General features: G+C 68.3%; 91 protein-coding genes. 15 read left to right on the top strand and 76 right to left on the bottom strand.

All coding sequences use genetic code 11. From position 1 onward, the window contains the following. Positions 1-54: 54 nt before the first annotated feature. The 6 genes from guaA to RJQ01_RS09920 form a co-directional block, all read right to left on the bottom strand. Entirely contained in the window at positions 55-1,647 is a 1,593-nt protein-coding gene (gene guaA, locus RJQ01_RS09945; protein WP_350476572.1) for a glutamine-hydrolyzing GMP synthase, read from the bottom strand. Next, entirely contained in the window at positions 1,644-2,090 is a 447-nt protein-coding gene (locus RJQ01_RS09940) for a DUF3817 domain-containing protein (RefSeq protein WP_350476571.1), read from the bottom strand. Before RJQ01_RS09940 ends, guaA begins: the two co-directional genes overlap by 4 nt. A gap of 4 nt (positions 2,091-2,094) precedes the next feature. After that, positions 2,095-2,892 (bottom strand): SURF1 family protein, encoded by a 798-nt coding sequence (locus RJQ01_RS09935; RefSeq protein WP_350476570.1) that lies wholly within the window; start codon positions 2,890-2,892, stop codon positions 2,095-2,097. Between the two features lie 101 nt (positions 2,893-2,993). Continuing rightward, on the bottom strand, positions 2,994-5,909 hold the full coding sequence (locus RJQ01_RS09930; RefSeq protein ID WP_350476569.1) for a cell wall-binding repeat-containing protein: 2,916 nt from the start codon (positions 5,907-5,909) through the stop codon (positions 2,994-2,996). A 261-nt stretch (positions 5,910-6,170) separates the two neighbouring features. After that, positions 6,171-7,904: a glycerol-3-phosphate dehydrogenase/oxidase gene (locus RJQ01_RS09925; RefSeq protein ID WP_350476568.1), complete on the bottom strand. Its 1,734-nt coding sequence runs from the start codon at positions 7,902-7,904 to the stop codon at positions 6,171-6,173. A gap of 47 nt (positions 7,905-7,951) precedes the next feature. After that, entirely contained in the window at positions 7,952-9,070 is a 1,119-nt protein-coding gene (locus RJQ01_RS09920) for a GuaB3 family IMP dehydrogenase-related protein (protein WP_350476567.1), read from the bottom strand. A 92-nt stretch (positions 9,071-9,162) separates the two neighbouring features. Here RJQ01_RS09920 and RJQ01_RS09915 point away from each other — a divergent pair, with 92 nt between their 5' ends. Next, positions 9,163-10,194, top strand: coding sequence for a Gfo/Idh/MocA family protein (locus tag RJQ01_RS09915; RefSeq protein WP_350476566.1), 1,032 nt, complete (start codon positions 9,163-9,165; stop codon positions 10,192-10,194). On the opposite strand, the gene RJQ01_RS09910 is transcribed toward RJQ01_RS09915, so the two are convergent. Continuing rightward, complete coding sequence (locus RJQ01_RS09910) at positions 10,191-10,358, bottom strand: hypothetical protein (RefSeq protein WP_350476565.1); 168 nt, start codon at positions 10,356-10,358, stop codon at positions 10,191-10,193. The genes RJQ01_RS09915 and RJQ01_RS09910 overlap by 4 nt on opposite strands. 284 nt (positions 10,359-10,642) lie before the next feature. Continuing rightward, positions 10,643-12,145: an IMP dehydrogenase gene (gene guaB / locus RJQ01_RS09905; RefSeq protein WP_350476564.1), complete on the bottom strand. Its 1,503-nt coding sequence runs from the start codon at positions 12,143-12,145 to the stop codon at positions 10,643-10,645. Between the two features lie 278 nt (positions 12,146-12,423). On the opposite strand from guaB, the gene RJQ01_RS09900 reads away from it, so the two are divergent. From RJQ01_RS09900 to RJQ01_RS09885, 4 genes are read left to right on the top strand one after another with little or no spacing between them, the layout of a single operon-like run. Further along, on the top strand, positions 12,424-13,704 hold the full coding sequence (locus RJQ01_RS09900; protein WP_350476563.1) for a branched-chain amino acid ABC transporter permease: 1,281 nt from the start codon (positions 12,424-12,426) through the stop codon (positions 13,702-13,704). A 9-nt stretch (positions 13,705-13,713) separates the two neighbouring features. Next, on the top strand, positions 13,714-14,694 hold the full coding sequence (locus RJQ01_RS09895; protein WP_350476562.1) for a branched-chain amino acid ABC transporter permease: 981 nt from the start codon (positions 13,714-13,716) through the stop codon (positions 14,692-14,694). Next, positions 14,684-15,616, top strand: a complete 933-nt coding sequence (locus RJQ01_RS09890) for an ABC transporter ATP-binding protein (protein ID WP_350476561.1) — start codon at positions 14,684-14,686, stop codon at positions 15,614-15,616. The genes RJQ01_RS09895 and RJQ01_RS09890 overlap by 11 nt, the downstream gene beginning before the upstream one ends. Next, positions 15,588-16,364: an ABC transporter ATP-binding protein gene (locus tag RJQ01_RS09885; RefSeq protein ID WP_502885257.1), complete on the top strand. Its 777-nt coding sequence runs from the start codon at positions 15,588-15,590 to the stop codon at positions 16,362-16,364. Before RJQ01_RS09890 ends, RJQ01_RS09885 begins: the two co-directional genes overlap by 29 nt. Positions 16,365-16,527: 163 nt before the next feature. Here the strand turns inward: RJQ01_RS09885 and RJQ01_RS09880 are convergent, their stop codons facing one another. The 4 genes from RJQ01_RS09880 to groES all read right to left on the bottom strand — a co-directional run bounded on the left by RJQ01_RS09880 (position 16,528) and on the right by groES (position 20,699). After that, a complete protein-coding gene (locus tag RJQ01_RS09880) occupies positions 16,528-17,787 on the bottom strand; it encodes an ABC transporter substrate-binding protein (RefSeq protein WP_350476560.1) in 1,260 nt (419 codons plus the stop codon). Positions 17,788-18,001: 214 nt separating this feature from the next. Continuing rightward, positions 18,002-19,267, bottom strand: a complete 1,266-nt coding sequence (locus RJQ01_RS09875) for an ABC transporter substrate-binding protein (protein WP_350476559.1) — start codon at positions 19,265-19,267, stop codon at positions 18,002-18,004. Between the two features lie 88 nt (positions 19,268-19,355). After that, a complete protein-coding gene (gene rarD, locus RJQ01_RS09870; protein WP_350476558.1) occupies positions 19,356-20,285 on the bottom strand; it encodes an EamA family transporter RarD in 930 nt (309 codons plus the stop codon). A gap of 117 nt (positions 20,286-20,402) precedes the next feature. Continuing rightward, positions 20,403-20,699: a co-chaperone GroES gene (gene groES / locus RJQ01_RS09865; RefSeq protein ID WP_152582531.1), complete on the bottom strand. Its 297-nt coding sequence runs from the start codon at positions 20,697-20,699 to the stop codon at positions 20,403-20,405. A 143-nt stretch (positions 20,700-20,842) separates the two neighbouring features. Here groES and RJQ01_RS09860 point away from each other — a divergent pair, with 143 nt between their 5' ends. Then, a complete protein-coding gene (locus RJQ01_RS09860) occupies positions 20,843-22,051 on the top strand; it encodes a class I SAM-dependent methyltransferase (RefSeq protein ID WP_350476557.1) in 1,209 nt (402 codons plus the stop codon). On the opposite strand, the gene RJQ01_RS09855 is transcribed toward RJQ01_RS09860, so the two are convergent. The 9 genes from RJQ01_RS09855 to glmS all read right to left on the bottom strand — a co-directional run bounded on the left by RJQ01_RS09855 (position 22,048) and on the right by glmS (position 29,244). Further along, positions 22,048-22,686 carry a DUF4190 domain-containing protein gene (locus tag RJQ01_RS09855; RefSeq protein ID WP_350476556.1) on the bottom strand — a complete coding sequence of 213 codons (639 nt, stop codon included), beginning with the start codon at positions 22,684-22,686 and terminating at the stop codon, positions 22,048-22,050. The genes RJQ01_RS09860 and RJQ01_RS09855 overlap by 4 nt on opposite strands. Positions 22,687-22,832: 146 nt before the next feature. Beyond that, positions 22,833-23,141: a DUF4190 domain-containing protein gene (locus RJQ01_RS09850; protein WP_350476555.1), complete on the bottom strand. Its 309-nt coding sequence runs from the start codon at positions 23,139-23,141 to the stop codon at positions 22,833-22,835. A 110-nt stretch (positions 23,142-23,251) separates the two neighbouring features. Beyond that, positions 23,252-24,295, bottom strand: a complete 1,044-nt coding sequence (tsaD, locus tag RJQ01_RS09845; RefSeq protein WP_350476554.1) for a tRNA (adenosine(37)-N6)-threonylcarbamoyltransferase complex transferase subunit TsaD — start codon at positions 24,293-24,295, stop codon at positions 23,252-23,254. Further along, positions 24,292-24,774, bottom strand: coding sequence for a ribosomal protein S18-alanine N-acetyltransferase (gene rimI, locus RJQ01_RS09840; protein ID WP_350476553.1), 483 nt, complete (start codon positions 24,772-24,774; stop codon positions 24,292-24,294). The genes tsaD and rimI overlap by 4 nt, the downstream gene beginning before the upstream one ends. Continuing rightward, positions 24,771-25,388, bottom strand: a complete 618-nt coding sequence (tsaB, locus tag RJQ01_RS09835; protein WP_350476552.1) for a tRNA (adenosine(37)-N6)-threonylcarbamoyltransferase complex dimerization subunit type 1 TsaB — start codon at positions 25,386-25,388, stop codon at positions 24,771-24,773. Before tsaB ends, rimI begins: the two co-directional genes overlap by 4 nt. Beyond that, positions 25,372-25,896, bottom strand: coding sequence for a tRNA (adenosine(37)-N6)-threonylcarbamoyltransferase complex ATPase subunit type 1 TsaE (gene tsaE, locus RJQ01_RS09830; RefSeq protein ID WP_502885256.1), 525 nt, complete (start codon positions 25,894-25,896; stop codon positions 25,372-25,374). Before tsaE ends, tsaB begins: the two co-directional genes overlap by 17 nt. Further along, entirely contained in the window at positions 25,893-26,993 is a 1,101-nt protein-coding gene (gene alr, locus RJQ01_RS09825; protein ID WP_350476551.1) for an alanine racemase, read from the bottom strand. Before alr ends, tsaE begins: the two co-directional genes overlap by 4 nt. Then, the gene (locus RJQ01_RS09820) at positions 26,990-27,373 is read right to left on the bottom strand and encodes a holo-ACP synthase (RefSeq protein WP_350476550.1); all 384 of its coding nucleotides are present in this window, start codon (positions 27,371-27,373) and stop codon (positions 26,990-26,992) included. The genes alr and RJQ01_RS09820 overlap by 4 nt, the downstream gene beginning before the upstream one ends. A 20-nt stretch (positions 27,374-27,393) precedes the next feature. After that, a complete protein-coding gene (gene glmS / locus RJQ01_RS09815) occupies positions 27,394-29,244 on the bottom strand; it encodes a glutamine--fructose-6-phosphate transaminase (isomerizing) (RefSeq protein ID WP_350476549.1) in 1,851 nt (616 codons plus the stop codon). Between the two features lie 45 nt (positions 29,245-29,289). Between glmS and coaA the strand changes: the two genes are divergently transcribed. Both coaA and RJQ01_RS09805 read left to right on the top strand, forming a co-directional pair. Further along, positions 29,290-30,234 (top strand): type I pantothenate kinase, encoded by a 945-nt coding sequence (gene coaA, locus RJQ01_RS09810; RefSeq protein ID WP_350476548.1) that lies wholly within the window; start codon positions 29,290-29,292, stop codon positions 30,232-30,234. Next, positions 30,234-31,025 (top strand): methyltransferase domain-containing protein, encoded by a 792-nt coding sequence (locus tag RJQ01_RS09805; RefSeq protein ID WP_350476547.1) that lies wholly within the window; start codon positions 30,234-30,236, stop codon positions 31,023-31,025. Before coaA ends, RJQ01_RS09805 begins: the two co-directional genes overlap by 1 nt. A gap of 36 nt (positions 31,026-31,061) precedes the next feature. Here the strand turns inward: RJQ01_RS09805 and glmM are convergent, their stop codons facing one another. The 4 genes from glmM to RJQ01_RS09785 form a co-directional block, all read right to left on the bottom strand. Beyond that, entirely contained in the window at positions 31,062-32,423 is a 1,362-nt protein-coding gene (gene glmM, locus RJQ01_RS09800) for a phosphoglucosamine mutase (RefSeq protein WP_350476546.1), read from the bottom strand. A 25-nt stretch (positions 32,424-32,448) separates the two neighbouring features. Continuing rightward, entirely contained in the window at positions 32,449-32,967 is a 519-nt protein-coding gene (gene rpsI, locus RJQ01_RS09795; RefSeq protein ID WP_350476545.1) for a 30S ribosomal protein S9, read from the bottom strand. A 21-nt stretch (positions 32,968-32,988) separates the two neighbouring features. Next, entirely contained in the window at positions 32,989-33,435 is a 447-nt protein-coding gene (gene rplM / locus RJQ01_RS09790) for a 50S ribosomal protein L13 (RefSeq protein ID WP_350476544.1), read from the bottom strand. Between the two features lie 153 nt (positions 33,436-33,588). Beyond that, on the bottom strand, positions 33,589-34,476 hold the full coding sequence (locus tag RJQ01_RS09785; protein ID WP_350476543.1) for a tRNA pseudouridine synthase A: 888 nt from the start codon (positions 34,474-34,476) through the stop codon (positions 33,589-33,591). 86 nt (positions 34,477-34,562) lie between these two features. Here RJQ01_RS09785 and RJQ01_RS09780 point away from each other — a divergent pair, with 86 nt between their 5' ends. Beyond that, on the top strand, positions 34,563-36,422 hold the full coding sequence (locus tag RJQ01_RS09780; RefSeq protein ID WP_350476542.1) for an acyltransferase family protein: 1,860 nt from the start codon (positions 34,563-34,565) through the stop codon (positions 36,420-36,422). A 6-nt stretch (positions 36,423-36,428) separates the two neighbouring features. Here RJQ01_RS09780 and RJQ01_RS09775 read toward each other — a convergent pair whose 3' ends face one another. The 48 genes from RJQ01_RS09775 to rpoB all read right to left on the bottom strand — a co-directional run bounded on the left by RJQ01_RS09775 (position 36,429) and on the right by rpoB (position 78,170). Then, positions 36,429-37,460, bottom strand: coding sequence for a GNAT family N-acetyltransferase (locus RJQ01_RS09775; RefSeq protein ID WP_350476541.1), 1,032 nt, complete (start codon positions 37,458-37,460; stop codon positions 36,429-36,431). Positions 37,461-37,522: 62 nt separating this feature from the next. Continuing rightward, positions 37,523-38,119: a 50S ribosomal protein L17 gene (gene rplQ, locus RJQ01_RS09770; protein ID WP_350476540.1), complete on the bottom strand. Its 597-nt coding sequence runs from the start codon at positions 38,117-38,119 to the stop codon at positions 37,523-37,525. 54 nt (positions 38,120-38,173) lie between these two features. Then, on the bottom strand, positions 38,174-39,169 hold the full coding sequence (locus RJQ01_RS09765; protein ID WP_152582678.1) for a DNA-directed RNA polymerase subunit alpha: 996 nt from the start codon (positions 39,167-39,169) through the stop codon (positions 38,174-38,176). A 174-nt stretch (positions 39,170-39,343) separates the two neighbouring features. Further along, the gene (gene rpsK, locus RJQ01_RS09760; RefSeq protein WP_350476539.1) at positions 39,344-39,742 is read right to left on the bottom strand and encodes a 30S ribosomal protein S11; all 399 of its coding nucleotides are present in this window, start codon (positions 39,740-39,742) and stop codon (positions 39,344-39,346) included. A 51-nt stretch (positions 39,743-39,793) separates the two neighbouring features. Further along, on the bottom strand, positions 39,794-40,168 hold the full coding sequence (gene rpsM / locus RJQ01_RS09755) for a 30S ribosomal protein S13 (RefSeq protein WP_152582679.1): 375 nt from the start codon (positions 40,166-40,168) through the stop codon (positions 39,794-39,796). A gap of 205 nt (positions 40,169-40,373) precedes the next feature. Beyond that, positions 40,374-40,487, bottom strand: coding sequence for a 50S ribosomal protein L36 (rpmJ, locus tag RJQ01_RS09750; protein ID WP_152582680.1), 114 nt, complete (start codon positions 40,485-40,487; stop codon positions 40,374-40,376). An 80-nt stretch (positions 40,488-40,567) separates the two neighbouring features. Further along, on the bottom strand, positions 40,568-40,789 hold the full coding sequence (infA, locus tag RJQ01_RS09745; RefSeq protein ID WP_100823516.1) for a translation initiation factor IF-1: 222 nt from the start codon (positions 40,787-40,789) through the stop codon (positions 40,568-40,570). Positions 40,790-40,969: 180 nt separating this feature from the next. After that, positions 40,970-41,563, bottom strand: coding sequence for an adenylate kinase (locus tag RJQ01_RS09740; RefSeq protein WP_350476538.1), 594 nt, complete (start codon positions 41,561-41,563; stop codon positions 40,970-40,972). Further along, positions 41,560-42,885, bottom strand: a complete 1,326-nt coding sequence (secY, locus tag RJQ01_RS09735) for a preprotein translocase subunit SecY (RefSeq protein WP_350476537.1) — start codon at positions 42,883-42,885, stop codon at positions 41,560-41,562. Before secY ends, RJQ01_RS09740 begins: the two co-directional genes overlap by 4 nt. Before the next feature lie 104 nt (positions 42,886-42,989). Continuing rightward, a complete protein-coding gene (gene rplO / locus RJQ01_RS09730) occupies positions 42,990-43,781 on the bottom strand; it encodes a 50S ribosomal protein L15 (protein ID WP_350476536.1) in 792 nt (263 codons plus the stop codon). Beyond that, a complete protein-coding gene (gene rpmD / locus RJQ01_RS09725; protein WP_350476535.1) occupies positions 43,781-43,966 on the bottom strand; it encodes a 50S ribosomal protein L30 in 186 nt (61 codons plus the stop codon). The genes rplO and rpmD overlap by 1 nt, the downstream gene beginning before the upstream one ends. Further along, positions 43,966-44,658, bottom strand: a complete 693-nt coding sequence (rpsE, locus tag RJQ01_RS09720) for a 30S ribosomal protein S5 (RefSeq protein WP_350476534.1) — start codon at positions 44,656-44,658, stop codon at positions 43,966-43,968. The genes rpmD and rpsE overlap by 1 nt, the downstream gene beginning before the upstream one ends. Next, complete coding sequence (rplR, locus tag RJQ01_RS09715) at positions 44,655-45,026, bottom strand: 50S ribosomal protein L18 (RefSeq protein ID WP_152582684.1); 372 nt, start codon at positions 45,024-45,026, stop codon at positions 44,655-44,657. Before rplR ends, rpsE begins: the two co-directional genes overlap by 4 nt. A gap of 2 nt (positions 45,027-45,028) precedes the next feature. Further along, the gene (gene rplF, locus RJQ01_RS09710) at positions 45,029-45,565 is read right to left on the bottom strand and encodes a 50S ribosomal protein L6 (protein WP_350476533.1); all 537 of its coding nucleotides are present in this window, start codon (positions 45,563-45,565) and stop codon (positions 45,029-45,031) included. 6 nt (positions 45,566-45,571) lie between these two features. Continuing rightward, on the bottom strand, positions 45,572-45,970 hold the full coding sequence (rpsH, locus tag RJQ01_RS09705) for a 30S ribosomal protein S8 (RefSeq protein ID WP_152582686.1): 399 nt from the start codon (positions 45,968-45,970) through the stop codon (positions 45,572-45,574). Positions 45,971-46,065: 95 nt separating this feature from the next. Further along, the gene (gene rplE / locus RJQ01_RS09700; protein ID WP_350476532.1) at positions 46,066-46,650 is read right to left on the bottom strand and encodes a 50S ribosomal protein L5; all 585 of its coding nucleotides are present in this window, start codon (positions 46,648-46,650) and stop codon (positions 46,066-46,068) included. Then, on the bottom strand, positions 46,650-47,009 hold the full coding sequence (gene rplX, locus RJQ01_RS09695) for a 50S ribosomal protein L24 (protein ID WP_179872986.1): 360 nt from the start codon (positions 47,007-47,009) through the stop codon (positions 46,650-46,652). The genes rplE and rplX overlap by 1 nt, the downstream gene beginning before the upstream one ends. Positions 47,010-47,012: 3 nt before the next feature. Then, complete coding sequence (rplN, locus tag RJQ01_RS09690; protein ID WP_100823527.1) at positions 47,013-47,381, bottom strand: 50S ribosomal protein L14; 369 nt, start codon at positions 47,379-47,381, stop codon at positions 47,013-47,015. A 30-nt stretch (positions 47,382-47,411) separates the two neighbouring features. Then, positions 47,412-47,732 (bottom strand): 30S ribosomal protein S17, encoded by a 321-nt coding sequence (gene rpsQ, locus RJQ01_RS09685; RefSeq protein WP_350476531.1) that lies wholly within the window; start codon positions 47,730-47,732, stop codon positions 47,412-47,414. Then, positions 47,732-48,097 (bottom strand): 50S ribosomal protein L29, encoded by a 366-nt coding sequence (gene rpmC / locus RJQ01_RS09680; RefSeq protein ID WP_350476530.1) that lies wholly within the window; start codon positions 48,095-48,097, stop codon positions 47,732-47,734. Before rpmC ends, rpsQ begins: the two co-directional genes overlap by 1 nt. Next, positions 48,097-48,516, bottom strand: coding sequence for a 50S ribosomal protein L16 (gene rplP / locus RJQ01_RS09675; protein WP_152582691.1), 420 nt, complete (start codon positions 48,514-48,516; stop codon positions 48,097-48,099). The genes rpmC and rplP overlap by 1 nt, the downstream gene beginning before the upstream one ends. 4 nt (positions 48,517-48,520) lie before the next feature. Beyond that, the gene (rpsC, locus tag RJQ01_RS09670; RefSeq protein ID WP_100823531.1) at positions 48,521-49,294 is read right to left on the bottom strand and encodes a 30S ribosomal protein S3; all 774 of its coding nucleotides are present in this window, start codon (positions 49,292-49,294) and stop codon (positions 48,521-48,523) included. A 2-nt stretch (positions 49,295-49,296) separates the two neighbouring features. Beyond that, positions 49,297-49,698, bottom strand: coding sequence for a 50S ribosomal protein L22 (gene rplV / locus RJQ01_RS09665; protein ID WP_350476529.1), 402 nt, complete (start codon positions 49,696-49,698; stop codon positions 49,297-49,299). Between the two features lie 28 nt (positions 49,699-49,726). Beyond that, on the bottom strand, positions 49,727-50,008 hold the full coding sequence (gene rpsS, locus RJQ01_RS09660) for a 30S ribosomal protein S19 (protein ID WP_100823533.1): 282 nt from the start codon (positions 50,006-50,008) through the stop codon (positions 49,727-49,729). Between the two features lie 15 nt (positions 50,009-50,023). Beyond that, positions 50,024-50,860 (bottom strand): 50S ribosomal protein L2, encoded by an 837-nt coding sequence (gene rplB, locus RJQ01_RS09655; RefSeq protein WP_350476528.1) that lies wholly within the window; start codon positions 50,858-50,860, stop codon positions 50,024-50,026. A 19-nt stretch (positions 50,861-50,879) separates the two neighbouring features. Next, positions 50,880-51,191, bottom strand: coding sequence for a 50S ribosomal protein L23 (gene rplW, locus RJQ01_RS09650; protein WP_152582693.1), 312 nt, complete (start codon positions 51,189-51,191; stop codon positions 50,880-50,882). Continuing rightward, positions 51,188-51,835: a 50S ribosomal protein L4 gene (gene rplD / locus RJQ01_RS09645; protein ID WP_350476527.1), complete on the bottom strand. Its 648-nt coding sequence runs from the start codon at positions 51,833-51,835 to the stop codon at positions 51,188-51,190. The genes rplW and rplD overlap by 4 nt, the downstream gene beginning before the upstream one ends. 5 nt (positions 51,836-51,840) lie before the next feature. Continuing rightward, a complete protein-coding gene (gene rplC, locus RJQ01_RS09640; protein ID WP_350476526.1) occupies positions 51,841-52,491 on the bottom strand; it encodes a 50S ribosomal protein L3 in 651 nt (216 codons plus the stop codon). A gap of 11 nt (positions 52,492-52,502) precedes the next feature. After that, positions 52,503-52,811: a 30S ribosomal protein S10 gene (gene rpsJ / locus RJQ01_RS09635; protein ID WP_047561503.1), complete on the bottom strand. Its 309-nt coding sequence runs from the start codon at positions 52,809-52,811 to the stop codon at positions 52,503-52,505. Positions 52,812-53,343: 532 nt separating this feature from the next. Continuing rightward, entirely contained in the window at positions 53,344-53,808 is a 465-nt protein-coding gene (locus RJQ01_RS09630; protein ID WP_350476525.1) for a hypothetical protein, read from the bottom strand. A 141-nt stretch (positions 53,809-53,949) separates the two neighbouring features. Further along, positions 53,950-55,143 (bottom strand): elongation factor Tu, encoded by a 1,194-nt coding sequence (tuf, locus tag RJQ01_RS09625; protein ID WP_350476524.1) that lies wholly within the window; start codon positions 55,141-55,143, stop codon positions 53,950-53,952. A 108-nt stretch (positions 55,144-55,251) separates the two neighbouring features. After that, positions 55,252-57,366: an elongation factor G gene (gene fusA, locus RJQ01_RS09620; RefSeq protein ID WP_350476523.1), complete on the bottom strand. Its 2,115-nt coding sequence runs from the start codon at positions 57,364-57,366 to the stop codon at positions 55,252-55,254. A 121-nt stretch (positions 57,367-57,487) separates the two neighbouring features. Then, positions 57,488-57,958, bottom strand: a complete 471-nt coding sequence (rpsG, locus tag RJQ01_RS09615) for a 30S ribosomal protein S7 (RefSeq protein WP_100823539.1) — start codon at positions 57,956-57,958, stop codon at positions 57,488-57,490. Further along, complete coding sequence (rpsL, locus tag RJQ01_RS09610; RefSeq protein ID WP_152582702.1) at positions 57,958-58,332, bottom strand: 30S ribosomal protein S12; 375 nt, start codon at positions 58,330-58,332, stop codon at positions 57,958-57,960. The genes rpsG and rpsL overlap by 1 nt, the downstream gene beginning before the upstream one ends. A gap of 283 nt (positions 58,333-58,615) precedes the next feature. Further along, a complete protein-coding gene (locus tag RJQ01_RS09605) occupies positions 58,616-59,440 on the bottom strand; it encodes a hypothetical protein (RefSeq protein ID WP_350476522.1) in 825 nt (274 codons plus the stop codon). A 98-nt stretch (positions 59,441-59,538) separates the two neighbouring features. After that, a complete protein-coding gene (locus tag RJQ01_RS09600) occupies positions 59,539-60,222 on the bottom strand; it encodes a hypothetical protein (protein ID WP_350476521.1) in 684 nt (227 codons plus the stop codon). Then, complete coding sequence (locus RJQ01_RS09595) at positions 60,219-60,884, bottom strand: hypothetical protein (RefSeq protein ID WP_350476520.1); 666 nt, start codon at positions 60,882-60,884, stop codon at positions 60,219-60,221. The genes RJQ01_RS09600 and RJQ01_RS09595 overlap by 4 nt, the downstream gene beginning before the upstream one ends. Further along, complete coding sequence (pilM, locus tag RJQ01_RS09590; RefSeq protein ID WP_350476519.1) at positions 60,881-61,930, bottom strand: type IV pilus assembly protein PilM; 1,050 nt, start codon at positions 61,928-61,930, stop codon at positions 60,881-60,883. Before pilM ends, RJQ01_RS09595 begins: the two co-directional genes overlap by 4 nt. A 10-nt stretch (positions 61,931-61,940) precedes the next feature. Continuing rightward, positions 61,941-62,768, bottom strand: a complete 828-nt coding sequence (locus RJQ01_RS09585) for a prepilin peptidase (protein WP_350476518.1) — start codon at positions 62,766-62,768, stop codon at positions 61,941-61,943. A gap of 6 nt (positions 62,769-62,774) precedes the next feature. After that, positions 62,775-64,397: a hypothetical protein gene (locus RJQ01_RS09580; protein WP_350476517.1), complete on the bottom strand. Its 1,623-nt coding sequence runs from the start codon at positions 64,395-64,397 to the stop codon at positions 62,775-62,777. Then, positions 64,394-64,975, bottom strand: coding sequence for a PulJ/GspJ family protein (locus tag RJQ01_RS09575; RefSeq protein ID WP_350476516.1), 582 nt, complete (start codon positions 64,973-64,975; stop codon positions 64,394-64,396). Before RJQ01_RS09575 ends, RJQ01_RS09580 begins: the two co-directional genes overlap by 4 nt. Next, entirely contained in the window at positions 64,972-65,397 is a 426-nt protein-coding gene (locus RJQ01_RS09570) for a type IV pilus modification PilV family protein (RefSeq protein ID WP_350476515.1), read from the bottom strand. Before RJQ01_RS09570 ends, RJQ01_RS09575 begins: the two co-directional genes overlap by 4 nt. A gap of 146 nt (positions 65,398-65,543) precedes the next feature. Continuing rightward, positions 65,544-65,921 (bottom strand): prepilin-type N-terminal cleavage/methylation domain-containing protein, encoded by a 378-nt coding sequence (locus tag RJQ01_RS09565; RefSeq protein WP_350476514.1) that lies wholly within the window; start codon positions 65,919-65,921, stop codon positions 65,544-65,546. Positions 65,922-66,079: 158 nt separating this feature from the next. Next, a complete protein-coding gene (locus tag RJQ01_RS09560) occupies positions 66,080-67,312 on the bottom strand; it encodes a type II secretion system F family protein (protein WP_350476513.1) in 1,233 nt (410 codons plus the stop codon). After that, positions 67,312-68,844: a type IV pilus twitching motility protein PilT gene (locus RJQ01_RS09555; protein WP_350476512.1), complete on the bottom strand. Its 1,533-nt coding sequence runs from the start codon at positions 68,842-68,844 to the stop codon at positions 67,312-67,314. Before RJQ01_RS09555 ends, RJQ01_RS09560 begins: the two co-directional genes overlap by 1 nt. A 59-nt stretch (positions 68,845-68,903) precedes the next feature. Next, a complete protein-coding gene (locus RJQ01_RS09550) occupies positions 68,904-70,571 on the bottom strand; it encodes a GspE/PulE family protein (RefSeq protein WP_350476511.1) in 1,668 nt (555 codons plus the stop codon). A gap of 204 nt (positions 70,572-70,775) precedes the next feature. Beyond that, entirely contained in the window at positions 70,776-74,621 is a 3,846-nt protein-coding gene (gene rpoC, locus RJQ01_RS09545; RefSeq protein WP_350476510.1) for a DNA-directed RNA polymerase subunit beta', read from the bottom strand. A gap of 48 nt (positions 74,622-74,669) precedes the next feature. After that, positions 74,670-78,170, bottom strand: coding sequence for a DNA-directed RNA polymerase subunit beta (gene rpoB / locus RJQ01_RS09540; protein ID WP_350476509.1), 3,501 nt, complete (start codon positions 78,168-78,170; stop codon positions 74,670-74,672). Positions 78,171-78,495: 325 nt separating this feature from the next. On the opposite strand from rpoB, the gene RJQ01_RS09535 reads away from it, so the two are divergent. Continuing rightward, positions 78,496-79,365 (top strand): spermidine synthase, encoded by an 870-nt coding sequence (locus RJQ01_RS09535; RefSeq protein WP_350476508.1) that lies wholly within the window; start codon positions 78,496-78,498, stop codon positions 79,363-79,365. A 36-nt stretch (positions 79,366-79,401) separates the two neighbouring features. On the opposite strand, the gene RJQ01_RS09530 is transcribed toward RJQ01_RS09535, so the two are convergent. Beyond that, positions 79,402-79,800 carry a group I truncated hemoglobin gene (locus RJQ01_RS09530; RefSeq protein WP_350476507.1) on the bottom strand — a complete coding sequence of 133 codons (399 nt, stop codon included), beginning with the start codon at positions 79,798-79,800 and terminating at the stop codon, positions 79,402-79,404. Between the two features lie 113 nt (positions 79,801-79,913). Here RJQ01_RS09530 and RJQ01_RS09525 point away from each other — a divergent pair, with 113 nt between their 5' ends. Beyond that, on the top strand, positions 79,914-81,068 hold the full coding sequence (locus RJQ01_RS09525; RefSeq protein ID WP_350476506.1) for a PQQ-dependent sugar dehydrogenase: 1,155 nt from the start codon (positions 79,914-79,916) through the stop codon (positions 81,066-81,068). 67 nt (positions 81,069-81,135) lie between these two features. Beyond that, positions 81,136-81,588, top strand: a complete 453-nt coding sequence (locus tag RJQ01_RS09520; protein WP_350476505.1) for a SprT-like domain-containing protein — start codon at positions 81,136-81,138, stop codon at positions 81,586-81,588. On the opposite strand, the gene RJQ01_RS09515 is transcribed toward RJQ01_RS09520, so the two are convergent. Together RJQ01_RS09515 and RJQ01_RS09510 are read right to left on the bottom strand one after the other, a co-directional pair. Next, entirely contained in the window at positions 81,578-81,880 is a 303-nt protein-coding gene (locus RJQ01_RS09515; RefSeq protein WP_350476504.1) for a DUF427 domain-containing protein, read from the bottom strand. The genes RJQ01_RS09520 and RJQ01_RS09515 overlap by 11 nt on opposite strands. Positions 81,881-81,941: 61 nt before the next feature. After that, entirely contained in the window at positions 81,942-82,502 is a 561-nt protein-coding gene (locus RJQ01_RS09510) for a hypothetical protein (RefSeq protein WP_350476503.1), read from the bottom strand. A gap of 35 nt (positions 82,503-82,537) precedes the next feature. Here RJQ01_RS09510 and RJQ01_RS09505 point away from each other — a divergent pair, with 35 nt between their 5' ends. The 3 genes from RJQ01_RS09505 (at position 82,538) to RJQ01_RS09495 (ending at position 85,571) form a co-directional block, all read left to right on the top strand. After that, positions 82,538-83,041 (top strand): hypothetical protein, encoded by a 504-nt coding sequence (locus tag RJQ01_RS09505; RefSeq protein ID WP_350476502.1) that lies wholly within the window; start codon positions 82,538-82,540, stop codon positions 83,039-83,041. Continuing rightward, entirely contained in the window at positions 82,993-83,697 is a 705-nt protein-coding gene (locus RJQ01_RS09500) for a DUF1684 domain-containing protein (protein ID WP_350476501.1), read from the top strand. Before RJQ01_RS09505 ends, RJQ01_RS09500 begins: the two co-directional genes overlap by 49 nt. A gap of 305 nt (positions 83,698-84,002) precedes the next feature. Beyond that, positions 84,003-85,571: a DEAD/DEAH box helicase gene (locus RJQ01_RS09495; RefSeq protein WP_350476500.1), complete on the top strand. Its 1,569-nt coding sequence runs from the start codon at positions 84,003-84,005 to the stop codon at positions 85,569-85,571. Positions 85,572-85,628 lie beyond the last annotated feature (57 nt).

The raw sequence follows: 85,628 nt of genomic DNA, 5'->3' as shown, positions 1-85,628 counted from the left end.
ACATGGCCTTCGCCTCATGCTCCAGCGCGCAGAAATGGCCTCGAAAACGCATGGCTATTCCCATTCAATCGTGCCGGGGGGCTTCGAGGTCACGTCGAGCACGACCCGGTTGACCCCGTCCACTTCGTTGGTGATGCGGTTCGAGATGCGGGCCAGCACGTCGTAGGGCAGGCGAGTCCAGTCGGCCGTCATCGCGTCCTCCGAACTGACGGGGCGCAGAACGATCGGATGCCCGTAGGTGCGTCCATCGCCCTGCACGCCCACCGACCGCACGTCGGCGAGCAGCACGACCGGGCACTGCCAGATCTCCGCGTCCAGGCCCGCGGCGGTCAGCTCGGCACGCACGATCGCGTCAGCCTCGCGCAGCAGGTCAAGGCGCTCGAGAGTCACCTCGCCGATGATGCGGATGCCCAGACCCGGTCCGGGGAAGGGCTGCCGGCCCACGATCGCGTCAGGCAGCCCGAGTTCGCGCCCGATGGCGCGTACCTCGTCCTTGAAGAGGGCGCGCAAGGGTTCGACGAGCTCGAACTCGAGATCTTCTGGCAGCCCGCCCACGTTGTGGTGGCTCTTGATGTTCGCCGTGCCTGTGCCGCCGCCGGATTCGACCACGTCGGGGTACAGCGTGCCTTGCACGAGGAAGCGCACCGACTCTCCGGAGCCCTGAGCCTCCAGCACGAGCGCCTCGGCCGCACCCTCGAACGTGCGGATGAACTCGCGCCCGATGATCTTCCGCTTCTGCTCGGGGTCGGTGACGCCTGCGAGCGCGTCGAGGAACTGCTCGCGAGCATCCACCGTCACGAGACGGATGCCCGTCGCAGCGACGTAGTCCTCCTCGACCTGCCGCCGCTCGTCGGCACGCAGCAGCCCGTGGTCAACGAAGACGCAGACCAGCTGATCGCCGACGGCCTCGTGCACGATCGCCGCCGCGACGGCGCTGTCGACCCCGCCCGAGAGGCCGCAGATCACGCGCGCCGAGCCGACCTGATCGCGGATGCGCTCCACCTGCTCGGCGATGACGCTGCCGCTGTTCCAGTCGGCCGGGATTCCCGCCGCGCGGTGCAGGAAGTTCTCCAGCACGCCCTGGCCGAACTCGGAGTGCTTCACCTCCGGATGCCACTGCACGCCGTAGAGCTTGCGCTCGTCGCTCGCGAACGCCGCTACCGGGGTGTCGTCGGTCGACGCGAGCACAGCGAAACCCTCGGGGGCCTGCGCCACCGAGTCGCCGTGGCTCATCCACGTCGTCTGCGCGCCGGGCTGGCCAGCGAGCAGCACGCCGCCGTCGCCGACCACGCGCATGGGAGTCGACCCGTATTCGCGCCGGCCCGTGCGCGCCACCTCGCCGCCCAGCTGCTTCGCCATGACCTGGAAGCCGTAGCAGATGCCCATCACCGGTACGCCGAGTTGCAGGATGCCCGGGTCGAGGTCGGGCGAGCCCGGCTCGTACACGCTCGACGGCCCGCCGCTCAGGACGATGCCGACGGGGTTCTTCGCGGCGACCTCCTCGGCAGTGATCGTGTGCGGCACGATCTCGCTGTAGACGCTCGCCTCGCGCACGCGGCGGGCGATGAGCTGCGCGTACTGGGCGCCGAAGTCGACGACCAGCACGGGTCGAGCCTCGGTGACCGTCTCAGAGCCGGCCGCGGTCACGCCGCGCTGCCTTCGACGACGGGGCGCGCATCGTCGGCGGATAGTCCGACGATGACCTCCTCGACCTGACGCGGAACCTGACGCTCGAAGAAAAAGGACAGGAACGGGATGATGCCTCCCATCGCTATCCAGAGGAAGCGCCAGAACGGCCAGCGCAGTACGCGCCACAGCACGAAGTCGCACGCGAGATAGAGCACGTACAGCCAGCCGTGGACGGCGAGCAGGAAGATCGACAGGTTGAACCCGGTGAGGGTGTCGACCGGGCTCAGCGCGATGAATCCGGACGGCCCGTTCAGCTCGATGTCGCTGCCGAGCCCGTACCGCGTGATCATCATGACGACGAGACCGAGCAGGAAGATGCCCGTGATGATCGAGGAGACCTTGTAGACCGCGAGCGTTCGCCGGATGAGGGGGATGTCTGCGGGCTTCGGGCCGATCACCATGCGCTCAGTCTACGGGCGTCGGCTGGGCTGGCTCCGCGCTCTCCTTCTCCTGCTCGTCCTTGACCAGACGCCACCAAAGGTAGACCGCGAAGCCGCCGAAGATGACCCACTCGAGCGCGTAGAACAGGTTGAGCAGATTGAGCTCGACCTCCGCTTCGGGCGGGGGCGCGGCGATGGCGCGGAAGCCGGCGGGCGGGTCGATGTCGACGAGATAGCCAGCGTAGACGGGCTGCGGGTCGGCCCACAGGTTGACGAGCTCGGCGAGGGAGACCGTCTCGCGGGCGCCGGATTCGAAGTCGCCGGTCTGCGGAGCCTCGCCGGGAACGTACCGCCCGGTCAGCTGCGCCTCTCCGTGCGGCAGGGTCGGGATGCTCGCTCCTGGCTCGACGAATCCCACGACGACGGCGAGGCTGTGGCCGTCCTCGGTCACGAGGTGGCGCGCGATCCAGTCGCCCGGCGCCCCGTCTCCGCCGGGGGCGTTGTTGAGCCTGCCGGTGATGATGACGTCGTCGCCCGCCTGCCAGGATCCCTCCACGGTCACGAGTCGGCCGCTGGCGTCGGAGGTCATGACCTGCTGAGGCTCGGCGACCGTGTCGAGGGGCACCGCCGTCTCGGTGTCGCGCTCGATGACGGTCGCGCTCTCGATCGAGCGCTCGAGCTGCCACTGGCCGAGGGCCGCGAACACCGCGGCGACGCCGAGGGCGAGGGCGAGGGCGGCGACCCACTTGGGCCGACGCGCGACCGTCCACCAGGTGGGACCGGTGCCGAGCCCGGGTCGGGTCGGCGCCTCGGTCCTCGTCATGATGCGGGCGCCTTCCTGCGGGTGGGGATTCGTGTGCAGTCTACAAAGCAGCGGCGGGGCCCCCGCTGGGAGCCCCGCCGCCGGAGTCGAGCTGCGCGTGCCTAGCTGCCGGCGCCGCAGAGCTCGAGGTCGGCCACCTCGGTGCTGAGCGCGGCGGGGCCGCCGAGCAGCACGATCGTCTCCACCCCGAGGCCGACGATCGACGCGTAGACGCTTTCAGGAATGCACGCGGTACGGCTCACATACAGCGGCACACCCTGGCCCGCGGCGAGGGCCGAGCCAGCGAGCGCATCGGCGAAGTTCTCGCCGGTGGCGAGGTACGCCGTGAGCGCGGTCGCGAAGGCGTCCTCGTTGATGGCGATGGACGTCGCGTACCGGTCAGCGCCGGAGTTGCGCTGCACCGTGTAGGCCGCCCCGACCAGCTGCGCCTGGATACCGCTGCTCACGACCACCGTTCCTCCGGCAATCGAGACATCGGTGACTCCGAGGTCGTCGAGCAGGGTCAGCGTCGCCGCGTCGACGGAGTTCGCCGTGCCGCGGACCAGCACCACGGGGCCGCCGAGCTCGGCTGCCGCGGGGCCGGCCGTGAGCGCATCGGGGAAGTTCAACCCGCTCGCGATGTAGGCCGCCGTGGCCGTGCTGAAGGCGTAGTCCGCGATGGCTCGCGACGTGGCGTAGCGGTCTGCACCCGCGACGCGCTCTACCGTGGGCGAGAAGCCCAGGCCCGCGAGTGCGTTCTCGACCGAGGTGGAGACGACGGCCGTGCCGCCGACCACCACGATGGTCGAGGGGCTGAGCCGGTTCAGCTCAGCGATCACCGCGGCGGGCAGAGCGTTCGGCGGGGTCAGGAGCAGCGGCGCGCCGTCCTCGGCGGCTGCCGGCGCGGCGCTCAGCGCGTCCGCGTATCCCACACCGTTGGCGATGTACACAGTCGCGGCACCGTCCGGGAAGCCGGCTTCTGAGATGGCGACGGCCGTCTCGTAGCGGTCGTCGCCGGCGAGTCGCTCGGTCACGGGCGGAGCCAGTGTCTCGAGCTCGAACCCGAAGGTGGTCTGAGCGCAGCCGACGGTGAGCGACTCGATGACGGCCTCCCCGATGACGCCCGAGCCGAGGCTGTAGCCGTAGCTCAGGATGCGTGCCTCTGGGTTGGCGAGCAGGTACTCGTCGAGCGTGCCGAGCGAGGGGTAGCCGCCGCCGGCGGGGACGCCGTAGCCGGTTGAGCCGGTCACCCAGAACCGGGCATCGGCCCAGTCGCCGTTGACGCTCATCGACCAGTCGCCGCCGCCATAGGCCCAGGGCTCGCCGACGAGGATCGCGTCCTGCGCCCCGTCGCCGTCAGCGTCGAAGCCCAGCTGCAGGCTCGGGCGCACGCCGGTGTGCCCGTCCGCGATGACGAAGTCGACGGAGCCGATCTCACTCAGGGCGATGTCGATCGGCGCGTAACCGGCCGCCTTCGCCTGGCTGAGGGTTCCCGGGTCGCCGAAGGTCTCGACGCGGAGACCGTTCTCGGTGAACTCGTTGATGCCCTGGGTGCGCGTCTGCGAGAAGTCCCAGTCGCCGAGGGCGAGGTTGGTGACCTCGGTCGTGGTCGTGAGCGTGCACGCCTCGATGACGGGCTGGGTGAAGGTGTAGCGCGTGTCATCCCAGACGATGCTCGGCACGATGGCAGCGGAGTCGGCCTGCACGCCGTAGCCCGCGAGGGCGACGCCGCCGCCCTCTGCTGCCGCGACGTCGAAGACCGCGTCGATGAGCTCCCCGAGGGGCGCCGTCTCCTGTACGCCGTAGTCACCGAAGGCGCGCGTGGTGGCCCAGGTGTCGGCCTGCGAGAACGTGTGGCCGCCCACGGCAAGGCTCGTCGAGCGCAGGGTGGTGAAGATCGGAGCGAGCGGATCGCCGAAGAACACGGGCACCTGGTAGGTCACAGACCCGCTCGCGACCTCGACGCTCGCGCGCTCGATGAGCGCGCGCAGGCCGGATCGCGTGAGCGTGGCCGCGGCGATTCCCTCCGGGGTCGCGAGATCGGTGCCCTTGATGACGGTCGACGGGTCGCCCAGGCCGAGGTGCAGCCCGTCGGCGAGGACGACCGAGTTGTCCAGCGTGCCGTTGGGGTTGCCCTCGTGCCAGGAGGTGTAGGTCTCGGGCGTCTCGTTCGCCTTGACATCGCGCTCGTACACGGTCACCTCGGTGAGCGGGTCGACGGCCGGCACCGCGTCGGCGGTGATGCTCATCACGAGACCGTAGTTGGGCAGGCGGGTGCTCGACTTGAGCCCGCGCGTGTCGCCCAGATAGGTGGTGTCGCGCATCGTCTGAGCCGTGTTCTCATCGGTGCCGATGGTGGGTGCGCTCGGCGTGGCGAGGCTCACGTTGAGCGCGTTCCACGGCCCGTTCGCGCCCTCGGGCGCCGCACCGTACGACTGCGTGTTGTAGGCGACTGTCACGATGACGTCGTTGCCGACGATCGCGTTCTCGGCAGAGAAGTCGAACGAGACGTCGAAGGCGAGACCGTTCTGGCAGGTTTCCCGTACGGCGTCCCACCAGGGCCTCGACCCCGAGCTCTGCGCGCACTCGTCGGGCGACGGGGTCGGGCGGTAGGGCGCGACGACGTCATGGGTGACGCTCGCGATCAGGTCGCCCACGACCGGCTCTGCGCCGGAGCCGTCGGCCTCGTAGAGGTTCATGGTGACGGGGTGCGTGAAGGTCGACCCCGGGGTGGTCTCGCAGTCGCCAAGGTTCCACTGCCCGATCTCGCACGCCCAGCTGGTGAGGCTGATGGTGACGTCCGTGACGACGCGGTTGTCGCCGCCGAGCAGCACGTAGTCGCCGAACTCCCACGTTGCCTGCGCCTGGAATCCCAGGCTCGGGTACGATGCTGGCTGCGCATCGGGAATCGAGTCGTAGACGACGGCGGGCGCGGCTGTCGCGGGCGCCGCTGCCGCGATGCTGAGGCCGGTGAGGGCCAGGGTGAGGGCGGCGGTGCTGCCGAGCAGGCGCGCGCCGAGAGACGATGAGCGGATCACGATGTGGCTCCTGGGGGGAGTGGCGACCCTGCCCGACGACGGCATAGGCGCGCGCCTCGCGGGTACGAGGCTTCGGGTGCGGGCCGTGGCCGCCGACGGGCATTGCGCGGGTCGGGTTCGGGTGGGGGTTGGGGGCGAATCACGACCCGGCGTCGCCGTCGAGTCCTGACTCTCCCTCACGGTACGTCAGACCACCGACATTCACAAGGAATAATCGCGTTGTGACCACGGGCGCACCCGCCCACCGCCCACATCGATCGGTCAGCGCATGCGCGGGGACACGTCTGGCGCAGCCAGCCGCACCCGGTCGGCGCTCTCATCGTCCGGCTGCTCCTGGCTGGCCAGTTCGGCCTCGACGCGCCTCAGGTAGTGATCGATCTCCCACTGGCGGCGCTCGTCGTCCCAGCCGAGCTCGGCGGCCATCAGATCAGCCACGACGGGCGCCGCCTCCACGCCGCGATCCCATGCCTCGATCGAGATGCGCGTGCGGCGCGCGAGCACATCCTCGATGTGCAGCGCGCCCTCGTGGGTCGCGGCGTAGACCACCTCGGCAGCGATGTAGTCGTCCGCTCCCGGTAGGGGCTCCTGCAGCTCGGGTCGCGCGATGATGAGGTCGAGCAGTTCATCCGTCAGCACGCCGTACCGATTCAAGAGGTGCTCGATGCGCACCTTGTGCACTCCGAAAGCGCGGGCGATCTTGCCCCGCTTGTTCCACGCCGCCTGGTAGCCCTCCGCGCCGAGCAGCGAGATGTCCTCCGTGACGCTCGCTGGCACCTTGCCGTCGAGCGCCGCGGCCGCCTCGTCGATGGCGTCCTTGGCCATGATGCGGTAGGTCGTCCACTTGCCACCCGCGACGACCACGAGGCCGGGCACGGTGTGTGCGACGATGTGCTCGCGCGAGAGCTTCGAGGTCTCGTCCGACTCGCCGGCCAGAAGCGGGCGCAGCCCTGCGAACACCCCCTCGACGTCTTGACGGGTGAGCTTCACGGCCAGCACCTCGTTGACGCGGTCGAGGAGGTAGTCGATGTCGGCCGCGGTCGCCGCAGGGTGCGCCTTGTCGAGATCCCAGTCGGTGTCGGTCGTGCCGATCAGCCAGTGCCGGCCCCAGGGGATGACGAAGAGCACGCTCTTCTCGGTGCGCAGCAGCAGCCCGAGGGTCGACTGGAACCGATCGCGCGGAACCACGACGTGGATGCCCTTCGAGGCCCGCACCTGGAACTGCCCGCGCTCCCCGACCATCGCCTGCGTGTCGTCCGTCCAGACGCCCGTCGCATTGACGACCTGGCGCGCCTTCACCTCGAAGTGCTCGCCCGTCTCGAGGTCGTGCGCCTTCACCCCGACGACGCGCTCGCCCACCTTCAGAAACCCTTCGACTCGGACGCGGCTGGCAACGTGGGCGCCGTAGAACGAGGCGGTGCGCGCGAGCGTCGACACGTAGCGGGCGTCGTCGACCTGCGCGTCGTAGTAGGTCAGCCCGCCGGTGAACGCGTCGCCACGCAGACTCGGCGCGGCGCGCAGCAGCTGGCGACGGCTCAGGTGGCGGTGATGCGGCACACCGGGAGGCCGCCCGCCGGTGTAGCTGAACAGGTCGTACAGCGCCATGCCGGCGCCGATGTAGGCGCGCTCGACCAGAGGCTTGGTGAGCGGATACAGGAACCGCACCGGCTTGACGAGGTGGGGCGCCAGTCTCTGCAGCAGCAGGCCGCGCTCGATGAGCGCTTCACGCACGAGCCGGAAGTCGAGCTGCTCGAGGTAGCGGATACCGCCATGCACGAGCTTCGACGAGCGCGAGCTGGTGCCGCTTGCCCAGTCGCGCTGTTCGAGCATCCCGGTGCTCAGCCCGCGCGTCACCGCATCGAGCGCCGCCCCGGTGCCGACGATGCCACCGCCGACCACGAGGATGTCGAGTTCTTTGTCCCGAAGTCGGGCGATCGCTGCAGCTCGCTCGTCGGGGCCGAGCTTGGTGGAACGTGTGACGGTCTTTCCTCGAACCATGCTGTTCTCCCGAGTGTGTGGCGCGACGGCCGCTCGACGCCCCGCCGCTAGTGCGACTGGTAGGGGGCGATCACGACCTCCACGCGCTGAAACTCCTTGACGTCCGAGTAGCCGGTCGTCGCCATCGATCGTCTCAGGGCTCCCATGAGATTCACCTGTCCATCTGCTCGGGAGCTCGGCCCGAACAGCACCTGCTCGAGCGGTGCCAGCTGGCCGACGTGCACGCGGTGGCCGCGCGGCAGCTCCGGATGGTGCGCCTCGGCGCCCCAGTGCCAGCCCCCGCCAGGAGCATCCGTCGCCCTCGCGAGAGCCGATCCGAGCATGACGGCGTCGGCACCCATCGCGATCGCCTTGACGATGTCGCCGCTCGTACCGAGGCCGCCGTCGGCGATGACGTGCACGTAGCGACCGCCCGACTCGTCGAGGTAGTCGCGCCGTGCGGCGGCGACGTCGCTGATCGCGGTCGCCATCGGCGCATGGATGCCCAGGCTGAGGCGCGTCGTCGACGCAGCGCCGCCGCCGAAGCCGACGAGCACTCCGGCCGCGCCGGTGCGCATGAGGTGCAGAGCAGCCGTGTAGCTGGCTGCGCCACCCACGATGACGGGCACGTCGAGCTCGTAGATGAACTTCTTGAGGTTGAGCGGCTCGGCGTCGGTGCTGACGTGCTCGGCGCTGACCGTGGTGCCGCGGATGACGAACAGGTCGACGCCCGCGTCGAGCACCACCTCGTGGTACTCCTGCGTGCACTGGGGGCTCAGGGCTCCCGCCACGGGCACGCCCGCCGCGCGGATCTCCGCGAGTCGCGCGCTGATGAGCTCCGGCTTGATCGGCTCCGCGTAGAGGGCCTGCATGACGCTCGTCGCCTCGGCCGGCTCGAGGTCGCGGATGCGAGCGAGCTGCGCCTCAGCATCCTCGTACCGGGTCCACAGCCCCTCCAGGTCGAGCACGCCGAGACCGCCGAGGCGGCCCATCGCGATCGCCGTCGCCGGGCTCATCACCGAGTCCATGGGCGCCGCGAGAACGGGCATCTCGAACTTGAGCGCGTCGATGCTCCACGCGAGGGAGACCACCCGCGGGTCGCGCGTGCGGCGGCTGGGCACGACCGCGATGTCGTCGAAGGAGTACGCCCGGCGCGCTCGCTTGGTCTGCCCGATCTCGATCTCCATCACTCCTCAACCCTACCGGCGGTTGCCCCTCCTCCGGCGAGAGGTACGGTGACGGTAGGCGGTCCGCGGCGAGCGCCTCCGAGGAGGGCAACATGGCCAGCAGTGCGTTGAGCATCGAGCGGCCCGGCGATCCGGAGGCCGCACCGCTGCGGGTCGCGGTCGTCGGGGCGGGCGGCTGGGGCGCCCAGCACGCGCGGGTTGTCACCGAGCGGTTCGACACCGAGCTCGTCGGCATCGTGGGCCGTGATCCGGCCCGCACCGAGGCGCGTGCGGCCAGCTACGCCACGCGTGCCTACACCTCGATCGAGGGGATGCTCGAGGTTGAGCATCCCGACCTCGTCACCGTGTGCCTGCCGAACGAGGAGCACTTCGCTCCCACCCTCGAGCTGCTGAAGGCGCAGGTGCCGCTCCTGGTCGAGAAGCCGCTCGTGTTTGACCTCGTCGAGGCCGACGCCCTGCTCGATGCCGCCGGCGACACGTTCTTCGCGATCAACTTCAACCACCGCTACGCCGAGCCCGTGCTGCGTGCCCGGGCGGCGATCGAGGCCGGCGAGCTCGGCGACCTCGTGTTCGCCACCTGGCGCTTCGGCGGGGAAGCCAACCGCGGTCCGTCGCCGCACGCGAACCTCATCGAGACGCAGTGCCACGGCTTCGACCTGCTGGAGCACCTGTGCGGGCCCATCGCCTCCGTGGCGGCGCAGATGGCGTCCAAGACCTACGGGGCTTTCAGCACCGTCGCCATCGCGCTCGAGTTCGCCTCCGGTGCGGTGGGCACGATGCTCGGCAGCTACGACTCCTCGTACGCCTACCGCGACAGTCAACTGGTGGAGGTGAACGGCACGGCAGGCCGAGCGGTCATCCACGACACCGTCGGCGCTCTGCGTCTGCAGTCGGTGGGCGACGAGACCGAGCGGGTGTGGCGCGCGGGCTACTTCGACGACGAGGCGCGCTCCTTCGAGAGAACCTTCGACCGGTACCTGGATGCCCTGCTCCGGTCATTGCGAGCCGGCTCGCCGCCCCCGGTGCCGGCGTCGGCCGGTCGCCGCGCGCTCGAGCTCGCGCACGCGGTGATCCGCTCGCACGAGACAGGGGCTCGCGTGCCGACCCCGCCCGCCCACCCCTAGCCGCCCGCTCGCGCATCACCGGCGCGGTAGGTGACACGCCCATCGAACTCACCGGCGGGGCGACGAGACGGCCACCGGAAGTCGGAGCGGAAACGTCGCCCATCGGCAAGCCGATACTCGTGCTGCAGGTCGAGAACCTCGACGCCGAGCTGATGGATGAGCACTCTCGCGTATCTGGTCGATGCTCGACAACGCGGCAACCGTCATCCGCTGTGGCCCCGTAGCGCAGATCTGACACGTGTCGGGTGGCGCGGTCGCCCCAGCCGAGCGCATCCACAACGGGGGCGAACGCGTCTTCCAGGATCGGCACACCCCACACCCGGGCCGCGGAGATGCCGCACAGTGGCTGCCTCACGCGTCCGCGAGTAGCGGCGGCGACAGCGCGCAGCAGCTCGCGATCCCACGGGGCCAGGTGCTCGACCGACGCGCGCGGAAGGCCGGCGGGCGGCTACCGGCGGTAGTTGGGGGCCTCCACGACCATCTGGATGTCGTGAGGGTGCGATTCCTTGAGCCCGGCGGCGGTGATGCGCACGAACTTGCCCCGCTGCTTGAGATCGTCGATCGTGCGGGCTCCGGTGTAGAACATCGACTGCCGCAGACCGCCCAGCAGCTGGTACACGACCGAGCCGACGGGGCCGCGATAGGGCACCTGGCCCTCGATGCCCTCCGCGATCAGCTGCTCGTCGCTCGGCACATCCGCCTGGAAGTACCGGTCTCGCGAGTAGGAGGTCTTTGTGCCGCGCGTCTGCAGAGCGCCGAGCGAGCCCATGCCCCGGTACGACTTGAACTGCTTGCCATTCACGAAGATCAGATCGCCCGGGCTCTCGTCGGTGCCGGCGAGCAGCGATCCGAGCATGACGGTGTCCGCCCCGGCCACGATCGCCTTCGCGATGTCTCCCGAGTACTGCAGACCGCCGTCGGCAATGAGCGGCACGCCCGCGGGACGCGCGGCGAGCGAGGCCTCGTAGACGGCGGTGACCTGCGGCACTCCCACGCCGGCCACCACTCGGGTGGTGCAGATCGATCCAGGGCCCACTCCGACCTTCACGGCGTCGGCGCCGGCATCGATGAGCGCTTGGGCGCCCGTCCTCGTGGCGACGTTGCCGCCGATGACGTCGATCTCGGCGAAGGCCGGGTCGGCCTTGATGCGGGCGATGATCTCAAGCACACCGCGGCTATCGCCGTTCGCCGTATCGACGACGATCACGTCGATGCCCGCATCGCGCAGGGCGCCGGCGCGTTCCCACGCGTCGCCGAAGAACCCGATGGCCGCCCCGACGCGCAGTCGACCCGCGGCGTCCTTGGTCGCGCTCGGGTACTTCTCGCTCTTGTCGAAGTCCTTGACGGTGATGAGTCCGCTCAGGCGTCCTGCGTCGTCCACGAGCGGCAGCTTCTCGATCTTGTGCTGCGCGAACAGCGCGAGCACGTCGCCCTGGGAGATGCCGACCGGGCCGGTGATGAGCGGCGCTGAGGTCATCACATCGCGCACGAGAGTCGTGGGCGCCTCGAAGGCGGAGACGAATCGCATGTCGCGATTGGTGATGATGCCCACGAGGGTGCCGTCACCCTCCACGACAGGAAGCCCGGAAACGCGGAAGCGCCCGCACAGCGCGTCGACCTCGGCGACAGTCGCGTCGGGGGTCGTGGTCACGGGGTTCGTGATCATGCCCGACTCCGATCGCTTGACCTTGTCGACCTGCTCCGCCTGATCGTCGATCGAGAGGTTGCGGTGCAGCACGCCCAGGCCGCCCTGGCGCGCCATCGCTATCGCCATGCGCGCCTCCGTCACGGTGTCCATCGCCGACGACAGGAGGGGGGCGTTGACGCGGATGCGTCGGGTCAGTCGCGAGGCCGTCTCTGCCTCACTGGGAATGACGTCCGTGTGCGCGGGCAGCAGCATGACGTCGTCGTAGGTGAGGCCGACGAAGCCGAACGGGTCGGGCTGGTCCATGAGTCCCCTCGAAGTGCGCGGAAGTGGGCCCGGATGCGACGGCGAATCCTGGTGACTCAGCTTAACGCGTTAGGCAGAAACGTATTCCGTGGCAATAATGGCTAGTCACCGTCGGTTGCCGCCGTGAAACGCATCGGCAACAATCGGCACGTATCGTCAACGACGACGACAGGGCCCAACCCGCCCGCGGGGCAGCATGCCTCGACCCGGAACAACCTGGAGGTTTCGTGGCACACGCTGCTAGCAGGCCACTCGCCCGGCGGGCACCACGGCGGCTCATGGCCGTCCTGTTCGCCTCGGTCGTGGCTGCTCTCACTCTGTCCGTTGCCGCACCGGCCACAGCCGACGAAGTCGGTCTCGACGAGTACGACTTCCGCATCAGCGGCCTCGTCGCTCTGGATGGCGAGGTGCTTGAGGACATCCGTCTCGTCATTGACGGGCAGGGCTTCAGCGTGGAGGTCGAGACGGGCGCTGACGGACGCTGGGCTGTGGGCGTGCCCCTGCAGGGCGACTACACGGTGACCCTCGACGAGGAGACGCTTCCCGAGGGCATCGCCGTGGTCAAGACGACCCAGGAGGACGACGACACGCCCAACAGCCGCGACGTCAATGTCGGCCAGTCCGGCAGCACCGTCCTGAATTTCTTCATCGGCGAGGGCGAGCGCAACACGGTCAACCTGTGGGATCAGATCGTCGATCGCTTCTTCAACGGTCTGAACTTCGGTCTTCTGCTCGCGCTGGCCGCCATCGGGCTCTCCCTCGTCTTCGGCACGACAGGCCTCAGCAACTTCGCGCACGCCGAGCTGATCACCTTCGGAGCCCTCATGGCGCTCACGTTCAGCGCCGTGCTCGCCCTGCCGCTGTGGCTCGCTCTCCTCATTGCGCTGGCCCTGAGCGCGGCGTTCGGCTGGGCGAACGATGCTGGACTGTGGAAGCCCCTCCGCAGGCGAGGAGTCGGACTGATCCCGATGATGATCGTGAGCATCGGGCTGTCACTGGCCCTGCGGTACGTGTTCCAGTTCTTCTACGGAGGCGAGACCCAGCAGCTGCCCGGCGCGACGGACGCCTCCTTCTCCATCGGCGCATTCGGTCTCTCCTGGATCGACGTGGGCAGCATGGTGCTCTCGGTGGTCGTGCTGATGGCGGTCGCGTACTTCCTGCTGCGCACGCGCATCGGCAAGGCGACCCGCGCGGTCTCCGACAACCCTGCGCTCGCGGCGGCCTCCGGCATCGACGTGGACCGCGTGATCCGCATCGTCTGGGTGCTCGCCGGCTTCCTCGCCGGTATGTCGGGCATCATCTGGGCGTACTTCCGCCCCGGGGTTGGCTGGGACATGGGCTTCCAGCTGCTGCTCTTGACCTTCGCCGCGGTCACACTGGGCGGGCTCGGCACAGCGTTCGGTGCCCTTGTCGGGGCCCTGATCGTCGGATTCTTCGTCGAGATGTCGACGCTCATCATCCCCTCGGACACGAAGTACGTCGGAGCGCTGATCATCCTCATCCTGGTGCTGCTGGTCAGGCCCCAGGGCATCCTCGGACGCAAAGAACGAATCGGCTAGGAGCGGACTATGGACTGGATTCAACTACTCTCCAACGCCGCGCAGGAGTTCATCTCTCCGACGACGGCCGCATACGCGCTCGCCGCCCTGGGCCTGGCCGTGCACTTCGGGTTCACCGGCCTGCTGAACTTCGGTCAGGCAGGCTTCATGATGCTGGGCGCCTACGGCTTCGCGATCGCGACGCTGACCTTCGGGTGGCCCGTGTGGGCAGCCGTGCTCTTCGGCGTCGTCGCCTCGATCGTCTTCGCGTTCATCCTGGGTCTGCCGACGTTGCGCCTTCGGGCTGACTACCTCGCGATCGTGACGATCGCCGCAGCCGAGATCGTGCGTCTGCTGTTCACCACGAACACGTTCGAGCCAGTGACAGGCTCGGCCAACGGCCTGCAGGGCTACAAGGGCGGCTTCGCCGACCTCAACCCCATTCCGGAGGGCACCTACGGCTTCGGCCCGTTCGTCTACAACGAGTACGACTGGTGGTTGCGCATCGTGGGTTGGAGCGTCGTCGCCCTCGCGGCGCTCGTGACGTGGCAGCTGTTCAAGAGCCCCTGGGGTCGCGTGATCAAGGGCATCCGTGAAGATGAGGATGCCGTGCGCGCGCTCGGCAAGAACGTGTACTTCTACAAGATGCAGTCCCTGATCCTCGGCGGCGTCTTCGGCTCGCTGGCTGGCATGATCTTCATCCTGCCCCGGTCGGTCGTTCCCTCCAACTACCAGCCGACGCTGACGTTCTTCATCTATGCGATCCTGCTTCTCGGTGGAGCGGCGACCGTGTTTGGTCCGATCCTCGGCGCCATGATCTTCTGGGTTCTGCTGTCGTTCTTCTCCGGCTTCATCGCGCGAGCCGTGAGCGAAGGCTTCCTGCCGTTCATGTCGACCGTGCAGGCCGGCCAGTTGCGCTTCATCTTCGTGGGCCTCGCGATCATGCTCATCGTCATATACAGACCGCAGGGAATCCTCGGCAACAAGAAGGAGCTGGCCTTTGTCAAGTAGCAGCCCGAGTGACGCCACCGGCCCCGTCAAGACCACGGGGCTTCACGTCGGCGAGGCCGCGCCCGGAGTGGCCAAGACCGACCCGATCATCGTCGCCGACAACATCACGCGCCGCTTCGGCGGCCTGACGGCGGTCGACGTCGACCACATCGAGATACCCCGCGGCGCGATTACGGCCCTCATCGGCCCGAACGGCGCAGGCAAGACGACTCTCTTCAACCTTCTCACCGGCTTCGACCAGCCCGACTCGGGCAAGTGGACGTTCGATGGGTCCGGCATCTCGGGCATTCCCGCGTTCAAGGTCGCGCGCAAGGGCCAGGTGCGCACCTTCCAGTTGACGAAGGCTCTCGCACTGCTCACGGTGCTTGACAACATGAAGCTCGGGGCCAAGGGGCAGCGGGGAGAGAGCCTCTTCCGCGCCCTGCTGCCGTTCATCTGGCGCAACGAGGAGAAGGCGATCGAGGAACGCGCCCTCGTGCTCCTCGAGCGATTCAAGCTGCTCGAGAAGAAGGACGATTACGCCGCGAGCCTCTCCGGCGGCCAGCGCAAGCTTCTTGAGATGGCGCGGGCGCTCATGAGCGAACCGACCTTGGTCATGCTCGACGAGCCGATGGCGGGAGTCAACCCCGCCCTCACACAGTCGCTCCTCGATCACATCCTGGGCCTCAAGGAGCAGGGCATGACGGTGCTCTTCGTCGAGCACGACATGCACATGGTGCGTCACATCGCGGACTGGGTCATCGTCATGGCGGAGGGCCGGATCGTGGCCGAGGGCGACCCGCACGAGGTCATGGCGAACCCTGCCGTGATCGATGCGTACCTGGGCGCCCACCACGACGAGGATCTCGGAGAGATCGACCCCGAGTCACAAGCAGCGATGAAGGAGCTGGCCGATGACGACGCCGACGAAGTCAAGCACTGAGATGAGCAGCCCTGCCGGCGACGACCGCACGCTGGTGGTGCACGTCGACAAGGTGACCGCAGGCTACCTGCCCGGCATCGACATTCTGACCGACTGCTCGCTCACCGCCTACGATGGCGAGCTGATCGGCATCATCGGACCCAACGGGGCCGGCAAGTCGACGCTGCTCAAGTCCATCTTCGGACTCGTCAAGGTGCGACAGGGCACGATCTCGCTCTACGGCGACGACATCACCAATCTCAAGGCGAACAAACTGGTCTCCAAGGGCGTGGGTTTCGTCCCGCAGACCAACAACGTGTTCCCGACCCTCACGATTCGCGAGAACCTCGAGATGGGCCTCTTCCAGAAGCCCAAAGAGCTTGACCATCGCCTCGAGTTCGTTGTGGAGATCTTCCCCGAGCTCGGCAAGCGCCTCGGGCAGCGCGCCGGCTCGCTCTCCGGCGGTGAGCGCCAGATGGTGGCCATGAGCCGTGCGCTCATGATGAGCCCCGAGGTGATCCTCCTCGACGAGCCGAGCGCCGGTCTCTCACCGGTGCGGCAGGACGAGGCCTTCCTGCGGGTCAAGGAGATCAACAAGGCGGGCGTGACGACGATCATGGTCGAGCAGAACGCTCGACGGTGCCTGCAGATCTGCGACCGCGGCTACGTGCTCGACCAGGGCACCGACGCCTACGAGGGCGCCGGCCGAGACCTGCTCAACGACCCCAAGGTCATCGGACTGTACCTCGGCACCCTCGGGCAGGAATAGGACCGGGAGAACGGCACGAGGCCCCGCGGAGAGAGCATCCCGCGGGGCCTGTCGCTGTGCTGGTTCGCGCCGACGCTGCAGCGCACTGACGGGCTTCACCAGGCGGCGCCGACGACAAAGGGCCCCGGCACAGTGCCGGGGCCCTTCGTTCAGCTAGCGGAGGCTAGTTGAGGCGGTTGCCCGCGTAGGTGTTGTCGTCACCGTACTCGAAGATGCCGATGGTGGCCTCTGTGGGGTCACCGGCGTCGTTGAGCGTGATCGGACCCGAGGGGCCGTCGTAGTCGACGATGCCGCCGTCGGCGATGATCTGCGCGCAGGACGCGAAGTCCGTGCACTTCTCACCGTCGCCGGAACCACCGGAGACCTCCTGCAGCTTCGACGCGATGTCGACACCGTCCGTCGAGCCTGCCGCGAGAGCGGCGAGCGCGATGAGGATGACGGCATCGTACGACTCGGACGAGTACAGGTACGAGTCCAGGTCGGGGTCGATCGCGTCGAGGCGGTCGGTGAAGTCGCTCGTCAGGTTCGGGGCCGGGGCAGTGCCCTTGGCGCCCGTGATCAGACCGGTCTCGAAGTCTGCACTGTAGTCGGCGAGGTTGCCGTCCACGAAGTACAGGTTCTCACCCGGGTAGCCGGCGCCGACGAGGCCCGGAACGACGATCTTCGCCTGGTCGAACGTAATGACGGCAATCGCGTCGGGGTTGGCTGCGGTCAGCGCCGAGATCTGCGAGTCGAAGCTCGTGTCACCCTCGTTGAACAGCTGCTCCTCGACGACCTCGCCACCAGCGGCCTCGAAGGTCGAGGTGATCTGCGCCGCGAGCCCGGTGCCGTACGCGTCGTTCAGCACGAGCAGACCCAGGGTCGCCGCGCCGTCCTCCGCGATCAGGTTTCCGAGCACCTCGCCCTGGAGCAGGTCCGAGGGAGCGGTGCGGAAGTACAGGCCGTTGTCGTCGTAGGTCGTGAAGTCCGGCGAGGTGTTCGCCGGCGAGAAGTGCACGACTCCCGCGCCCGTGATCTGGTCGATCACGGTGAACGAGACGCCCGAGGACGCGGCACCGACGATAGCGTCGACATCCTGCGAGAGGAGGTCGGTCACCGAAACGGTCGCCGTGTCGGTCGTGGTGTCACCGGAGTCGCGGTAGATCGCCTCGATGCTCAAGCTCGTGCCCGCCTCGTTGATCTCCTGCACGGCGAGCGCGACGCCCGCCTCCTCGGGGGGCCCGAGGAACGCGAGTGCGCCACTCTGGGGCAGGATGGTGCCGATCGTGAGAGTCAGGTCTTCGGCGGGACCAGCGGGCTCTTCCTCCGTCGTCGCTGCGCATCCACCGAGGATGAGTGCGCTGGTGCCCAGGACGGCAATGCCGCCGAGGACCGACTTGAGAGAACGAGAGCGGCCGGCCGAGCCGGAAGTGAATACGCCCATGTTGCTCCTTGCGTTTCGAATGTGTTCAGGACACGGCAACGGGATACGTCACCAGTAAGCCACCGTACGGGGGTACTGAGGCGCGCACAATACGTGCGGGTTACATCCCTGTAACGCCGAGATCCGATATAGGGTCTTGTCGACTGCGACGGATTCCGTTGAGAAGTGCGTATCTGCCGCGCGATTCCGCACCACGTTGCACGCGCTCGGGCCATCACCGCAGTCTCAGCGTGCCGATGCGCACCGGCCGATTCTCCTCGGAGTAACGATGCAGACCGTAGTCGGCCTTCGTCACGTCTCCAGCGGAGTCGAAGGCGACATCGCCCACGAGTCCGGCGTAGTGGAACGCACCGAGGTCGTCGAGCACGACACGGCACTCCGCCATGCTCCTGCAGCGGTAGCCCTCGGCCGTGATGCGCGGCAGCCCCGCGGCGATCGAGGGCCCACCGTCGTCGCCACGCTCGAGCGCGGCGAGAGCGGCGAGCACGACGGCGTCATAGGTCTCGGCGGCGTACCGGTAGCTGCGCACCGCAGGGTCAGACTGCTGGAGTCGCGCGACGAACTGATCACTCGCCGGTGCTCCTTCCAGCACGCCGTAGGCTCCCTCGAGCACAGCCTCGGGCAACGTGGCGGAGTAATCGGCCATGTTCTGCGACGTCAACCAGAGTGCTCGCCCGCTGACGCCCGCATCCGAGAGCGCGACGATGAGTGCCCGCGTTTGCTCGTCGAGCGCGCTCGTCGTGGCGATGACCACTGCATCAGGATCCAGCGTCGCGATGGCGTTCGCCATCTGTTCGGGATTGGTCGACGCCGCCAGTGCCTCGAGGCCGGCGAGCTGCTGCTCTTCGTCGGCGAGCGCCGCGACGATGCTCGACTCGAGTGCGAGCCCAAGCTCGTCATCGTCGGTCACGAGCACGATCGACGAACCCCCGGCGGTGAGCACCGACTCGGCGATGAGGGCACCCTGCTTCTCGTAGGAGGGAATCGTGCGGAAGAACACGCCGCCCTCGTCCTCACCGCGCAGCAAGGGGTAGGTGGCCGCCGGCGAGATCACGGTCATCCCGGCCTCGGCGGCCAGCGGGATCAGCCGCTCGGCGAGCACCGACGTTGCCGGGCCGATGACGACATCGACACCGAGCTCGACGAAATCCGCCATCCCCGTTTCGAGATCGTCGCCGGAGGCATCCCCCGAGTCCCGGTGGAAGACTTCGACGGGCGCCCCCAGCACTCCGCCACTCGCGTTGATGTCACCCACGGCCACCTCGGCGGCGGCGACCAGAGCAGGCCCGAGAAAGGCGATGTCGCCGCTGGTCGGGAACAGCGTGCCGATACGCAGCACGCCATCGCCGCTCGGTTGCACCGTCGCGGCGGCGCTCGGCGTCGAGGTGGGGGTGGGCATGGGCCCGAGACCCGTGCAGGCGGTCAGGCCGACCGCGACGAGCGCGAGTGTGGCGCCCGCTCGGAGGGGCGTCGTGCGCATCGGATCCTCCTTCGCGCCGGTCGATGTCGAGTCCACGGCTCGTGCGGAACGACGGCGGCTGCTCTCCCGCACCCTAGCGCTCGTAGCCTCACACGGGTTCGACCGGCGGCGGCGCGGCGCGGCGGCGGGAGTGCTGGCGCGCCCGCACGGCGTCGGTGCTCAGCACGACGAGCGCGAGCCAGACGAGCGAGAAGCCGATCCAGCGCTCGAGGGGCATTGCCTCCCCCATCACGATGACGCCGAACAGGAACTGGAGCAGCGGGGCCAGGTACTGCACGAAGCCCACCACCGTGAGCGGCAGACGCCGGGCCGCCGCGGCGAACAGGAGCAGGGGTATCGCCGTGACGATGCCGGCCAGCGCGAGCAGCACCGTGTGCCCCGCGTCGACCGTGCCCGCGGTGAGCGAGCCGAGCGCGGCGATGACCGCCAGCTCGCCGAGTGCCAGCGGCACGAGCCACGCGGTCTCGAGCGTGAGCCCCCCGACAGCGGAGACACGCGGGCCCGTGCGGTTCTTGACATAGCCGTAGAAGCCGAAGGAGAAGGCCAGCGCCAGCGCGATGAACGGCACCGTGCCGTAGCCGACCGCCAGCACGACGACGGCGATGACGCTGAGCCCGACCGCTGCCCACTGCGCGGGCCGCAGGCGTTCCCGCAGGAAGACGACCCCGAGTGCGACGGTGACGATGGGGTTGATGAAGTACCCGAGCGCGGCTTCGAGGATGAAGCCACTGAGAGATGCGTAGACGTAGACGTGCCAGTTGACGGCGATGAGGACCGCGGCGAGGGCGCTCAGGGCGAGGATGCGACGCTCGACGAGAAGAGCGCGCAGGTCGGGAAAGGTGCGGGTGGCCGCGATGATGACGAGGCAGAACACGAGCGAGAGCACGATGCGCCACGCCACGATCTCCACGGGGCCGCTCGGCATCAGCGCGATGAAGTACACGGGAAGAAGGCCCCAGAGCCCGTACGCTCCGACGGCGGCGAGGAGGCCAGTCGACGACGAGCGCGGGTCGGGCACAGGCTCACTGTAGTGCCGGTCGGAACGGTCGCCGCACCGATTCGGCGCGCTCCCGAGACGACGGGACCCCCGGCGTGCTGTCGCGCGCCGGGGGTCCCGTCTGACGAACGTTCCGCGTTAGCGGACCACCACGGCGAGCACGTCGCGAGCCGAGAGCACGAGCAGCTCGTCGCCGTCGTACTTGACCTCGGTGCCGCCGTACTTCGAGTACAGCACGCGGTCGCCGACGGAGACGTCGATGGGCACGCGGTTGCCGTTGTCGTCGATGCGGCCGGGGCCGACCGCCACGACCTCGCCCTCCTGGGGCTTCTCCTTGGCGGTGTCCGGGATCACGAGACCGGAAGCAGTGGTCTGCTCCGCCTCGACCTGCTTGATGACGATGCGATCTTCGAGCGGCTTGATGGAGACCGACACGGTTGACCTCTTCTTTCCTAAAGACGATGAGGGAGTTGGCACACTCGCCCTGCGAGTGCCAGCACCACTGTACCCAAGGAGTTAGCACTCATGCAATCCGAGTGCCAACGCTCTCCGTGCGCAAGGGTGGGAGGATCGCTGCCATGGAGATCGCCGAGCTACGGGAACTGCTGACGCCGGAGGCGCTCGCGCTGCTCGACGCGCTCGAGCCGAGCACCTCGACCGACGACGTCGTGCGACTCGTGGGCCGACTGCGTCGGGACGGGCATCCCGCTGGCCGCGTCTCGGCCGTGCTGTCGCAGTATCGTCTGCGCCGCCGGGCCGCCGCGAAATTCGGGCCGTTCGCCGAGCGGATGCTCTTCACCGAGGTCGGTCTCGAGCAGGCCACCCGGCTGCGGGTCGCGGCGCTGCACGCTGGTCGATTCGCGGCGGCCGAGCTCACGCACGTCGCCGATCTGGGCTGCGGCATCGGCGGGGATGCGATGGCGATGGCCGCGCTCGACCTTCGCGTGACCGCGGTGGAGCGCGATGAGGTCACCGCAGCGCTCGCCGCGTACAACCTGGCGCCGTGGCCCGGTGCTCGCGTCGAGCATGGCGACGCGACGGCTGTCGACCTGGATGGTGTCGACGGCATCTGGCTGGATCCCGCACGGCGCGAGGGCGCCCGTCGTCTCGCCGACCCCGGAGACTGGGCGCCGCGCCTCGACACCGCACTCGACCTCGCTGAGCGACGACCGGCGGGCATCAAACTCGGGCCGGGAATGGACCGCTCGTTGCTGCCCAGCAGCGGCGAGGCGCAGTGGGTCTCCCTCGGCGGCGACGTCGTCGAACTCGTGCTGTGGAGCGGCAGCCTCGCCCGCCCCGGCATCCGGCGGGCGGCGCTCGTGCTGGGCGCTGACGACAGCGCGCACGAGCTGATCGCTGAGCACGACAGCGATGACGTCGCCGCGGGGGCGCTGGGCGAGTGGATCTACGAGCCGGACGGCGCCGTCATCCGCGCCCGGCTCATCGGCCTACTCGCGGGCCGCCTGGGGGGAAGGATGCTCGACTCGACCATCGCCTACATCACCGGCGACCAGCTCTCTCCGACCCCCTTCGCCCGCGCCTTCCGGGTCGTCGAGCGCTGGCCGCTCGACGTGCGGGTGCTGCGGCGCGAGCTGGCCGCGCGCGACATCGGCGTGCTGGAGATCAAGAAGCGCGGAGTCGATGTAGACCCGGCCGCGCTACGACCGAAACTGCAGCTGCGTGGGGAACGCGCCGCTGTGCTCATCCTTACCCGCGTCGCAGGCGACCGGGTCGCCCTGCTCGCCGAGCGTGCTGACGTGCCGCCGCTCCCGACGAGCAGCGGCTAGAAGCCGCTGAGCGTCGCCGCCGGGATGAACAGGAGGGGCAGGAGGAAGATGCCGATCCAGAAGATGCCCCAGAGGATCGAGACGGCCAGCCCGATGTAGCCCGTCACGAGGCCGGCGATCGCCATACCGCGGGCGTGCGGCTCGCGCTTGAGGCCCAGATGCCCGAGGATGACGCCCGCGAGGGCGGGAAGCAGACCGAAGCCGACGAACGACAGCAGAAGGCCCACGATGCCGCCGATCAGTGCGAGGATGCTGAGCGTCGACGCGGGGCCGGCGGGCGCGGCAGCATAGGGCTGCTGCGCCGCGTACGGCTGCTGCGCCGCGTACGGCTGCTGGGCTGCATACGGCTGCTGGGCGGGCGCAGAAGGGCCCGCGGGTGGCGGAGTCGCTGCTGGGGCGGCTTCGACGGGGGCGGGCGGCGGGGGAGGCGGAACGGCCGCCGGCTTCGCGGCCGCCGGCTTCTTCGCAGCAGGCTTCGCGGCCGCCGGCTTCGTCGCAGCAGGCTTCGCGGCGGGCTTCTTCGCAGCCGGCTTCTTTGCGGCAGGCTTCTTCGCAGCGGGCTTCTTCGCGGGAGCGATGGGCTCGTCGCCCACTCCCTCGCCGGCTGCTGGGTTGGGAATGTCGGTGCTGGCCATGCGGTGTCCTCGCTCGTACGGATGGCGGATGCTCTCAGCCTACCGACCATCGGTGGCGACCGGGAGGCCCGGCGGCACGCGTCGTGCGGCGCCGAGACGAGACGGGCCCGCCCGCAATGACGCGGACGGGCCCCTGGTCGACGGCTCTAGAAGGTGCTGTAGCTGACTGCGCTGCCGAAGAGCACGAGCGGCAGGATGACGGCGAAGACCCAGAACAGAATCCAGAGGAAGCTGAAGACGTAGCCGAGAATCGTGCCCGTGAGCGCGAGGCCGCGGCCGTTCTCACCGGTCTTCTTGATCTGGCTGAGCGAGATGTGACCAACGACGATGCCGGCGATGGGAATGAGGATTCCCAGGATGAGCGCGACGATCGCCAGCGTGTTGGTCTTCTGCTGCGGGGCCGACGAGTACGGGGTCGACGAGGGCTCGGCGGCGGGAGGAGGTGCGTCAGTCATGGTGCTCCTAGTGATGTCGAGGCGAAACCGGGGTGGGCAACTCCATGCTTCCAGTGCGCCGAGAGGGTGTCAACGCTCGCGCGGGCGCGGCGCAGCCGCCTCGAGCATCCCTACGCCTGAATGCGCGTGACCGGCAGAGTGGAGTCGGCGCTCACCTCCAGCGCCGACGGCGGCCGGCCCGCGGCGATCAGCTGGGCGCCCAGCGCGGCGATCATGGCCCCGTTGTCGGTGCACAGCGCGAGGGGCGGTATGCGCAGGCTCACGCCCGCGGCGGCCGCGCGCTCCTCGGCGAGCGCGCGCACGCGAGCGTTGGCAACCACTCCCCCGCCGAGCAGGAGGCGCGGCACGCCGAGATCCTGACAGGCGGCGACGGCCTTGGCCGTGAGCACGTCGGCCACCGCTTCGCGGAAGCTCGCCGCGACGTCCGCCACGGGCACATCCTCGCCGGCGTCCCGCGCGCGCTCGACGTGCCGCGCGACCGCGGTCTTGAGCCCCGAGAACGAGAAGTCGTAGCGGTGCCTTTCGAGATCCTTCGGCAGAGTGAGGCCTCGGGGGAAGCGGATCGCCGTCGGGTCGCCGTCCGTGGCGACGCGGTCGATGTGCGGGCCGCCCGGATACGGAAGGCCCAGCAGGCGGGCCACCTTGTCGAACGCCTCCCCCGCGGCGTCGTCGATCGTCTCGCCCAGAAGCTCGACGTCGCTCGTGAGGTCGCGCACGAGGAGAAGGCTCGTGTGGCCGCCCGAGACGAGCAGCGCGACGGTCGGCAGCTCGAGCGCCGTGCCGTCCTCGCGCAGCACGTCGGCGCCGACGTGCCCGACGAGGTGGTTCACGGCGTACAGGGGGCGGTCGAGCGCGAGGGCGAGGGCCTTCGCGGCGCCCACGCCGACCATGAGGGCGCCGGCGAGTCCCGGCCCGCTGGTGACCGCGATCGCATCCAGGTCGGCGAGGGTCACACCCGCGTCGGCGAGCGCGGCTCTGATCGCCGGCTCGATCGCCTCGAGATGCGCCCGTGCCGCGACCTCCGGCACGACGCCGCCGTAGCGGGCGTGCTCCTCCATGGACGACGAGATGACGTTCGCCAGCAGGGTCGAGCCGCGCACGATTCCGATGCCGGTCTCGTCGCAGCTCGTCTCGATGCCGAGCACGAGGCTCACGATGTCAGCTCTGCGCGCATGACGATCGCGTCCACGTCATCGGGTTGGTAGTAGCGGGGCCGTACGGCGATGCGCGCGAAGCCGTGCCGCTCGTAGAGTGCGACTGCGCCGGGGTTGTCGGCGCGCACCTCGAGCAGCATCTCCTGCGCGCCGCGGCCGCGGGCGAGCGCGAGCAGGTGCTGCACGAGCACGGTGCCGACACCGAGCCGCCGGTGCGTCGGGTCGACCGCGATCGTCTGCAGGTCGGCCTGGTCGGCGTGCAGGGCCGCGCTGAGCCCGGCGTAGGCGACGATGTCGTCTCCCGACTCGGCAACGAGGTAGACGGTGTGCGGCGAGGCGAGCTCGGCCGCCATGACGTCTCTGCTCCACGCGTCGGTCGGAAAGGTCGCGCGCTCGAGCTGCATGATCGTGTCCAGATCGGCGAACTGCGCCTCCCGCAGCCGGATGCCCGGCGAACCGTTCGCGAGCACCGCGGTCATGTCGACACCCGCTTGGGCGCCGCGAGGGTCACATCAGGGGCACGGAGGTACAGGGGCGACGCCTCGGGGAAGGACGCACCCGTGGCGATGCGTGCCTGCGCGGCGCGCGCGAGCCAGACGGCGGGGATCTCCGTGACCTCGTGCACGGTGAGCCCCGGCTCGGGAGCGTAGGCGAGGCGCTCGACGAGGTGGGCCGGCACGGCCTCCTCCGGCAGCGGCAGCGCGGCGCGGTACACCGTCACCGCCACCTCGCGGCGGCGCGCATCCGTCACGATGGCGAAGCGGCCAGCGACCTCGCCCGCGACGAGCAGGCGCAGGGCGACCGCCTCGTGGCTCGGCACGCCGAGCACGGGGATGCCGAGGCCGAGCGCCAGAACGCGTGCCGCCGCGAGACCGACCCGCAGGCCCGTGAAGGGGCCGGGGCCGATGCCCGCCACCACCGCCGTCAGGGAGCCGCGCACGTCGAGAGCCGCGGCGAGCACCTCGGCGAGGAACGGACCGATCAGCTCCGCATGCCGACGCGTGTCGAAGGTCGAGCGCTCGGCGATGACCGCGCCGTCCTCGGCGAGCAACGCCACCGACGTGCCCGCCGAGGTGTCAATCGCCAGAATCATGCACCCAGCCTAGGTCGGCCCAGCGCGCACCGACTCCCTCGATCGTCACCCTGCGAGGTTCGACGGGCTCGAGGGAAGGGTCGGGTATCGCCGCGGAGCCTGCCTGGCCGGTTCCGGCTCCGCGCGGCCTCTCGATCGTCACCGTGAGCCACTCGTCGATGGCGTGCTCGAGCAGGCCTGCGCCCCATTCGACGACCGTCACGCTCGCCGCGAAGTCCAGGTCGAGGTCATCCAGCTCGCGCGCATCCGCCAGACGATACGCGTCGACGTGGATGAGCGGCGGACCGTCAGCGCGCGGATGCGTGCGGGCGAGCACGAACGTCGGGCTCGTCACCGTCCCCCGCACTCCGAGGGCGGCGCCGAGGCCGCGCGTGAGCGTCGTCTTGCCCGCCCCGAGCTCGCCCGTGAGCAGCACGACATCGCCCGCCAGCAGCTGCCCGGCGATGCGCGCACCAAGCTGCTCCATGACCTCCGGGTCGCCGACCGTCAGGTGCTCCGGGCCGCTCACGTGCGCACCTCGGTGCGCGTCACCCGCCGCCCCAGACGGGTGACGAGCTCATAGCCGATCGTGCCCGCCGCGTCGGCCCACTCCTCGGGCGCGGGAGCCCCCGTCGCGGGGTCGCCGAACAGCACAGCCCTGTCGCCCGCCGAGACCTCCGCATCGCCGACCTCGACGACGCACTGATCCATCGCGATGCGGCCCACAACGCGGTGGCGTCGACCCTCGATCACCACCGGCCCGTCGACGGCGTGGCGCGGCACGCCGTCCGCGTAGCCGAGAGGCACGAGGGCGAGAGTCGTCGGCCGCTCGGTGCGGTAGTGGTATCCGTAGGAGACTCCGGAGCCTGCGGGAACCCGCTTGACGTTCACGACACGCGCACTGAGCTCCAATGCCGGCTGCAAGGCGAGAGTGCCGCGCAGATGCTCCTCCGGCGCGACTCCGTAGAGCGCGATGCCGACGCGAACCATGTCGTAGCGCGCGGCAGGGTGGTCGAGAGCGGCCGCCGAGGCGGCGACGTGGCGCAGCCCGGGCTCGAGGCCGGCAGCGCGCACCGCATCCAGGAACTCCTCGAACGCCACGAGCTGCGCGCGGTCCTCCTCCGCCGTCGTGTTCGACAGGTGCGTGAAGACGCCTCCGAGACGCAGGGTGCCGGCGGCCTGCTCCCGAGCGACCGCATCGGCGACGGCGCCCCACTGCGCGGCTGGAGCTCCGTTGCGGCTCAGACCCGTGTCGACCTTGACATGCACGACGGCGCGATGCCCGACCGCGGCGACGCGCGACACCTCGGCGAGCGAGCTCACCCCCAGCTCGATCCCGGCCTCCGCCGCCGCATCGAGGTCCGCGTGCGGATCGTGCAACCAGGCCAGCACGGGCGCGTCGATACCGGCCGCCCGCAGCTCGAGCGCCTCCACGATGTCGGCCACCCCGAGGTGGTCGGCCCCCGCTTCGAGCGCCGCGCGCGCCGCCCGCACGGCACCGTGGCCGTAGCCGTCGGCCTTGACGACGGCCATGAAGTGGGGTGTCGGCGCCGCGCGCCGCATCCGCTCGGTATTGCGAGCGATCGCACCGACATCGATGCGGGCCTCGCGGAAGGGGCGCGTCACGCGGCGCCGCCCATCGTGGGGGCAGGGCGGCCCGACTCCGCGATGACGAAGGCGGTGGCCACACCGGCGTCGTGCGACATCGACACGTGCAGGTGCACGATGCCGCGATTGGCGGCGATCTGCGCGGCACGGCCGCTCAGCCGCAGGTCGGGGTTTCCCTCCCCGTCGGTGACGACCTGCATGTCGTGCCACCGCACGCCGTCCGTCGCCCCCAGCGCCTTGAGCAGCGCCTCCTTCGCGGCGAAACGGCCCGCGAGCGAGCGCAACGGAAGGCCACGCTCGGCGGGTGCGAAGAGCCGATCGACCAGGCCGGGGGTGCGGCCGACGGCTCGCTCGAAACGGGCGAGGTCGACGACGTCGACACCGATTCCGACGATCACGAGCGCATCCGCGGCATCGGTTACTCGACCGTCACCGACTTGGCGAGGTTGCGCGGCTGGTCCACGTCGAGACCCTTGGCCGCCGCGAGCTCCATACCGAAAATGTGCAGCGGCACGACCGCGAGAAGCGGCTCGAAGAACGGCGAAGCGAGAGGAATGCGGATGACCTCGTCCGCGTACGGCAGCACGGCGACGTCACCCTCCTCCGCGATCGCGATGACGCGCGCCCCGCGTGCCCGGATCTCCTGGATGTTCGAGACGACCTTCGCGTGCAACGACCGCTCGTCGCGCGGGCTCGGCACGATCACGAACACGACCTGCCCGGGCTCGATGAGCGCGATCGGACCATGCTTGAGCTCACCCGCCGCGAAGCCCTCCGCGTGGATGTAGGCGAGCTCCTTGAGCTTGAGGGCGCCCTCGAGGGCCACCGGGTAGCCGACGTGGCGCCCGAGGAAGAGCACCGAGCGCGTGTCTGCCATCCAGTGCGCGAGCTCCCGGATGCGATCCCCCACCTGGAGCACTCTCGCGAGCTTCTCCGGCACCTCCTGCAGCTCTCCCACCAGATCGCGTACCGCATCATCGCCGAGCGCGCCCCGCACCTGCGCGAGCTGAAGCCCGACGAGGTACAGGGCGGTGATCTGCGCCACGAAGGCTTTCGTCGAGGCGACCGCGACCTCCGGCCCGGCATGCGTGTGGACGACCGCGTCTGACTCGCGCGGGATCGTCGCGCCCTGCGTGTTGCAGATCGACAGAGTGCGCGCTCCCGCCTCGCGCGCGAACTTCACGGCCATGAGCGTATCCATCGTCTCGCCCGACTGGCTGACCGAGATGACGAGGGTCGAGGGCGAGAGGACGGGGTCGCGGTAACGGAACTCGTGCGCCAGCTCGACGTCGACCGGCACCCGAGCCCACTGCTCGATCGCGTACTTGCCCACGAGGCCGGCGTAGGCGGCCGTGCCGCACGCGATGATGAGCACGCGATCGATCTCGCGCAGAGCATCGTCGCCCAGAGCATCCAGTTCGGGAATGCGGACCAGGCCGTCGCTCACGCGGCCGAGGATCGTCTTGGCGATCGCCTCAGGCTCCTCGCTGATCTCCTTCGCCATGAAGCTCGACCAGCCGCCCTTCTCAGCCGCCGTCGCGTCCCAGTCCACCTCGAACGTCATCGGCGTCACCGGAGCGCCGTCGAACCCGACGACCTCGACGCTGTTCGGTCGGATCGTGACGAGCTGGTCCTGCCCGATCTCCATGGCTCGGCGCGTGTGCTCGACGAATGCGGCGACGTCAGAGCCCAGGAAGTTCTCTCCCTCACCGAGGCCGATCACGAGCGGAGAATTGCGGCGAGCGCCCACGACCACGCCGGGTTCGCCAGCGTGCACGGCGAGGAGCGTGAAGGCGCCCTCAAGGCGACCCACGACGTGCAGCATCGCGGCCGTCAGGTCGCCGAAGTCGCGGTAGGCGTCTCCCACCATCAGGGCGGCGACCTCGGAGTCGGTCTCGCTATGGAACTCGTGGCCGCGCGCGAGCAGTTCCTCCTTGAGGGGAGCGAAGTTCTCGATGATGCCATTGTGGATGAGCGCGAGCTGACCGTCGTCCCCGAGGTGCGGGTGAGCATTCTCGTCGGTGGGCCCGCCGTGGGTGGCCCACCGGGTGTGACCGATACCGGTGTTGCCGTCTGCGAGAGGTGTCGCCGCAAGATCGTCGGTGAGCACGCGCAGCTTGCCCGCGTGCTTGCGGGTGCCCAGCGCACCGCGCCCGTCGATGACGGCGACGCCGGCAGAGTCGTAGCCGCGGTACTCCAGGCGCTTCAGGCCGCCGAGCAGCACCTCGACGCTGCCCCGAGGGCCGACGTATCCCACGATTCCACACATGACTGTCGATTCTAGGGCTCCATCGACGGGAGTAACGTGGTGCTGATGCCCGAGGCGAGCGCAGCGCGCGAGACCAGTCCCTTCGTCGAGATCGATCGCCGACGGTGGGCGGCGCTCGCCCCCGCCACCCCCCAGCCCCTCACCGAGCAAGAGCTCATGCAGCTGCGCGGACTCGGCGACGCTCTCGATCTGCGCGAAGTGGCCGAGGTGTACGTTCCGCTGAGCCGTCTGCTCAATCTGTATGCGGCAGGTGCCCGCGATCTGCACTCCGCCACGCGCAGCTTCCTCGGCCAGGCCGGGCGCAGCACGCCCTTCGTCATCGGCGTGGCCGGCTCTGTCGCGGTGGGCAAGTCGACGATCGCCCGGCTTCTGCGCGAGCTGCTCTCCCGCTGGGACGACACCCCGCGAGTGGAGCGCGTGACGACGGACGGGTTTCTGCTCCCGACCGCCGAACTCGCTCGCCGGGGCATCCTGCACCGCAAAGGGTTCCCGGAGTCGTACGATCGGCGCGCTCTCCTCCGATTCGTCTCCCGCATCAAGTCGGGTGTCGAGGAGGTGCGTGCGCCGGTGTACTCGCACCTGACGTACGATCGCGTGCCCGACGCCGAGATCATCGTGCGCCGTCCCGACATCCTCATAGTTGAGGGTCTCAATGTGCTCCAGCCCCCCGGCCCTGGCGCGAGTCTCGCCGTGAGCGACCTGTTCGACTTCACCGTCTACGTGGACGCCCGCACCAGCGATATCGCCCAATGGTACGAGGACCGCTTTCTGGCTCTTCAGCGGGGCGCCTTCGCCGATCCGCGCAGCTACTTCCACCGCTACGCCGCCCTCTCGCGGGAGGAAGCCATTGCCAAGGCGCGGGAGATCTGGCGCGAGATCAACGAGCCGAACCTCGTCGAGAACATCCTGCCGACACGCGCACGGGCGTCTCTGGTGCTGCGCAAGGAGCGCGACCACACCGTATCGACCGTTCTCCTCAGGAAGATTTGATGGCTGACTCCGAGACCTACACCCACGGCCACCACGAGAGCGTGCTCGCCGCGCACCGCTGGCGCACGATCGCGAACTCGGCCCTCTACCTCGAGCCGCACCTGCGGTCGGGACGCTCGCTTCTCGATGTCGGCTGCGGGCCGGGGACGATCACCGCGGAGTTCGCCGACCGCCTCTCGCCGGGGCGAGTGGTCGGCGTGGACTCCGCTCCGGATGCTCTCGCTGCTGCCGGCGAGCTGACGACGACGGCGGAATTCGTCCTCGGCGACGCGTACGGCCTTCCGTTCGACGATGGCTCATTCGACATCGTGCACACCCATCAGACCCTGCAGCACGTGAAGGATCCGGTGGGCATGCTGCGCGAGATGGCTCGTGTCGCACGCCGAGGCGGCGTCGTAGCCGCGCGCGAAGTGGACTACTCCGCGACGACGTGGTTCCCGCTCCTCCCGGAGCTCGAGCTGTGGCTCGACCTCGTCCGCCGCGTCCACCGCGCCAATGGCGGCGAGCCCGACGCGGGGCGGCACCTCACGAGCTGGGCGCTCGAGGCTGGGCTCTCCGCATCGCAGGTCACGGCGTCTGCCTGGGCGTTCAGCACAGCGCAGCAGCGCGCCTGGTGGGGCGGGGCGTGGGCGCAGCGCGCACTCCACTCCCGGTTCGCGACCGACGCCGTGGGCGGCGGTCACGCCACCGCTCGCGAGCTGCAGAGCATCAGTGACGCCTGGAGCGCGTGGGCGGCAGACGACCGCGGCTTCTTCACGATGACCCACACGGAGCTGCTCGCCACGGTGTGAGCGGGCCGCACGCCCGTCGGGCTGGCCGACGGAGTGCTAGACCGCGAGCTCCGCGGACACGACGGCGGCGAGCCTCTCGGCGACAGCCTGTGCAGTCTCCTGGTCAGCCGCCTCGACCATGACGCGCACCATCGGCTCGGTGCCGCTCGCGCGCAGCAGCACGCGGCCGCTCTCCCCGAGCAGCGCCTCCTCGGCGGCGACCGCCTCGGAGAGGGCCGCACTGTCGTGCACTCGACTGCGGTCGACACCGCGCACGTTGATGAGCACCTGCGGGAACACCGTCATGACGTCGGCCAGTTCGGCGAGCGTGCGCCCGGTGCGCGACATCTCGGCGGCGAGCTGCAGGCCCGTCAGGATGCCGTCGCCAGTCGTCGCATGCTCCTGGAAGATGATGTGGCCAGACTGCTCGCCGCCGAGGCTGAGCCCGTGTTCCGCCAGTGCCTCGAGCACGTACCGATCGCCGACTTTGGTCTGGATGACGGTGATGCCGTGCTCGGCCATGGCGCGCGCAAGGCCGAGGTTGCTCATGACGGTCGTCACGAGGGTGCTGTGCGCGAGCAGGCCGCGGCGCTGCAGGGAGACCGCGAGGATCGCCATGATCTGGTCGCCGTCGATCACCCGCCCATCCGCGTCGACGGCGAGGCAGCGGTCAGCGTCCCCGTCGTGGGCGATGCCGAAGTCGGCACGCTGCTCGAGCACGGCCTGGCGCAGGGGCTCGAGGTGGGTCGAGCCGACGCCGTCGTTGATGTTGAGGCCGTCGGGGTCCGAGCCGATGACGCTCACCGAGGCTCCCGCGTCGCTGAAGACCTGCGGTGAGATGCCCGCCGCGGCGCCGTGCGCGCAATCGATGACGATGTGGAGGCCGTCGAGCCGGGCATCCAGCGTGCGCAGAAGGTGCAGCAGATAGCGGTCCTCGGCGTCCGCGAAGCGCCGGATGCGCCCCACCGCGTCGCCGGTGGGCGCGAGCTTTTCGCCCGAGAGCGCCCTCTCGATGCGGTCCTCCACCTCGTCGGGCAGCTTGGTGCCGCCGAAGGAGAAGAATTTGATGCCGTTGTCGGGCGCCGGGTTGTGCGAGGCCGAGATCATGACGCCGAAGTCAGCGCGAATGTCGCCCACCAGGAACGCGGCGGCAGGCGTGGGAATGACACCCGCGTCGAGCACGTCGATGCCCGAACTCGCGAGCCCCGCCGACACGGCGGCCGTCAGGAACTCGCCAGACACGCGCGGATCGCGCGCGACGATCGCCGTCGGTCGCTTTCCCTGCGCGCGCAACTCATCGGCGTGCCTGCCCTGCGTGAGCACGCGGGCTGCCGCTTGGGAGAGGCCGAGGGCCAGGTCAGCGGTGAGATCACCGTTGGCCAGCCCTCGAACCCCGTCCGTTCCGAAAAGGCGACCCATGTGGGTGGTCCGAGACTCGGGGCGACTAGCGCTTCGAGTACTGCGGAGCCTTGCGCGCCTTCTTGAGACCGGCCTTCTTGCGCTCGATGACGCGAGCGTCACGGGTGAGGAAGCCGGCCTTCTTGAGGGTCGCCCGGTTGTTCTCGCGGTCGATCTCGTTGAGCGCCCGCGCGATGGCGAGACGCAACGCGCCGGCCTGGCCCGAGGGTCCACCACCGGTGATGCGCGCGGTGACGTCGTAGGCGCCACCCAGCTGCAGCACGGTGAAGGGGTCGTTGATGAGCTGCTGGTGCAGCTTGTTGGGGAAGTACTCCTCGAGGGTGCGGCCGTTCACCACGTAGGTGCCGGCGCCGGGTGCGATGCGCACGCGGGCGATCGCCTGCTTGCGGCGGCCCACTGCCGCGCCCGACACGGAGAGGATCGCGCGGGGCGCGGTCTCCGCTGCGGGCGCGGTCGACTCGGTCGAGTAGCTCGAGGGGGCGGCGTCCGTCGCCTCGTCGGTGCTCGTGTTGTCGCTGTTCGTCACGTCTGCCACGTTGCTCATTGTCCTTAGCGTCGGCGGCCGCTACTGAGCGACCTGGTCGAGGGTGTAGGTCTTCGGCTGCTGCGCAGCGTGGGGGTGCTCGGCACCCGCGTAGACCTTGAGCTTCTTGATCTGCGCCCGGCCCAGCGAGTTCTTCGGCAGCATGCCGCGGATCGCCTTCTCGACAGTGCGCGCAGGGTTCTTCTCGAGCATCTCCGAGTAGGAGGTGGCCGTGAGGCCGCCCGGGTAGCCGGAGTGGCGGTACGCCATCTTCTGCTCGAGCTTCGCACCCGTGAGGGCGACCTTCTCGGCGTTGATGATGATGACGAAGTCGCCCATGTCCATGTGCTGGGCGAAGGTCGGCTTGTGCTTGCCGCGCAGGAGGACGGCGGCGTGGCTGGCGAGGCGGCCGAGGACGACATCGGTTGCGTCGATGACGACCCAGTCGCGCTGGATGTCAGCGGGCTTGGGGCTGAAGGTGCGCGTCACAGTGCGTACTTTCTGGTCGAGGTGTTCGCGAATCCCACTCCGGTGGGAGTTCCGTCTCGCAGATCGCGGAGGAACGCCTCGGTGGAGGGCTCAACTGGTTGCCCGTCGGCGACGGACACCAAGGGGAGAGCCTACCCGCCCAGGGCCTGCCGGTCAATCTGAGAGGAGAGGGTCCCGTCGGGCGCGGGTCAGCTCTGCGCGGGCCGCCAGCTCCGCGTCGGGCGGGTAGCCCACCTCGACGAGGGTGAGCCCCTGCGCGCCGACGACGGGGGCCGCACCCGTGCGACGCGCACCGTCGAGGACAGCGAGCAGAGCATCCTGGTCGAGGCGGCCCGCGCCGACCGCGATCGCCGCCCCCACGAGGGCGCGCACCATCGAGTGGCAGAACGCGTCAGCACGCACGTGGCCGATGAGCACGCCCTCGTCGTCGCGGGTCCAGAAGTAGTCCAGCAGGGTGCGGATCGTCGTGGCCCCCTCGCGCGCCTTGCAGAAGGCCGCGAAGTCGTGCAGCCCCGTGAGTGCCCGGCTCGCAGAGTCCATCGCAGCGAGATCGAGAGCCTCGTCAACCCACAGCGTGTGGCCGCGCCGCCGGGGATCACGGGGCCCCCGGCGGTCTGCGAGACGGTACTCGTATCGACGCCACAGAGCGGAGAACCGCGCATCGAAACCAGTGGGTGCGCGGGTCGCTTCGCGCACGACGAGATCTCCGCGGCGGCCCGCGATGCCGTTCACCCGTCGGCGCAGGGAGGCCTCGGGCCCGTCGTCCTTCTGGCCGCGTCGGCGATCACGTGAGGCGATCGCCTGCCACTCTTCCGGCGACAGTTCCAGATGCGCGACCTGCCCGAGCGCATGCACCCCGGCATCCGTGCGACCCGCGACGGTGACCCTCGGGGCATCCGCGGGGTCTGCTCCTCGGCGCAGGATCGTCGCGAGCGCGGCACCCAGCTCGCCCTCGACGGTACGCAGCCCGGGCTGCCGGCTCCAGCCGGAGAACTCCGCGCCGTCGTAGGAGAGATCGAGCCTCAGGCGCACAGTGTTCACGGCGCACCATCCTACGATGGTGGTCGTGGGCCGGCACCGGCTCGCCCGACGGCTCGATGGGGAGTCGACGGCGATTCGGGGGGAGCATGTTCCAGACACCGCGAGCGGTCGATAGCCCGGATGCGCGACGCCTGCCGGGCCTGGACGGCCTCCGGGCGCTCGCCATCGTGCTTGTGCTGGCGTACCACCTCTTCCCCGGCCTCGCGCCCGGCGGCTTCCTCGGCGTCGACGTGTTCCTCGTCGTGAGCGGCTACCTCATCACGACGCTCCTGCTCGAGGAGCATCGACGCTCCGGCCGCCTCGCCCTGCGCCGCTTCTGGGTTCGGCGGGCGCGGCGGCTGCTGCCCGCTCTCCTCCTCGTCGTCACCGTCTGCGCGGGACTCGCTGCGCTCATCGGCGGCGATGTCCTCGTGGGTATCGGCTGGCAGCTCGCCGGGGCGCTGACGTTCAGCTACAACTGGCTGTCGATCGCGACGGGGGCGGACTACCTCACGCAGACGAGCCCCGAACTCCTGAGACACCTGTGGTCGCTCGCCGTGGAGGAGCAGTTCTACCTTCTCTGGCCGCTCGTGCTGCTCGCGCTGCTCGCGATTCCCCGTCCGAGCATCCGCATCGCGCTCGTGAGCGTGCTCGCGATGGCGTCGGCCGCCGGTATGGCGCTCGTCGCCGGCGATCCCGCCTTGGGCACGACGGCGGCCTCGGCGGCCTACTTCTCGACCCTCACGCATGGTTTCGGGCTCGCGGGCGGTGCCGCTCTCGCCCTCGTGCGGGCCCGGCACGCGAGGTCCGTCGCGGTCTCCGCCCGCGGGCGTGGGCTCACGGATGCACTCGGAGCCGTCGCCGGTCTCGGCCTCGTCGGTCTCTCGCTGGCGCTCACGATCGATGGCGCGGCGACGTACCGCGGGGGGCTGGTCATCGCCGTCCTTCTGACCTTGGCGGTCATCGCTGCTGCCGACCGGCCGGGGAGCCGACTGCCGGTGGCGCTGGATGCACCGCTCCCGCGCTGGATCGGCGAGAGGTCGTACGGCCTGTACCTCTGGCACTGGCCCCTCATCGTGCTGCTCCAGGCACGACTGCCCGAGCTCGACCGCGCGAGCCTCAGCGAGACCTGGTTGCTCGGAGTGATCGCGCTCGCAGGCTCGCTTCTGCTGGCCTCGGCGACCTATCGGCTCGTGGAGTCACCGTTTCGCCAAGGCACACTGTCGCGCCCGCCGGGGCTTCTGCGCGCCGTCGCCGCCGTGGGCGCACTCGCGCTCCTGGCCTCCGGCAGCGTGGCCGTCGCGCAGGCACCGTCCCGCTCCCAGGCGGCCGAGCTCATCGCCGCCGGTCAGCTGGCTCTCGAAGAGTCGCAGCGACGCGCCGATCGCCCCGTGCCACGGGTCGAGGAGCCGGAGTCGGCAGCGGTCGGCGTGCTGCCCTCGGGCGACGAGATCACGGCGATCGGCGACTCGGTCATGCTCGCGGCCGCGCCGCAGCTCCAGGAGCGGTTCCCCGGTATCGCGATCGACGCGGTCGTATCGCGGCAGATGCGTCAGGCGCCGCAGATCGTGCGCGCGCTCGTGGAGTCGGGCCGTCTGCGCGACACCGTCGTCCTCGGACTGGGCACGAACGGCCCGATCGACCCGGAGACGCTCCACGAGGTGCGGGCGCTTCTCGGCCCGGACCGAACGCTTGTGCTCGTCAGTGCGCAGGCGCCGCGAGGGTGGACGCAGGGCGTCAACGCCCATCTCGACGATTTCGCACGCGCGTACCGCCTCGTCGAACTGAGCGACTGGCGCGCGGCGATCAGCACCCGGCTCTCGCTGCTCGCGCCGGATCAGGTCCACCCCGGCCCGACCGGCGGTCAGCTGTACACCGACACTCTGACGGCCGCGCTTCAACGCATCGCCGACCTGCCCCCGATGGTCGACTACGACGAGAACCCCGGGCTCTTCCGCCCTCGCTAGGAAGGCTCAGTAGGCCCGGCGGTAGACGGTGTCGCGTGCCGTCGCGGTGAAGCCGAGCGCCGTGTACACGCCGAGGGCGCCGGTCGGGCTGGCGGCGTCCACATCGAGCACCGCTCGCTCGAGGCCCTCGCGCGCGTAGGCCGCCATCACCTGGCTGAGGAGCGCGCTCGCGAGCCCGCGTCGACGCCAGGGTCGCACGGTTCCGACAAGGCCGATGTAGCCCGAGCTGTGCCCGTGGCGAGCCCAGTCCTCTTCGTTGACCTCCGTCGTCACGAACCCGACCACGTCGTCGTCGACGAGGGCGATGCGGCTGAGGTCGGGGCGGAAGGTGGGCAGATCGATCATCGAGCGCCATTGCTCGGCGCCTGTGGGCTGGCTGCCCCAGTGGTCGGCGAACGCCGTGTTCTTGGCACGTCGCACCGACTCGCTGAGTTCTGCGGTGAAGTCGACGACGACGACTCCCTCCGGCAGCGCCGATGCTGGGCGAGCGGCAGAGGTGTCGCATTCGAGCGTCGTGAAGTAGCGAGCCGGCTCGAAACCCGCGCGCTGCAGGAGGGCACCGTGCTCGGGCGCGGCGTCCGGCGCGTAGCTCATCACCCAGGCGGGGAGAGCGAGGTCGCAGGAGGCGAGCATCTGGCGAGCCCGATCGTGCTGCCAGGCGAGCAGACGCCGGCCGAGACCCCTGGATCGGTGCGCCGGGTCCACACCGCCGGCGAGTGTCACCCGCACGATCGACTCGGGGTCGGGCGGCATGCTGACGAGCCCGTAGGCGACCGCCACGCCATCGGTATCGAGGCACAGCACGCCATCGGTCGAGGGCTCGAACCACGACCGTTCGAGTTCCTCCTCCATCTCTTCGAGCGACTCGCTCCAGGTCGGGTGGTCGCGCGCGCTCATGCGCTCCGCGATGCCGGTCAGCAGCGGGGCATCGTCGGGCGCGAGGGTGCGCCATCGATAGCCGGCCGAATGCGCGGGCAACGACAGCGACGTGGGCGCCTGCACCCTGTCGCGCAGAGGAGTGCGCTCGCGATCGGTCACGGGCACAAGAGTACGGCCCCCGCACCGTCGGGTGCGGGGGCCGTGATGCCGGGTAGCTGATGCTACTTGGTGTCGTCAGCCTGGTCGCTCGACGCTTCGACCGTGGACGCCTCGTCGGTCGCCGCGTCCGCGGTCGATCCGTCCTCGGTCGACGCGGGAGCGTCCTCCGCCGGGCTCTCGGAGCCGCTCTCGACGGCGTCCGCCTCCGGAGCGTCCACGGCGTCGGCCTCGGGCTCCGTCGCCTCGGGCTGGGCGGGCGCGGCGGCGGCCGACTTCTTGGCGCTCTTCGGCTTGGGGTTCACCGGCTCCAGAACGAGCTCGATGACCGCCATCGGTGCGTTGTCGCCCTTCCGATAGCCGGTCTTCGTGATGCGCGTGTATCCGCCCTCGCGCTCGGCCACGAGGGGTGCGATCTCCGTGAAGAGCTCGTGCACCGCGCTCTTGTCGCGAATCACCGTCATGACGCGGCGACGCGCATGCAGGTCGCCTCGCTTGGCGAAGGTGATGAGGCGCTCCGCGAGGGGGCGCAGGCGCTTGGCCTTCGTCTCCGTCGTCGTGATGCGCTTGTGGGTGAAGAGTGCGGTCGCCAGGTTGGCGAGGAGCAGCCGCTCGTGTGCGGGGCCTCCTCCGAGGCGGGGACCCTTGGTGGGCTGAGGCATGATGTCTGTTCTTTCGTATCAGTGACGGTGCGGGGGCGAGTGCGACGCGCGCGCCTAGCTCGACTGCTCGTCGTCGTCGAAGCCGCCGTAGAAGTGCGCGCCGTCGAAGCCGGGGACGGCGTCCTTGAGCGAGAGTCCCATCTCGACGAGCTTGTCCTTGACCTCGTCGACGGACTTCTGCCCGAAGTTGCGGATGTTCATGAGCTGCGTCTCCGAGAGGGCGACGAGCTCGCTCACCGTGTTGATGCCCTCGCGCTTGAGGCAGTTGTAGCTGCGCACCGAGAGATCGAGGTCTTCGATGGGCATGCTCAGCTCGGTGGAGAGCACGGCGTCGACCGGCGCGGGGCCGATCTCGATGCCCTCGGCCTGCGTGTTCAGCTCGCGGGCCAGGCCGAACAGCTCTACGAGCGTGCGACCCGCCGACGCGATCGCGTCGCGCGGCGTGATGGCCGACTTGGTCTCGACATCCACGACGAGGCGATCGAAGTCGGTGCGCTCACCCGCGCGCGTGGCCTCGACGCGGTAGGTCACCTTGAGCACGGGCGAGTAGATCGAGTCGATCGGGATCTGTCCGGCCTCGCTGAACTCGCTGCGGTTCTGCGTGGCGCTCACGTAACCACGGCCCCGCTCGATCGTCAGCTCCAGCTCGAACTTGGCGCTGTCGTTGAGGGTCGCGATGACGAGCTCGGGGTTGTGGATCTCGACACCGGCAGGCGCGGAGATGTCCGCAGCCGTGACCTCCCCGGCGCCCTGCTTGCGCAGGTAGGCGGTGATGGGCTCGTCGTGCTCGCTCGAGACCACGAGGTTCTTGATGTTGAGGATGATCTCGGTGACATCCTCCTTGACCCCCGCGATCGTGCTGAACTCGTGCAGCACGCCGTCGATGCGAATGCTCGTGACGGCGGCGCCGGGGATGGATGAGAGGAGGGTTCGGCGCATCGAGTTTCCGAGCGTGTACCCGAAGCCGGGCTCCAGCGGTTCGATCATGAACCGCGAGCGGAAGTCGGAGACGCTCTCCTCGGTGAGGGTGGGACGCTGTGCGATGAGCACTATGGGATTCCTTTCGGCAAAGTGTCCGCCATATGACACTTGTGGCGCGACGGGTGGCTGGCCCGTCGTGTGTGTTGAGTTATGGAGCGCGGTGGAACGGGACGCGATGCATCGCATCACGGTGGCCTCAGCGCCGACGCGAGCCGTGCCCGGGTCGGTGCTGAGGCCGAAAAACTACACGCGGCGGCGCTTCGGCGGGCGGCACCCGTTGTGCGCTTGCGGGGTGACATCGCTGATCGAGCCGACCTCGAGGCCAGCGGCCTGCAGCGATCGAATCGCAGTCTCGCGACCCGAGCCGGGGCCCTTCACGAAAACGTCGACCTTCTTCATGCCGTGCTCCTGCGCCTGACGCGCGGCGGATTCGGCGGCGAGTTGCGCGGCGAAGGGCGTTGACTTGCGCGAACCCTTGAAGCCGACCTGCCCTGACGACGCCCAGCTGACGACAGCGCCGCTCGGGTCGGTGATCGACACGATCGTGTTGTTGAAGGTGGACTTGATGTGGGCCTGGCCCACGGCGATGCTCTTCTTCTCTTTGCGACGCGGCTTACGAACGGCCGACTTCGGTGCTGCCATGGTGTTCTCCTAAAACGAGGTCGAATCGATAGTCGGGGGCGGGCCCGGCGACTATCGGGCCTTCTTCTTGCCGGCGACGGTGCGCTTGGGGCCCTTGCGGGTGCGCGCATTGGTCTTGGTGCGCTGGCCGCGCACGGGCAGGCCGCGGCGGTGGCGGATGCCCTCGTACGAGCCGATCTCCACCTTGCGGCGGATGTCAGCGGCGACCTCGCGGCGGAGGTCGCCCTCGACCTTGTACGTGCCTTCGATGTGATCGCGCAGTGCGACGAGCTGATCGTCGGTGAGGTCCTTGACACGGATGTTGCGGTCGATACCGGTCTCCGCGAGCGTCTGCGTCGCGCGAGTACGGCCGACGCCATAGATGTAGGTAAGGGCGACTTCCACGCGCTTGTCGCGAGGAATGTCGACTCCGGCAAGACGGGCCATGATGGCTCCTTCAGGGGATTCGTGAGAGGTGTGGAGCAATCCCGGTGCCAAGGCCTCTCACCCTGGGTGTCCGCCGCTCTCGCGGGTTCTGGAACTGCCTGCTGTTCGTATTGAGTTGTCGTCCCGAGAGCCCTGGCGCTGTCGGTGAGCCGAGCTTGCTCGGTTTACCTCAGGACCGCAGGGTCGCGCACGGGGCGTCGAGGCGTCAGCCTTGACGTTGCTTGTGCCGGGGGTTGTCGCAGATGACCATCACGTTGCCGTGACGACGGATCACCTTGCACTTGTCGCAAATGGGCTTGACGCTGGGGTTGACCTTCATGGTGCGTGTCTCTCTTGTTCGCTGGCCTCGTGCGCCGAGTGGATTCTCGGGCCGTTCCTTATCCGGCTCGACGATTCCGGTTACTTGTAGCGGTAGACGATCCGGCCGCGGGTCAGGTCGTAAGGGCTCAGCTCCACGATCACGCGATCCTCCGGGAGGATGCGGATGTAGTGCTGGCGCATCTTGCCCGAAATGTGGGCGAGAACCTTGTGGCCGTTGCTCAACTCAACGCGGAACATCGCGTTGGGCAGCGCTTCGACCACCGAGCCTTCGATCTCGATGACACCGTCTTTGTTGGCCATAGCCTCTTCGTCGCTCAGTGTGGGAATGTCGAACTGGTCGTGCGGATCATGGTGCTCAGCCCTGTTGACGCCCGCCTGCACGGCGTACGAGAGGCGGTGGACACGCCGGAGGCGTGCCGAAAGCACCAAAGATTTAGCTTAGGTGATAGGGCACCCCTGGGGCAAGTCGAGCTGTACCGATCACGCAGGCACGCGAATGCCGCGCTCTTCCAGGGCGGCGCGGATACGCTCGGTCACCTGATCGATTTCTCCGATGCCGTCGACCTTGCTCAGAAGACCGCGCTGCGCGTACACGTCGATGAGCGGAGCCGTCTGCTCTCGGTACACCGTGAGACGGTGCCGCACAACGGACTCGTCATCATCCGTCCTGCCCTGGTCGAGTGCGCGCTTGCGGAGCCGCTCCACCACGATGTCGGGATCTGCGACCAGTTCGATGACGGCGTCCATCGACGTGCCCTGACCAGCGAGGAACTCGTCGAGCGCCCGAACCTGGTCGGTCGTGCGAGGGTATCCGTCGAGCAGAAAGCCTCGCGCGCAGTCCTTGTGGGCGAGCCGGTCGCGCACGAGGTCGTTCGTGAGGGTATCCGGCACGTTGTCGCCCGCGTCCATGTACGCCTTGGCCTGACGCCCCAGCTCCGTCTCGTTGCGCACATTGTCGCGGAAGATATCGCCGGTAGAGATGGCCGGAACACCGAGCGCATCAGAGAGGGCGCGAGCCTGTGTGCCCTTACCGGCCCCGGGAGGACCGATGAGGAGTAGTCGTGCTTCGCTCATCGCAGCAGGCCCTCGTAGTGACGCTGCTGCAGCTGCGCATCGATCTGCTTCACCGTCTCGAGGCCGACGCCAACGATGATCAGGATGCTCGCTCCGCCGAACGGGAAGTTCTGGTTGGCTCCCACAGAGGCGAAGGCCAGGAGCGGGATGAGTGCCACGAGGCCGAGGTACAGCGAGCCGGGCAGCGTCACCCGCGTGAGGACATAGTCGAGGTACTCCGCGGTCGGTCGGCCTGCTCGGATGCCGGGAATGAAGCCGCCGTACTTCTTCATGTTGTCGGCGACCTCTTCGGGGTTGAAGGTGATCGCGACATAGAAGTAGGTGAACCCGACGATGAGCAGGAAGTACACGACCATGTAGATCCAGTTGTCGCCGGAGACGAGGTTGTTCTGAATCCAGACGACCCACTCCGGGGCAGTCTCCCCCGCCGCCGGCTGGTTGAACTGCGCGATGAGTGCGGGAAGGTACAGCAGCGACGACGCGAAGATGACGGGCACGACACCGGCCATGTTCACCTTGATGGGGATGTACGTGTTGTTGCCACCGAAGGTGCGCCGCCCGACCATGCGCTTGGCGTACTGAACCGGGATGCGGCGCTGAGACTGCTCGACGAACACGACGGCGCCCATGACGAGGATGCCGAGGGCGAGGACGAGCAGGAAGATCTCGAAGCCAGAGGTGATGGCGATGGACCAGAGGGCCGAGGGGAACGTAGCCGCGATCGAGACGAAGATGAGCAGCGACATTCCGTTGCCGATGCCGCGCTCGGTCACGAGCTCGCCCAGCCACATGATCAGGCCGGTGCCCGCGGTCATCGTGATGACCATGAGGAGGATCGCGTACCAGGCGTCGTTCGTGATGAGCTGGCTGCACTCGGCGACGCCGCTGGTGGTCGGGAAGAGGGCTCCCGCTCGAGCGACGGTGATGAGGGTCGTCGACTGCAGAACGGCGAGCGCGATGGTCATGTAGCGCGTGTACTGCGTGAGCTTCGCCTGGCCGGCCTGCCCCTCCTTGTGGAGGGTGTCAAAGTGGGGGATGACCACGCGCAGCAGCTGCGTGATGATCGACGCGGTGATGTACGGCATGATGCCGAGCGCGAAGATCGACAGCTGCAGGAGCGCCCCGCCGCTGAACAGGTTGACGAGCTGATAGAGGCCGGTTGCTCCCTCGTTGCCCGCCAGGCACAGTTGCACGTTCTGGTAGTCGACGAACGGCGCGGGGATGAAGGAACCCAGACGGAAGAGCGCGACGATTCCGAGCGTGAAACCGATCTTCCGGCGCAGGTCCGGCGTGCGGAAGATCCGCCCGATTGCTCTGAACACGAGACCTCCCGTAGTAACGACTTGAGCATCCCCTGCCCGGCGGCGGGAGGTGCTGTGGCCCGTTCGGGCCGGTGGCGGGTGGCCCCGAGAGGCCACCCGAGCGGCTACGTGATGGAACCGCCAGCGGCGACGATCTTCTGCTCAGCAGAGCGGGAGACCTTGTCGACTGCCACAGTGAGCTTAACCGCAATGTCGCCGGAGCCCAGAACCTTGACCTTCTCGTTCTTGCGCACGGCACCCTTCGCGACCAGGTCACCCACGGTGACCTCGCCGCCCTGAGGGTAGAGCTCGGCGAGCTTCTCCAGGTTCACGACCTGGTACTCGACGCGGAACGGGTTCGTGAAGCCACGCAGTTTGGGCTGCCGCATCACGAAGTTCAGGTTTCCGCCTTCGAAGCCCGGGCGCACGGAGTAGCGAGCCTTCGTGCCCTTAGTGCCACGACCGGCCGTCTTGCCCTTCGAACCCTCACCGCGACCCACACGCGTGCGCTCCTTCTTGGAGCCCGGCGCGGGGCGAAGGTGGTGCACCTTGAGCACCTGAGCGCGTGCGACGTCGGATGACTCCTTCTTCGCAGGCGCCTTCTTCGCGGGCGCCTTGCTCGCCGTCGCGGAAGTTTCGGCAGGCTTGTCGGCGGCGGCGGACGACTTCTTCGCTGCCGGAGCCTTCTCAGCGGCCGCCTTCGCGGGCGCCTTCTTCGCGGGCGCCTTCTTCGCCGGAGCCTTGTCGGCGTCCGCCTTCGCAGGAGCCTTCTTCGCCGGAGCCTTCTTCGCCGGCGCCTTCGTCGCCGGAGCCTTATCGGCGTCCGCCTTCGCAGGAGCCTTCTTCGCCGGAGCCTTCTTGGCCGGAGCCTTCTTCGCCGGGGCCGTGGCGGCCTCGTCCTTCTTGTCTTCTGCCATTAGCCAATCTCCTCGACCTTGACGAGGTGAGCAACCTTGGTGACGTACCCGCGGTTCGCCGGGGTGTCGTCGCGCACGACGCTGTCGCCGATGCGCTTGAGACCGAGGCTGCGCAGGGTGTCTCGCTGGTTCTGCTTCTCACTGATTACGGACTTGATCTGAGTGACCTTGAGCTGCGCGGCCATCAGGCACCGCCCTTTCCGGCTGCCGCCTCGGCCGCGAGGGCCTCCGCGCGTACGAGTCGCGCGGGAGCGACGTCCTCGAAGTCGAGACCACGGCGCGCTGCGACAGCGCGCGGCTCTTCGAGCTGCTGGAGCGCTGCCACGGTCGCGTGGATGATGTTGATCGTGTTCGACGAACCGAGTGACTTGCTCAGCACATCGTGGATGCCGGCGCACTCGAGCACGGCGCGCACGGGGCCACCGGCGATAACGCCGGTTCCGGCAGCGGCCGGGCGCAGCAGTACGACGCCGGCGGCGGCTTCGCCCTGAACGGGGTGCGGGATCGTCTGGGCGACGCGAGGCACGCGGAAGAAGTTCTTCTTCGCCTCCTCGACACCCTTGGAGATCGCGGTGGGCACCTCGCGGGCCTTGCCGTAGCCGACTCCGACCATGCCGTTGCCGTCGCCGACGACGACGAGCGCCGTGAAGCTGAAGCGACGACCGCCCTTGACAACCTTGGAGACACGGTTGATGGTCACGACGCGCTCGAGGAAGGGGCTCTTCTCGCTGTCGCGCGAACCACGGTCGCGGTTGGGGTTGCGCTCACGACCGCCGCGACGTGCCTCGCGGGGCTCGTTCGCGGTCTCCGACGACGCAGCAGTCTCCACGGGAGCCTCTGCGGCAGCCACGGTCTGGTCTTTCGCGTTCTCGGTCACAGGCTCAGCCCACCCTCTCGAGCTCCATCGGCGATCGCCGCGACGCGTCCTGCGTAGCGGTTGCCGCCCCGGTCGAAGACGACAGCCTCCACACCGGCCTTCTTCGCACGCTCAGCGAGCAACTCGCCCACTTTGCGCGCCTTGGCAGTCTTGTCTCCGTCGAACGTGCGGAGGTCGCCCTCCATCGTCGACGCGCTGGCGAGAGTGCGACCCTGCGTGTCATCGACGACCTGCACGAAGACGTGTCGCGCAGAGCGCGTCACGACGAGACGGGGGCGCTCCCCCGTGCCGGTGACGCGCTTGCGCAGCCTCGCGTGACGACGGCCTTTGGCGGCCGTCTTGCTCTTGCCTCTTGTTCCGAGACCCATGATTACTTACCAGCCTTTCCGGCCTTGCGACGGACAACCTCGCCGGCGTAGCGCACACCCTTGCCCTTGTAGGGCTCGGGCTTGCGCAGCTTGCGAATGTTGGCCGCGACTTCGCCAACGGCCTGCTTGTCGATGCCGCTGACGGTGAGCTTGTTGTTGCCCTCCACCGTGAAGGTGATTCCGGCGGGCGGGTCGACCGTGATCGAGTGCGAGAAGCCGAGGGCGAACTCGACCGCGGAGCCCTTCGACTGCACGCGGTATCCGGTGCCGACCACCTCGAGACCCTTGGAGTATCCCTGGGTCACACCGATGATCTGGTTTTGGATGAGCGTGCGCGTGAGGCCGTGGAGCGAGCGCGAGTCACGCTCGTCGTCCGGTCGGGTCACGACGACCTGATTGTCGTCGAGCGCGACCCGGATGGGCTGCGCGACCGTGAGGCCGAGCTCGCCCTTAGGGCCTTTGACGGTGACGGCCTGGCCGTCGATCTTCACGTCGACACCGCTGGGGATGTCGATAGGCATGCGTCCGATTCGTGACATGTCAGATCACCACACGTAGGCGAGGACTTCCCCACCCACGCCCTTCTTCATCGCCTCGCGGTCGGTCAGCAGACCCGAGGAGGTCGACAGGATGGCCACGCCGAGGCCCCCGAGAACGTTGGGGATCTCGGTCGACTTCGCGTACACGCGGAGGCCAGGCTTGGAGACTCGCTTGATGCCCGCGATCGAGCGCTCGCGATTCGGTCCGTACTTGAGCGAGAGCGTGAGCGTCGTACCGACGCGCGCATCCTCGACCGCCCAGTCCGAGATGTAGCCCTCGCGCTTGAGGATCTCAGCGATGTGCGACTTGAGCTTGCTGCCGGGCAGCGAGACCGTGTCGTGGTGCGCCGAGTTGGCGTTGCGCAGTCTGGTCAGCATGTCTGCGACCGGATCTGTCATCGTCATAGTGGTGTCTTCCGTTTCTCACCCGGTTTCGCGCACCCGTTACACGAGTGGCGACCTGGGCGATCGAGGTCCGAATCGGACCGGTGGTGGATGCCCTACTGGGCGGGGTTCGCGAAGGGGAAGCCGAGCGCGCGCAGGAGCGCGCGGCCCTCGTCGTCCGTCTTCGCGGTGGTCACGATCGTGATGTCGAAGCCGCGAACGCGATCGATCTTGTCCTGGTCGATCTCGTGGAACACGCTCTGCTCCTGAAGACCGAAGGTGTAGTTGCCGTGGCCGTCGAACTGCTTCGGGCTCAGACCGCGGAAGTCGCGGATGCGCGGCAGCGCGAGCGTCACGAGGCGGTCCATGAACTCCCAGGCACGATTGCCGCGCAGCGTCACGTGGGCGCCGATGGGCATGCCCTCGCGCAGCTTGAACTGCGCGATCGACTTGCGGGCCTTCGTGACCTGCGGCTTCTGGCCGGTGATCGCGGTGAGATCCTTGATCGCACCGTCGATGACCTTGCTGTCGCGTGCGGCCTCGCCGACACCCGTGTTCACGACGATCTTGACCAGACCGGGAACCTGGTGCGGGTTGGTGTACCCGAACTCCTCGGTCAGCGCCTTGGTGATCTCGGCACGGTACTTCTGCTTGAGGCGCGGCTGGATTGTGCCAGCCTGCGCAGGGGCAGTGGTTGACATCAGAACTTCTCACCTGACTTCTTGGCGTACCGCACGCGGACGGTCTTCTTGACGCCGTCCTTCGTCACGGTCTCCTCGCGGAAACCGACGCGGGTCGGCTTCTTGGACTTGGGGTCGACGAGCGCCACGTTGGAGATGTGGATCGAGGCCTCGGAGGTCTCGATACCACCAGTCTTCGTGCCGCGCTGCGTCTGGCCGACGCGCACGTGCTTCGTGACGTAGTTGACGCCCTCGACGATGACGCGGTTCTTCTCCGCGAGCACCTCGATGACGCGACCCTGCTTGCCGCGGTCTCCGCCGCGGTCCTCGGTCGCGCCACTGATCACCTGGACGATGTCGCCCTTCTTGATCTTGGCCATGGTCTACAGCACCTCCGGGGCGAGCGAGACGATCTTCATGAACTTCTTGTCGCGAAGCTCACGGCCGACCGGCCCGAAGATGCGGGTACCGCGAGGGTCCCCGTCGGCCTTCAGGATCACGGCGGCGTTCTCGTCGAACTTGATGTACGAACCGTCGGAACGACGGGTCTGCTTGATGGTGCGCACGATGACGGCCTTGACGACATCGCCCTTCTTGACGTTGCCGCCGGGGATGGCGTCCTTGACGGTCGCCACGATGACGTCACCCAGGCCGGCATACCGACGGCCGGAGCCACCGAGCACTCGGATCGTGAGCAGCTCCTTGGCGCCGGTGTTGTCGGCGACCTTGACGCGGGATTCCTGCTGAAGCATTGTTCTCTCCTACCCAAGAGGCGCGAGGGCCTACTTGGCCTTCTCGAGGATCTCGACGAGGCGCCAGCGCTTCGTAGCGGACAGGGGGCGGGTCTCGGAGATGAGCACGAGGTCGCCGATGCCGGCGGTGTTCTGCTCATCGTGCGCCTTGACCTTCGAGGTACGGCGGATGACCTTGCCGTAGAGCGGGTGCTTCACGCGGTCCTCGACCTCGACGACGATGGTCTTCTCCATCTTGTCGCTCGTCACGTAGCCGCGGCGCACCTTGCGGTAGCCGCGCGCGCTCTCGTCGCGAACGTCGTGCGCGGCCGACTCGTGGCCGGCAGCGGCCTTCTTCTCGGTCGTCGCCATCAGTTCTTCTCCTCAGTCTTGTCCAAAGCCTCGTCGTCCGACTCGCCGGACTTCTCGTCGGCGTCGGCCTCAGCCGCGGCCTCGGTCTTCTTCGCCTTGGCGGACTTCTTCGCCGGCTTCTCGGGAACCTCGAGAGGGGCGGGCGTGGCACGGATGCCCAGCTCGCGCTCGCGGATCACGGTGTAGATGCGCGCGATGTCGCGCTTGACGGCACGAAGCCGGCCGTGGCTCTCGAGCTGCCCGGTCGCGGCCTGGAAGCGCAGGTTGAAAAGCTCTTCCTTCGCCTTCTTCAGCTCGTCGACCAGTCGCTCGTCTTCAAAGGTGTCGAGCTCGACAGGTGCCAGCTCTTTCGATCCGATCGCCATTACGCGTCGCCCTCCTCGCGCTTGATGATGCGTGCCTTGAGGGGCAGCTTGTGAATGGCACGGGTCATGGCCTCGCGAGCAAGCTGCTCGGGAACGCCGGCGACCTCGAAGAGGACGCGACCCGGCTTGACGTTGGCGACCCACCACTCCGGTGAGCCCTTTCCGGAACCCATGCGGGTCTCGGCGGGCTTCTTGGTGAGCGGTCGGTCGGGGTAGATGTTGATCCACACCTTGCCACCGCGCTTGATGTGCCGCGTCATGGCGATACGAGCGGACTCGATCTGCCGGTTGGTGACGTACGCGGGGGTGATGGCCTGGATGCCGTACTCGCCGAACGACACGACGGTTCCGCCGGTCGCGTGCCCACCGCGCTTGGGGTGGTGCTGCTTCCGGAACTTGACCTTGCGGGGAATAAGCATGTCTCTAGCCTTCCGCTCCGGCCGCAGCGGGCGCCTTGGCGGCAGCCGGCCGGCCACCGTCGCGACGCGGGCCGCGGTCAGAGTCACGACGCTCGGGGCGCGACGACTTCTGGGACGCCTGCTCGCGAGCGAGTTCCTTGTTGGTGATGTCGCCCTTGTAGATCCAGACCTTCACACCGATGCGGCCGAAGGTCGTGCGCGCCTCGTAGAAGCCGTAGTCGATGTTCGCGCGAAGAGTGTGCAGCGGCACACGGCCCTCGCGGTAGAACTCCGATCGGCTCATCTCGGCGCCGCCGAGGCGGCCGGAGACCTGAATGCGAACACCCTTGGCGCCGGCGCGCTGCGCGCCCTGGAGGCCCTTGCGCATCGCGCGACGGAAGGCCACACGAGCGCTGAGCTGCTCCGCGATGCCCTGCGCGACGAGCTGCGCCTCTGCCTCGGGGTTCTTCACCTCGAGGATGTTGAGCTGGATCTGCTTGGCGGTGAGCTTCTCGAGGTCGGAACGAATGCGCTCCGCCTCCGCGCCGCGACGACCGATCACGATGCCCGGGCGGGCGGTGTGGATGTCGACGCGAACCCGGTCCCGGGTGCGCTCGATCTCGATGCGGGCGACGCCGGCGCGGTCGAGGCTCGTGGTGAGCATCCGGCGGATCTTGACGTCCTCCGCGACGTAGTCGGAGTATCGCTGCCCGGCCTTCGTGCTGTCGGAGAACCAGCGCGACACGTGGTCGGTGGTGATGCCGAGTCGGAAGCCGTACGGATTGACTTTCTGGCCCATGTCTACTTGCTCGCCTTCTTCTTGCTCGTGCTCGAGCCCGCGGCGGTCAGCTCATCCGGCGTCGCGAGGACGATCGTGATGTGGCTGGTGCGCTTGAGGATGCGGAACGCCCGACCCTGGGCGCGCGGCTGGAACCGCTTGAGGGTCGTGCCCTCGTCGACGAACGCACGGGACACGTAGAGGTCCTGCTCGTCGAGGAAGGAGTTCGCTGCGTCCGCCTTCACCCGCGCGTTGGCGATGGCCGACGCGACGAGCTTGTAGACGGGCTCGCTCGCGCCCTGGGGCGCGAACTTCAAAATGGCCAGGGCCTCAAGGGCCTGCTTGCCGCGGATCAGGTCGACGACGCGACGAGCCTTCTGAGGCGTCACGCGGATGTGTCGCACGCGGGCGATCGACTCCACCATGTGTATCTCCTCTTCAACCGTCCCCGCGTTAGCGGCGACGACCCTTCTTGTCGTCCTTCTCGTGTCCACGGAAGGTGCGGGTGGGCGCGAACTCGCCGAGCTTGTGCCCGACCATGGTCTCGGTCACAAACACGGGGATGTGCTTGCGGCCGTCGTGCACGGCGATCGTGTGACCGAGCATCGCCGGCACGATCATCGACCGGCGCGACCAGGTCTTGATGACGTTCTTGCTGTTGGCCTCGTTCTGCGTGAACACCTTGCGAAGCAGGTGGTCGTCGACGAAGGGGCCCTTCTTGAGACTGCGTGGCATCTTTCTCGACTCCTACTAGCGCTTCTTGCCAACGGTGCGGCGGCGGACGATGAGCTTGTCGCTCTCCTTGTTGGGGCGGCGCGTGCGACCTTCGGACTGGCCCCAGGGGCTGACCGGGTGGCGACCACCGGAGGTCTTGCCCTCTCCACCACCGTGCGGGTGATCGACCGGGTTCATGGCCACACCGCGAACGGTCGGGCGGACGCCCTTCCAGCGCTTGCGGCCGGCCTTGCCCCAGTTGATGTTCGACTGCTCGGCGTTGCCGACCTCACCGATCGTGGCGCGGCAGCGCGCGTCCACGTTGCGGATCTCGCCCGAGGGCAGGCGCAGCTGCGCGTAGGGGCCGTCCTTGGCGACGAGACGCACGGAGGCGCCTGCCGAGCGAGCCATCTTCGCGCCACCACCGGGGCGGAGCTCGATGGCGTGCACGACGGTACCCACGGGGATGTTGCGCAAGGGCAAGTTGTTGCCGGGCTTGATGTCCGCCGAGGGACCTGACTCGACGACATCGCCCTGCGAGAGCTTGTTCGGCGCGAGGATGTAGCGCTTCGTGCCGTCCACGAAGTGCAGGAGCGCGATGCGCGCCGTGCGGTTCGGGTCGTACTCGATGTGCGCGACCTTGGCGTTGACGCCGTCCTTGTCGTTGCGACGGAAGTCGATCATGCGGTACTGGCGCTTGTGGCCACCACCGATGTGGCGCGTCGTGATGCGACCCGAGTTGTTGCGGCCACCGGTCTTCGGCAGCGGCTTGAGCAGCGACTTCTCGGGGGTCGAGCGCGTGATCTCGGCGAAGTCCGAGACCGACGAGCCGCGACGACCGGGGGTCGTGGGCTTGTACTTGCGAATAGCCATGTCGTGTGTCCTTCCGGGCCTAGCCGACAGCCGTGAAGATGTCGATCGAGCCGGACTTCAGGGTCACGATCGCGCGCTTGGTGTCCTTGCGCTTGCCCGTGCCGAAGCGGGTGCGACGGGTCTTGCCCGTGCGGTTGAGAGTGTTGACCGAGGCGACCTTGACGCCGAAGATCTTCTCGATTGCGAGCTTGATCTCCGACTTGTTCGCGCGGGGGTCCACGATGAAGGTGTACTTGCCGTCGTCGATGAGCGCGTAGCTCTTCTCGCTCACGACGGGCGCGATGATGACATCGCGCGGGTCCTTGTTCTGGGCGACCTCGTGGACGCTCATGCGCTGACCTCTTCCTTCTTGGTCTTGGCCGTGACAAAGGCATCGAACGCGGACTTCGTGAAGACGATGTCGTCGCTGACGAGCACGTCGTAGGCGTTGAGCTGGTCGGGGCTGATGACGTGCAGGTTGCGCAGGTTGCGCACGCTCTTCAGGTTGATGTCATCACCGCGCTCGATCACGACGAGCACGTTGCGCCCGGACGCGACAGCCGCGAGAGTCGATGCCGCCGCCTTCGTCGAGGGGGCGTCCGAGCCGAACGACTCGACGACGTGCAGGCGGTCACCGCGAGCGCGATCCGAGAGCGCGCCGAGCAGAGCAGCGGCGATCATCTTCTTGGGGGTGCGCTGCGCGTAGCTGCGCGGGGTCGGCCCGTGGACGATGCCACCGCCGGTCATCTGGGGTGCGCGGATCGAGCCCTGACGAGCACGGCCGGTGCCCTTCTGCTTGAAGGGCTTGCGACCCGCTCCGGAGACCTCGCCACGACCCTTGGTCGAGTGCGTGCCCTGGCGCGCGGCGGCGAGCTGCGCCACGACGACCTGGTGCAGCAGCGGCACGTTGGTCTGGACGTCGAACAGCTCGGCGGGCAGGTCGACCGTGCCGGTCTTCTTGCCTGCGGCGTCGACGACGGTGAGAGAAGCAGCCATGACGATCACGCCTCCTTCACGGCGTTGCGGACGAACACGAGACGACCGCGAGCGCCGGGGACGGCGCCCTTGACGAGCAGCAGACCCTTCTCGAGATCGACCGAGTGCACGGTCAGGTTGAGCACGGTCACGCGGTCGCCGCCCATGCGGCCCGCCATGCGCATGCCCTTGAAGACACGGCTGGGGGTCGAGCTGGCACCGATCGAACCGGGCTTGCGGTGGTTGCGGTGCGAACCGTGCGAGGCGGAGACGCCCTTGAAGTTGTGGCGCTTCATGACGCCCGCGAAGCCCTTGCCCTTGCTCGTGCCGACGACGTCGACGCGCTGGCCCGCCTCGAAGATGTCGACCGCGAGCTCCTGGCCGGGGGTGTACTCGGCGGCGTCGGCGGTGCGCACCTCGGTGAGGTGGCGGCGCGGCGTGGAGCCGGCCTTCTCGAAGTGGCCGCCGAGGGGCTTGGTGACCTTGCGGGGATCGATGGCACCGTAGGCGATCTGCACCGCCGCGTAGCCGTCGACCTCGGGGGTACGAACCTGCGTCACCACGTTGGGAGCGATCTCGACAACGGTGACGGGGATGAGGGTGTTGTTCTCATCCCACACCTGGGTCATGCCGAGCTTGGTGCCCAGCAGTCCCTTGGTCGTCTTGGTAGCAGACATTGTCGGATTCCTTAGAGCTTGATCTCGATGTTGACGTCGGCGGGCAGGTCGAGACGCATGAGCGAGTCGACGGCTTTCGGCGTCGGGTCGATGATGTCGATGAGCCGCTTGTGCGTGCGCTTCTCGAAGTGCTCGCGGCTGTCCTTGTACTTGTGGGGCGACCGGATGACGGCGATCACGTTCTTCTCCGTCGGCAGCGGGACGGGGCCCACCACAGTGGCTCCCGCACGCGTCACGGTGTCGACGATCTTGCGCGCCGATGCATCGAGACCGGCGTGATCGTAAGACTTCAGCCGAATGCGGATCTTCTGTCCCGCCATGCTCAACTCTCTTCCTTCTTCGGTCGGTGCGCACCCTGTCGGGCGCGCACTCCTGCGGAGCGCTCGTGAGAGGTCGCACCACTGTTCTTCTGTCAAACGTCAACCGCACTGCCGCTGCCGCGCGCGAGGTCTCCCTCTCGCGCGACGTTCTCGGCGGCCGCGATCTCCGCTCAGGTCACCGACCCCCGCGCTCGGGCGTGTCGCCCTCGCCAGGCACAGAGGTATCCCTGAGCCAGTTGGTTGTCGATTTAAGCTGCGTTCTTCTGCCCGCGGCCTAGGCTCATCGCGAGCCGCTGTCGATCACTCGATGCGGCGCTCGTCCTATGCACTGCCTGGCAGTGAGCCGCGCTCTAGCACGGCGTGTGGAACTAGAAGAGTCTGCCACACCGTGACACCCCCTGCAAGTCGGGCGTGTCGCCTGAAGATCGGGCCATTTCTGGCCCGATCGGCGACAGCGCCCCGACCGCCGTCCCGGCGGTCGGTGTCGGCGTGAGAAGCCCGCACTCGCCGTCCCGGCGGTCGGTTGTGCGTTCTATGCGGAATCCGCAACCGGTGCGGGCGCCATCCTGCGCGGCCGAAGGACGGCCAGCTCGACGACGAGCACGGCGATCGTGCCGGCCGCTCCCAGCACGGTCCCGACGGCGGCGGCGATAGCGACGATCAGCAGCCCCCACCCGCCCGCGCTCGCGTCCTGCAGCGCGATGAGCACGTACACGCCGATCGTCACGAGGATCGCGGCGGCGAGACTGACGAGGTGAGTGAGAATGCGCCATCCGACAGCGCGGCGTCGATGGGCGATCGATCCGATCAGGAGCAAGATCGCCCAGAGGCCGAGTGCGAGGCCCATGAGGCCGAACAATGCCCGCGGCGCGCCGTCCACGACCGCGCCGAGCAGATCTCCCGACTCGATCGCGGTGAAGATGGCAAGTACGGCCCAGGCGATCGCGATCGCGAGGAGGAGGATGAGCACGATCTCGAGTGCCACGCGTGCCGCCATGCTGGTCCTTCCGACGCGGTCAGTGCTGCTGCGCCGAGAGTAGCGCGTGCTGCGCATCCGGCGTCAACAACGAGAGCGGGGACAGGGCCGAAGCCCGATCCCCGCTCTCGTGGTGGTCGTCGACCACTCAGGTGTGAAGGACTACTTGAGGACCTTCGTCACCGTTCCGGCGCCCACGGTGCGGCCACCCTCGCGGATGGCGAAGCCGAGGCCCTCCTCCATGGCGATGGGCTGGATCAGCTCGACCGTCATGTCGGTGGTGTCGCCGGGCATGACCATCTCGGTGCCCTCGGGCAGCGTGATGACGCCGGTGACGTCGGTGGTGCGGAAGTAGAACTGCGGGCGGTAGTTCGTGTAGAAGGGGTTGTGACGCCCACCCTCGTCCTTGGAGAGGATGTACGCGGTGCCCTCGAAGTTCGTGTGAGGGGTCACCGAGCCCGGCTTCACGACGACCTGACCGCGCTCGACGTCCTCGCGCTTGGTGCCGCGGAGAAGGAGACCGCAGTTCTCGCCGGCCCAGGCCTCGTCGAGCTGCTTGTGGAACATCTCGATACCCGTGACGATGGTCTTCTGCGTCGGGCGGATGCCGACGATCTCGACCTCGGCGTTGATCGCGAGGGTTCCGCGCTCGGCGCGGCCCGTGACGACGGTGCCACGACCGGTGATCGTGAAGACATCCTCGATCGGCATGAGGAACGGCTTGTCCTTGTCGCGCACGGGGTCGGGGATCGACTCGTCCACGGCGTCCATGAGGTCGAGAACGGACTGAACCCACTTCTCGTCACCCTCGAGCGCCTTGAGGCCCGAGACCTGGATGACGGGAGCGTTGTCGCCGTCGAAGCCCTGGCTGGCGAGAAGCTCGCGCACCTCGAGCTCGACGAGCTCGATGATCTCGGCGTCGTCGACCATGTCGGCCTTGTTGAGCGCGACGAGCAGGTAGGGAACGCCGACCTGCTTGGCGAGAAGCACGTGCTCGCGCGTCTGCGCCATGGGTCCGTCGGTCGCTGCGACCACGAGAATTGCGCCGTCCATCTGCGCCGCACCCGTGATCATGTTCTTGATGTAGTCGGCGTGGCCGGGGGCATCGACGTGCGCGTAGTGGCGCTTGGGGGTCTCGTACTCGACGTGCGAGATGTTGATCGTGATGCCGCGCTGACGCTCCTCCGGAGCCGAGTCGATCGAGGCGAAGTCACGCTGCACGTTGGTGGCCGAAGGGTACTTGTCAGCAAGCACCTTCGAAATCGCCGCGGTGAGCGTGGTCTTGCCGTGGTCGACGTGACCGATGGTTCCGATGTTGACGTGCGGCTTGGTCCGCTCGAACTTGGCCTTAGCCACTGTGGGTCCTCCTCAGGACTTGGTCGCAGGTCTCCTCTTGCATTCGGATTCCCGCAGTTGGTGTGTATGTATCGTACTGAAGGCTCGGAAGCCCTCGGGGTCGGGCGATTACTCGCCCTTGTTCTTCTGGACGATCTCGTCGGCTACAGCCTTCGGGACCTCCGCGTAGCTGTCGAACGTCATCGAGTACACGGCACGACCCGAGGTCTTCGACCGAAGATCGCCCACGTACCCGAACATCTCCGACAGCGGCACGAGGGCGCGAACGACCTTGACGCCCGTCGCGTCCTCCATCGACTGGATCTGACCGCGACGGGAGTTGAGGTCGCCGATGACGTCGCCCATGTACTCCTCGGGGGTGCGCACCTCGACCGCCATGAGCGGCTCCAGCAGCACGGGACTCGCCTTGCGCGCGGCTTCCTTGTAGGCCATCGAACCGGCGATCTTGAACGCCATCTCCGACGAGTCCACGTCGTGCGATGCGCCGTCGAGCAGCGTCGCCTTCACGCCGACCGTCGGGAAGCCGGCGAGGACGCCGACCTGCATCGCGTCCTGGATGCCCGCATCCACCGAAGGGATGTACTCGCGGGGCACGCGACCGCCGGTGACGGAGTTGACGAACTCGTAGCTCGTCTCCGGAGTCACCTCGAGCGGCTCGAGCATGATCTGGATCTTGGCGAACTGGCCCGACCCACCCGTCTGCTTCTTGTGGGTGAAATCGAACTTCTCGATCGTCTTGCGGATCGTCTCGCGGTAGGCCACCTGGGGCTTGCCGACGTTGGCCTCGACGTTGAACTCGCGCTTCATGCGGTCCACGAGGATATCGAGGTGCAACTCGCCCATGCCCTTGATGACCGTCTGCCCGGTCTCGGTGTTCTGCTCGGTGCGGAACGTCGGGTCTTCTTCGGCGAGTTTCTGGATTGCCGTGCCCAGCTTCTCCTGGTCGGCCTTCGTCTTCGGCTCGATGGCGACCTCGATGACGGGCTCGGGGAACGTCATCGACTCCAGCACGACCTGCTCGCTCGGGTCGCACAGGGTGTCGCCCGTCGTCGTGTCCTTCAGGCCGATGACCGCGTAGATGTGACCGGCGGTCACGCTCTCGACGGGGTTCTCCTTGTTGGCGTGCATCTGGAAGATCTTTCCGATGCGCTCCTTCTTGCCCTTGGTCGAGTTGATGACTTGCGAGCCTGACTCGATGGTGCCCGAGTAGACGCGAATGTAGGTGAGGCGACCGAAGAAGGGGTGCACGGCCACCTTGAACGCGAGAGCCGCGAACGGATCGGTCGAGTCGGGGTGGCGCTCGACGACCTTCTCGACATCGCGCACATCGTGACCCTCCACCGCGGGAACGTCGAGCGGCGACGGCAGGTAGTCGATGACGGCGTCGAGCATGGGCTGCACGCCGCGGTTCTTGAATGCCGAGCCGCAGAAGACCGGGTAGATCTCGCTGTTGACGGTCATCTTGCGGATCGCGCCCTTGATCTCCTCAGGGGTCAGCTCCTCGCCGCCGAAGAACTTCTCGAGCAGCGCATCGTCGGACTCGGCGACCGTCTCGAGCAGCGCCTGGCGGTATTCGTTGGCTTTGTCGACGAGATCGGCGGGGATCTCCTCGATCGCGTACTCCGCGCCCAGCTTGACGTCTCCCTTGGAGTCGCCACGCCAGGTGAGTGCACGCATGTAGACGAGGTCGACTACTCCCTCGAAGGTGCTCTCGAACCCGATCGGGATCTGCATGACGAGAGGCTTGGCGCCGAGACGCTTGATGATCGTCTCGACGGTGAAGTAGAAGTCGGCCCCGAGCTTGTCCATCTTGTTGACGAAGCAGATGCGCGGAACGTCGTACTTGTCGGCCTGACGCCACACCGTCTCCGACTGCGGCTCCACGCCCTCCTTGCCGTCGAACACCGCGACGGCGCCGTCGAGCACGCGGAGCGAGCGCTCCACCTCGACGGTGAAGTCGACGTGGCCGGGAGTGTCGATGATGTTGATCTGGTGATCGGCCCAGAAGCACGTCGTCGCGGCGGACGTGATCGTGATGCCGCGCTCCTGCTCCTGCGCCATCCAGTCCATGATCGCAGCACCGTCGTGAACTTCACCGATCTTGTGACTGATTCCCGTGTAGAACAGGATGCGCTCGGTGGTCGTCGTCTTGCCGGCATCGATGTGCGCCATGATGCCGATGTTGCGGACCTTGTTCAGGTCGGTGAGCACGTCAAGTGCCACGGGAATCCCTGCTTTCCGTCAAAGTTTGGTTGGGATACTCACCTGCTGGTGAGTCCGAGCGCCGGGACGGCGCTCGGGGCAATGCCGTCCGGCGGGGCAGAAATGCCCCGCCGAACCGACGTCACCACCGGTAGTGCGCGAACGCCTTGTTCGACTCGGCCATCTTGTGCGTGTCCTCACGGCGCTTCACCGCGGCACCCAGGCCGTTGGAGGCGTCCAGGATCTCGTTCATGAGACGCTCGGTCATCGTCTTCTCGCGACGAGCCTTCGCGTAGCTGGTCAGCCAGCGCAGCGCGAGCGTGTTCGCGCGGTGCGGCTTGACCTCGACGGGCACCTGGTAGGTCGAGCCGCCGACGCGACGGCTGCGCACCTCGAGGGTGGGGCGCACGTTGTCGAGCGCCTTCTTGAGCACGACGACGGCGTCTTGACCGCTCTTCGTGCCGACGCCCTCGAGCGCGCCGTAGACGATGCGCTCGGCGAGGCCCTTCTTGCCATCGAGGAGGATCTTGTTGACGAGCTGGCTGACGATCGGGGCGCCGTAGACGGGGTCTGCGACGACGGGGCGCTTGGGCGCGGGTCCTTTGCGAGGCATTACTTCTTGTCCTTCTTCGCGCCGTAGCGGCTGCGGGCCTGCTGACGGTTCTTGACGGCCTGAGTGTCGAGGGCGCCACGCACGATCTTGTAGCGCACGCCGGGCAGGTCCTTCACGCGACCGCCGCGCACGAGCACCATGGAGTGCTCCTGGAGGTTGTGGCCCTCACCGGGGATGTAGGCGGTGACCTCGGTGCCGTTCGAGAGCTTGACGCGGGCGACCTTGCGCAGAGCCGAGTTCGGCTTCTTCGGAGTCGTCGTGTACACGCGCGTGCAGACGCCGCGCTGCTGGGGGTTGGCCTTGAGGGCGGGCGCCTTGGTCTTGACGACCTTGGGGCTGCGACCCTTGCGGACCAGTTGCTGAATTGTGGGCAAGATTGCTCCTCGTAAAGCTGCACGGTGACAGCGGTTGCGGTGGTGTTACGCCCCGCCCGTGCTGCGCACGGTGCGGGCTCACGCGAATCCGCCGGGCTCCGCGATCGGTTCGCGGTGACGGATATGCCGTGGGGGTTTCGTGGAAGACCGCCTGAGCGGTCGCCCCTGAGGGACCCAAAGGTGGATGCTCGTCACCCGCCTTGCCCCGACCACATGCGTGGCACAGCGCAAGCGCGCGCCGAAGCACACACCTGCCCAAGAATAGCCGCCGTGAACCTGCCGGTCAAACGGCGGTCTGACCCCCGACCGACGCGCGGTGCGCTTCGAGGTCGCGCTGGTAGGCAGCCCGTGCCTCGGCATTGCGCACCGCGACCGTACGCCCGCGCTTGGCGACGAGCCCACCGACCCAGATCGGCACCTCGCGCGCCGCGATCGCCGCCGCGAAACCGAGCGGGCTCGTCAGCTGCCCGAGCACGATTGCGCCGACGACGTCTCCGGGGGCGCCGACGGCGCCCGCCATCATGAGCGCCGCGCCGATGAACGACACGTAGACGAGCACGGCGACGATGAAGCCGCCCAGCACGTGCGCCCACCATCCCGCGCGATTGACGATGATGACGAGAAGCAGATAGCTCAGGGCGAAGACGATGACCGGCACCCAGTAGATGGGCGCGGCGAAGTACTGCAGCATGGCCACGGCGGAGACGGGCGGCGCGATGATGCTCACGAGGAGGACGAGAGCGGCGTACACCGCCGCGAAGACGACGGCACCGAGCACGACGACGAGCGTGCCGACGCCGCGAGCGCCCTTCTTCTTGGGCTCTGGAGGAGCGCTCACGTAGACGACCCTGGAATCGGCCGCCGTCGGTTGCTCGGCCGTCGCCGACGGGTCAGCGCTGGCGGGCTGCGCGGCAGATGCGCTCGCGTCGGGCTCTGCGTCTACGGGCGCCTCCGGGGTCGCCGCCGGCTGCGTCTCGCCGGGCGTGGCCGGCTCTGCAGCGGCCGCGAGGGTCGAGTCGTCCGACGCGGGCCCCGACTCCTCGGGCGTGGCCGGCTCGCGCGAGTCGGGGGTCTGATCCTTCTTGTCCGATGACGGTGTGCTGGTCATGACACGCTCCTGAGACGTCGACGATGCTGGCCGCTCACCCTAGCAAGGCGAGGTGACCCGACGCGAGGGTGGTGCACGACGTGGCGCTCAGGCTGCTGTCAGCTCTCGCCCTCAGCGCCATCCTCGGCGGGGATTTCCTCGCCGCTGCCGTCTTCCGGCTCATCGGGCGTCGTGCCGTCGAGGGGCAGGACGCCCGGGGCAGGATCGCCGGCGATCATGAAGATCTCGATCGTGATCGTGGTCGATCGCTCGTCGGCATTGCGCCCGTCCGCGAAGGTGAAGCTCGGCACGATGGTGAAACGAGCAGACCCCTGCAACGCGTCGATGTACGCGAGGGCGGGAGACAGCTCGCCCTTCACGGTTGCCACGACCTCGACTCGGAGAAGGGTTCCGGGGGGCACCTGGCCGAACTGGTCGGGCACGACGGTCGGATCTGCCGGCGCCGGCTCATCGACGACGAGGCTCTCCAGCGCGAGCCCCTCGCTCACGAGCTCTCGCAAGAAGGTCTCGACCGCGTCGGCATACTCCGGCAGCTCGGGAAACTCTGCCTGCAACTCGGCGAGTTCTTGCTCGAACTCATCGAGCCGCTCGAAGTCGGCCTCGATCTGAGCGAGCGTCGTGCGGCTGAGCTGGTTCTGCTGCAGCACCGCGGCACGCTCGGTGTCGTAACGAGCCGTCTCAGCGAGCTTCGGAGAGACCCCCAGGAGCCAGCCCAGTGCGACGACGACGATGATCGTGATGACGGTCGCGAAAGTCCAGACGCGCGTGGATGCAGAGTTCACGGGGAGTCCTCCTGGGCGGTAAGGACGGAGCTCGACAGGTTGAGGGTCACGACGGTCAAGTAGCCCTCGTCGCCGTCGACGGCGATCGAGTCGATGCTCGCGTCAGAGAACCCGTCGAGCTGCTCCCACGCCCGCAACCACCGGGACGGGTCGGGCTGCCCTGCCGTGGCCACGGTCATGAGGACGGTCGCTGATCGCGCCGAGCGCAGGGGTCCCTCCTGAGTAAGGGGCGGATCAAAGGGCGCGTTGCCCTCTGCCGTCACGGCTTCCACGATCTCGCCTGAGTCGAGCACGTCGAGGAAGGGCCCCAGCGCGTCTTGCCACAGCACCTCGACACCCGCGAGCGCTTCACGTTGCGAGACCACCGCGTCGAGACGATCCTGAACGCCGAGCACCTCGATGTACTCGAGCTGCTCGGCGAGCAGCTGCTGCGTGATCGCGCGCTCTGCCTCGAGCCGCTGCTGGGCGGCCGCAGCGAACCAGTAGGAGGCCACGATGCCTCCTACAACAATCGCGATCACGAGCACAACGAGCGCGATAAGCCCTCGGCGACGGGAGGTTTCGCGCCGCCGCATCGCGACCTCGGGCGGCATGAGTTGCGCGCGGGGAACTGCTCCATACACGAGCGGGGATGCCGCGGTGCGCGACTGCTGCCGGCTCATGAGCCACCCCCGATAGCGAGACCGATGGCCGTGGACCACGACTGCAGTCGCTCGTCGCTGACCTTGCCGCGCAGCGACCTCGAGAGAGTCACCGCGCCCTGCGGATTGACCGGGATTACGGCGATGCGGGTCGATTCGGCGAGCGCGACGCTGAAGCCGCGCATCTGCATGGTGCCGCCTGCGGCGGAGAGGTGGTCGTAGAGAACTCCGGGGCGGACGCTCGCGAAGTAGGCGAGGGTGTTGCGCACGGCCGTGAGCAGCTCGCTCGTCGACTCGTGGATGATCTCCGCCGCCCGCCGCTGCTCCTCCGTGTGCGCGAGCGGCGAGAGGCCGAGTTCGCGCTTGAGGCCCTCGGCGTGCTCGCGCGAGATACTCAGTCGCGACATGAGCGTTCGAGTCGTATCGTCGCCGCCCGCCGGCACGATGCGGATGAACTGCGGCACGCCGGCCTGCACGATCACGATCGTCATCGCATTGGCACCGATGTTCATGTGAACCGCGTAGCCGTCGGTCGGCGATGACAGAGCGTGCAGACGCGTGGTCGCGAAGGGCAGCAGATCCATGCTCACCGCGGTCAGGCCCGCCATCGTCACCGCTGTGATGTTCGTCGTGACCGCTTGCTTGAAGGCGGCGATGAGAAGGCCGTTGACCGCCGGACCCGACTCGCTCTGCGTCTCGCCGATCGGGTAGTAGTCGAGCACCGCGTCGGCGACGGGTACGGGCAGCAGATCCTGCACCTGGAAGGGGAGCGACTCCTTGATCTGAGCGAGTGGCATGCGAGGCACGGTGAGGTCTCGCACGATCACGCTCTGCCCCCCGATGCCGAGCGCGACGTCCTTGGTGCGGAAGCCTCCCGCCGCCCAGAGCCGCTTGAAGGCGGAGGCCAGCGTGTGCACCTCGATCACATCGCCACGCTTGACCGAGCCCTCCGGCAGGGGTACCTCATGGGCGCGCACGATCGTCGGCTTCGCCTTTGCGGCATCATCGATCTCGACCGCGCGCAGCGACGTGCTGCCGATGTCTACTCCGACTACTGGCCCCGCCATAGTTCGCCTCTCACTCCAGCCCGAACGCGGCGAGATAGCCGCGTGCGATCGGTTCACCGAACAGGATGCCCACCCACGCTCCTGCCAGCATCCACGGCCCGAAGGGTATTCCGGTGGTGCGACGCGCCCGACGAGCGAGGATGAGGATCACTCCGTATATGCCGCCGAGCAGGAACGCGGCGAGGGAGCCCACCGCCAGAGCATCCCACCCGAACCAGCCGAGGAAGAGGCCGAGCACGCCGGCGAGCTTCACGTCGCCCATACCCATGCCGCGCGGCGCCACGAGGGCGAGAACCAGGTAGACGGCGAAGAGGATGCCCGCTCCCGCCGCCGCGCGAGAGACACTCACGAGATCTCCTGTCGCGATCGCTGCCGCCGTCAGTGCAACCGCTCCGACCAGGTACGCGGGCAGCACGATCAGGTTGGGAAGCCGGTGCACGTCGAGATCGATGGCGGCCAGCGCGATCGAGATCGCGGCAAGGTACAGAAGGGCACCGAGCACGATGAGCTGAGCGAGAAGATCGGCGAACAGCAGGTCGGGCACCCACTGCGGGCCGAGCGCCACCGCCACGCCGACGAACGCGACCGCGCAGCCGAGCTCGACGAGCGGGTACCGCGCAGAGATCGGCGCGCCGCAGTCGCGGCACTGTGCCCGCAGGATGAGCCAGGAGAGCACGGGGATGTTGTCGTAGGCCCGCACCGGAGAGGAGCAGACCGGGCATGCGCTCGGCGGGTGCACGACGGAGAGCCCTGCGGGCACACGGTGGATGACCACGTTGAGAAAGGAGCCGACGGCCGCGCCGAGCACCCCGGCGAGCGCCGGCAAGAGCACTGCCATGGCGCCCTAGGAGCCCGCCGTGGAGATATCGCGGTACTCGCGCAACTCACCCAGGCCGCCCGCGGCGCCGCCTCCGCCGCCCGCGCCGCCGCCGCCGGAGGGCTGACCGCCGTCGAAGTTGTAGCCGGGGATGCCGATCGGCACGAAGGTCAGCTCGCTGTTGTTGCTGAAGTTGACCACGCCTCCGTAGTAGTGGCCGCGCCAGGTGAGACGGTTGCTGTTGCTGATCGTGCAGGGCGAGTAGATCAGCACCGCGACGGGCGCCGCGATCGTGTTGGTGTTGTTGACGTCGAACCGGCCGCATCCCGAGGTCGTCGGCCGCGCATCCGGAACCGTATCGGGCGTGATGAAGCGCAGTCGTCGCTCAGAGTTCGGGTTGTCGGAGCTCACCTCGAACTGGCCGATGTTGACGGTCCTCGGAGTGATGAAGGTCAGGTCGGTCTTCAGCACGAGCTCGTACTTGGTGTACCAGATGGTGAAACCACCGGTGCAGCCCCGCACATCCACGACAGTCGGGGTCGTGTACTGGCTGAAGGCGCGCACAGCGGGAGTGTTCGAGCCGTTCCTGTCGATGTTGCAGGGGCCGGTGTAGGTCACGACGTTCCAGCCCTCGTTCGTCCAGTCAGAGGGGCGGAAATCGACGTCCACCCAGTCGGGCACGACGGGCCTCGGCAGGTTGGGCTGGTTGAAGAGGACCGGGTCGGCACCAGAGCTACGGGCGAGCGCGCAGGCGTTTCCCGCGGCATCCCAGCCCGTGGCGCCCGAGGAGCACCGCTGACCCCACGTGTTGATCGTGCCGCCGACGTAAACCCCGCCGCCAATCGACGCGCTCGGGCTGAACGTGGACTGGCCGCTACCGACGGCGATCACGTCTCCACCGATGTCCTGATTGTTGTTGAGCGAGACCGTGCCCGATGCCCACACGTCGCCTTCGGCGCTGCAGGTGTTGCTGAGGTTGATGTTGCCGTTCGCGGCGACGATGTCGCCCTCGATCGTGACGGAGTTGCTGCACTGGATGCTGCCCTCGCGAACCATGACGTTCGCGGAATTTCCATTGAGCTGCACGAGCTCGAGGCTGTTGCTCAAGCCGGGGCTCCCGTAGCTGAACACGGCCGCGCCGCTGGCCGCCGCGGAGGGCGCACCCGGCACCCAGTCGTAGACGACCTCGACAGCCGCGGAATCGAGCGCCGATGCGCTCTCAGCAACACCCTCGTTCAGCGCGAACCCCGTCGATACGATGCGCACATGCGTCGACGATCCCGAGGGGCATCCCGGCGTCCATGCCGCTGTCGCCCCCGCGCGCTGCTCGATCTCGGCCGAGTAGAAGGGTTGTGCGGCGGCAGCACCGGTGATCGTGGGGTCAACGGCGCCGTAGGTCGCGTCGAGATCGCCGTCGGCGGGGCAGGCGCTCGTCTCAAGAGCGGCACGCATGGCCTCAGCACCGGCTTCCGCTGCCGCCTGCGACTGCACGCCCGCCCGCGTGAGGGAGGTGTAGCCGATCGCCTGCACCGTGGCGGTGGAGATGGTGAGCGTGATAATGGACGTCACGGCGATGAGCCCGATGACGGCGATCATCACGTTGCCGCTGTCGTCCTCGCGGAGCCGATGCTGCCTCGGTGCGCGCGTCATGGGAAGCATTGCGGGCTCACATTCGTTGAGGGCGCGCGGCCCGTGATGGTGGTGATGAAGAGGGAGGACGGGCCGCCTCCGGCCTCGAGGGCGTACCGGAGGGTGAGACCGCGAGCGCCCTCGGCCGCGAACACAGGGTACTGCGTTCCCGCACCGTCGGCATCGGGGACGATGCCACCGCTCAACGGCACCCAGCCGGAGCCCACCGAGCCCGGCGTGGGAATCGTGATCGCCGACGGCGACGTGCGGCGGAAGATCGTGTCGAGCCCGGCATCGTAGAACCATGCGACGCACTGCGCGCCGCTGGCGTCGGCCACGCGCGCGACCGCGAACGTCGAGACACCATCGGCGGCCGTCGACACGGAGACGGCAGTCGAGTTGCGCATGCCGGCGTCGATGACGTTGGCGACGAGTTGACCGTCTGTCGTCGACGTGGTGACCGTGCGCACGGTCTCATCCGCGCGCATTGAGCTGATGAGCACTCCGCCCACGACGACGATGACGACCGACATGAGGGATGCGCTGATGAGCAGCTCGACGAGGGTGAAGCCGGCGTCAGACCGGCGGGAGGCGCTCACGGCGAGGTTCCCTGCAAGAACAGAAGGGTGCGCGACTCGGCGATCACGCTGTCGTCGGCGGCATCGCGAGCGACCACGCGCACCAGGCTCGTCGAGCGCTCGACGCACGTCGCGAGGTCGGGCACGGTCGTCACGACCTCGATCGTGACGCCCTGGGCGTCGACCTCGGTCGTGCTGCCGGAGAGGATCTGCAGCGCGGCGCAGGTGTTGGGCGCCTGAGCGAGCGCGCGGTCGGTGACCTGCGCGACGAGCCGCGTGGCCGTAGCAATCGTCGAGTTGGCTTCGGAGGCTCGGAGGCCCGAGATGAGAACAGGAATGAAGGAAATCGCGATGAGGGAGATGAGGAACATGGAGATCACGATCTCGATCAGGCCGAGGCCGCGCTCGTCCTCCGCGCGCGGTGAGCTGCGATCGATTCTCATGAGACCCCCCTCTCCTGAATGATGCACACCCGGCCGTTGCTCCGACCAGTATTCGGAACGGTCCGGGTAGCCGTATGGGTGGGACCCCCACGGGGGCCCCACCCTACGGTGTGGAACGAACGGCTATCGCGCCGTCGCCCTCTGGCTTACGGGCAACCGCCCACGACCGACCGCGGCGCCGCAGTCGTCGAGTCGACGATCCACGTCGTGTCGACGGTGTGCTGCAGGCAGAAGGTGCTGCCCGTGGTCTCCACGGTGACCGCGCCGGTCGGGAACCCGAAGTCGGCGAGGCTCGCGCTGGTGTCAGCCAGCGAGCTGACGTACGCGACCTTGGCGGTCGCGAGGTCGGACTCGTAGCGGGCCTCCTGCGCTGCCGTCTGCTGGCCCAGGAAGACCGGGATGGCGATGGCGGCGAGGATGCCGATGATGATGACCACGACGAGCAGCTCGATGAGGGTGAATCCCTCGTCCTTGCCCTCGGCGAGGCGCTTGCGCTGTGCAACAAGTGCGGTGTTGATGGACATGTGTCCGTTTCCTTTCCTATCAAGCGATGATTGACAGGTGGGCCCCCCACGGAACATGAAACCGGCCCCCCACAAGCAATGGTGGTTCATCGCGGTCCCCCCTGCATATCCCCTCTCCGGGGGTGATCAAGCATCCTGGCGCCCCCAGTGTGGGGGGTCTACTGCACCTGGTTGAAGATGTCGAAGATCGGCAGGTAGAGCGCCACGATCATGCCGCCGAGCACGACGCCGAGGAAGGCGATCATGAGCGGCTCGATGAGCGAGGTGAGCGACTCTGTCGTCGTCTGCACCTCGGCATCGTAGAAGTCGGCGATCTTCTCGAGCATCGTCTCGAGAGCACCCGAGTCTTCACCGACCGCGATCATCTGCGTCACCATGGGCGGGAAGATGGGCTCGCCCGCGAGCGGGCCCGCGATCGAGCGCCCCTGGCGCACCGAGTCTTGCACCGAGTTCACCGCCTGCTCGACCTGCCAATTGCCCGAGGTCGAACCGATGATGGTCAGAGCCTGCAGAATGGGCACTCCCGCGCCGATCATCATGCCGAAGTTGCGGGTGAAGCGCGCGATCGCGATCTTCTTGAAGAGATCGCCGAAGACGGGCATCTTGAGCAGCAGCGGCTCGTAGATCGACCGGAACTTGGGGGTTCGCCGGTTGGCGCGCCACCAGATCGACCCGACGATGCCCAGCACGAGCGCCACGGGCCCGATCCAGACCATATTCTCGGAGATCACGACGAGGATCTGCGTCGGCAGCGGGAGCGTACCGCCCAGATCGCTGAAGAGGTCGTCGAAGACCGGCACGATGAACACGATCATGCCGACGACGGCCAGCACGGCCATGATGAGGACGACGACGGGGTAGGTCAGCGCCGACTTGATGGTCGCCTTGAGCTCGACCTCTTTCTCGAAGTTCTTCGCGACCGACTCGAGCGAGGTCTCGAGAAAACCGCCGACCTCGCCCGCGCGGACGAGGTTGACGAAGATCGGCGGGAACGCTCTCGGGTGCTTCGCGAGACTGTCGGAGAACGTTCCGCCCTCCTCGACCGCCGACCGCACCTCGTCGAGCGTCTCGGCGAGCTTCGGGTTCTCCGACTGCCCCGCGAGAATGGTGAGGGCTTTCAGCAACGGCAGGCCCGCGCTGATCATCGTCGCCATCTGGCGGCTCATGACGGCGAGATCCTTGAGGGTGACCTTCTTGTCGAAAAGGCCGCCCAGAGAGATATCCCGATTGAGTCCGGAACCCGCCGCTACCTGCTGAATCGACACGGGTGCGATGCCCATCGTGCGCAGCCGCGCGACGACCGAGGTCTCGCTGGAGGCATCCACCCGACCCTTGACGGTCTTGCCGCTCGCATCGCGGCCGGTGTAGGCGTAGGTCAGTGCGCTCGCCATCAGAAGCTCCTGGGGGTCGAGGCGGCCATCGCGCTCGCGGCGCCACCGCCCATCGGTGCGGCCTGGCGGTGGACGAGGCGGGAGAAGTTCTCCGGATCCTGCATCTTCGAGTGCGCCGCCTCGTGGGTCACCATATGGCTGTTGACGAGGTCGGCGAGGTGCTGATCCATGGTGTGCATGCCGGCCTCCCGCCCGGCCTGGAGGGCCGAGGTGATCTGGTACGTCTTTCCCTCGCGGATGAGGTTGGCGATCGCACTCGTCGTCATCATGATCTCCGTCGCGATGATGCGGCCCTTGCCGGTCGCGCGCGGCAGCAGCGTCTGGCAGACCACCCCCTGCAACGTCTGAGCGAGTTGTGCGCGCACCTGCCCCTGCTGGTGGGGCGGGAAGACGTCGATGATGCGGTCGATCGTCTGCGCGGCCGACTGAGTGTGCAGGGTTGCGAAGACGAGGTGGCCCGTCTCCGCGGCGGTGAGCGCGGTCGAGACGGTCTCGAGGTCGCGCAGCTCGCCGATGAGGATGACGTCGGGGTCCTGGCGCAGCACGCGCTTCAACGCGTCGGCGAAGGAGTGGGTGTCGGCGCCGACTTCGCGCTGGTTCACGAGAGCGCGCTGGTTGGCATGCACGAACTCGATCGGGTCCTCGATGGTCACGATGTGCTCGGCACGGGACTTGTTGACGAGGTCGATGAGCGCGGCGAGCGTGGTCGACTTGCCCGACCCGGTCGGACCGGTGACGAGCACGAGGCCGCGCGGCAGTGTCGCGAAGCGCCCCACGACCGAGGGGACGCCCAGTTGCTTGAGCGACTTGATCTCGGTCGGGATGAGCCGGAACGCGCCGGCGAGGGCGTCCCGCTCTCGATAGAAGTTGACGCGGAAGCGGTCCTCGCCACGCGGACTCACCGCGAAGTCCAGCTCCCACTGCTCGTCGAAGGCCTCGCGCTGACGGTCGGAGAGGATGCTGCCGAGAACGCTGTTCACCGTCTCCTTGTCCCACGCCTGCGAGTCGGTCACCGCTGCCAGCTCGCCATCGATCCGCACCATCGGGTGCGCGTTCGCTGAGACGTGGAGGTCAGAGCCGCCGCGGGCGATGAGCTCGTCGAGCGCGTGCAGCAGAAGGGGGTGGATGCCCGGCATCGCCGTGCCCAACACGGCGGTGGGTGGCGGCGCGTCGTACGCGGCCTGCGCGGGCGGAGCCGCGGCGATGCGCGTGCTGCGCGGCGCAGGCACGGCAGCCGCGGAATCGCTGGACGGTGCCAGCGGCGTGGCGCCAGGGGGTGGGGCTGCGACGGGCTGCTGCCCGACCGGCGGGGGCGGCGGGAGGTGCGGCGTCCCCGTGGCGACATCGGGGATGGTGTGCACAGACGCCGTCGTCGGCGGCGCGACGGGCGCGCTGAGCGGGGAGGCAGGCGCACCGCTCGCAGCAGCGGTGTGGTCGGCAAGCGGTCCTGCGGACTCGTCCATCACCGACCACACCCTGCGCGGCGCAGCAGCGCCCTGCCCCGAATCCCCGAAGCCCTTGGCCTCCGTCATGCTGTCTCCCCCGTGTCGTTCCGGTAAGCACCGGCGATGTCTGGTGTCGCCGCGCTCGCTCAGGCGACGACGCGCAAGATCTCCTCAATCGAGGTGAGCCCCGCCCGCACCTTGGCCCAGCCGTCCTGACGGAGCGTGAGCATGCCCTGCGAGATCGCGAGCCTCATGATCTCCGCGCTCGACGCGCGAGCGACCGCGAGCCGCTCGATGTCCTCCGTCACCGTCATGACCTCGTGGACCGCCATGCGGCCCCGATAGCCGGTTCCTGAGCAGGCCGGGCAGCCCACAGCGTGGTAGAAACGGGGGCTCGTCTCGTCGTCGCGCCGCCCGAAGCCCAGCTGGTCGAGGTGCGCCAGATCGTACTCCTGCAGCTGCTTGCACCGATCGCACAGCCGCCGCGCGAGGCGCTGGGCGACGACGCAGTCAAGGGCCGAGCCGACCAGGAACGGCTCGATGTCCATCTCGATGAGGCGCGTGATCGCGCTCGGAGCATCGTTGGTGTGCAGGGTCGACAGAACGAGGTGACCGGTGAGCGAGGCCTCGATCGCGATCTGCGCGGTCTCCTGGTCTCGGATCTCGCCAAGGAGCACGACATCCGGGTCCGAGCGCAGGATGCTGCGCAGCGCGCTCGCGAACGTGAGACCCGCCTTCGGGTTCACCTGGACCTGGTTGATGCCCGCCATGCGGTACTCAACCGGATCCTCGACGGTGATGACATTGATCTCGGGACGGGAGACGGCGTGCAGCGTCGTGTAGAGGGTGGTCGACTTTCCGGATCCGGTCGGCCCCGTGACGAGGATCATGCCGTACGGCTTGGTGTACGAGTTGCGGAACGCGGTGAGGTTGCCCTCGAGCATCCCGAGGTCGCCGATATCGCGAGTCGTCGCGTTGTTGTCCAGGATGCGCATGACGACCTTCTCGCCGTACACCGTGGGCAGGGTCGCCACGCGCAGGTCAACGACCTGACCGCCGTGCTGGACCGACATGCGGCCGTCCTGCGGGCGGCGCCGTTCGGCGATGTTGATGTCGCTCATGATCTTGAGGCGGGAGATGACACCGTTCTGGATGTTCTTCGGCGCCTGCTGAACATCGTGCAGCACGCCGTCGATGCGGTATCGCACACGCATCTCGAACTCACCGGGCTCGATGTGGATGTCGGAGGCGAGGTCTTGAATGGCCTGGCCGATGATGAGGTTGACGAAGCGGACGATCGGCGCATCGTCGGGATCCGCCTCGCGCACCGCGACTTGGTCGGAGGGAGCGGGCGAAATCTCCTCTTCGATCGCCGTCGTGAGGTCGCTCAGCTCGCCATCGGCGCGGTGGAAGCGGTTGATCGCCGCCTCGAGGTCGCTCTTCTCAGCGACCACGGGCGCGACCTGCATGCGCGTCAGCGCGCGCACGTCGTCCATCGCGAGCACATCACGCGGGTCCACCATCGCGAGCGTGATCGTCGTCGCGGTCGCGTGGACTGGCAGCACGTGGTGGCGGCGGCACAGCTGGGCCGGCACCATCGCGACCGCGGCGCGGTCGACCGGGTACTCCGAGAGCTCGACGAAGGAGAGCCCGGCAACCTCGGCCCGCGCGGAGGCGACCTGCGCGGCGCTGACGAGACCGCGCTCGACAAACTCCCCGACGAGAACTTCGTCATCGCCGGAGTCGTGCACCTGATCGAGCGATTCGATCGGGACGAGTCCGCGAATGATCAGCACTTCCGTTACAGAAACCACAGCAGAACCTCCCCCCTGGACGCGCCCGGCCACCGGCCGAATGCATGGACTGCTTCTCGGTCACGGTACGACACGCCGTGCGATCGACAATAGTCCCGCGTTCGGGGGTAGTCCACACCCGTCACAGGAATAACATGCGCCCCACGAACGCCGCAGGGCCCGCACCGTATTCGGTGCGGGCCCTGCGGGCGCTTGGACTGCGGGCTAGCTGTACGTGCCCGGCGTCGGCTCGTCGCTCGAGAACGAGTCGAAGTCGACGAACGACAGGTCCGCCTCGGTGAAGCTCGAGTCGTCAGCGAAGATGCGGTTCGGGTAGCGCTCCGACTTCGCCTCCTCCGTCGCCTCGACCGACACGTTGCGGTATGCCGGAAGGCCGGTTCCCGCCGGGATGAGCTTTCCGATGATGACGTTCTCCTTGAGGCCCAGCAGGGGGTCGCGCTTGCCCTGCATGGCGGCCTCGGTGAGCACGCGCGTCGTCTCCTGGAAGGAGGCGGCGGAGAGCCACGACTCGGTAGCCAGCGAGGCCTTGGTGATGCCCATGACCTCCTGGCGCGCCGACGCCGTCTTCTTGGACTCGGAGAGCGCAGCGCGGTTGAGCGCGTTGTACTTGGAGCGGTCCACAAGTTCGCCCGGCAGCAGCTCGGTCTCGCCGTGGTCAACCACGGTGACCTTGCGCAGCATCTGGCGCACGATGACCTCGATGTGCTTGTCGTGGATCGGCACGCCCTGCGAGCGGTACGCGCCCTGCACGCCCTCGACGAGGTGCTGCTGCACGGCGCGAACGCCCTTGACCCGCAGCACCTCCTTCGGGTCGACAGGACCCTCGAAGAACTGCTGGCCCAGCTCGACGTGCTCGCCGTCCTCCACGAGGAGGGAGACGCGCTTCGACACGACGACCGTGACCTCCTCATCACCGTTGTCGGGCGTGAGAGTGATGCGGCGCTGCTTCTCGGTCTCGTCGATCGTGATGCGTCCGGCACTCTCCGCGATGGGGCTCGCGCCCTTCGGAGTGCGCGCCTCGAAGAGCTCCGTCACGCGCGGCAGACCCTGCGTGATGTCGTCGGCTCCCGCCGAGCCACCGGTGTGGAAGGTGCGCATCGTGAGCTGCGTTCCCGGCTCGCCGATCGACTGGGCCGCAATGATGCCGACGGCCTCGCCGAGGTCGACGCGGGTGCCCGTGGCCATCGAGCGGCCGTAGCAGGATGCGCACACCCCGACAGCGGATTCGCAGGTCAGCACCGAACGCACCTTGATCTGCGCGACACCCGCCTCGACGAGTGCAGTGATCTGCACGTCGCCGACATCGGAGCCCGCCTCGAGCACGACCGCGCCCTTCGCGTCCACGGCGTCGGCCGCGAGGGTGCGAGCGAACACGAGGTTCTCGACGTTGTCGTCGCGAACCCAGACGCCGTCCACCTCGTGGGCGATCGGGAAGTCGAGGCCCTTGGACGTGCCGCAGTCCTCCTCGCGGATGATGACATCCTGCGCCACGTCGACGAGTCGACGGGTCAGGTAGCCCGAGTCGGCCGTGCGCAGCGCGGTGTCGGCGAGACCCTTGCGCGCGCCGTGGGTCGCGATGAAGTACTCCGCCACGGAGAGGCCCTCGCGGTACGAGTTGATGATCGGGCGGGCGATGATCTCACCACGCGGGTTCGACACGAGCCCGCGCATCCCGGCGATGTTTCCGACCTGCAGCCAGTTACCGCGGGCTCCGGAGGTGACCATGCGGTTGATGGTGTTGTCGAGCGGGATGTTGGCGCGCATCTCGGTGTTGACCTCCTTGGTCGCCTCCGTCCACAGCGCGACCAGCTCGGCGCGGCGCTCGTCATCGGTCGTCAGACCCTTGTCGAACTGCGCCTGGATCTTCGCGGCGCGAGCCTCGTAGGTCGCCACGATCTCCTTCTTGCGCGGCGGCGTGAGCACGTCGCTCAGCGCGACCGTGACCCCCGAGCGCGTCGCCCAGTAGAAGCCGGCGTCCTTCATCTTGTCGAGCGTCGCCGCCACGACAGTCTTCGGGTAGCGCTCGGCCAGGTTGTTGACAATCTGGCTGATCGTGCCCTTGTCGGCGACATCGGCGATGAACGGATAGTCCTCCGGCATGAGCTCGTTGAACAGCGCCCGACCGAGCGTCGTCTCCTTGAGCACGCGACCGCCGTACTTCTGACCCTCGAGACGGATGCGGATCTTCGCGTTGAGGTGCAACGAGCCCTGGTCCATAGCCATGATCGCCTCGGGGATCGTCGAGAAGGCTCGACCCTCGCCCTCGGCGCCCTCGCGCTCGGTCGTGAGGTGGTGCAGACCGATGATCATGTCCTGCGTCGGCACCGTGACCGGGCGGCCGTCGGACGGCTTGAGGATGTTGTTCGAGGCGAGCATGAGGATGCGCGCCTCGGCCTGGGCCTCGACGGAGAGCGGAAGGTGCACGGCCATCTGGTCACCGTCGAAGTCGGCGTTGAACGCCGCGCACACGAGGGGGTGCAGCTGGATCGCCTTGCCCTCGATGAGCTGCGGCTCAAACGCCTGGATACCGAGTCGGTGCAGCGTGGGCGCGCGGTTGAGAAGCACGGGGCGCTCGCGGATGATCTCCTCGAGCACCTCCCACACCTGCGGCCGAGAGCGCTCGACCATGCGCTTGGCGCTCTTGATGTTCTGAGCGTGGCCCAGGTCGATGAGGCGCTTGATGACGAACGGCTTGAACAGCTCGAGCGCCATGATCTTCGGCAGACCGCACTGGTGCAGCTTGAGCTGCGTGCCGACGACGATGACCGAGCGGCCCGAGTAGTCCACGCGCTTGCCGAGCAGGTTCTGGCGGAACCGGCCCTGCTTGCCCTTGAGCATGTCGCTGAGCGACTTGAGAGCGCGGTTGCCGGTGCCCGTCACGGGACGACCACGACGACCGTTGTCGAACAGCGCGTCGACCGCCTCCTGCAGCATGCGCTTCTCGTTGTTCACGATGATCTCGGGAGCCCCGAGGTCGAGAAGGCGGCGCAGACGGTTGTTGCGGTTGATGACACGGCGGTAGAGGTCGTTGAGGTCGCTCGTCGCGAAGCGACCGCCGTCGAGCTGCACCAACGGGCGCAGCTCCGGCGGGATCACCGGGACGACATCGAGCACCATCGCGGCCGGCGAGTTGCCGGTCTGCAGGAAGGAGTTGACGACCTTCAGACGCTTGATGGCGCGGATCTTCTTCTGGCCCTTGCCGGCGGCGATCTGCTCGTGGAGCTGCTCGCTCTCGGTCGTCAGGTCGAAGGCCTCGAGGCGCTTCTGGATCGCCTCGGCACCCATGTACGCTTCGAAGTACAGGCCGTAGCGGTCCTGAAGCTCCTGGAAGACGGCGTCCTCAGGCTTGAGGTCGCCGACCTTGAGCGTGCGGAAGTCCTCCCACACGCGCTCGAGCTGACCGATCTGCTCGTCGAAGGACTTGCGCAGCTGCGCCATCTCCTTCTCGCCGGCATCCTTGGTCTTGCGCTTCTGGTCGGCCTTCGCTCCCTCGGCCTCGAGCTCGGCGAGCTCGGATTCGAGCTTCTGCATGCGCGAGGCGATGCCGCTGTCGCGCTGATCCTCGAGCGTCTTGATCTCGAGGCGCAGCTCGTTCTCGAGCCCGGGGAGGTCGGCGTGCCTGCCGTCCTCGTCGACCGAGATCACCATGTACGCGGCGAAGTAGATGACCTTCTCGAGGTCCTTCGGCGCCATGTCGAGCAGGTAGCCGAGCCGGCTGGGCACACCCTTGAAGTACCAGATGTGCGTGACCGGGGCGGCGAGCTCGATGTGGCCCATGCGCTCGCGGCGCACCGACGACTTCGTGACCTCGACACCGCAGCGCTCGCACACGATGCCCTTGAAGCGCACCCGCTTGTACTTGCCGCAGGAGCACTCCCAGTCGCGCGAGGGGCCGAAGATCTGCTCGCCGAACAGGCCGTCCTTCTCAGGCTTGAGCGTGCGGGAGTTGATGGTCTCCGGCTTCTTGACCTCGCCGTGCGACCACTTGCGGATGTTCTCGGCCGTCGCCAGGCCGATCTGGAGGTAGTCGAAAGTTGTTGCGTCGAGCACGTTTCTTCTCTTCTCTAAACGTCGTCAGATACTCGTGGGCGCAGCGGCTTAGATCTCGTCGATGGTCGACGACTCGAAGCGGCTGGAGATGTTGATGCCGAGCTCTTCCGCCGCGCGGTAGACCTCGTCATCGGTGTCCTTGAGGCTCACCGCGGTTCCGTCGGCCGAGAGGACCTCGACGTTCAGGCACAGCGACTGCATCTCCTTGATGAGCACCTTGAAGCTCTCGGGAATACCCGGCTCCTGGATGTTCTCGCCCTTGACGATGGACTCGTACACCTTCACGCGGCCAAGGATGTCGTCGGACTTGATGGTGAGGATCTCCTGCAGCGCGTACGCCGCGCCGTAGGCCTCGAGAGCCCAGACCTCCATCTCGCCGAATCGCTGACCGCCGAACTGCGCCTTACCACCGAGCGGCTGCTGGGTGATCATCGAGTACGGGCCCGTCGAGCGAGCGTGGATCTTGTCGTCGATGAGGTGGTGCAGCTTGAGGATGTACATGTACCCGACGGAGATCGGAGCGGGGAACGGCTCGCCGGAGCGGCCGTCGAACAGACGCGCCTTGCCCGAGGAGTCGATCATGCGCACACCGTCGCGGTTCGGCAGCGTCGAGTCGAGCAGACCCGCGATCTCGTCCTCGCGCGCACCGTCGAACACCGGCGTGGCGATCTTCGTGCCGGGGGCGGCTTCGCGCGCGTTCGCGGGGATGCCCTCGGCCCAGTTCGGGCTGCCCTCGATCTTCCAGCCGCGCGAGGCGGCCCAGCCCATGTGGATCTCGAGCACCTGGCCGAAGTTCATCCGGCCAGGGACACCCAGCGGGTTGAGCACGATGTCGACCGGCGTGCCGTCCTCGAGGAAGGGCATGTCCTCGACGGGGAGGATCTTCGAGATGACGCCCTTGTTGCCGTGGCGGCCGGAGAGCTTGTCGCCCTCGGAGATCTTGCGCTTCTGCGCGATGAACACGACGACGCGCTGGTTGACGCCCGAGCCGAGCTCGTCGTCACCCTCCTCGGCGTCGAACACCTTGACGCCGATGACGGTGCCCTGCTCGCCGTGGGGAACCTTCAGCGAGGTGTCGCGCACCTCGCGCGACTTCTCGTTGAAGATCGCGCGCAGCAGTCGCTCCTCGGCGCTCAGCTCGGTCTCGCCCTTCGGCGTCACCTTGCCGACGAGGATGTCGCCCGGCGCCACCTCGGCACCGATGCGGATGATGCCGCGCTCGTCGAGATCGGCGAGCAGCTCCGGGCTGACGTTCGGCAGGTCGCGCGTGATCTCCTCCTTGCCGAGCTTCGTGTCGCGGGCGTCGACCTCGTACTCCTCGATGTGGATCGAGGAGAGGGTGTCGTCCTTCACGAGGTTCTGGCTGAGGATGATGGCGTCCTCGAAGTTGTAGCCCTCCCACGACATGAACGCCACGAGGAGGTTCTTGCCGAGCGCGAGCTCGCCGTTCTCGGTCGCCGGGCCATCGGCGATGACCTCGCCGACCTCGACGCGGTCGCCCGCGCTGACCACGACGCGGTGGTTGTAGTTCGTGCCCTGGTTCGAGCGGTCGAACTTGCGCAGGTAGTACTCCTGCGTTCCGCCCTCGTCGAGCTGCACGGTCACGGCGTCGGCCGAGACCTCGGCCACGACCCCCGCACCCGTCGCGGTGATGACATCGCCGGCGTCGACCGCGGCGTAGCTCTCCATACCGGTGCCGACGAGCGGCGACTCGGAGCGCAGCAGCGGCACAGCCTGACGCTGCATGTTCGCGCCCATGAGGGCCCGGTTCGCGTCGTCGTGCTCGAGGAAGGGGATGAGAGAGGTGGCGACCGACACCATCTGGCGCGGCGAGACATCCATGTAGTCGACGGTGCTCGCCGGAACGAGCTCGACCTCGCCGCCCTTCTTGCGGACGAGCACGCGGTCGTCGGCGAAGGAGCCGTCGCTCGCGAGCGGAGCACCCGCCTGAGCGACGACGAAGTCGTCTTCGTCGCTCGCCGTCAGGTAGTCGATCGTCGAGGTGACCTTGCCCTTGGCCTTGTCGACCCGGCGGTAGGGGGTCTCGATGAAGCCGAAAGCGTTGATGCGGGCGAACGAGGCGAGTGAGCCGATGAGGCCGATGTTCGGGCCTTCCGGCGTCTCGATGGGGCACATGCGGCCGTAGTGGCTCGGGTGCACATCGCGCACCTCGACACCGGCGCGCTCGCGGGAGAGACCACCGGGGCCGAGTGCCGACAGGCGGCGCTTGTGGGTGAGGCCCGCCAGCGGGTTGTTTTGGTCCATGAACTGGCTGAGCTGCGACGTACCGAAGAACTCCTTGATCGCCGCCACCACGGGGCGCACGTTGATGAGCGTCTGCGGTGTGATCGCCTCGATGTCCTGCGTCGTCATGCGCTCGCGCACGACGCGCTCCATTCGGCTCAGACCGGTGCGCACCTGGTTCTGGATGAGCTCGCCGACGGCGCGGATGCGACGGTTGCCGAAGTGATCGATGTCGTCGACGTCGAGGCGCAGCTCGACGGGCTTGCCACCGCGGCTGCCCGGGATCGTCTCGCGACCCTCGTGCAGCGACACCATGTACTTGATGGTCGCGACGATGTCGTCGACGCTCAGCACAGAGTCGGCGAGCGGAGCCTCGACACCCAGCTTGCGGTTGATCTTGTAGCGGCCCACCTTCGCGAGGTCGTAGCGCTTGGGGTTGAAGTAGAAGTTGTCGAGGAGCGCGCGGGCAGCCTCGGCGGCCACCTGCTCGCCCGGGCGCAGCTTGCGGTAGATGTCCTTGAGCGCCTCCTCTTTGGTCAGCACGGCATCCTTCTCGAGCGTCTGCTCGATCGAGTCGAAGCCGGCGAAGTGCTCCCGAATCTCCTCGGTGGTGAGGCCGAGCGCCTTGAGGAAGACCGTGACCGACTGCTTGCGCTTGCGATCGATGCGCACGCCGACCTGATCACGCTTGTCGACCTCGAACTCGAGCCAGGCACCGCGGGAGGGAATCACGCGGGCGGTGTAGACGTCCTTGTCGGTCACCTTGTCGAGCGCGCGCTCGAAGTACACCCCGGGGCTGCGCACGAGCTGCGATACGACGACGCGCTCGGTGCCGTTGATGATGAACGTGCCCTTCTCGGTCATCAGGGGGAAGTCGCCCATGAAGACGGTCTGGGTCTTGATCTCACCGGTCATGTGATTCATGAACTCGGCCTCGACGTAGAGAGGGGCGGCGTAGGTCTTGCCGCGCTCCTTGCACTCGTCGATCGAGTACTTCTGCTCTTCGAGGTACGGGTTCGTGAACGAGAGTTGCATGGTCTCGCCGAGGTCCTCGATGGGAGAGATCTCCTCGAAGATCTCCTCCAGTCCGCTGCGGGCCGGAACGTCGGTACGACCAGCGGCCTCAGCCTCGGCGAGGCGGGCCTTCCAGGCGTCGGAGCCGACGAGCCAGTCGAAGCTCTCGGTCTGCAGTGCCAGCAGATCGGGAACGGTCAGCGTGTCGCTGACCTTGGCGAAGGACAGCCGCGAGGCGGTGCGGCCGTTCCGGGGAGAGTTGTTCGAGCGTGCAGTGCGCGCAGCAGCCAAGGATCTAACCTCCGTGGGCCCCGTGAAGTGGCCCCAAGTCCTGTCGGGCGATGACAGATGATTTTCGGTCGAGTGAACGCGCCACGATTCGTGGGGATCTGCGAAGAGTGAGATCCGCCCCGCCGCTATTCTCGGGGCACTTCAGCCATCCGCCATATGACGGCTGAAAGACACGGTGAGCGCAAACCTCAATACTAGGCGCCCCGTGCACGCTCTGTCCAGTCCTGTTCCTTGACCAGAGGCGGGTGCTGCGCTATAAGCGCCGGAGAATTCCTTGTTTTTGCCGGTCGCGCGCTCGAATCGTGGATGTGCCACGCTTGCGAGCATGACGAGCGCGCGCGGCACGACAGCGGTCGAGACTCGACTGCCGAGCGGTCTGCTGGCGCGCATCGAGCCGGATCGGTGGGCTGCGGGAAGCTATCAGCTGGTCGTGGACGGCACGCCGCAGTCGCATGTCGACCTGGATGACCCGAGTCGCCTCTTCTTCGAGTACGTGCAGCGCATCGGCCACGTGATCGACGAATGGGGCGAGCCTGGCGAGCCGCTCACCGCCGTGCACCTCGGGGCGGGCGCGCTCACGCTGCCCCGGTACATCCACGCCACGCGTCCTGGCTCGCGCCAGCAGGTCATCGAGCTCGACGAGGCACTGGTCGGCTTCGTGCGCGAGCACCTGCCGCTGCCGAGGCAGTCGGGTATCCGACTGCGCTACGGGGATGCTCGGGCGACGCTCGAGCGACTGCCGACGGCTCTGCGCGCCGCCGTCGACATCATCATCGTCGACGTGTACAGCGGTGCGCGCATCCCTGCCCACGTGACGAGCGTCGAGTTCTACGAGGAGCTGCGCACCTTCCTCGCCCCCGGCGGCATCGTGGCGGTCAACATCGCCGACGGACCGGGGCTGGCCTTCGCCCGCGGCCAGGCGGCCACGCTGCAGTTCGTCTTCGCGGAGGTGGCGATCCTCGCCGAGACGGGAGTGCTCAAGAGCCGTCGGTTCGGCAACGTCGTCATGGTGGCGGGCGTCGACTCGCTGCCCCTCGACTGGATGCCCCGTCTCATGGCCCGCGGCCCGCATCCGGCCACGGTCACCAGCGGGACCGATCTGACCGCATGGGTGGCGGGTGCACCGATCACGACCGATGCCACTGCCGTCGCCTCCCCTGCGCCCTCGAGCGGGCTCTTCACCACTCGGCGCTAGCGGCGACAGCGGAAAGAGACGACGACGGCCGGGCCGTCAGGTACGCGGCGGTGGCGTGGGCGCCGTCGTCGGCGGCGTCTGCGCCGGCGCGATGATGGCGGGCCGCAGGCGGTCGATCGCGCGCGCGACCGCGGTCGCCGTCGGCCCGTCGACGGCGGCGTCGTCGAGCACCCCGCGCAGGACGCCGAGGAAGGCGTCCATGTCCCGTTCGGTCAGGCCCAGAGGCTGGTGGGCTTCCCGCATGCTGCGGCCTTCGTACTCTTCGGGGCCGTCGAGGATCACCGCGAGGTACGCGGCGCGGTGCTGCTGGAGGAGGTCGAGATCGAGGTCGGCGAAGGCCGGCCCGAGGCGGGGGTCATCGAGAAGGCGCCGGGAGAGTTCGTCCACGAGCTGCTCGACGGCGGTCGCTCCGCCCAGTCGGTCGAATAGAGACATCGTGACCTCTCCTCAAGTGTCCTGGCGAGCGTACACGCCGGTGCAGACACCGCACATCGTGCGCCCAGCCATGCCCTGCAGTCTGAGGGTTCCGGAGACTGGAGAGGACGCGCATGGGACAACGTTCGACTACCCTCGCGATCGTCGCCGCGGTTGCTCTCCTCATCGCCGGATGCGCGCCCGCCCAACCGGCCTTCCTCCCCGTTCCGTCGGGGCAGCCAGTACCGACTCCGGACGGAGTGCCCGGCGACGTGCGGTCGAGCAGCCTCGACGATCGCGGTCCCCTTCGCCCCGCCGGCACGCCGACCCCGATGATCTCCGGCCTCTCCGCACCGTGGTCGGTCGTGCCGCTGCCCGTCGGGTCGACGCTCGTGAGCGAGCGCGACACCGCCCGTGTACTTGAGCACACCCGGGAGGGCGACGTGCGCGTCGTCGGCACGGTGCCCAACGTCGTGCCGGGCGGCGAGGGCGGGCTGCTCGGCCTTGCCGCGCATGACGCGGGCACGCCGTACCTCTACGCCTACTACACGAGCGGCTCCGACAACCGCATCGTGCGGTTCGAGCTGCTCGGTGCGCCCGGCCGATACGAGCTCGGAGCCAGCGACGAGGTGCTCACGGGCATCCCGCGATCGCGCACCCACAATGGCGGCCGCCTGGCCTTCGGACCCGACGGGATGCTCTATGCGACGACGGGAGACGCGGGTCGGCCCGCGCTCGCGCAAGACCAGAACTCTCTCGCCGGCAAGATTCTGCGCCTCACCCCCGACGGCGCCGTGCCCGACGACAACCCGACACCGGGCTCGTACGTCTACACGCTCGGGCACCGCAACCCCCAGGGCCTGGCCTTCGACGCACGCGGTCAGTTGTGGGCGGCCGAGTTCGGGCAGAACACCTGGGACGAGCTCAACCTCATCGAGCCAGGATCGAACTACGGCTGGCCTGAGGTCGAGGGCGGGGGCGGCGGCGCGGAGTTCGTGGACCCCGTGCAGCAGTGGTCGACGAGCGAGGCGAGCCCCAGCGGGCTAGGCATCGTCGGCGACACCCTCGTGCTCGCGTCGCTGCGCGGGCAGCGGCTGTGGCTCGTCGACCTCGACGACCCGAGCGAGAGCACGGCCGTCTACGCGGGCGAGTTCGGGCGCCTGCGGGATGCTCTGGCCGGGCCCGACGGCACCCTCTGGTTCCTCACCAACAACACCGACGGCCGCGGCTCACCCCGTGCGGGCGACGACCGGCTCTACTCGGTGCCGCTCCTCCCCCGCGAGGACTGACTCCACAGGCTCCGAGCGTCGGGTCATCTTGGCGCCGACCGTCGGGCGCGCCGCCTACCATCGAGGCGTGAGCGAGTTGGAGCGAGTGCGCGTGTGGGCCGAGGCCCTCATTCGCCTGCATCTCGACGAGTCGTGGAGCTTCGCCTTCGACCGTGCGGCCCGGCGGGCGGGGTTGTGCGACTATGCGAAGAAGCGCATCACGGTCTCCCGCCACCTCGCCGAGCGGGCCGAGGACGACGTCGTGCACCAGACGCTGCTGCACGAGGTTGCGCACGCCCTCGCCGGCCCGAAGGCCGGCCACGGCGCGGAGTGGAAGTGCATCGCCGCCGAGCTCGGCTACGTCGGCGGTCGCACGCACAACCAGCCCATTGCCGAAGATCGAGCCCGTTGGCGGGGCCACTGCCCGGCCGGCCACGAGTTTGTGCGCTTCCGGCGCCCCACGCGCGAGCTCGCCTGCGGGCGGTGCGGGCGCGGCTTCGACCGCGCGCACCTCATTCAGTGGCGAGCGATCACTCGCTGACCTGCACCTCTTTCCAGAAGGCGACGTAGTCGCTGAAGTCGGTGCCGACGCGCTCGAACGCCGTCGGATACGGGTTCGGGTAGCTCCACGCGCGGTCCTGCAGCGACTGACCGTCCACGACGACCGAGAAGTACTGGCATTCGCCCTTCCAGGGGCACGTGTACGGAGTCGGCGACTTTTGGAGGAACTCGCTCTTCACGCTCGACGGCGGAAAATACCAGTTGCCCTCGATCTTCACGAGGTCCTCCTGCGCGGCCTCGGCGATCACGGTGCCGTTGATGTGTGCCTTCATGCTGTCCTCCCGAATAGTCGGATATCGCGTCGCGGTGCGTCGCGCTCCCTCGGCGGCAACGCTAGGCGGGTGTGCTGAATTCCCGCAGGATGCGTAGCTCGGTGCTCTCGAGACGCTCCCGCGCGGCCGAGACCGCCCGCGCACCGGCCGAGCTCGCCAGCGCTCGGCCGCCCACCGACGCGCTCAGCATGTGGCCCACGGCGCCGCGCAGCCCCGCGTAGGCGGCGGAGGCGGCGGCCGCCTCGGGGCTCGTCGCGTCGATGCCGACGGCGCCGAGCGCCTCGACCACGGCGCCAGCCAGCAGCAGGTCTTCGACCGCGAGACCCTCGGGCGCCTCCACGGGCGAGCCGGCCGCGACGACGGCGACCATTGTGCGCTCGCCGCGCCCAGCCTGCAGGGCGAGGAGGCGCTGAGCGATGCCACCGACCGAGCCCAGGGTGGCGTCGATGATCTCGAGGCGGGGTGGCAGAGCATCCACAGGGCACGCCTCGCCGACCAGCCCATCGCACCACACGAGAAGGTGCGCGGAGTCGCCGATGCGGCGAGCGCCGTCGAGGCCGACGTCGAGTCGAACCTGGTAGCGCTCCTGGGCCTCGGGCACGGCGTCGAGTGCGGGGATCACAGGTCGATCGTAGCGAGGTGCCGCACACTGGGCTCATGCGCGTACGCCTCGATCTGCTGCTCGACTGCCCTCCCGATGCGGCGTGGGAGGCCGTGCACTCGCCCGCCGTCTTCCGGGCCGTCTCGGGGCCGATCACGACGGCGGAGTCGCTCGAACCCGGCGGCTTCCCGCAGCGCTGGCCGGGAGGCGATCACCGGGTGCGGTTGAGGATGCTCGGGGTGCTGCCGATGGGCACGCAGCTCATCCGACTCTCGGATGAGATGCTGCCCGGTGAGCTTGTCGTCCACGACGAAGGGGGGCCGCTCACCGGCGCGATGCGCATCGTGCGCCGCTGGCACCACCGCATGGCGATCAGCGACGCGGGCGACGGCCGCACGAGGTTTCGGGACACGCTCGACGTGGGAGCGGGGCTGCTGACGCCCCTCGCGTGGCTCGGCTTCTGGGTCTTCTGGCAGGTGCGCGCCCGGCAGCTGCGTCGACTCGCGCCGGGATGGGCCGCGCAGTTCGGAGCGGCAGCATCGCCGGGCGGCGCATCGTGAGCGGAGCATCCGGCCAGGCGCACGATCGCGCGGTCAGCGCGCTCGCCGTCGCGGACTGGCGGCGTCGCACGGCCGCTCTCTACGCGGAAGTGCGGGAGGCGACCGACCTGCCGGCCGCGCACGATCACTGGCGACGCGTGCGCGATGAGCTCTTCGCCCATCACCCCGCCTCCCCCCTCCTGCCGGGTGATCGCGACGCGTTCACGGGACTGCGCGTGAAGCCCTACGACCCCGCGTGGCGGTTCGAGTGCGTGATTCAGGATGCTGAGCCGCTGCGCATCGAGGTCGAGACCGGCACCGACGGAGTCGTGCCGTTCGAGCGGCTCGGGCTCGTCGACGTGCCCGCCGTCGGGTCGCTCGATGTCTGGCGGCTTGCCTCGTACGGGGGCGGGCTCTTCGTGCCGGTGCGCGATGCGCTCTCGCGGGTGCCCGGCGGCACCTACGGTGGCGGGCGGTACCTGCTCGACACCGTCAAAGGGGCCGACCTCGGCGGTGGGCGCGCACCGTCGTCGGTCGTGCTCGACCTCAACTTCGCCTACAACCCGTCGTGCGCCTACGACGAAGCGTGGGCCTGCCCGCTCGCTCCGCCCGGCAACGTCGTCGACGTGGAGATCCCGGTCGGCGAGCGCTACGGCGACGGGCGGCTCGTGCTGTGAGGCGGCGCGACGGTCGACCTGCTACGGTGAAGGCATAGGCGGAACCGTTCACGGTTCTCCTGCGTCGTAGAACGCTTCCTCATCTCGCACCTCGCGCTCTGACTCGCGCGCAGCGAATCGATACTTTCTCACGGCGAACGATGTCGGCCTTCGCCGCCGTCGCCACTTCCGATCCACCGCAGCGCCACCGCGCCCCCGGTCTGTCTCTTGCCAGATCTGACAGCTATGGGCGCTCACGACTCTGACCAACGCCCCTCTCGGTCAGATCTGGCACTGGTCGGGTCCCGCACGAAAGGCACCACCCCATGACTACCACCTTCCGCACGCTCGGCGTGCCCTACCCCCTCGTCGAGGTCCTGGATGCCCAGGGCAAGACCGAGGCGTTCCCCATCCAGGTCGACACCCTGCCTGACACGCTCGCCGGGCGCGACGTGCTCGGCCGCGGCAAGACCGGCTCGGGCAAGACCCTCGCCTTCGCGATCCCCATGGTCGCGCGTCTCGGCACGCGCCTCTCGGGCGGACCGCGCCGCAAGGGCGCTCCCCTGGGCATGGTGCTCGCACCGACGCGCGAGCTCGCCACCCAAATCAACGCCGTGCTCGAGCCGCTCGCGAAGGCGTACGGCCTCACGACGACCACGATCTTCGGCGGCGTCTCGCAGCACCGCCAGGTGCAGGCGCTGAACGCCGGCGTCGACATCATCGTGGCCTGCCCCGGCCGCCTCGAAGACCTCATGAAGCAACGACTCGTGACGCTCGACGCCGTCGAGATCACCGTGCTCGACGAGGCCGACCACATGGCCGACCTCGGATTCCTGCCCGGCGTCACGCGCATCATGAAGGCGACGCCGAGCGACGGCCAGCGCCTGCTCTTCAGCGCGACGCTCGACAACGGCGTGGACAAGCTCGTGAAGCAGTTCCTGCACACCCCGACAACCCACTCGGTCGACGAGGCCAACTCTCCCGTCGCCGCAATGACCCACCACGTCTTCGAGGTTGCGGGCGTGGAGGAGAAGAAGCGTCTGGTGTCGACGCTCGCCTCCGGCTCGGGCCGCCGCATCCTCTTCATGCGCACCAAGCACCAGGCCAAGAAGCTCGCCAAGCAGCTCACCGCCGACGGCATCCCGGCCGTCGACCTGCACGGCAATCTCTCGCAGCCGGCGCGCGACCGCAACCTCGCTGCGTTCGGCGACGGCAGCGTGCGCGTGCTCGTCGCCACCGACGTCGCCGCGCGCGGTGTGCACGTCGACGACATCGAGCTCGTCATCCACGTGGACCCGCCCATGGAGCACAAGGCCTACCTGCACCGCTCCGGCCGCACCGCTCGCGCAGGAGCGGCGGGCGACGTCGTCACCCTCGTGCTGCCCGAGCAGCGCCGCGACACCGCGATGCTGCTCCGCAAAGCCGCCATCCAGGTGCAGCCGCAGCAGGTCACCGCGAGTTCTGAGGCCGTCACGCGCCTGACCGGCGAGGTCGCGGCCCCCGTGGCCTTCGCCGACCTTCCCTCGGTTCTGCGCCCGCCCGTCCAGGGCGGGGGACGTTCGCAGGGCGCCAACGCTCAGCGCAAGCGCGCGGGGCGCGAGGGGGAGAGCGGCGGCGCCGGCCGCGGCGCTCAGCGCGGCGGCTCGCGCCGGGGCGGCTCCAGCCGCGGCGGCTCGGCACGCACGGACAGCGGACGTTCGGCCGACGCCGGCCGCACGCGCGGCGACGTCGCTCCGGCTCGTGCCGCGGCGCCGCGTCACAGCGATGCGCCGGCAGCGCCTCGTGCACGCCAGGGCTCGCGCAGGGCATCCTCAACGGGCGGCTCCAGCGGCGGCATCCGAGTCGGACAGGTCGTGCGCTCCAACACCACGGGCGGTCAGCGCCGCGGGCGCTGACCCGTCGTCGACCTCACCGCGGCGGCGCGCCCCCCCCCGGGGGGGGGGGCCGGGGGC

Origin of the sequence: Microcella sp., from assembly GCF_040286215.1 — a bacterium.
Taxonomy (GTDB): Bacteria; Actinomycetota; Actinomycetes; order Actinomycetales; family Microbacteriaceae; genus Microcella.
Note: the sequence above shows the minus strand (reverse complement) of the source record. Positions and strands in the feature narration are given on the sequence as shown.

Coding starts and splice junctions, on each gene's coding strand:
- RJQ01_RS09940 (WP_350476571.1), bottom strand. CDS start 2,090: ATGGTGATCGGCCCGAAGCCCGCAGACATCCCCCTCATCCGGCGAACG.
- RJQ01_RS09935 (WP_350476570.1), bottom strand. CDS start 2,892: ATGACGAGGACCGAGGCGCCGACCCGACCCGGGCTCGGCACCGGTCCC.
- RJQ01_RS09925 (WP_350476568.1), bottom strand. CDS start 7,904: ATGGTTCGAGGAAAGACCGTCACACGTTCCACCAAGCTCGGCCCCGAC.
- RJQ01_RS09920 (WP_350476567.1), bottom strand. CDS start 9,070: ATGGAGATCGAGATCGGGCAGACCAAGCGAGCGCGCCGGGCGTACTCC.
- RJQ01_RS09915 (WP_350476566.1), top strand. CDS start 9,163: ATGGCCAGCAGTGCGTTGAGCATCGAGCGGCCCGGCGATCCGGAGGCC.
- guaB (WP_350476564.1), bottom strand. CDS start 12,145: ATGGACCAGCCCGACCCGTTCGGCTTCGTCGGCCTCACCTACGACGAC.
- RJQ01_RS09900 (WP_350476563.1), top strand. CDS start 12,424: ATGGCCGTCCTGTTCGCCTCGGTCGTGGCTGCTCTCACTCTGTCCGTT.
- RJQ01_RS09895 (WP_350476562.1), top strand. CDS start 13,714: ATGGACTGGATTCAACTACTCTCCAACGCCGCGCAGGAGTTCATCTCT.
- RJQ01_RS09885 (WP_502885257.1), top strand. CDS start 15,588: ATGACGACGCCGACGAAGTCAAGCACTGAGATGAGCAGCCCTGCCGGC.
- RJQ01_RS09880 (WP_350476560.1), bottom strand. CDS start 17,787: ATGGGCGTATTCACTTCCGGCTCGGCCGGCCGCTCTCGTTCTCTCAAG.
- RJQ01_RS09875 (WP_350476559.1), bottom strand. CDS start 19,267: ATGCGCACGACGCCCCTCCGAGCGGGCGCCACACTCGCGCTCGTCGCG.
- RJQ01_RS09860 (WP_350476557.1), top strand. CDS start 20,843: ATGGAGATCGCCGAGCTACGGGAACTGCTGACGCCGGAGGCGCTCGCG.
- RJQ01_RS09855 (WP_350476556.1), bottom strand. CDS start 22,686: ATGGCCAGCACCGACATTCCCAACCCAGCAGCCGGCGAGGGAGTGGGC.
- RJQ01_RS09850 (WP_350476555.1), bottom strand. CDS start 23,141: ATGACTGACGCACCTCCTCCCGCCGCCGAGCCCTCGTCGACCCCGTAC.
- rimI (WP_350476553.1), bottom strand. CDS start 24,774: ATGACCGCGGTGCTCGCGAACGGTTCGCCGGGCATCCGGCTGCGGGAG.
- tsaB (WP_350476552.1), bottom strand. CDS start 25,388: ATGATTCTGGCGATTGACACCTCGGCGGGCACGTCGGTGGCGTTGCTC.
- glmS (WP_350476549.1), bottom strand. CDS start 29,244: ATGTGTGGAATCGTGGGATACGTCGGCCCTCGGGGCAGCGTCGAGGTG.
- coaA (WP_350476548.1), top strand. CDS start 29,290: ATGCCCGAGGCGAGCGCAGCGCGCGAGACCAGTCCCTTCGTCGAGATC.
- RJQ01_RS09805 (WP_350476547.1), top strand. CDS start 30,234: ATGGCTGACTCCGAGACCTACACCCACGGCCACCACGAGAGCGTGCTC.
- glmM (WP_350476546.1), bottom strand. CDS start 32,423: ATGGGTCGCCTTTTCGGAACGGACGGGGTTCGAGGGCTGGCCAACGGT.
- rpsI (WP_350476545.1), bottom strand. CDS start 32,967: ATGAGCAACGTGGCAGACGTGACGAACAGCGACAACACGAGCACCGAC.
- RJQ01_RS09780 (WP_350476542.1), top strand. CDS start 34,563: ATGTTCCAGACACCGCGAGCGGTCGATAGCCCGGATGCGCGACGCCTG.
- rplQ (WP_350476540.1), bottom strand. CDS start 38,119: ATGCCTCAGCCCACCAAGGGTCCCCGCCTCGGAGGAGGCCCCGCACAC.
- rpsK (WP_350476539.1), bottom strand. CDS start 39,742: ATGGCAGCACCGAAGTCGGCCGTTCGTAAGCCGCGTCGCAAAGAGAAG.
- rpsM (WP_152582679.1), bottom strand. CDS start 40,168: ATGGCCCGTCTTGCCGGAGTCGACATTCCTCGCGACAAGCGCGTGGAA.
- rpmJ (WP_152582680.1), bottom strand. CDS start 40,487: ATGAAGGTCAACCCCAGCGTCAAGCCCATTTGCGACAAGTGCAAGGTG.
- infA (WP_100823516.1), bottom strand. CDS start 40,789: ATGGCCAACAAAGACGGTGTCATCGAGATCGAAGGCTCGGTGGTCGAA.
- RJQ01_RS09740 (WP_350476538.1), bottom strand. CDS start 41,563: ATGAGCGAAGCACGACTACTCCTCATCGGTCCTCCCGGGGCCGGTAAG.
- rplO (WP_350476536.1), bottom strand. CDS start 43,781: ATGGCAGAAGACAAGAAGGACGAGGCCGCCACGGCCCCGGCGAAGAAG.
- rpmD (WP_350476535.1), bottom strand. CDS start 43,966: ATGGCCGCGCAGCTCAAGGTCACTCAGATCAAGTCCGTAATCAGTGAG.
- rplR (WP_152582684.1), bottom strand. CDS start 45,026: ATGGGTCTCGGAACAAGAGGCAAGAGCAAGACGGCCGCCAAAGGCCGT.
- rplF (WP_350476533.1), bottom strand. CDS start 45,565: ATGTCACGAATCGGACGCATGCCTATCGACATCCCCAGCGGTGTCGAC.
- rpsH (WP_152582686.1), bottom strand. CDS start 45,970: ATGACGATGACAGATCCGGTCGCAGACATGCTGACCAGACTGCGCAAC.
- rplE (WP_350476532.1), bottom strand. CDS start 46,650: ATGTCAACCACTGCCCCTGCGCAGGCTGGCACAATCCAGCCGCGCCTC.
- rplX (WP_179872986.1), bottom strand. CDS start 47,009: ATGGCCAAGATCAAGAAGGGCGACATCGTCCAGGTGATCAGTGGCGCG.
- rplN (WP_100823527.1), bottom strand. CDS start 47,381: ATGCTTCAGCAGGAATCCCGCGTCAAGGTCGCCGACAACACCGGCGCC.
- rpsQ (WP_350476531.1), bottom strand. CDS start 47,732: ATGGCGACGACCGAGAAGAAGGCCGCTGCCGGCCACGAGTCGGCCGCG.
- rpmC (WP_350476530.1), bottom strand. CDS start 48,097: ATGGCGATCGGATCGAAAGAGCTGGCACCTGTCGAGCTCGACACCTTT.
- rplP (WP_152582691.1), bottom strand. CDS start 48,516: ATGCTTATTCCCCGCAAGGTCAAGTTCCGGAAGCAGCACCACCCCAAG.
- rpsC (WP_100823531.1), bottom strand. CDS start 49,294: ATGGGCCAGAAAGTCAATCCGTACGGCTTCCGACTCGGCATCACCACC.
- rplV (WP_350476529.1), bottom strand. CDS start 49,698: ATGGTGGAGTCGATCGCCCGCGTGCGACACATCCGCGTGACGCCTCAG.
- rpsS (WP_100823533.1), bottom strand. CDS start 50,008: ATGCCACGCAGTCTCAAGAAGGGCCCCTTCGTCGACGACCACCTGCTT.
- rplB (WP_350476528.1), bottom strand. CDS start 50,860: ATGGCTATTCGCAAGTACAAGCCCACGACCCCCGGTCGTCGCGGCTCG.
- rplW (WP_152582693.1), bottom strand. CDS start 51,191: ATGAGCGTCCACGAGGTCGCCCAGAACAAGGACCCGCGCGATGTCATC.
- rplD (WP_350476527.1), bottom strand. CDS start 51,835: ATGGCTGCTTCTCTCACCGTCGTCGACGCCGCAGGCAAGAAGACCGGC.
- rplC (WP_350476526.1), bottom strand. CDS start 52,491: ATGTCTGCTACCAAGACGACCAAGGGACTGCTGGGCACCAAGCTCGGC.
- rpsJ (WP_047561503.1), bottom strand. CDS start 52,811: ATGGCGGGACAGAAGATCCGCATTCGGCTGAAGTCTTACGATCACGCC.
- RJQ01_RS09630 (WP_350476525.1), bottom strand. CDS start 53,808: ATGGCGGCACGCGTGGCACTCGAGATCGTGCTCATCCTCCTCCTCGCG.
- rpsG (WP_100823539.1), bottom strand. CDS start 57,958: ATGCCTCGCAAAGGACCCGCGCCCAAGCGCCCCGTCGTCGCAGACCCC.
- RJQ01_RS09605 (WP_350476522.1), bottom strand. CDS start 59,440: ATGACCAGCACACCGTCATCGGACAAGAAGGATCAGACCCCCGACTCG.
- RJQ01_RS09595 (WP_350476520.1), bottom strand. CDS start 60,884: ATGAGCCGGCAGCAGTCGCGCACCGCGGCATCCCCGCTCGTGTATGGA.
- pilM (WP_350476519.1), bottom strand. CDS start 61,930: ATGGCGGGGCCAGTAGTCGGAGTAGACATCGGCAGCACGTCGCTGCGC.
- RJQ01_RS09585 (WP_350476518.1), bottom strand. CDS start 62,768: ATGGCAGTGCTCTTGCCGGCGCTCGCCGGGGTGCTCGGCGCGGCCGTC.
- RJQ01_RS09580 (WP_350476517.1), bottom strand. CDS start 64,397: ATGACGCGCGCACCGAGGCAGCATCGGCTCCGCGAGGACGACAGCGGC.
- RJQ01_RS09570 (WP_350476515.1), bottom strand. CDS start 65,397: ATGAGAATCGATCGCAGCTCACCGCGCGCGGAGGACGAGCGCGGCCTC.
- RJQ01_RS09565 (WP_350476514.1), bottom strand. CDS start 65,921: ATGTCCATCAACACCGCACTTGTTGCACAGCGCAAGCGCCTCGCCGAG.
- RJQ01_RS09560 (WP_350476513.1), bottom strand. CDS start 67,312: ATGGCGAGCGCACTGACCTACGCCTACACCGGCCGCGATGCGAGCGGC.
- RJQ01_RS09555 (WP_350476512.1), bottom strand. CDS start 68,844: ATGACGGAGGCCAAGGGCTTCGGGGATTCGGGGCAGGGCGCTGCTGCG.
- RJQ01_RS09535 (WP_350476508.1), top strand. CDS start 78,496: ATGACGAGCGCGCGCGGCACGACAGCGGTCGAGACTCGACTGCCGAGC.
- RJQ01_RS09530 (WP_350476507.1), bottom strand. CDS start 79,800: ATGTCTCTATTCGACCGACTGGGCGGAGCGACCGCCGTCGAGCAGCTC.
- RJQ01_RS09525 (WP_350476506.1), top strand. CDS start 79,914: ATGGGACAACGTTCGACTACCCTCGCGATCGTCGCCGCGGTTGCTCTC.
- RJQ01_RS09515 (WP_350476504.1), bottom strand. CDS start 81,880: ATGAAGGCACACATCAACGGCACCGTGATCGCCGAGGCCGCGCAGGAG.
- RJQ01_RS09505 (WP_350476502.1), top strand. CDS start 82,538: ATGCGCGTACGCCTCGATCTGCTGCTCGACTGCCCTCCCGATGCGGCG.
- RJQ01_RS09500 (WP_350476501.1), top strand. CDS start 82,993: ATGGGCCGCGCAGTTCGGAGCGGCAGCATCGCCGGGCGGCGCATCGTG.
- RJQ01_RS09495 (WP_350476500.1), top strand. CDS start 84,003: ATGACTACCACCTTCCGCACGCTCGGCGTGCCCTACCCCCTCGTCGAG.